General features: G+C 66.0%; 95 protein-coding genes and 6 tRNA genes. 51 read left to right on the top strand and 50 right to left on the bottom strand.

Annotated elements, in window-relative coordinates:
- Positions 1 to 394 precede the first annotated feature (394 nt).
- Complete coding sequence (locus FGL98_RS25810; protein WP_222432154.1) at positions 395 to 535, bottom strand: aquaporin; 141 nt, start codon at positions 533 to 535, stop codon at positions 395 to 397.
- Positions 532 to 714, bottom strand: a complete 183-nt coding sequence (locus tag FGL98_RS25805) for an aquaporin (protein WP_222432153.1) — start codon at positions 712 to 714, stop codon at positions 532 to 534. The genes FGL98_RS25810 and FGL98_RS25805 overlap by 4 nt, the downstream gene beginning before the upstream one ends.
- 261 nt (positions 715 to 975) lie before the next feature.
- On the opposite strand from FGL98_RS25805, the gene FGL98_RS12660 reads away from it, so the two are divergent.
- On the top strand, positions 976 to 2,124 hold the full coding sequence (locus FGL98_RS12660; RefSeq protein ID WP_146317125.1) for a CynX/NimT family MFS transporter: 1,149 nt from the start codon (positions 976 to 978) through the stop codon (positions 2,122 to 2,124).
- Between the two features lies 1 nt (position 2,125).
- Here FGL98_RS12660 and FGL98_RS12655 read toward each other — a convergent pair whose 3' ends face one another.
- Complete coding sequence (locus FGL98_RS12655) at positions 2,126 to 3,190, bottom strand: ATP-dependent DNA ligase (RefSeq protein WP_146317124.1); 1,065 nt, start codon at positions 3,188 to 3,190, stop codon at positions 2,126 to 2,128.
- A gap of 78 nt (positions 3,191 to 3,268) precedes the next feature.
- On the opposite strand from FGL98_RS12655, the gene FGL98_RS12650 reads away from it, so the two are divergent.
- The 4 genes from FGL98_RS12650 (at position 3,269) to FGL98_RS12635 (ending at position 5,771) form a co-directional block, all read left to right on the top strand.
- Positions 3,269 to 4,402, top strand: a complete 1,134-nt coding sequence (locus FGL98_RS12650) for an alpha/beta hydrolase family protein (protein WP_146317123.1) — start codon at positions 3,269 to 3,271, stop codon at positions 4,400 to 4,402.
- A gap of 30 nt (positions 4,403 to 4,432) precedes the next feature.
- Positions 4,433 to 5,014 carry a hypothetical protein gene (locus FGL98_RS12645; RefSeq protein WP_146317122.1) on the top strand — a complete coding sequence of 194 codons (582 nt, stop codon included), beginning with the start codon at positions 4,433 to 4,435 and terminating at the stop codon, positions 5,012 to 5,014.
- Between the two features lie 272 nt (positions 5,015 to 5,286).
- The gene (gene relB, locus FGL98_RS12640) at positions 5,287 to 5,508 is read left to right on the top strand and encodes a type II toxin-antitoxin system RelB family antitoxin (protein WP_246136523.1); all 222 of its coding nucleotides are present in this window, start codon (positions 5,287 to 5,289) and stop codon (positions 5,506 to 5,508) included.
- Positions 5,505 to 5,771, top strand: a complete 267-nt coding sequence (locus tag FGL98_RS12635; protein ID WP_146317120.1) for a type II toxin-antitoxin system RelE family toxin — start codon at positions 5,505 to 5,507, stop codon at positions 5,769 to 5,771. The genes relB and FGL98_RS12635 overlap by 4 nt, the downstream gene beginning before the upstream one ends.
- A gap of 147 nt (positions 5,772 to 5,918) precedes the next feature.
- Here the strand turns inward: FGL98_RS12635 and FGL98_RS12630 are convergent, their stop codons facing one another.
- From FGL98_RS12630 to glgX, 4 genes are all read right to left on the bottom strand, one after another.
- Positions 5,919 to 6,251, bottom strand: coding sequence for an acyl-CoA thioester hydrolase/BAAT C-terminal domain-containing protein (locus FGL98_RS12630; RefSeq protein ID WP_186526145.1), 333 nt, complete (start codon positions 6,249 to 6,251; stop codon positions 5,919 to 5,921).
- 60 nt (positions 6,252 to 6,311) lie between these two features.
- On the bottom strand, positions 6,312 to 6,701 hold the full coding sequence (locus tag FGL98_RS12625) for a hypothetical protein (protein ID WP_146317118.1): 390 nt from the start codon (positions 6,699 to 6,701) through the stop codon (positions 6,312 to 6,314).
- A complete protein-coding gene (locus tag FGL98_RS27120) occupies positions 6,698 to 6,898 on the bottom strand; it encodes an acyl-CoA thioesterase/BAAT N-terminal domain-containing protein (RefSeq protein WP_425460995.1) in 201 nt (66 codons plus the stop codon). The genes FGL98_RS12625 and FGL98_RS27120 overlap by 4 nt, the downstream gene beginning before the upstream one ends.
- Before the next feature lie 265 nt (positions 6,899 to 7,163).
- Positions 7,164 to 9,293 (bottom strand): glycogen debranching protein GlgX, encoded by a 2,130-nt coding sequence (glgX, locus tag FGL98_RS12615; protein WP_146317116.1) that lies wholly within the window; start codon positions 9,291 to 9,293, stop codon positions 7,164 to 7,166.
- 54 nt (positions 9,294 to 9,347) lie between these two features.
- Between glgX and FGL98_RS12610 the strand changes: the two genes are divergently transcribed.
- The 7 genes from FGL98_RS12610 (at position 9,348) to FGL98_RS26920 (ending at position 14,756) form a co-directional block, all read left to right on the top strand.
- A complete protein-coding gene (locus FGL98_RS12610; RefSeq protein ID WP_246136521.1) occupies positions 9,348 to 10,457 on the top strand; it encodes a YihY/virulence factor BrkB family protein in 1,110 nt (369 codons plus the stop codon).
- Positions 10,458 to 10,495: 38 nt separating this feature from the next.
- Positions 10,496 to 10,571, top strand: a tRNA-Gly gene (locus tag FGL98_RS12605).
- Position 10,572: 1 nt separating this feature from the next.
- Positions 10,573 to 10,646: transfer RNA gene (locus tag FGL98_RS12600), tRNA-Cys, on the top strand.
- A gap of 1 nt (position 10,647) precedes the next feature.
- Positions 10,648 to 10,722, top strand: a tRNA-Val gene (locus FGL98_RS12595).
- Between the two features lie 131 nt (positions 10,723 to 10,853).
- Positions 10,854 to 12,260, top strand: a complete 1,407-nt coding sequence (locus tag FGL98_RS12590) for a 3' terminal RNA ribose 2'-O-methyltransferase Hen1 (protein ID WP_146317115.1) — start codon at positions 10,854 to 10,856, stop codon at positions 12,258 to 12,260.
- The gene (locus FGL98_RS26925; protein ID WP_342779977.1) at positions 12,260 to 13,741 is read left to right on the top strand and encodes an AAA family ATPase; all 1,482 of its coding nucleotides are present in this window, start codon (positions 12,260 to 12,262) and stop codon (positions 13,739 to 13,741) included. Before FGL98_RS12590 ends, FGL98_RS26925 begins: the two co-directional genes overlap by 1 nt.
- Entirely contained in the window at positions 13,626 to 14,756 is a 1,131-nt protein-coding gene (locus FGL98_RS26920; RefSeq protein WP_342779976.1) for a hypothetical protein, read from the top strand. Before FGL98_RS26925 ends, FGL98_RS26920 begins: the two co-directional genes overlap by 116 nt.
- Before the next feature lie 4 nt (positions 14,757 to 14,760).
- Here FGL98_RS26920 and FGL98_RS12580 read toward each other — a convergent pair whose 3' ends face one another.
- The gene (locus FGL98_RS12580) at positions 14,761 to 16,668 is read right to left on the bottom strand and encodes a S9 family peptidase (RefSeq protein ID WP_146317114.1); all 1,908 of its coding nucleotides are present in this window, start codon (positions 16,666 to 16,668) and stop codon (positions 14,761 to 14,763) included.
- A 13-nt stretch (positions 16,669 to 16,681) separates the two neighbouring features.
- On the bottom strand, positions 16,682 to 18,055 hold the full coding sequence (locus FGL98_RS12575) for a C1 family peptidase (RefSeq protein WP_146317113.1): 1,374 nt from the start codon (positions 18,053 to 18,055) through the stop codon (positions 16,682 to 16,684).
- A gap of 249 nt (positions 18,056 to 18,304) precedes the next feature.
- Between FGL98_RS12575 and thpD the strand changes: the two genes are divergently transcribed.
- The 7 genes from thpD to FGL98_RS12540 all read left to right on the top strand — a co-directional run bounded on the left by thpD (position 18,305) and on the right by FGL98_RS12540 (position 24,785).
- Complete coding sequence (thpD, locus tag FGL98_RS12570; protein ID WP_246136520.1) at positions 18,305 to 19,195, top strand: ectoine hydroxylase; 891 nt, start codon at positions 18,305 to 18,307, stop codon at positions 19,193 to 19,195.
- Between the two features lie 47 nt (positions 19,196 to 19,242).
- On the top strand, positions 19,243 to 19,929 hold the full coding sequence (gene ectA, locus FGL98_RS12565; protein WP_246136519.1) for a diaminobutyrate acetyltransferase: 687 nt from the start codon (positions 19,243 to 19,245) through the stop codon (positions 19,927 to 19,929).
- Positions 19,930 to 19,982: 53 nt separating this feature from the next.
- Positions 19,983 to 21,290 carry a diaminobutyrate--2-oxoglutarate transaminase gene (gene ectB, locus FGL98_RS12560; protein ID WP_146317111.1) on the top strand — a complete coding sequence of 436 codons (1,308 nt, stop codon included), beginning with the start codon at positions 19,983 to 19,985 and terminating at the stop codon, positions 21,288 to 21,290.
- Positions 21,291 to 21,350: 60 nt separating this feature from the next.
- Entirely contained in the window at positions 21,351 to 21,770 is a 420-nt protein-coding gene (locus FGL98_RS12555; RefSeq protein WP_146317110.1) for an ectoine synthase, read from the top strand.
- Between the two features lie 196 nt (positions 21,771 to 21,966).
- Positions 21,967 to 22,042 (top strand) — tRNA-Gly (locus tag FGL98_RS12550).
- Between the two features lie 60 nt (positions 22,043 to 22,102).
- A tRNA-Val gene (locus FGL98_RS12545) sits at positions 22,103 to 22,174 on the top strand.
- A 163-nt stretch (positions 22,175 to 22,337) separates the two neighbouring features.
- Positions 22,338 to 24,785, top strand: coding sequence for an excinuclease ABC subunit UvrA (locus FGL98_RS12540; protein ID WP_146317138.1), 2,448 nt, complete (start codon positions 22,338 to 22,340; stop codon positions 24,783 to 24,785).
- On the opposite strand, the gene FGL98_RS12535 is transcribed toward FGL98_RS12540, so the two are convergent.
- The 6 genes from FGL98_RS12535 to FGL98_RS12510 form a co-directional block, all read right to left on the bottom strand.
- Entirely contained in the window at positions 24,729 to 25,109 is a 381-nt protein-coding gene (locus FGL98_RS12535) for a hypothetical protein (protein ID WP_146317109.1), read from the bottom strand. The genes FGL98_RS12540 and FGL98_RS12535 overlap by 57 nt on opposite strands.
- 51 nt (positions 25,110 to 25,160) lie before the next feature.
- Positions 25,161 to 25,628: a pyridoxamine 5'-phosphate oxidase family protein gene (locus tag FGL98_RS12530; RefSeq protein ID WP_146317108.1), complete on the bottom strand. Its 468-nt coding sequence runs from the start codon at positions 25,626 to 25,628 to the stop codon at positions 25,161 to 25,163.
- Positions 25,629 to 25,700: 72 nt separating this feature from the next.
- Positions 25,701 to 26,378 carry a response regulator gene (locus tag FGL98_RS12525; RefSeq protein WP_146317107.1) on the bottom strand — a complete coding sequence of 226 codons (678 nt, stop codon included), beginning with the start codon at positions 26,376 to 26,378 and terminating at the stop codon, positions 25,701 to 25,703.
- Positions 26,357 to 28,111 carry a sensor histidine kinase gene (locus tag FGL98_RS12520; protein ID WP_146317106.1) on the bottom strand — a complete coding sequence of 585 codons (1,755 nt, stop codon included), beginning with the start codon at positions 28,109 to 28,111 and terminating at the stop codon, positions 26,357 to 26,359. Before FGL98_RS12520 ends, FGL98_RS12525 begins: the two co-directional genes overlap by 22 nt.
- A 41-nt stretch (positions 28,112 to 28,152) precedes the next feature.
- A complete protein-coding gene (locus FGL98_RS12515) occupies positions 28,153 to 29,064 on the bottom strand; it encodes a nitroreductase family protein (protein ID WP_222432152.1) in 912 nt (303 codons plus the stop codon).
- A 127-nt stretch (positions 29,065 to 29,191) separates the two neighbouring features.
- On the bottom strand, positions 29,192 to 29,785 hold the full coding sequence (locus tag FGL98_RS12510) for a DoxX family membrane protein (protein WP_146317104.1): 594 nt from the start codon (positions 29,783 to 29,785) through the stop codon (positions 29,192 to 29,194).
- 439 nt (positions 29,786 to 30,224) lie between these two features.
- Between FGL98_RS12510 and FGL98_RS12505 the strand changes: the two genes are divergently transcribed.
- On the top strand, positions 30,225 to 30,479 hold the full coding sequence (locus tag FGL98_RS12505; protein WP_146317103.1) for a universal stress protein: 255 nt from the start codon (positions 30,225 to 30,227) through the stop codon (positions 30,477 to 30,479).
- Positions 30,480 to 30,493: 14 nt separating this feature from the next.
- On the opposite strand, the gene FGL98_RS12500 is transcribed toward FGL98_RS12505, so the two are convergent.
- Positions 30,494 to 30,808, bottom strand: coding sequence for a hypothetical protein (locus tag FGL98_RS12500; protein ID WP_146317102.1), 315 nt, complete (start codon positions 30,806 to 30,808; stop codon positions 30,494 to 30,496).
- A gap of 126 nt (positions 30,809 to 30,934) precedes the next feature.
- Between FGL98_RS12500 and FGL98_RS12495 the strand changes: the two genes are divergently transcribed.
- Complete coding sequence (locus FGL98_RS12495; protein WP_146317101.1) at positions 30,935 to 31,453, top strand: hemerythrin domain-containing protein; 519 nt, start codon at positions 30,935 to 30,937, stop codon at positions 31,451 to 31,453.
- Here FGL98_RS12495 and FGL98_RS12490 read toward each other — a convergent pair.
- The 4 genes from FGL98_RS12490 to acnA form a co-directional block, all read right to left on the bottom strand.
- Positions 31,440 to 32,363 (bottom strand): universal stress protein, encoded by a 924-nt coding sequence (locus FGL98_RS12490; RefSeq protein WP_146317100.1) that lies wholly within the window; start codon positions 32,361 to 32,363, stop codon positions 31,440 to 31,442. The genes FGL98_RS12495 and FGL98_RS12490 overlap by 14 nt on opposite strands.
- Positions 32,364 to 32,441: 78 nt before the next feature.
- Entirely contained in the window at positions 32,442 to 33,005 is a 564-nt protein-coding gene (locus FGL98_RS12485; protein WP_146317099.1) for a cob(I)yrinic acid a,c-diamide adenosyltransferase, read from the bottom strand.
- Positions 33,002 to 33,778 carry an FAD-binding oxidoreductase gene (locus FGL98_RS12480; RefSeq protein ID WP_146317098.1) on the bottom strand — a complete coding sequence of 259 codons (777 nt, stop codon included), beginning with the start codon at positions 33,776 to 33,778 and terminating at the stop codon, positions 33,002 to 33,004. The genes FGL98_RS12485 and FGL98_RS12480 overlap by 4 nt, the downstream gene beginning before the upstream one ends.
- Before the next feature lie 23 nt (positions 33,779 to 33,801).
- Positions 33,802 to 36,636, bottom strand: coding sequence for an aconitate hydratase (gene acnA, locus FGL98_RS12475; RefSeq protein WP_146317097.1), 2,835 nt, complete (start codon positions 36,634 to 36,636; stop codon positions 33,802 to 33,804).
- 168 nt (positions 36,637 to 36,804) lie between these two features.
- Here acnA and FGL98_RS12470 point away from each other — a divergent pair, with 168 nt between their 5' ends.
- The 5 genes from FGL98_RS12470 to FGL98_RS12450 all read left to right on the top strand — a co-directional run bounded on the left by FGL98_RS12470 (position 36,805) and on the right by FGL98_RS12450 (position 40,853).
- Complete coding sequence (locus tag FGL98_RS12470) at positions 36,805 to 37,425, top strand: thioredoxin domain-containing protein (protein ID WP_146317096.1); 621 nt, start codon at positions 36,805 to 36,807, stop codon at positions 37,423 to 37,425.
- Positions 37,426 to 37,554: 129 nt separating this feature from the next.
- Positions 37,555 to 37,914: a cupin domain-containing protein gene (locus FGL98_RS12465; RefSeq protein ID WP_146317095.1), complete on the top strand. Its 360-nt coding sequence runs from the start codon at positions 37,555 to 37,557 to the stop codon at positions 37,912 to 37,914.
- A 1-nt stretch (position 37,915) separates the two neighbouring features.
- Positions 37,916 to 38,260, top strand: coding sequence for a metal-sulfur cluster assembly factor (locus tag FGL98_RS12460; RefSeq protein ID WP_146317094.1), 345 nt, complete (start codon positions 37,916 to 37,918; stop codon positions 38,258 to 38,260).
- A complete protein-coding gene (locus FGL98_RS12455; protein ID WP_146317093.1) occupies positions 38,257 to 39,450 on the top strand; it encodes a hypothetical protein in 1,194 nt (397 codons plus the stop codon). Before FGL98_RS12460 ends, FGL98_RS12455 begins: the two co-directional genes overlap by 4 nt.
- A 146-nt stretch (positions 39,451 to 39,596) precedes the next feature.
- Complete coding sequence (locus FGL98_RS12450) at positions 39,597 to 40,853, top strand: MFS transporter (RefSeq protein WP_425460994.1); 1,257 nt, start codon at positions 39,597 to 39,599, stop codon at positions 40,851 to 40,853.
- A gap of 79 nt (positions 40,854 to 40,932) precedes the next feature.
- Here FGL98_RS12450 and FGL98_RS12445 read toward each other — a convergent pair whose 3' ends face one another.
- The 7 genes from FGL98_RS12445 to FGL98_RS12415 all read right to left on the bottom strand — a co-directional run bounded on the left by FGL98_RS12445 (position 40,933) and on the right by FGL98_RS12415 (position 50,872).
- Complete coding sequence (locus FGL98_RS12445; RefSeq protein ID WP_146317092.1) at positions 40,933 to 41,715, bottom strand: hypothetical protein; 783 nt, start codon at positions 41,713 to 41,715, stop codon at positions 40,933 to 40,935.
- Between the two features lie 159 nt (positions 41,716 to 41,874).
- Positions 41,875 to 42,981 carry a tellurite resistance/C4-dicarboxylate transporter family protein gene (locus tag FGL98_RS12440; protein WP_146317091.1) on the bottom strand — a complete coding sequence of 369 codons (1,107 nt, stop codon included), beginning with the start codon at positions 42,979 to 42,981 and terminating at the stop codon, positions 41,875 to 41,877.
- Positions 42,954 to 43,706 carry a respiratory nitrate reductase subunit gamma gene (gene narI, locus FGL98_RS12435; RefSeq protein WP_146317090.1) on the bottom strand — a complete coding sequence of 251 codons (753 nt, stop codon included), beginning with the start codon at positions 43,704 to 43,706 and terminating at the stop codon, positions 42,954 to 42,956. Before narI ends, FGL98_RS12440 begins: the two co-directional genes overlap by 28 nt.
- Complete coding sequence (narJ, locus tag FGL98_RS12430) at positions 43,703 to 44,332, bottom strand: nitrate reductase molybdenum cofactor assembly chaperone (protein WP_146317089.1); 630 nt, start codon at positions 44,330 to 44,332, stop codon at positions 43,703 to 43,705. The genes narI and narJ overlap by 4 nt, the downstream gene beginning before the upstream one ends.
- Entirely contained in the window at positions 44,329 to 45,957 is a 1,629-nt protein-coding gene (gene narH / locus FGL98_RS12425) for a nitrate reductase subunit beta (RefSeq protein ID WP_146317088.1), read from the bottom strand. The genes narJ and narH overlap by 4 nt, the downstream gene beginning before the upstream one ends.
- Positions 45,958 to 46,061: 104 nt before the next feature.
- A complete protein-coding gene (locus tag FGL98_RS12420) occupies positions 46,062 to 49,748 on the bottom strand; it encodes a nitrate reductase subunit alpha (RefSeq protein WP_222432155.1) in 3,687 nt (1,228 codons plus the stop codon).
- A gap of 191 nt (positions 49,749 to 49,939) precedes the next feature.
- The gene (locus FGL98_RS12415; protein ID WP_146317087.1) at positions 49,940 to 50,872 is read right to left on the bottom strand and encodes a LysR family transcriptional regulator; all 933 of its coding nucleotides are present in this window, start codon (positions 50,870 to 50,872) and stop codon (positions 49,940 to 49,942) included.
- A 127-nt stretch (positions 50,873 to 50,999) separates the two neighbouring features.
- Here FGL98_RS12415 and FGL98_RS12410 point away from each other — a divergent pair, with 127 nt between their 5' ends.
- The 5 genes from FGL98_RS12410 to FGL98_RS12390 all read left to right on the top strand — a co-directional run bounded on the left by FGL98_RS12410 (position 51,000) and on the right by FGL98_RS12390 (position 55,760).
- Positions 51,000 to 51,821 (top strand): HalD/BesD family halogenase, encoded by an 822-nt coding sequence (locus FGL98_RS12410; RefSeq protein ID WP_146317086.1) that lies wholly within the window; start codon positions 51,000 to 51,002, stop codon positions 51,819 to 51,821.
- A 123-nt stretch (positions 51,822 to 51,944) separates the two neighbouring features.
- On the top strand, positions 51,945 to 53,399 hold the full coding sequence (locus tag FGL98_RS12405) for an amidase (protein ID WP_222432151.1): 1,455 nt from the start codon (positions 51,945 to 51,947) through the stop codon (positions 53,397 to 53,399).
- A complete protein-coding gene (locus FGL98_RS12400; RefSeq protein WP_146317084.1) occupies positions 53,399 to 54,460 on the top strand; it encodes a chorismate-binding protein in 1,062 nt (353 codons plus the stop codon). The genes FGL98_RS12405 and FGL98_RS12400 overlap by 1 nt, the downstream gene beginning before the upstream one ends.
- 2 nt (positions 54,461 to 54,462) lie before the next feature.
- Complete coding sequence (locus FGL98_RS12395) at positions 54,463 to 55,293, top strand: aminotransferase class IV (protein WP_146317083.1); 831 nt, start codon at positions 54,463 to 54,465, stop codon at positions 55,291 to 55,293.
- A complete protein-coding gene (locus FGL98_RS12390) occupies positions 55,293 to 55,760 on the top strand; it encodes a TIGR02611 family protein (protein ID WP_146317082.1) in 468 nt (155 codons plus the stop codon). Before FGL98_RS12395 ends, FGL98_RS12390 begins: the two co-directional genes overlap by 1 nt.
- A 19-nt stretch (positions 55,761 to 55,779) precedes the next feature.
- Here the strand turns inward: FGL98_RS12390 and FGL98_RS12385 are convergent, their stop codons facing one another.
- Entirely contained in the window at positions 55,780 to 56,067 is a 288-nt protein-coding gene (locus tag FGL98_RS12385) for a protease inhibitor I42 family protein (RefSeq protein ID WP_146317081.1), read from the bottom strand.
- Positions 56,064 to 58,064, bottom strand: a complete 2,001-nt coding sequence (locus tag FGL98_RS12380) for a C1 family peptidase (RefSeq protein WP_186526143.1) — start codon at positions 58,062 to 58,064, stop codon at positions 56,064 to 56,066. The genes FGL98_RS12385 and FGL98_RS12380 overlap by 4 nt, the downstream gene beginning before the upstream one ends.
- Positions 58,065 to 58,356: 292 nt before the next feature.
- Between FGL98_RS12380 and FGL98_RS12375 the strand changes: the two genes are divergently transcribed.
- Positions 58,357 to 58,433: transfer RNA gene (locus FGL98_RS12375), tRNA-Val, on the top strand.
- Positions 58,434 to 58,976: 543 nt separating this feature from the next.
- Entirely contained in the window at positions 58,977 to 59,138 is a 162-nt protein-coding gene (locus FGL98_RS12370; RefSeq protein ID WP_146317079.1) for a DUF4236 domain-containing protein, read from the top strand.
- Here the strand turns inward: FGL98_RS12370 and FGL98_RS12365 are convergent.
- From FGL98_RS12365 to FGL98_RS12350, 5 genes are all read right to left on the bottom strand, one after another.
- Positions 59,123 to 59,365, bottom strand: coding sequence for a hypothetical protein (locus FGL98_RS12365; protein ID WP_146317078.1), 243 nt, complete (start codon positions 59,363 to 59,365; stop codon positions 59,123 to 59,125). The genes FGL98_RS12370 and FGL98_RS12365 overlap by 16 nt on opposite strands.
- Positions 59,366 to 59,376: 11 nt before the next feature.
- Positions 59,377 to 59,517, bottom strand: a complete 141-nt coding sequence (locus tag FGL98_RS25435; protein ID WP_186526142.1) for a hypothetical protein — start codon at positions 59,515 to 59,517, stop codon at positions 59,377 to 59,379.
- A 176-nt stretch (positions 59,518 to 59,693) separates the two neighbouring features.
- Entirely contained in the window at positions 59,694 to 61,088 is a 1,395-nt protein-coding gene (locus tag FGL98_RS12360; protein ID WP_146317077.1) for an amidase, read from the bottom strand.
- Positions 61,081 to 61,263, bottom strand: coding sequence for a hypothetical protein (locus FGL98_RS12355; protein WP_146317076.1), 183 nt, complete (start codon positions 61,261 to 61,263; stop codon positions 61,081 to 61,083). Before FGL98_RS12355 ends, FGL98_RS12360 begins: the two co-directional genes overlap by 8 nt.
- A 48-nt stretch (positions 61,264 to 61,311) precedes the next feature.
- Positions 61,312 to 62,763, bottom strand: a complete 1,452-nt coding sequence (locus FGL98_RS12350; protein WP_186526141.1) for an APC family permease — start codon at positions 62,761 to 62,763, stop codon at positions 61,312 to 61,314.
- Positions 62,764 to 63,170: 407 nt separating this feature from the next.
- Between FGL98_RS12350 and FGL98_RS12345 the strand changes: the two genes are divergently transcribed.
- The 4 genes from FGL98_RS12345 (at position 63,171) to FGL98_RS27115 (ending at position 67,708) form a co-directional block, all read left to right on the top strand.
- Positions 63,171 to 64,325 (top strand): DmpA family aminopeptidase, encoded by a 1,155-nt coding sequence (locus tag FGL98_RS12345; RefSeq protein ID WP_222432150.1) that lies wholly within the window; start codon positions 63,171 to 63,173, stop codon positions 64,323 to 64,325.
- A gap of 280 nt (positions 64,326 to 64,605) precedes the next feature.
- A complete protein-coding gene (locus FGL98_RS12340) occupies positions 64,606 to 66,678 on the top strand; it encodes a S53 family peptidase (protein ID WP_146317074.1) in 2,073 nt (690 codons plus the stop codon).
- A 97-nt stretch (positions 66,679 to 66,775) separates the two neighbouring features.
- Positions 66,776 to 66,907: a hypothetical protein gene (locus tag FGL98_RS26740; protein ID WP_281289176.1), complete on the top strand. Its 132-nt coding sequence runs from the start codon at positions 66,776 to 66,778 to the stop codon at positions 66,905 to 66,907.
- A gap of 90 nt (positions 66,908 to 66,997) precedes the next feature.
- On the top strand, positions 66,998 to 67,708 hold the full coding sequence (locus tag FGL98_RS27115; RefSeq protein WP_186526140.1) for a cupin domain-containing protein: 711 nt from the start codon (positions 66,998 to 67,000) through the stop codon (positions 67,706 to 67,708).
- A gap of 86 nt (positions 67,709 to 67,794) precedes the next feature.
- Here FGL98_RS27115 and FGL98_RS12330 read toward each other — a convergent pair whose 3' ends face one another.
- Positions 67,795 to 67,995 carry a hypothetical protein gene (locus FGL98_RS12330; RefSeq protein WP_146317073.1) on the bottom strand — a complete coding sequence of 67 codons (201 nt, stop codon included), beginning with the start codon at positions 67,993 to 67,995 and terminating at the stop codon, positions 67,795 to 67,797.
- Positions 67,996 to 68,399: 404 nt separating this feature from the next.
- Between FGL98_RS12330 and FGL98_RS12325 the strand changes: the two genes are divergently transcribed.
- A complete protein-coding gene (locus FGL98_RS12325) occupies positions 68,400 to 69,824 on the top strand; it encodes an amidase (protein ID WP_146317072.1) in 1,425 nt (474 codons plus the stop codon).
- Positions 69,821 to 70,606, top strand: coding sequence for a FadR/GntR family transcriptional regulator (locus tag FGL98_RS12320; protein WP_186526139.1), 786 nt, complete (start codon positions 69,821 to 69,823; stop codon positions 70,604 to 70,606). The genes FGL98_RS12325 and FGL98_RS12320 overlap by 4 nt, the downstream gene beginning before the upstream one ends.
- A gap of 103 nt (positions 70,607 to 70,709) precedes the next feature.
- Here FGL98_RS12320 and FGL98_RS12315 read toward each other — a convergent pair whose 3' ends face one another.
- The 10 genes from FGL98_RS12315 to FGL98_RS12270 all read right to left on the bottom strand — a co-directional run bounded on the left by FGL98_RS12315 (position 70,710) and on the right by FGL98_RS12270 (position 83,610).
- On the bottom strand, positions 70,710 to 71,783 hold the full coding sequence (locus FGL98_RS12315; RefSeq protein ID WP_146317071.1) for a 3-isopropylmalate dehydrogenase: 1,074 nt from the start codon (positions 71,781 to 71,783) through the stop codon (positions 70,710 to 70,712).
- A gap of 56 nt (positions 71,784 to 71,839) precedes the next feature.
- Positions 71,840 to 72,595, bottom strand: coding sequence for an SDR family NAD(P)-dependent oxidoreductase (locus FGL98_RS12310; protein ID WP_246136516.1), 756 nt, complete (start codon positions 72,593 to 72,595; stop codon positions 71,840 to 71,842).
- A gap of 56 nt (positions 72,596 to 72,651) precedes the next feature.
- Positions 72,652 to 74,094, bottom strand: a complete 1,443-nt coding sequence (locus FGL98_RS12305; RefSeq protein WP_246136515.1) for an aldehyde dehydrogenase family protein — start codon at positions 74,092 to 74,094, stop codon at positions 72,652 to 72,654.
- A gap of 123 nt (positions 74,095 to 74,217) precedes the next feature.
- Positions 74,218 to 75,042, bottom strand: a complete 825-nt coding sequence (locus FGL98_RS12300) for an ABC transporter ATP-binding protein (protein ID WP_146317070.1) — start codon at positions 75,040 to 75,042, stop codon at positions 74,218 to 74,220.
- A gap of 2 nt (positions 75,043 to 75,044) precedes the next feature.
- Entirely contained in the window at positions 75,045 to 76,019 is a 975-nt protein-coding gene (locus tag FGL98_RS12295; RefSeq protein ID WP_222432149.1) for an ABC transporter ATP-binding protein, read from the bottom strand.
- A gap of 16 nt (positions 76,020 to 76,035) precedes the next feature.
- On the bottom strand, positions 76,036 to 76,929 hold the full coding sequence (locus tag FGL98_RS12290; protein WP_146317068.1) for an ABC transporter permease: 894 nt from the start codon (positions 76,927 to 76,929) through the stop codon (positions 76,036 to 76,038).
- A complete protein-coding gene (locus FGL98_RS12285) occupies positions 76,926 to 77,870 on the bottom strand; it encodes an ABC transporter permease (protein WP_146317067.1) in 945 nt (314 codons plus the stop codon). The genes FGL98_RS12290 and FGL98_RS12285 overlap by 4 nt, the downstream gene beginning before the upstream one ends.
- Positions 77,871 to 77,880: 10 nt before the next feature.
- Complete coding sequence (locus FGL98_RS12280) at positions 77,881 to 79,317, bottom strand: ABC transporter substrate-binding protein (protein ID WP_186526137.1); 1,437 nt, start codon at positions 79,315 to 79,317, stop codon at positions 77,881 to 77,883.
- Positions 79,318 to 80,062: 745 nt separating this feature from the next.
- Positions 80,063 to 81,631 (bottom strand): pentapeptide repeat-containing protein, encoded by a 1,569-nt coding sequence (locus tag FGL98_RS12275; RefSeq protein ID WP_146317065.1) that lies wholly within the window; start codon positions 81,629 to 81,631, stop codon positions 80,063 to 80,065.
- 134 nt (positions 81,632 to 81,765) lie between these two features.
- The gene (locus tag FGL98_RS12270) at positions 81,766 to 83,610 is read right to left on the bottom strand and encodes a chloride channel protein (protein WP_222432148.1); all 1,845 of its coding nucleotides are present in this window, start codon (positions 83,608 to 83,610) and stop codon (positions 81,766 to 81,768) included.
- Between the two features lie 95 nt (positions 83,611 to 83,705).
- Between FGL98_RS12270 and FGL98_RS12265 the strand changes: the two genes are divergently transcribed.
- From FGL98_RS12265 to FGL98_RS12245, 4 genes are all read left to right on the top strand, one after another.
- Complete coding sequence (locus tag FGL98_RS12265; RefSeq protein ID WP_222432147.1) at positions 83,706 to 84,113, top strand: MarR family winged helix-turn-helix transcriptional regulator; 408 nt, start codon at positions 83,706 to 83,708, stop codon at positions 84,111 to 84,113.
- 97 nt (positions 84,114 to 84,210) lie between these two features.
- Positions 84,211 to 86,175 carry a maleylacetate reductase and hydroxyquinol 1,2-dioxygenase domain-containing protein gene (locus FGL98_RS26915; RefSeq protein ID WP_342779975.1) on the top strand — a complete coding sequence of 655 codons (1,965 nt, stop codon included), beginning with the start codon at positions 84,211 to 84,213 and terminating at the stop codon, positions 86,173 to 86,175.
- 99 nt (positions 86,176 to 86,274) lie between these two features.
- On the top strand, positions 86,275 to 87,435 hold the full coding sequence (locus FGL98_RS12250) for a DUF2235 domain-containing protein (protein WP_146317064.1): 1,161 nt from the start codon (positions 86,275 to 86,277) through the stop codon (positions 87,433 to 87,435).
- The gene (locus FGL98_RS12245) at positions 87,425 to 88,228 is read left to right on the top strand and encodes an MBL fold metallo-hydrolase (protein ID WP_186526136.1); all 804 of its coding nucleotides are present in this window, start codon (positions 87,425 to 87,427) and stop codon (positions 88,226 to 88,228) included. Before FGL98_RS12250 ends, FGL98_RS12245 begins: the two co-directional genes overlap by 11 nt.
- A gap of 24 nt (positions 88,229 to 88,252) precedes the next feature.
- On the opposite strand, the gene FGL98_RS12240 is transcribed toward FGL98_RS12245, so the two are convergent.
- The 3 genes from FGL98_RS12240 to FGL98_RS12230 are packed head-to-tail and all read right to left on the bottom strand — an operon-like array spanning position 88,253 to position 91,177.
- Entirely contained in the window at positions 88,253 to 89,527 is a 1,275-nt protein-coding gene (locus FGL98_RS12240; protein WP_146317062.1) for an ArgE/DapE family deacylase, read from the bottom strand.
- Entirely contained in the window at positions 89,520 to 90,287 is a 768-nt protein-coding gene (locus FGL98_RS12235; protein ID WP_146317061.1) for a FadR/GntR family transcriptional regulator, read from the bottom strand. The genes FGL98_RS12240 and FGL98_RS12235 overlap by 8 nt, the downstream gene beginning before the upstream one ends.
- Complete coding sequence (locus FGL98_RS12230; protein WP_146317060.1) at positions 90,284 to 91,177, bottom strand: dimethylarginine dimethylaminohydrolase family protein; 894 nt, start codon at positions 91,175 to 91,177, stop codon at positions 90,284 to 90,286. Before FGL98_RS12230 ends, FGL98_RS12235 begins: the two co-directional genes overlap by 4 nt.
- A gap of 63 nt (positions 91,178 to 91,240) precedes the next feature.
- Between FGL98_RS12230 and speB the strand changes: the two genes are divergently transcribed.
- Positions 91,241 to 92,197 (top strand): agmatinase, encoded by a 957-nt coding sequence (gene speB, locus FGL98_RS12225; RefSeq protein WP_146317059.1) that lies wholly within the window; start codon positions 91,241 to 91,243, stop codon positions 92,195 to 92,197.
- Between the two features lie 55 nt (positions 92,198 to 92,252).
- Here speB and FGL98_RS12220 read toward each other — a convergent pair whose 3' ends face one another.
- Together FGL98_RS12220 and FGL98_RS12215 are read right to left on the bottom strand one after the other, a co-directional pair.
- Complete coding sequence (locus FGL98_RS12220; protein WP_146317058.1) at positions 92,253 to 93,578, bottom strand: M20/M25/M40 family metallo-hydrolase; 1,326 nt, start codon at positions 93,576 to 93,578, stop codon at positions 92,253 to 92,255.
- An 11-nt stretch (positions 93,579 to 93,589) separates the two neighbouring features.
- Positions 93,590 to 95,347, bottom strand: a complete 1,758-nt coding sequence (locus tag FGL98_RS12215) for an ABC transporter substrate-binding protein (protein WP_146317057.1) — start codon at positions 95,345 to 95,347, stop codon at positions 93,590 to 93,592.
- Positions 95,348 to 95,607: 260 nt separating this feature from the next.
- Here FGL98_RS12215 and FGL98_RS12210 point away from each other — a divergent pair, with 260 nt between their 5' ends.
- From FGL98_RS12210 to FGL98_RS12180, 7 genes are all read left to right on the top strand, one after another.
- The gene (locus tag FGL98_RS12210; RefSeq protein WP_146317056.1) at positions 95,608 to 96,369 is read left to right on the top strand and encodes an IclR family transcriptional regulator; all 762 of its coding nucleotides are present in this window, start codon (positions 95,608 to 95,610) and stop codon (positions 96,367 to 96,369) included.
- A gap of 104 nt (positions 96,370 to 96,473) precedes the next feature.
- Positions 96,474 to 98,147: an HAL/PAL/TAL family ammonia-lyase gene (locus FGL98_RS12205; protein ID WP_146317055.1), complete on the top strand. Its 1,674-nt coding sequence runs from the start codon at positions 96,474 to 96,476 to the stop codon at positions 98,145 to 98,147.
- Positions 98,144 to 99,889 carry a urocanate hydratase gene (locus FGL98_RS12200; protein WP_246136514.1) on the top strand — a complete coding sequence of 582 codons (1,746 nt, stop codon included), beginning with the start codon at positions 98,144 to 98,146 and terminating at the stop codon, positions 99,887 to 99,889. The genes FGL98_RS12205 and FGL98_RS12200 overlap by 4 nt, the downstream gene beginning before the upstream one ends.
- Positions 99,890 to 99,893: 4 nt before the next feature.
- On the top strand, positions 99,894 to 101,132 hold the full coding sequence (gene hutI, locus FGL98_RS12195) for an imidazolonepropionase (RefSeq protein ID WP_222432146.1): 1,239 nt from the start codon (positions 99,894 to 99,896) through the stop codon (positions 101,130 to 101,132).
- Positions 101,129 to 102,466 carry a formimidoylglutamate deiminase gene (locus FGL98_RS12190; protein ID WP_146317054.1) on the top strand — a complete coding sequence of 446 codons (1,338 nt, stop codon included), beginning with the start codon at positions 101,129 to 101,131 and terminating at the stop codon, positions 102,464 to 102,466. Before hutI ends, FGL98_RS12190 begins: the two co-directional genes overlap by 4 nt.
- A 54-nt stretch (positions 102,467 to 102,520) precedes the next feature.
- Positions 102,521 to 103,876, top strand: coding sequence for a M20 family metallopeptidase (locus tag FGL98_RS12185; RefSeq protein ID WP_146317053.1), 1,356 nt, complete (start codon positions 102,521 to 102,523; stop codon positions 103,874 to 103,876).
- 119 nt (positions 103,877 to 103,995) lie between these two features.
- On the top strand, positions 103,996 to 104,280 hold a 285-nt coding region (locus FGL98_RS12180), incomplete at its 3' end, for a hypothetical protein (protein ID WP_146317052.1).

The raw sequence follows: 104,280 nt of genomic DNA, 5'->3' as shown, positions 1-104,280 counted from the left end.
TTGGAGAACCGCCCACCCGACGCGCCAGTCGGGCCACCAGCATGCGCTGGCCGACAAAACCACCCGCACACGGCCCCAACGGCACTCACAAGCAGTTACTGGCCGCCACATGAAAGAGGGAGGCTGGTGGTGCCCTGGTCTACTGCTCCGACGTAGTCGGCCATGGTGATACTTCCTCTCGGACGGTGTCGGTTTAGGAGCGCTCTACGTGCTCGGGTTGCAGGTCTCGTTCATCGTGCCGGTGCTCATTGGGATTCTCCGGTAGTCGACCGACTTCTTCACCCTCTTTGTCTGGATCCGCGACCGTTAGGAACAGGCCGATCGGCCCGTCATAGATCAGCGCGCCGATGAGGCCGCCGAGCAGTGGGGCAATGAACTTGTGCAGGATGTCCGTTTAGTCCCACCGCACGATAAGTGCAGCGAGGAACGCCCCGAGGGTCTGCGCGGCGCCGTAGGGGAACACCTTGCGCCAGGAGAAGCCGCGGAAGACTGCCAGCGCGAGGGTGACCGCGGGGTTGAGGTGCGTCCTGGTCATCCGGCCTGCGACGTAGACGCGGAGGCCCCAGCCCAGGCGATGGAGTCGTGCCCACCGAGGCTGCTCCCTCCGGCAACGACCTGCGCCACCACACCGCACCCGAAGAGGATGAGGATGAAGGTGCCCGCGAACTCTGCCGCACACTTGCCGATGAGTGTGCGCCGTTTCAGTGCTTCCATGGTGTGCCCTTCCCACTGTTGGTGACTCGTGTCATGCCCCTGGCAGGCGGTGGAGAACAACAAAGGGAACATATGGGGTGAGGGAGGCGGCCCCGTTCGATACTGTCGAACGGGGCTCCGATTACCGCCGTCTCAGGCCACCGGTGCGGCGGTGAGCTGAGGGCACCTGGCTAGGGTGGAGCGGTGCCTGAGCAGTGCGGGGTCTCGCCCTCTCGAAACAAAGTCGCCGCCGACGCGTTCGGCCCGCTTCGAGGACGCGCCATGATCGTTGCGGCGGTCTCGATCATGCTCGTCGCAGCCAATCTTCGCCCGGCCGTCGTGGCAATATCCCCGCTGCTCGGCGACATCCGCCACACGCAGCATCTCGGTGGGACCGGTGCGGGTCTGCTCACTACGCTTCCGGTGCTCTGCTTCGGCCTGATGGCCCCGGTGGCACCACGGATCGGTCGGCGACTGGGGATCGAGCGAGCCGTATTCCTGTCACTGCTGGTCCTGCTCGCCGGTGTGCTCGTGCGACTGCTGGCACCGACGATCGCACTCTTCATCGGGACCTTGTTCGTCGGTGTCGCGATCGGTGTGGTCAATGTGCTGCTGCCTGCCTTGATCAAGCGAGACTTCTCGACCCACGCCGGGGTGATGACCGGCCTCTACTCGATGACGTTGTCCTGCGGTGCGGCCGTTGCGGCCGGTCTCACGGTCCCGATCCGAGACAGCACCGGCTGGGCATGGCGGCCAACCCTTGCTGTATGGGCGCTGCTTGTCGTCGCCGCCCTCGTCCTGTGGGTGCCACAGACGCTCGGTCGGCAGCATCACGTGTCGGCCGAGCGGCCTACCTCGAGGTCGGTGGGGCGCAACCGCATCGCGTGGGCCCTCACCATCTACATGGGCATGCAGTCGCTGGTGTTCTACACGGTCATCGCCTGGCTACCGGCCTACTTCTCGTCGCGCGGTGTCTCCGACGCGGATGCGGGGTGGATGCTTGCGCTGTTCAGCATCGTCGGGACGTTGTGCTCACTGGTCATGCCGATCATTGCCACCCGGATGCGCGACCAGCGTCTGCTCGCCGTCGGCACGACCGCGGTGTGCGGAATCGGCCTGCTGGGCCTGGTGATTGCACCCGCGGCATCGATCCTGTGGGTGTGCCTGATCGGCATCGGGCCGGGAACCGGCATCGGGCTGGCCCTCCTGATGATGGTGCTGCGCGCCAGCACGACCGAGCAGACCTCGCAGCTGTCCGGAATGGCGCAGACCATCGGCTACGTCCTGGCGGCAGTGGGACCGATCCTGATCGGTGCGCTGCATGATGCGACGCACTCGTGGTCGGTCGCGCTGGTCGTGCTGGCGGTCTTCGTGATCCCGCAAGGGGTAGGTGGCCTGGTCGCCGGCGCCGACCGCCGCATCCCTGCCTGAGCTAGCCTCGGCTCAGGACCTCGCCGAGGTCGTAGGCGGGGGCCCGGTCCACCTGGTCCAGGGTGCACGATCGCGGGTCCCGGTCCGGGCGCCAGCGCAAGAACGTCACGCCGTGGCGAAAGCGGGAGCCCTCGAGCTGGTCGAATCTGACCTCGACCACCCGCTCGGGCCGCAGCCGCACGAAGGAGACGTCCTTGTTTCCGCTGAAGCGGGATCGGTCGGTCGCGCCCTTGACCGGAGCTCCCTCATCGTCGGTGACGACGAGGTCGGCCAGCTCGTCGACCAGTTCGACACGTCGCTTCGCCGTGAAGGCCACGATGCCACCGACGTTGCGCAGCTCACCGCCGTCGTCATACATGCCTAACAGCAGCGATCCGACGCCGTTGCCGCTCTTGTGGACTCGGTAGCCCAGCAGGACGGCTTCGGCGGTGCGGTGGTGCTTGATCTTGAGCATGGTGCGTTTGCCGGGCGTGTATTCCCGGCGGCAGGCCTTGGCCACGACGCCGTCCAGCCCGGCGCCCTCGAAGCGGGTGAACCAGTCCTGTGCCAGCGTCGCGTCATCGGTGACCCGGGTGAGGTGAAACGGGGCGCCTGGAGCCAGTCCGTGGAGCGCGGCGGTAAGTCGCGCTCGACGCTGCTCGAACGGCATACCGGTGAGGTCCTCGTCGTCGAGCGCCAGTGCGTCGAAGAAGATCACCTCGGCCGGTGTCTCCTGGGCGAGCTTGCGGACCCTGGAGTCGGCGGGGTGGATGCGCTGACTCAGGGACTCCCAATCGAGCCGCTGCGCGCCCGGCTCGCCGGATCGAACCACGACCTCACCGTCAAGGGCGCAGCGAGCCGGAAGGTGCTCGAGCGCAGCGGTGATGAGCTCAGGGAAGTAGCGGGTCAGTGGCTTCGCCCCCCGGGAGGCAATCTCCACCTCGTCGCCGTCGCGCAGCACGATGCACCGAAATCCGTCCCACTTCGGCTCGTAGAGATAGCCACCCTCGATGGAGGTGGGCTCGGGCACGGCGTCCATTGCCTTGGCCAGCATGGGCGTGATCGGCAGGTCCACAGGTAGGTCCATGACCCCAGTGTGCGGTATGCGGCCGCGCGCGTGCCGCACGTCGCGCTGGGTGGTGGCGCGACCTGGCACGATGAGTTCATGCGAACACGACTGTTGGGGGCTGCGGGGCTGGCGGGTGCGAGCGCCGTGGGCGGAGCGCTGGGCCTGAGTTCCTACTTCGCCCGCCGGTTCGTGACTCCGGAGCCGCCGGAGGACGACGTGGTGATCCGCGAGCTGACGGCGTCGACGATCACGCTGGACGCGGATGAGCAGACCACGGCACCGGGCCGCTACGGACTGTGGTTGAACGGGCCAACCGGACACCTGCGCTTCGCCGACGTCCTCGCTCGCACGGACACCACGGTCACGAGAGTGCTGGAGGCCGTCGACTTCGGTGAGCCGTTGCCCGGAGCGGCCCGGATGAACGGCTACTACCATGCGGGTCCGCCGGCGTCGTCACTCGGCATACCGCTGGAGGACGTGAGCCTGCCCGGTCCGCTCGGCGCCATGCCCGGCTGGCAGGTGCGTGGCCAGGACCCCGCGCGCTGGGCGGTCCTCGTGCACGGGCGAGGGGCGCTGCGTGCGGAGTGCCTGCGCGCCGTCCCGACACTGCACGACCTCGGGTTCAACGTGCTGATCCCCAGCTATCGCAATGACATCGACGCGCCGGCAAGTGATGACGGCCGCTACCACCTCGGACTCAGCGAGTGGGAGGACGTTGAGGCGGCGCTAATTCACGCGGTGGAGCTTGGGGCGCAGGAGATCGTGCTCTTCGGCTGGTCGATGGGTGGCGCTGCGGTGCTGCAGACGCTGGATCGCTCGTGGCTGTCCGAACGCGTGAGCAGGGTCGTGCTGGACGCGCCAGTGGTCGACTGGGCAGCCGTGATGGCCTTTCATGCACGAGAGAACCGGCTGCCCGCGCCGCTCGGCCGACTGGGCGGGCGGATGATGCGCGGGCCCGCGGCGGGCCGCCTCCTCGGACTGGTGCCGGGGATCGATCTGGCGCACACCAACTGGGTGGCCCGCGCGGCCGAGCTGCATACGCCGATCCTGCTGATCCACTCCACCGATGACGAGTTCGTGCCTGTGGGACGGTCGCAGGAGCTCGCCCGCGCCAGGCCCGACCTGGTGACGATGCCCGAGTGGACGACGGCACGACACTGCCGGGAATGGAACACCGAGCCCGGTCGCTGGGAAAGGATGGTGCGAGAGTTTCTGGCACCCCCTGCCTGAGGGCACACCAGGCGCGGCACGGCGGATAGTGTGGCAAGCCATGCGGACGTCGGCCCGGCGTCCGTGACGACTGAGAAGGGGACAATCGTGCAGGTCAACCCGATGTCTGCTATCCCGGCGGCGGGTCTCGCCGCTGCCACGCTGCTGCCCGGATTCACGCCCCGCCGGCGCATCCTCGGAGGCATGATCGTTGCCGGCACGTATGCCGCGCAGGCCGTGGCCGAGCCCGAAGGCTTCCAGCCGGTCACGGTCACCCCGACGACGGGCGGCAAGCTGACCAAGGAGCAGTCCCAGATGGTCAGCACTGCCGCATCGAGCGCTGTGGTCGGCCTGCTGGCGATCCCGCTCGTCGGCGTGGCACGGATCCTGCCGGTGCGCCGCGTCTTCATGGCCGCAGCCATGGCCGGTGGCTACGTCGCGCTCGACGCGAAGCTCACCGAGCTGCTGAAGCCTGCCGCGGATCGGGCCCGTGCCGCCCGTGATCAGGCCATGCAGGCACGTCGCAAGGCCGATGACGCCCACGCGGAGGCCGACCGGGCAGTTGCCAAGTCCGAGACCGCCTGGCACCAGGCGCAAGAGGCGGAGTCGCAGGCCGACGACGCTCAGCAGTAGGTCCGACCGGCCGCACCGGGGGACCCTGCGAGTGGTGCGCAGCATGATGAGTGAGCCGGGTCGACATGGGCAACTGGACGGGGCGGTACGGCATACCAACAGGAGTCGACCAGGTGGTGTGGTCCAAGCGCGGACTTCCGCGGTTCTCAGCCCTGTGCTGTGGCTCGACACCTGTTCGTGTGACGACAGGCTGCACCGGCCCGGTCCGCCGCATGCTCATGCGGAGAGGGAATCTCCTGTGCGATACTTGTATCGCACAGGAGGTGATGGTCGTGGCGATCTCGATCAGACTAGAGCCGGAGGACGAGGCACGACTCGCGGAATTGGCGCGGCGTACCGGTCGCTCGAAGACGTTCTACGTGCGTGAGGCAATCCACGAGCACCTCGACGACCTCGAAGAGCGCTACTGGGCGGACGCCGTCGTGCACGAGTGGGAAGAGTCCGGCAAGCCGAACCGTCCGGCTGGGCAGTTGTGGGATGAGCTGGGCGTTTGAGCCGTTGGCAACTGCGCACTTCACCGCAATTCGATCAGGCTGCTCGTCGGCTCGACCGAGCGGTACTGCGTCGAGTAAAGACCTACCTGGAATCAGTCTGCGAACTCGACGAGCCGCGCCAGCGAGGCAAAGGACTGACCGGGGACCTCGCTGGATACTGGCGGTATCGAGTGGGCGACTGGCGAGTGATTGTCGAGATCAATGACGAAGAACTGGTGATCATCGCCATCGGTCTCGGGCATCGTTCCGAAATCTACCGATAAGGCGGTTCGCGCTGTCGAAGTGGACTTGATGAATGGTGCCGTCGTCCCTTCCCTGCGTTTTGGGGCCGCATATTGACCTCTCGGCGCGAGTGGACGAGACCTCGATGTGACCCGGACCCGCTTCGAGTCCTCCGTGCAAATAGTCACTCAGCGCTGGGCCTGGAGGAACTTCAGCAGGGCGGCGTGTCCTTTGGCCTCGCCCTGCTTGTTGGCCTCGAGGGTCCCGCCTAGCACGGTGTAATACGCGCTGAACGGCTGATCGTATGCAGCCGCGGTGGCGCTGTAGTACGCCTCCATTCCTCCCGCGGCGTGACCTGCGTTCGGCACCGTGAGGGCGGTCACCGGGTATCGAAAGTGATGAGCGCGCAGCCGAGCCTGGATCGCTGCGGTGAAGCCGCACGAGGGCCAGATGCGATCCATCGTCCCGCAGACCAGCAGCAGTGGCCCGTGGATCTTCTCCACGGGGATGACACCATTCACCAGCTGGGGATAGTGCGCGTCGAGCAGCAGGGCTGCCTCGCTGCCCCGAGAGAACCCCCATCACCACCACGTGGTGCGGGTCGACGCCGGGCTGGGCCCGCAGGATGCGTAACGCCTTGGCGAGTACTCCAACGGGGTGTTGCGCAGCGTGCTCGGCAGCCCCGGCTCCTTGAAGTAGGCCAGTGCCATCACCGGACACCCATGACTGGCCAGATGTGCGGCTTGCGCTGTCTCGTCAGCCAGGCCGCCCTCCGCGCCACCGAACATCAACAGGGCAGGCTCGCGGGTCGTGCTGCGCGGCGGCAGGAACAGATCGGCGTACACGCCGTCCTTGGCCGGGCGCAGTGACTTCTGCGTGACACCCTTCGCCATCGGCAGCCGGCGGGCGTCTGCGGTCGCCACCGTGTGCCCATCGACGGTCGCCGCCAGGGTGACGGTGAACGGCTTCATGAAAGGAACGAGCGGAAGGCCTCCTGATCGGACCCCTTGGGCGGCTTCATGAAATCGAGGAGCCCCATCGGATTGGGCCCCGTATAGCTGCCACCGGTGGATGGCATCCCCAGGGAGACCACACCGTCCGACGGCACCCGGACCGCGGCCGAGCCCTTCCAGCGCACCCCGCCGTCATCGGTTGCACGGGACGTCACGGTGGCCCTCGACCCCGCGGGCAGCCCCGTGATCATCGTCGATACCGGCGCATCGGCCACCGCGACCGCCGGCGAAACACGCATCGTCGCATGGACAGCCGTCGACGAGCTCGAGCAACCGGCCACACCGGCCACCGCGATGGCCGCCGCCGGCGCCGCACCAACCGCTCTGGCACCCACACGCGAACGCGTCCTTCTGCCGAATGAGGCATCGGCCCCGGCTGGGTTGAGCGGCAGGAGAGACATAGCGTGACGGGGTTGGCCGCTACTCATCCTCCTCCGTCTCCGAGGGTGCGATCAGCACCACCAGCGACCGGCCGGCGACCTTGAGGTCCGCGCCCGGGGAGTAGGTCTCCGTGGGCAGCGGCTGATCCGTTGCGGTCTGCAGCGCAATCGACCAGGCTCCGCCCGTGACGACGTCCGGCACCTGGAAGTCCACCGGCCCGCTGTGGGCGTTGAACATCAGGAGCATGTGGTCGTCGGTGACCGGCATGCCTCGCTCATCCGGTGCGTGGATGGCCTGCCCATTGAGGAACACCATCAGGGAGCGCGCGTAGCCGTTGCGCCAGTCCAGCTCGTTCATCTCACCCCCAGCGGGGGAGTACCACTGGATGTCGCCCAGCTCACTCGCGCCGCCGTGGTGCGCGTCGCCGTCGAAGAACCGGCGCCGCCGAAGGTTCGGGTGGTCCCGCCGCAGCGCGATGGCCTGCTGGGCGAACTCGAGCAGGTTCTGCGAGTCATCGTCGAGGTTCCAGTCGAACCAGGAGATCTCGTTGTCCTGGCAGTAGACGTTGTTGTTGCCCTGTTGGGTGCGCCCCACCTCGTCGCCGTGCAGGAGCATCGGCACACCCTGGCTGAGCAGCAGGGTGGCGATGAAGTTGCGCTGCTGCTGCGTGCGCAACCGGCGGATCGCCGGGTCATCGGTGGGGCCCTCGACGCCGCAGTTCCACGAACGGTTGAAGCTCTCGCCGTCGTTGCCGTCCTCCCCGTTGGCGTCGTTGTGTTTCTCGTTGTAGGACACCAGGTCCCGCAGTGTGAAGCCGTCGTGTGCCGTCACGAAGTTGATGGACGCGATCGGGCGACGCCCAGAATGCTCGTAAAGGTCGCTGGAGCCGGTGAGCCGGGAGGCGAACTCGCCGAGCGTCGCGGGCTCGCCACGCCACATGTCGCGCACCGTGTCACGGTAGGCACCGTTCCACTCGGTCCACAGCGGCGGGAAGTTGCCCACCTGGTAGCCGCCGTCACCCACATCCCACGGCTCCGCGATCAGCTTCACCTGGGAGATGACCGGGTCCTGGTGGATGATGTCGAAGAAGGCCGACAGCTTGTCGACCTCGTGGAACTGGCGCGCCAGGGTAGCCGCCAGGTCGAAGCGGAACCCGTCGACGTGCATCTCCTGCACCCAGTAGCGCAGGGAGTCCATGATCAGCTGCAGGACGTGCGGACTGCGCGCCAGCAAGCTGTTGCCCGTGCCGGTCGTGTCGTAGTAGTGCTCCTTGCGCTCCTCGACCAACCGGTAGTAGGACGCGTTGTCGATGCCGCGGAACGCCAACGTGGGGCCGAGCTCGTTGCCTTCCGCGGTGTGGTTGTAGACCACGTCGAGGATGACCTCGATATCCGCCTCGTGCAGGGCCTTGACCATCGACTTGAACTCGCTGACCTGCTGGCCGTCGGTGCCCCACGCCGCGTAGGCGCCGTGCGGGGCCAGGAAGCCGATCGTGTTGTAGCCCCAGTAGTTGGCCAGTCCCTGATCGGTCAGGGAGGTGTCCTGCACGAACTGGTGAACTGGCATCAGCTCGACGGCGGTGACCCCGAGGGTGGTCAGGTGCTCGATGACGGCCGGGTGCGCCAGCGCGGCATACGTGCCGCGGATCTCCTCGGGCAGGTCCGGGTGGGTCATCGTCAGGCCCTTGACGTGCGCCTCATAGATGACGCTGTCGTGGTATTCGTGCTGCGGCGGACGGTCGTGGCCCCAGTCGAAGAAGGGGTTGACGACGACCGACAGCATGGTGTGGCCGAGGGAGTCGTCGGTATTCAGCGCGTCGTGGTCGTCGAACCGGTAGGAGAACAGTGACTCGTCACCGTCGACCTGCCCGTCGATGGCCTTGGCGTAAGGATCCAGAAGCAGCTTGGCGGGATTGCAGCGGTGCCCCTCGTCGGGTTCATGGGGACCGTCCACGCGGTATCCGTAGCGCTGCCCGGGCTGAATTCCGGGCAGATAGGCGTGCCATACGTGACCGTCGACCTCCGTCAGACCGACACGGGTCTCCTCGAGGTCGGGGCTGATGAGGCACAGCTCGACGGCTGTGGCAATCTCCGAGAAGAGCGCAAAGTTGACTCCGGAGCCGTCGTACGTGGCTCCGAGCGGGTAGGGGCGGCCAGGCCATATGTCCATGGCACGCCATTGTGGTGCACGATCTTGAGCGTTGTGACGGCTACCGTGTAGCACGTGAGCGCCGACACCCAAAAACCGCACGGTTCCGGCCCTGAGGTGAAGCAGGTGCTGAAGGCCAAGCTGTCCAAGGTGCCGGGCCTGCTCCAGTTCGTGCGGATGACCGTCGAGACGGTGCGGGTGTGTATGCAGTACCGCGTCACCGGCTTGGCGGCCGAGGCCGGGTACTTCGCCCTGCTGTCACTGCCGCCGTTGGTCTTCGGGCTGTTGGGTGGTGTCGGCTACCTCGGAGACATCCTCGGGCACAACACTGTGGCGACCGTCACCCGCGACATCGAGAATTACGCATCGGGTTTCCTCACCGAGGCCAGTCTCAACCAGGTGCTGATGCCGACGATCCGTGACGCCCTGGGCGCGGGCCGCCCCGACGTGATCTCCATCGGGTTCCTGCTGTCCCTGTGGTCGGGGTCCCGATGCCTGAACGTGCTGCTGGACACCATCTCGATCATGTATAGCCAGGGCGGCAAGCGGGGGATCGTCCGTACCCGCATTCTCAGCCTTTCCCTCTATCTGCTCTCCTTGCTCTTCGGCGCGATCGTGGTGCCGCTGACCGTCATCGGTCCAGACGTGCTGGGCGACTGGCTGCCGGCCCAGGTGCGCTTCCTGATGGTCTTCTACTGGCCATTGGTGGGCGGGCTGACGATCCTGGGGTTCGCCACGCTGTACTACATCGCCACACCCCAGCGAACCCCGTGGGTGCGAGACCTGCCCGGCGCTGCGCTCACCCTCGCCACCTGGGTCGTCACCTCGATGGCGCTGCGCTGGGCGCTGAACCGCTCGATCGTCGGCGGACTGTCGATCTATGGACCGCTCGCCGCGACGATCGTGGTGCTGATCTGGCTCTACTTCCTGTCCATCGGGGTGCTGATCGGTGCAGCGTTGAACGCGGCGACGGTGCGGCTGTGGCCGCCGCCCGAGCTGTTGCCGGTCCGCGAGCGAGCGCGGGCCCTCATCGAGGACGGAGTCTCCCGGCTCCGCGAGAGGGACGATGGGGTGGACGACACGCCCGGCGTCGAACCGGACGAGGGCGAGAATCGGCCGTTGGCGGAGGTGGACACGCCAGTCGGCAACCGCCAGAGTTTGGACTCATCCCGTGCGATCGGTTAAGGTCGCTGAGCAGCGTGCGTGGGAGACCGCGAGCGCAGGCGGACATAGCTCAGTTGGTAGAGCGCAACCTTGCCAAGGTTGAGGTCGCCGGTTCGAGCCCGGTTGTCCGCTCCATGGTGGAGTGGCCGAGAGGCGAGGCAACGGCCTGCAAAGCCGTCTACACGGGTTCAAATCCCGTCTCCACCTCCATGGGCGATTGGCGCAGCGGTAGCGCGCTTCCCTGACACGGAAGAGGTCACTGGTTCGATCCCAGTATCGCCCACCAGCTCGACAGACGGTCCTGACCCGCGCACTGTTCGCGTCCGGGCCGCCCGGGTCCGGTCGCCGGACGAAGTCCGGGTGAAGACCCGGCGGAGCCGTGTGCGCCGCAGTCGGGCGATGCGACACACTGGCGCGATGATGCTGACCATCTCGGCGAAACGGTCGACCGCGCTCGAAGCGCCGAGTGACCTCGGCTACCTGCTGCACAAGCATCCCGGCCGCGTTCAGACATTCGACGTATACGGCGGAGCGGCATCCGTCTTCTATCCGGAGGTCGACGACGACCGGTGCACTGCGGCGATGATGCTCGAGGTGGATCCGATCGCGTTGGTGCAGGGACGCTCCGGGTCACCTGACGGTTTCGCCCTGGGTCAGTACGTAAACGACCGGCCGTATGTCGCGTCGTCCCTCCTGTCGGCCGCGCTGGCCAAGGTCTTCGGGTCGGCACTCAACGGACGTTGCAAGGGTCACGAAATGCTGGTCAACGCATCGCTTGAGCTCACGATCGCCCTGCCCGTCGTTCCGGGTGATCCCGACCTGGTGCGGCGCCTGTTCACGCCCATGGGGTGGGACGTCCACGCCGAGCCGATCGCGCTGGATACGACCAGGCCGGAGTGGGGCGATGCTCCGCTCGTGTCGCTGACACTTATCGGTGCACATCGACTGGCCGACGCTCTGACTCACCTTTATGTGCTGCTGCCGGTTCTGGATGACGCGAAGCACTACTGGGTCGGTGACGACGAGGTCGACAAGCTGATGCGGGCCGGCGGGGACTGGTTGTCGACACACCCCGAGCGAGAGCTGGTCACGAGCCGATACCTCGCTCATCAACGTGGTCTGAAGGAGGCCGCGATCCAGCGTCTGATCGAGCTGGACGATCGTCCGGTCGAGGAGCCGGTGGACGAGGAGGCAGCGGTCGTGCGGCCATTGGTTCACCTGCGCCACGAGGCGGTGCTCGAGGTCGTGCGCAAGATGCGTCCGGAGTCCGTGGTCGACCTCGGATGCGGACCCGGCGCGCTCCTGGGAGAGTTGCTGGAGGTCCAGGGCCTCCACCGGGTCATCGGCACCGAGGTCTCCGATTCCGCACTGTCGAAGGCGGCCAGGCGTCTGCACGTCGACCGGATGACAGAGCGGCAGTCCGAGCGGCTGACGCTGCTGCTGTCGTCTTTGCAGTATGCGGATGATCGCCTGGTCGGGCTCGACCTGGCGATCCTCATGGAGGTCGTCGAACACATCGACCCGGACCGGCTGACCCCGGTCGTGACCAACGTGTTCGGATCGATGCAGCCTCGACACGTTGTGGTGACGACGCCGAACATCGAGTACAACGTGCGGTACCCCGCGTTGGTCGGCGGTGGTCTCCGCCACCCGGATCATCGATTCGAGTGGACTCGCGACGAGTTCGCCAACTGGACGCGGTCGGTCGGTGAGTCCTTCGGCTATGCCGTGGACCTGCGGAGTGTCGGCGCCGTCGACGGCGAGGTCGGATCGCCAACACAAATGGCGATCTTCACTCGGGCTGTCTCAGGGGAGGCGCCGTGATGAGTGAGTTGAGTGTTCCGGAGTTGTCACTGGTCGTGCTGATCGGAACCAGCGGATCCGGCAAGTCGACCTTCGCCTCCACCCACTTCCGGCCCACCGAGGTCGTGTCCAGCGACGAGTGCCGGGCCATGGTCTCGGACGATGCGAACGACCAGGCCGCGACCAAGGACGCCTTCGATCTGCTGGAGTACATCGTCGGCAAACGTCTTGACCGTGGTCGGCTGACGGTTGTGGACGCCACGAACGTGCAGGCCGCGTCTCGCCGATCGCTGATCGCGCTGGCCAAGGAGCACGATGCGCTCTCCGTGGCGATCGTGCTGGACCTGCCTACCGCACTTGCCGTCGAGCGCAACGCGTCTCGGCCGGACCGCGACTTCGGTGCACGCGTGGTCAGGCGTCAGCACGACCAGTTGCGCAGATCGTTGCGCAGCCTCAAGCGCGAGGGGTTCCGCACGATCTATGTCCTCGACTCGGTCGAAGCGGTGTCCGAGGCGTCGATCGCGCGGACTCGGTTGTTCAACGACCGCCGGGACGAGCATGGCCCGTTCGACGTGATCGGCGATATGCACGGGTGCCGAGAAGAGTTGGAGGACCTTCTCGAACACCTGGGATACACGGTCGCTCGTGATGCCGGTGGGCGGGCGATCGATGCCGTACACGTGACGGGCCGTCGAGTCGTCTTCGTCGGCGACCTGATCGACCGCGGCCCTGACTCGCCCGGTGTGCTTCGCCTGGCGATGGGCATGGTGGGCAGTGGGAACGCCCTATGTGTCTCCGGCAATCACGAGGCAAAGCTGGTGCGAGCGCTCGGCCGCAAGGACGTCAAGGAGACTCACGGGCTAAGCGAGACGCTGGATCAGTTGTCACGTGAGGGGGAGTCGTTCACCCACGAGGTGCGCGAGTTCTGCAGGGGGCTGGTCGCCCACTATGTGCTCGATGACGGCAACCTCGTGGTGGCGCATGCGGGGCTGAAGGAGCAGTACCACGGTCGGGCTTCCGGCCGGGTTCGGGCGTTTGCGCTCTACGGCGATACCAGCGGTGAGACCGACGAGTTCGGACTTCCAGTGCGCTATCCGTGGGCACAGGACTATCGCGGTGCGGCGACCGTTTTGTACGGACACACCCCGGTGCCGGATGCCGAGTGGGTCAACAACACGATGTGTCTGGACACCGGCTGCGTGTTCGGCGGCAGTCTGACCGCGTTGCGTTACCCGGAGCGTGAGGTCGTATCGGTGCCGGCTCTTCGCACGTACTACGAGCCGGTGCGGCCGCTGGCGCCGCGCGAGCGCGACCCGGAGGTCTTGGACGCGCTCCGACGTCATGGGGCACCGCATCATCGAGACCGAGTATCTGGGGCGGGTCTCGATGCGTGCGGACGACGCAGCCGGTGCGCTGGAGGTGATGAGCAGATTTGCCGTGGCACCCAAAGACCTGCTGTATCTGCCTCCGACCATGTCGCCGGTGGACAGCTCACCCCGTGACGACGTCCTCGAGCACCCGGACGAGGCCTTCGCCCACTACGCCAAACGATCCGTCGATCGGGTGATCTGCGAAGAGAAGCACATGGGGTCTCGGGCGATCGTGCGGGTGGCCGTGGATGGCACCGGCGTCATACACACGCGGACGGGGCGAGCGTTCTTCGACCGGGACCGGCAGTCAGCCGTGCTTTCTCGAACTGCCCACGCTCTCCGCAAGGCGGGAGTCTGGGAGGACCTCGGTACGACCTGGCTGCTCCTCGACACCGAGATCCTCCCGTGGACGGCGAAGGCGGAGGCCATGGTCCGCAACCAGTACGCCGAGGTGGGTGCCGCGGCCACGGCTGCGTTGCCTGCGGAGATCGACGTGCTGGAGGCGGCCGCAGCGCGAGGCGCCGACGTGGGTAACCTGCTCGATCGGACCCGCGCGCGGGCCATCCACGCCGCGCTCTTTGTCGAGGCCTACCGTCGCTATGCACAGCCGATTGACACACCGCTCGGCGTCCAGATCGCGCCCTTCCAGGTCCTCGCGAGTGATGCGACCGGCTACGAGACCCGTGACCACCGGTGGCACCTGGATATCGCCGATCGCCTGGTCGACGCAGACCCCGCACTGTTCCGACCGACCCGCCGCATCGTCGTCGACACCACAGACGAGTCGTCGCGGGCCGCAGGGGAGAAGTGGTGGGAGGATCTGACGACCGGCGGCGGTGAAGGGATGGTCGTCAAGCCATTCGACAACCTCGTTCGTGGCCCGAAGGGCCTGGTGCAGCCGGGGCTGAAGGTGCGGGGGCGAGAGTACCTCCGGATCATCTACGGCGCCGACTACACCGACCCGGCAACGCTTACTCGGCTCAAGCAGCGGAATGTCGGGCAGAAGCGGTCGATGGCATTGCGTGAGTATGCACTTGGGCTCGAGGCGATCCGCCGCGCGATCGCGGGCGAGCCTGTGTGGCGAGTGCATCAGTGCGTATTCGGCGTGCTCGCCATGGAGTCCGAACGGGTCGATCCCCGGCTGTGAAAAGTCAGGCGGGATCGAGGAGGACCTCCGCGTAGAACTGCTCCTCGGACTCCAGGGCCGCGATGATGTTCTCGGCCTTCCGGAAGCCGTGTCCCTCACCCTCGAAGAGCACCAGTCTCACCGGGATCCCCTTGGCCTTCAGCGCGTCTGCCATCGCCATCGCCTGGGACGGCGGGACCACCTTGTCCTCGGTGCCCTGCAGCAGGATCATCGGGCTGCTGAGCTGGTCGATGTGGTTGATCGGTGACCGCTGCTCATACAGCTGGGCAGCCTGCGGGTAGGGACCGACCAGGCCGTCGCCGTATCGAGACTCGAACTTGTGGGTGTCCTTGGCGAGGGTGGTCAGATCGGAGATGCCGAAGTGGCTGGCACCGGCCGCGAACACGTCGGTGAACGTCAGCGCCGCCAGCGTCGTGAACCCACCGGCTGAACCACCGCGGATGGCGAGCCGGTGCCGGTCGGCGCGACCCTGGTCGGCCATGGCGAGCGCGCCGGACGCACAGTCGTCCACATCGGTCACCCCCCAGGAGCCCTTGAGGCGCTCCCGGTAGGCACGCCCATACCCGGTGCTGCCGCCGTAGTTGACGTCCAGCACGGCGAAACCACGCGTGGTCCAGTACTGGGTGGCCGCAGTCAGCACCGGCGCCGTCCTGCTCGTCGGGCCGCCGTGGGACATCACCAGCAGCGGAGGGCGCTCACCGGCGGGTGCCGTGAACTCCGGGTTCACCGGTGGGTAGTAGAAGCCGTACACCTCCTGGCCGCTTTCGTTGTGCCACTGGACCGGCTCGGGCCGGCTGACATAGCCCGGGTCGGTCTCCTGCCGGCTCGCGCTCTGGAGCGGCTCGGCCCGGTCGGCATCGGCGCTGAGCGTGATCACCGCGGAGGGCTTGTCGGCGAAGCTCGCGACACAGACGACCCGCCGCCCGCCTACGGCCACGGACCGGTATGCCGTGGCGCCGGCATCGAGCTCGCGAACGGTCCCATGCGCGGCATCGAGAACTCCGAGATGTCCGAAACCGTCCTCCAGCCAGCTGCAGATGATGTCACCGCCTTCGGTGAACCCGAAGGTGGAGGTGCCAAGGCTCCAGCCCGGCACACCGAAATCGAGGTCTCGGGGGAGCAGGCAGGTGATCTCCCCTGACGTGAGGTCCTCGGCATACAGGTTGGCGAACCCGCTGCGGTCGGACAACCAGACGAGCCGGCCGTCCGGCGCCCAGCGAGGCTCGTCGACCGACTCGTGCGACCCGGCCGCAGCGACGCGTGTGGCGATGACATCACCCATGTCATCGAGCACGCCGATGCAGACTCGGGTGTCGTCCCACGGCATGTTGGGGTGATCCCACTGGACCCAGGTCAGTCGCCTGCCATCCGGGCTGACGCCGGGGTGGGAGACGAAGTCCGATCCCTCCACCACGACGGTGCCGCGTTGGTCCGCGGCATCCAGGGAGACGCGGACCAGCGTGTTCACCGGCTCACCGGTGCCGCCATGGTCTTCTCGCACGGCGTATACGCAGCGTCGGCCCAGATCCAGGTGAAGCCCGCCGTAGCGCATCGAGCCCGCGGCGGTGATCGCCTGCGGCGCGTCATCGGCGGCGGCCAGGCGGTAGATGCGCTGGTCCGTGAAGTTCACGAACACCACCACGCCGTCGCGGACGGCATACCCGCCGCCGCCGTATTCGTGGACCCGGGAGCGCACGTCGAACGGCGCAGGGGTCACGTCGGCCCTGCCACCACCGCGATGTCGCACGAGAACCGTCCGGCCACCCTCGCTGGGGCGGCCCTCGAGCCAGTAGACGTCATCGCCGTCCGTCGCCGGCTCCGACAGGCTCAGGCTGCTCTGCGCGAGTGCCGCCGCAGTCAGCGGCGACCGCCAGGTGCCAAAGGGTGCGGTCGTGACACCGTTCGCGCCCATCACGCGGACTGGGTCATGCGAGGGCGCCCATGGGGTCCCAGGCCGGCAGGACCGCAGGCTCCGACTCGAGCGCGGCCTGAAGCTCGGGGGTGAGCGCATCGCGGTGCACCGCGATCTCGAGGACGTACTCGCCGAACCAGCTGTCGTTCATGGTGAACAGGCCCTTGTCACCCTTCTCGTCGCCCCAGCTGTTCTCGACCCGCCACTTGCGCGGTGCGCCATCGACGACATCGACGCCCACGAAGAGCATGGCGTGGGTCATGAGACTGTCGTGCAGCAGCAGCCGGTCCGCCTTCGACATCGCCGAGTCGGTGCCGTAGACACCGTCGTAGTCGTAGAGCGCCGCATCCCAGATGCCCAGCTCACTGTTGCTCATCTTGCCGGTGTCACAGCCGAACCACACCGGCTCGCCGCCAACGATCGCGTCCATCGCAAGGCGTCGCAACTGGTCGATCTCGACATTCAGGTAGGTGACCGGGGGGCCGCCGACGACGTTGCCGAGCCTGTCCACGGTGTAGGTGCTGCCGTAGGCGCTGGTCGGGCGTGGGTCGTTCACCAGGCATACGTAGTCGGACGGGTCGACCGTCAGATAACGCTCGGCGAAGGCCTGCGGAGTCAGGTCACCGTCGCGGTGGAAGGCCTTGTCGTCGTCGGTCCACTGCCAGAAGAAGCTCTCGGGGGGTGTGCCAAGGTGCATGGTCAGCAGCCGGTGCGCGTCGGCCAGTGCACTGCGCTTCGTCTTGCGCAGGACCTCGGCGTCGCCGCCCTCGGCCACCACCGCGCGCAGGTCACGCGCCGCCTTGCGCAGCTGCCGAGCGAGCGCGTCGTTCATGGCATGGGTGTTGGACGATGCCTCCGTCTCGGGCATCACCGACTGCGGCACCAGCCCGTGCTTCAGGACGAGTGCGACGAACATGTTCCACTGACCGCCGTCCTCGGTGGGCGTGTCGAGGACGTGGGCCACGGTGCGGTCGTCGATGTCTCGGTCCGCGGTCTGGATGATGTTTTCCAGGAAGTAGTTCGCCTTCTCCAGCTTGTCCCAGTAGAGGAGGTGGTTCTGAGACAGCTCGAAGTCCTTGACCCCGAGCCGCCCGGCGACGCCGGTGCGCAACAGGTTCAGACCGGCGAAGAGCCAGCATCGGCCGCTCTTCTTCTGGTTGGTCACCTTGCGGTCGGTGACCTGGTTGGAGACGGTGTGGTCGATCGACGTCACGATGCTGCGGTCGAGCGCAACCTCGGTGATGGACTGCTTGCTCAGGGCGTTCTGCATGAGGCGGTTGTGCGGGTCCGCGGCAAACTCCTGCGAGAGGCCGGCGAACTCCGCAGCCGACAGTGCGCCATCTGGGTCTGACGGCTGCACCTTAGACGAACCTGTGGGTTCAGACATGTGTACTCCTGCGGTTGGGACGTTCCAATGCGTACTCTTTGACGCTCCCATCTTCGCACCCTCCCTGTGTGATGCGTCACTGATATTCGCACCCGCCTCTGCGGGAGCGCGTCGCTCGGGTTACGTTCGAGGTGGCCCTTTCGAGTTCGAGGGTGGCGGACTGCAGTGCAGGGTATGCCGCGAGGGAACCGACTCGCTCGGCGCAGTTGTTGCCGCCTCGGACATCGATGTCGACACGAGGAGGACTACGTGAGCGCAACTGCTACGACCGACACCTATCCGACGAGAGCCGGGCAGGCTCAGGTGATTCCGCGCGAGAACGAGGTGGTCTTCGGCGCCGCCGCCGATGGGCCTTTCGCAGCCGACGAGCTCGACTCCTTCGCGGAGAAGGGATACGCCCTGATCGACCGCCTTGTCGCAGTCGGTGAGCTGGACGGACTGCGTGCCGAGCTGAACCGCCTGTCTGACGACCCGGAGGTGCGCGCCGACGAGCGGACGGTCGTCGAAGCGAAGTCTCAGGAGGTGCGCAGCATCTTTGACGTGCACCGCACGAGCGACGTGTTCGGCAGGATCGCGCGGGACCCGCGGGTGGTGGATCGGGCCCGTCAACTGCTCGGTTCCGAGGTCTACATCCACCAGAGCCGGGTGAACTTCAAACCGGGGTTCGACGGCAAGGAGTTCTCCTGGCACTCGGACTTCGAGACCTGGCACGCCGAAGACGGGATGCCGGCGCCGCGCGCGGTGAGTATCTCGATCTCGTTGACCGACAACTATTCGTTCAACGGCCCGTTGATGATCATGCCTGGGTCACACCAGGAGTTCATCTCCTGCGTCGGGCAGACGCCGGACGACAACTACAAGAGCTCCCTGGTGATGCAGGGCGCGGGCACGCCGGACCGCGACACCCTGACCAAGTTCGCGGACCGATACGGCATCGACGTCCTCGAGGGGCAGGCGGGCGGGGCCATCATGTTCGACTCGAACTGCATGCACGCGTCCAACGGCAATGTCACGCCGTTCGCACGATCGAACATCTTCATCGTCTACAACAGCGTCGAGAACACTCCGAAGCAGCCGTATGCCGCGCCGGCGCCGCGCCCGTCGTTCCTCGGCTCCCGGGACTTCACCCCGGTGGGCTGAACCGAAGCCACGGCGAGGTGGTGTGATAAGCGTCACAGTATCTCGCTGTGGCTTGCGATTTCGAGTCAACCCTGCTGAAAAAATACATCATTGATGCAGACGGACGTCAATGTTCCGTGCTGCCAGTTGCATTCATGGTCGTTGGCATCGAATCATGGGCTTCCACAGCCAATCTGAAGTTGATTCATTCTCAGAACACGTTATGTTCTTTGGATATGAGCAGCGCCCTGCAGACGCCACTTGCCCCTTCAACCCCGCGACGCACCGTCGCGCTCCGTCAACCGACGGTAGACGACGGCGGTGAGCTGTGGCGGATGGCAACAGAGTCGCAGACCTTGGACGTGAACACCTCCTACGCCTATCTTCTGTGGTGCCGCGACTTTGGCACGACCTCGCTGATGGCCGAGATCGACGGAGAGCCGGCCGGGTTCGTCATCGGCTATGTGCGCCCCGAGAACCCCGAGACGCTGATGATCTGGCAGGTGGCCGTCGACTCCTCGCACCGTGGTCAGGGTCTGGCCCGCACCCTGCTGGATGGCTTGGTGGACCGGGTGCCCGGCGTGACCCGCATGGAGACCACGATCACCGACGACAACCGGGCCTCGATCGCCCTGTTCACCAGCTTCGCGAAGCGCCGCGATGCGTCGATTCAACGGGACGACCTCTTCGGGGACCATCACTTCCCGGACAACCACGACGCGGAGCGCCTCTACACCATCGCGCCGCTGTCCTGAGCCGCCGCGCTCCACAGACCATTCCGACGACCTGGAAGGACGACTGACGAACCATGACTGAGACGACTGACGAAGCTACCCGCGTCTTTACCGAACGCGAGTCCGATGTCCGCAGCTACTGCCGCAACTGGCCCGTGGTGTTTGACCGGGCCGATGGGATCTACCAGTACACAGAGCACGGCAAGCGCTACATCGACTTCTTCTCGGGTGCCGGCGCACTCAACTACGGCCACAACAACCCGGTCCTTAAGCGCGCGCTGCTGGAATATCTCGAGGGCGACCACGTCGTGCACTCGCTGGACACCTACACCGTGGCCAAGCGTGAGTTCCTCGAGACGTTCGAAGACGTGATCCTGAAGCCACGGAACTTGGACTACAAGGTCCAGTTCCCCGGCCCGACAGGCACCAACGCCGTCGAGACCGCCCTCAAAATCGCGCGCAACAGCACGGGACGTGAGGACATCGTGGGCTTCACGAACGCGTTCCATGGAATGACCTTGGGGTCGCTCGCGGTCACTGGCAACTCGATGAAGCGCAACGGCGCCGGCACCCCGCTCTATCACGCCACTCCGGCGCCGTATGACGACTACTTCGACGGCGAGACCGCGGACTTCATGTGGCTGGACCGGGTCTGGAGCGACAGCGGATCCGGCCTGGCCACTCCGGCTGCCGTGATTGTCGAGACGGTCCAGGGCGAGGGCGGTCTGAAGGCCGCACGTGCAGTGTGGCTGCGTGAACTGCAGGCCCTCTGTCGCCGGCACGGCGTGCTGCTGATCGTCGACGACGTGCAGGCCGGGTGTGGCCGCACCGGTACGTTCTTCTCGTTTGAGGAGGCGGGCATTGAGCCGGACATCGTGTGCCTCTCGAAGTCGATCTCCGGGTACGGGCTGCCGATGGCGCTGACGCTGATGCGTCCGGAGCTGGACCAGTGGGAGCCAGGTGAGCACAACGGGACCTTCCGTGGTCACAACCCGGCATTCGTGACGGGAACGGCCGCCCTGAGGACCTACTGGACCGATGACGCCCTCCACGACAATGTGCTGGAGCGCTCGGCACAGCTGCGTGAGGCGCTGGGCCGCATCGCGTCACTGACCGATGGGGCAACCGTGCGTGGGCGCGGGCTGCTCGCCGGGATCGCCTTCCGGGACGTCGCGGTTGCCGGCAAGATCGCTGCGGCCGCCTTTGATCGCTGCCTGCTGGTGGAGACCTCCGGCCCCGAGAGCGAGGCTCTCAAGATCATGCCGGCGCTGACCGTGACCAAGGATGAGCTGGCCGAGGGCCTGGAGGTCCTGGTCGAGGCTGCGCGCGACGTGCTGGGCAGCACCAAGGCCACCGAACGCACACCGGCACTGACGAGCTGAGCGCGGCGCTCGGCATACCCCGGTGACAGCGGGATCCATCCACGAACGTGAGGAGAATGCATGAAGGTTGTCAACCTGAACGAGCTGAACGGCACGGAGAACGACGTGGAGCACGGCACCTGGCGCAGCCGCCGGTTCGTGCTGGCGAATGACGGGGTGGGCTTCTCGTTCCACGACACCGTGCTCTATGCGGGCACCTCGACGGACATGTGGTATGCCAACCACATCGAGTGCGTCTACTGCTACGAGGGTCATGGCACGCTCGTCAGCCGCGAGACCGGCGAGGAGTGGGAGATCAAGCCCGGCATGATGTATCTGCTCAACGCCCACGACAAGCACACGGTGAAGGCGGAGACCGACGTCAAGGTGGCCTGCGTGTTCAACCCGCCGGTCACCGGACGCGAGGTGCACGACGAGCACGGCGTGTATCCGCTCCTGACCGAGGACGACGAGCCGGCCAAGGACGGCGCCACCGTGTGACCGACTGCGATGGACTTATGGCGGACCCTCGACAACACGTCGAGGGTCCGTCTGTCGTTCGGCTGCCCAGCTACCGGCCGCGCCGGTGGGTGGGGTCGCTCGGGGAGCGTCGAGCAACTCCCAACGACCCGGTTTTGTCGATGGCGTCGGGGTCGGCTAAAGTTCTCGTCGTTGCCCTGCGACCAGCGGGGCGCAGGCGGACATAGCTCAGTTGGTAGAGCGCAACCTTGCCAAGGTTGAGGTCGCCGGTTCGAGCCCGGTTGTCCGCTCCATCACGTCGGGTCACCATTGCTGCGAGATCTCGTGACGACGGTGGCCCGAAGCAATGATGAGGGCGATTGGCGCAGCGGTAGCGCGCTTCCCTGACACGGAAGAGGTCACTGGTTCGATCCCAGTATCGCCCACTCAAGGCACGGCGTTTGGCCTCTCGACCTCGGCGTCACGAGGAGTCCAACCCCGCTTCGACAGACGCACCGCACGGGGGCGAGGCCGCCCGGCCAGGTAAGTGGCGCGGCCGATGAGACCGCCCGTAGGCTGCCTGCTGTGCAGTCCGAGCCCGAACAATCCATGGTCCGCGTCCGCGGCGCCCACGTGCACAACCTGCGTGGGGTGGACGTCGACGTCCCCAGGGACGCGCTGGTCACGTTCACCGGTGTCTCCGGCTCGGGCAAGTCCTCACTCGCGTTCGGCACGATGTATGCCGAGGCGCAGCGACGCTACTTCGAATCGGTGGCGCCGTATGCACGACGGCTGATCAACCAGGTCCAGGCGCCACGCGTGGACTCGGTGACCGGCCTGCCGCCTGCTGTGGCACTCCAGCAGCAACGCGGCGCGCCGACCTCTCGGTCGAGTGTCGGCACGATCAGCACCCTGTCGAATCTTCTGCGCATGCTGCTGTCTCGGGCCGGCACCTATCCACCCGAGCTCGGCAGGCTGGACTCGGACGCCTTCTCACCGAATACGGTGGCCGGCGCCTGCCCAGAGTGTCATGGGCTCGGCCACATTCATCGACCGACCGAGGACACTCTGGTGCCCGACCCGTCCGTCTCGATCAGGGACAAGGCGATTGCGTCCTGGCCGGGCGCGTGGCTGGGCAAGAATCTGCGAGACATCCTCGACACGCTCGGCTATGACATCGACCGGCCGTGGCGCGAACTGCCCCAGGTCGACCGCGACTGGATCCTGTTCACCGACGAGGAACCGGTTGTGACGGTGCACCCCGTGCGCGAGGCCGGCCGCATCCAGCGTCCCTACCGGGGCACCTACATGAGTGCTCGACGACACGTGATGCGCACCCTGTCCGACTCCAAGAGCGCATCTGCACGCAAACGTGCGCTCCGGTTCGTCGAGACCGTGGACTGCCCGGTGTGCAAAGGACGCCGGCTGCGGCCGGAGTCGCTCAGCGTCACCTTCGCCGGGCGGCCCATCGACGCGCTGACAAACCTGCCGGGCGCCGAGTTGCGCGCGATCCTGGCTCCGATCGCGCAGTCGGCGGACGAGACGGTGCAGAGCGCGTTGTCCCGAGAGATCTGCACCCGGTTGGATGTGCTGCTCGAGCTCGGGCTGGGCTACCTCAGCTTGGACCGGGCCACGCCGACGCTCTCGTCGGGGGAGATGCAGCGGCTTCGCCTGGCAACCACGCTGCAGTCCGGTCTGTTCGGCGTCGTCTACGTGCTCGACGAGCCGTCGGCGGGCCTGCATCCAGCCGACGCAGAACCGTTGATGCGCGTGCTGGCTCGCATCATCGACGGGGGCAACTCGCTCTTCGTGGTCGAGCACGACATGGACGTGGTGCGGCAGGCCGACTGGGTCGTCGACGTCGGTCCGTCAGCGGGCGAGCAGGGTGGACTGATCTTGTATTCCGGGCCGGTGGCCGGTCTGCAAGGCATCAAGCGCTCCGTCACTCGCCGCTATCTCTTCGACGACTCCGACGCGGTCCAGCGTGCTGCTTCCGGACGGCGTCAACCCCGAGGATGGCTGCGCCTTGCCGGTGTCACCCGGCACAACCTCCGGGGCATCGACGTGGAGATCCCGCTGGGCGTGATGACCGCTGTCACCGGCGTCTCCGGCTCGGGCAAGTCCACGCTGGTGACCCAGGTGCTGAGCGAGATCGTCCGCGACCACCTTGGCAGCGAGCCGGTAGCCGGGCCGGATGATGACCCCTCCGAGCGGGACTCGGCTACCGATCGGCTCCGGGTCGACAGAGTCGAGGGGCTGGACCTGATCACCCGCCTTGTGCAAGTGGACCAGAAGCCCATTGGCCGCACGCCGAGGTCGAACCTGGCGACCTACACGGGCCTCTTCGACGGCGTGCGCAAGGTCTTTGCGCAGACGGACGGAGCCAAGGCCCTCGGGTATGGCGTCGGACGGTTCTCGTTCAACGTCACCGAGGGCCGCTGCGAGACCTGTCAGGGGGAGGGCTTCGTGGCGGTCGAGCTGCTGTTCCTCCCGGGCACGTACTCGCCGTGCCCGACCTGCCACGGGGCACGCTACAACGACGAGACGCTGCAGATCACCTGGGAGGGCCGCACGATCGCCGGGGTGCTGGACCTCAGCGTCGACGCCGCGGCCGACCTGTTCGGCGACGTGCCGGCCGTCGCCCGCAGCCTGCAGACCCTCCAGCAGGTGGGCCTGGGCTACCTGCGTCTCGGGCAACCCGCGACCGAGCTGTCCGGAGGTGAGGCCCAGCGGATCAAGCTGGCCACCGAGCTGCAGCGGGCGCAACGAGGGCATACGCTCTACCTGCTCGACGAACCGACGACCGGCTTGCATCCTGCAGATGTTGACGTCCTGATGCGCCAGTTGCACGGGCTGGTCGATGCCGGTTCGACGGTTGTCCTGGTCGAGCACGATATGGACGTGGTGGCCGGAGCGGACTGGGTCATCGACCTCGGCCCCGGAGCCGGTGATGAGGGCGGCCACGTGGTGGCAGCCGGTCGGCCCGCGGACGTAGCACGGTCAGAAAGCAGCCGTACTGCTGAATACCTCACCGCACGAATCAATTCCGATCAATAGACGCAGAATCTCCTCGACCACGTGACGCAGCTGGAGGTGCGGGCAGATTGCCGGCTCGGCTCGTTCGAGCCGCGCGGTGAGCGTGGACAGCCGTTCATAGTTCGCCTGAGCCGTTGCGACCCACTCTGAGCCAACCTCTCCATGGATGGAGAACGTCTCCTCACGGAGCCGTGGCAGCACGATGGTGCGCAAGTACCTGACGAGAGTGTTCAGCTCTGCGCTCGGCCAGGTGCGGACCGCCACCAGGGCCAGGACCGATGCCGCGCGATCTCGAACCCCGGTCAGGAGGTTCCCGTCGTAGCTGACCAGGCGTTCGTTGGGCATGAGGGAACCTGGGCTGGTGCGAAACTGGGTGGTCATGTCGAGCGCCCCGATCTATTCGCTGGGTGCGTGTGGGCTGCCGGTCACGGGGGTGCGCCAGGTGGCGCTGTCGGCCACATGGAAGCGGCGACCAGTGATCTCGCGGGCGAGGATCCGGATAAAGCGGTCCTTCGGGCCGGGATGCCATGGCAGCAATGGCAGCTCGGTCGTGTCGATCAGGTCGTCCGGCCGGACGATGTGTTTCCCGCTGCCCTTGATGACCACACTCCACGCCTCGCTTGTCTCGGGGTCGTAGCCGTCTGCCTCGAGGGCAAGATCGCCGCCCGCAACGGCGGCACTGAACTTGGTGCCTTCAGCGGTGCGGAAGACAATCGTGGTGTGGTCGACGACGTAGTTGATGGGCAGGATCTCCGGCTGTCCCTTCACGCAGACGGCCAGTCGGCCGACTGCGGCCGAGCGCAGGTGGGCCCAGCAGGCGCTATCGGTGAGAGTGGACACGGCCGGAGGCGAATATGTACTCATACGACAATCGTGCTCTCAGCGATGGCCGGACGGTAGGGTCTTTAGTCCGTGCCCACGGAACGTGGTCGGAGCTCACCTCGGGCGAAGGTTCGCACCATAGACGGCGGCCTGGGTGCGCCGTTCCATCCCCAGCTTGGCCAACAGCCCGGAGACGTAGTTTTTGACGGTCTTCTCCGCCAGGAAGAGCTGTTCACCGATCTGCCGGTTCGTCAGCCCATCGGCGATAAGTGCCAGCACCTCGCGCTCACGCGCGGTCAGTGAGGCCAGCCGCTTGTCCTGCGGTGCACCATCGCGCAGGCGCGCAAGCAGCCGTTCGGTGACATTCGGATCCAGCAAGGACTTGCCGTCGGCGACCTGACGAATTGCATCAATCAGGGAGGAGCCACGAACTTCCTTGAGCACGTAGCCGGCGGCCCCGGCCATGACGGCGGCAAACAAGGCGTCATTGTCGTCATACGAGGTCAGGATCAGGCAGCGAACCTGCGGCATCGACGACCGGATGTCTCGGCAGACGTCAATGCCGCTACCGTCCGGCAGCCGGACGTCCAGTACAGCGACATCGGGCTTGGCGGCCGGGATACGGTGCATGGCCTCCGCCGCCGTTCCGGCCTCGCCGACCACGCTGATACCTTCCGTGGAGTTGATCAGGTCCGCGATGCCACGGCGCACGATCTCGTGGTCATCGAGCAGGAACACGCGCACCGGAGTCGCAATGTCTTCCTGCGTGGTCAGCTCAGGGGAATGGTCCATGTCAGCCTGGTTCCTTTTCCGGTAGATGTGTGGCATGCGGGAGCACCCGGCTCGACCAGAAGCGTGCCGCCGTGCTTCTCGGCCCGTTGCCGCAGGTTGGCCAGGCCGCTACGCCGGTGTCCGCTGTCGAGACCGACCCCGTCATCGGTGACCTCGAGAGTGATCGACGTGGTGTCGGCCGACAGCCGCACAGAAGCCCTAGACGCCTGGGCGTGCCGAGCAATGTTGGTGAGAGCCTCGCGGGTCACTGCCTCCAGGTCATCGATGAATGACTCAGGGATGACCGAGTCGAGCGGGCCCTGAAAGTCCAGACTCGGCTCGAACGGCAGCAATGATGACAGGTCAGACGCGATCCGCAGGATCCGGCTTCGAACCGTGCCAGTCTCGGGCCCGACCTGCCCGCGCAGCGCAAATATCGTGGTGCGGATCTGACCAATCGTCTCGTCGATGCCGGCAACGGCTCGTTCCAGGCGATCACGGCGATCATCGGGGACAAGGTTTGCGGCGACACTTTGCACGTTCAGCCCAGCCGCGAACAGCCGCTGGATCACATGGTCGTGCAGGTCTCGGGCGATGCGATCGCGATCGTCCAAGAGCAGGAGACGTTGTTGATCTGCGCGGGCGTCGGCAAGCTCCAGGGCAACAGCAGCGTGGCCCGCGAAGGTGGTGGCCATCTCCAGGTCGGCCTCCTCGAACTGGAGCCGACCGTGAAGTCGACCGATCACCAGGGCCCCTCGCATCCGGTGGGTCCCTACCAGGGGTAGCACCATGACTGGGCCCACCGGAAGCACCGTGGACAGATGAGTGCGGAAGGTGGTGCTGCGGGTGTCATCCGCCACGAGCACCGGTCGCCCGGTCGCGAATGCCTGGCTGGCATAGGTGTGCTCGATCGGATATGTGTACCCGCTCAACCCATCGGCGTGTTGTCCGGTGGCCACCTCGACCATCAGGCGCTCACCGTCCGCAGTCGGTAGGACCACGGTGACCAGGTCCGCGTCGGCCACCTGACGGGCCTGGCGCGCGATCAGGCTCAGGGGGTCCTCACCCTCCGCGGAAAGGAGCTGGCGAGTGATCAACGTGGACGCTTGCAGCCAGTTCTGCCGCTGCTTGCCCTGCGAGAACAGGCGAGCATTCTCGATGGCGACACCGGCCGTCACGGCGAGGGCGGTCACCAGTTCTTCGTCCTCGGCGGTGAACTCGCCACTCGCTGCCTCAGCAAGGTAAAGGTTGCCAAATACCTCCTGACGCACGCGGATCGGCACGCCCAGAAAGCTGTCCATCGGAGGGTGCCCGGGAGGGAAGCTGACCGAGCGGGGATCTTGCGCGAGATGACGCAGGCGGATCGGGCGTGGGTCATCGATTAGTGCACCGACCAGACCCTTTCCGGATGGCAGGGCTCCGATCCGTTCGACGGTCTCCTCATCCATGCCGACATGGATGAACTGAGACAGACCGCCACCCGCATCCAAGACGCCGAGCGCACCATACTGGGCCTTCACCAGTTGGCAAGCGGCCTCCACGATGTGTCGGAGCACGACCGGCAGATCAAGGTCGCCGATGACCAGGGTGTTCGCGGCCAACAGCCCACGCAAGCGCCCTTGCGCCGCGAGAACCTCGTTGGCGTGGCCGAGGAGCTGACGCAACAACTGATCGAGCTCGAGCCTTGGCCCATCGGGAAAGCTGAGCTCTTCGGGAATGAGCGCCTCACCGGCGCCGAACTCGTCTGGAGACATCGCTACCACGATACGGGCTCATTCGTCAGCCGGCACCGTCCTCACCCAACCTGAGTCAACATGTCGACCAGGCGGCGCCGACGCAACTGCGGTGCCGAGACGGCAGACCCGACGAGCAACAGCGCGTTCGGGTAGGCTCGCGGACCGAGCTCCGCGCATAGCAGCGCGTTGGTCTGCGGCAGCTCGATCACCTGTGCAAGCGGACTGGCTGCATAGCCGGCACGGGCGATCTCCAAGAGGATGCGTTGCAGGCTCTCGCCCGCCCGTAGCCAGGACGTTGGATCGTCCTGAGCTGTGCTCAGCAGCAGGAGGCACTCTGCGCTGGTGCGCTCATCCGAGTCTGCGGCCGGCGGCGCGCCGCCGGCTTGTGGCAGCTCCTCGCTCATCCATGTCTGCGGTCCGGTGCCATAGATTCGCTCGGTGCGCCGGCTCCGGTCAGCAGGCAGGGGGAGCCGGGCGATGGCCAGGCGTGTCTCCAGGTGCGCGATCGTTGTCAACTGTGCACCTTCGTGGCTCGCGGCATCGACGAGCACGCTCACCAGCTGCGGCGGAACCGCCTCCCCGCGCCAGGCCGGTCGGATGGTCCGACCAGCCTCGACCACCGCATCCAGCGCGGCCAGCTCGGTGTCAGGACCAGCCCCGCTGACGACGCTGATGACGGCGGCAAGAGTCGAGCCACTGCCCATCGGGAACCGGCGGACCTTGGCCCGAAGGCCGCAAGCTGCCATCGCCGCCCGCGCACTGAACAGCGCACACCCGCAGCTGAGTGCGACCTGGTGACCACGCGGATCCAACACGCGCAACTGCCTACTGGGGTCAATGTGAATCTCCAGGGCGTCACCGCTGACGACGAAGCGCCACGGCTGACTGTTGTGTATCGACGGTGCCAGGGTCGCTCGCACGGCCGCGCGACGCACCGCCGTTATCACCTGTGGATGAATCACCGTGGTCACTTGGCTCACCTGCACTGCCTGTCGTTGTCGCACCAGTACACACAATCTCTCGCACGCCCTCGCCTACGAGTAGCGAAATGAGGTCCCGCACCGGATCTCGTGGTCGAGTCCGTGCGGGACCCCGGAATCAGCGGGTCCAGCCGTGCCGGCCGACGAAGGGCAGCTCGGCCCAGCGGCGACCCAGCGACCAGGTGTGGGCACTTGAGCTGCATGCCAACACCGCCAGGACCGCTGCATAGATGAAGTGGTAGTCGGTCACCGGGTTGGTCGATCCAGTGAGGGCTCCGCCACTGGTGTGCCGAGCGAGCGGAAGCTCGGCCAGCCACATCATCGCGAGGACCAGGATGCCGACCACGGCCGCCGGACGAATGGCCACGCCGAGGATGAGCGCGACGCCGACGCCGAGCATGGCCATCATGAAGAGGCCATCGACCCACCAGGCTCCAGCCATCGAGTGAAATGCCGACTGGAACGGCCCGACGTCCACGGACTTCAGGAACCCGAGTGTGGGTGAGCCTCCATGGATCCACGCACCGGCCGATGGTGTCGAGTAGCCGAGGCCGAAGGTCTTGTCCAGGAAGGCCCACAGGAATACAAACCCCGTCGAGATTCGAAGGACAGCAACGGCTTTATGCGTAACCGTGGTCGACACCACGGGATCGGGAACTCTGCTCCGCACTGGCGAATCGGAGGTGGGACGGATGTGGGACCGGATGGTCATGATGTGCTCCTTGACTCGGTGAACTGGTACCTCCAGACTCGACCCGCGCACCCGTGCTCGCTACGGCACAAGGTCCCAAGCCCGCGGGACCAAAGGACTGCCGGCCCACTCGCTGAAAGATGGATCAGCAATCGGGACCTTGGTTCCGCACCTGGGTGAACTTTCGCCTCTGGCACTGTCCTGCCTTCGATGCGAGGGTAGATGTGAGAGCCCCGCACCAGCCGGTGACGGCGCACATCACGAAGAGGAGAACACCGCCATGAGCACCGAGAGATCTGGATGAAGGTTGATCGTGGTGGGAGCGGACGGCTCACGCGCTAACGAGGGCGCGTTAAGCTTGGGCAGTTGCTGAAGCAGCGGGTGTGAACACCGACCTCCTGCTCGTCTGCGCACTGGAGACCAACGCATCGATCATTCGGATCCCCGATGTGCTGGGTCGATGCGAAGTGCCGCCCGAGCCTCACTCTCGCAGGGCGAGCAGAGCGTGGCCACGGCTCAGCCAGGGTTGGCGATCCGCACCCAGATTGTGGTGGGCCGGGCACAACCCGAGCTGGTGAGCCATGCGGGCGATGCAGAGCTCATCGTCGTCGGGCGACGGGGGCACGGCCGGTTCGCCAGTCTGCTCGGTTCAACCTCGCCAGCCACTGCCGGGCATGCCGACGGCCCCGTGGTTGCTCTTCCGACGCCGCGCTGAGGCGCCCTGGGATGTCATTCGCGCCAGGGCCAAAGGCCGTTGGCGTGCATGCAACCTTCCGCTGCACCGAGGACGGTGGCGCCACGGTCCCCGAGTGTGTCGAGAATCCACGAGCGCCACTCCTGTGCACTCACTCCTTCGGACCAGGCGCCAAACGCAAGTCTCGCCAGTGCGGTGATGTGCCCCGCACAACTTGCTCGGTCCAAACCCTCCACGTCATAGCGCGGATCGTTCACTAGGCCGCGGTGGGCCTGGAGCAGCTCGGCCTCGACGTCGAGAAGCGCTCTGATCGTCTCGTCGTCGGTAACCACAATTTCGAGGATACCCATGTCCTACTCGTTTGCCCGGGAAATTGCTCGGCAAACCGCGCCGCCGTGGCCAATATCACCGCAGCGGAGCAGTATCCGATGCCCTCGAGGGGCTAGAATCGAAAGCCCGGGACGAAGGGATCATTCATGAACTCTGACGCCGATGCTGAGCCGCCGGATCCCATGGCCGTGCGGGCCGTGGCCTTGCAAAAGGTTCTGGAACAAGACTTTCCAGCCATTGAACGAGGTATCAACGACTTCCTCGCTCTGCGCGGGGGGATGGTCGCCGCCACCGCGGCCGTCCGCGGGGCGATTGAGGCGTTGCGGCGGCACATCTACGTGGAGCACGAGTTCGTCCTACCGCCCCTGCAACGAGCGGGGAAGAACGGTCCGGTCGTTGCCATGTCGTCCGACCACCTAGAACTGTGGCGCACGATGGACGAGATGGAGCAGTCGCTGGCCGACGGCAGCTCTCCGAAGACTCAGCAGCAGACCTGTCAGATCCTGCGCGCCGAACTCGATCAGCACATGTCGCGCGAGGATCCGATCGTGTTCAGGCACGTGGCGGAGGTTTTGACGGCGCAAGATGAGGACGACCTCCGCGACGGGATCGAGAATGCCGTTCTGCCACCGGGATGGGTGTGCTCGGATGTCAGGACCGAGTAACCGTCCGTGGTCCAGCAGGGGCTCCCGTCGCCGCAGACCTTCGGACCTGCGCCGGTCGTTCGCGGATCACGGCAACGGGGCACTGCGCGCGGCGCATCACCTCCTGGCTCACCAGCCCGAGGAGTCCCTCGTTCGCTTCCTGCCGACTGTGGGTGCCGACAACGACCAGTGACGCTCCATTGCTGTGCCGGACCAGCGCCTGCACGGCATCGCAACGGAGGATCCGTTGGTTCACTTGGACGTCGGGGTACGTGTCAGTCGGCGCCGACAGGGCCCGTGACACCATCGAATGTCTCCGCTCGTTCTCCTCTGGCTGTCCTACTCCCCACATCGCGTGTCCGTAGAGTCGGGCACCCGCATCAAGATCCCAGGCATGCACTGCAATGAGAGGTACGCCGCGCTGAGACGCCTGACGGAACGCGTATTCGACGGCGGCATCGTTGTGCCTGGCACCGTCCAGACCAACCACCACGGGGCCACCTTGCGCGGACGCTGTTGTCTCGCGTACCACCACAACGGGGCACTGGGCCTGCGCGCTGACCTCGATGGAGACCGAGCCGAGCACCGCGCCCTGGGTGCCGCGAGAGCCGAGGACGATCAGCTCGGCAATCTTGGAGGCTTCGAGGAGGTCGGCAACCGGCATCGTCACGTTCTGTGCCCAGCTGACGGCCACGCCGGGCGCCGTCTCGATGACCTGCTGAACTGCTGTCGCGAGATGGTGATGGAGTGGCACCTGGTGATCGCCGTAGCCACTTCGTGGCCAGGACGACCTGCTCGCGGTATACGCCAGGTGCAGTGGCAGGCGCAGCCGCTGAGCTTCCGCGATGGCCCAGTCCAACGCGGTCCTGCTGCCGGCCGTACCGTCGACGCCGACGACGATGGCCCCATCGAGCGCCCGGGTGATGGTCATGGTGTCTCCTTGATCGGGGCAAGGCTGCCTACTTCAAGGCTGGCTGCCGGCCCCGATTTCGGCCAGGGCCGAAGGTCCTTAGTGGCTGAGTGACTCCTCCTGGTCGCCGGCGGCGTGCCGGGCCAGGACATAGAGCAGGTCGGAGACTCTGTTGAGGTAGGTCAGCGCGTGGGCGCTGCTCGATTGTGTTGTGTCCGGACCCGTTTGGTAGCCGACCAGGGCTCGTTCGGCGCGTCGCGCGATCGTGCGGGAGACGTCGAGGGCAGCAGAGGTGGGGTTCGCGCCGGGGACCACGAATGCTGGTCGCAGGGGCCGCTGGGCGATCAGCTCGTCGATGAGACGCTCGATACGCGCGGTCATCGCAGCGGTCACGAGCGAGACATCGGGCACGAGCCGGTCCCTGGTGTGTGGGTTGGCGGCCAGGTCGGCGGCGACGACGAACAGGTCTCGCTGGACGTCGAGGATCTGCCCGGACAGCGTGTCGTCGGTGGTGCTTGCACGAGCCATCCCGAGCACGGCAACCGTCTCGTCCAGGTCACCGAGGATGCTGATCAGCGGATCAGCCTTGGAGACTCGGCCGCCGAAGAGGCGCCCGGTGCTGCCGTCGTCGCCGAGCTTCGTGTAGATCCGTGGTTCATTCATCGCGGGGAGGCTTTCCGCAGCTGGGGTGACGGAGGCTGCTCGGTCCAAGGTTGCGGCTCGGTGAAGAACTCTTCGGTGTGCACCATGGCGGCGTCGGCGCCAAGGGCCCGGGCGGCTGTGGCGCAGCCGCTGACGAATCCTGGTGGGCCGGAGGCGAATACCTCCCACCCGGTGAGGTCGCCGAGCGTGCCGGGCAGAAGGTCGGGGATCCGTGGCCGGTCGACGGCATGCGGCTCGCGGGTCAGGGTCACGAGGTATCGGAAGCCGCTGCGCGTGTTAGCCCAGTCCTGGAAACGCGACCGGTCGATCACGTCGGCAGCCCTTCGTGCGGAGAAGAACAAGGTGACTGGTCGTGATGGCCGACCGCCGAGCAACCCCTCGGCAAGCGCGCGCGCCGGGGCCAGCCCGGAACCCGCGGCGAGTAGCAGGACCGGGCCCTGCTCGGCGGGGTCGGGAGTGAAGGTTCCGTACGGACCGGAAAGCGTGACCAGGCCACCGGGCGTGAGCTGGTGGTGGACCCAGGTGCTGGTCGGGCCATCGGGGACATGAGTGACCAGAAGGCTGACGACACCATCGGCGCGGGGCGCGTTCGCCATCGAGTAGGACCGTTGGGGCACCTGGTAGTCACGGTCGTTCAACAGGGCGTACTGCCCGGGCCGATACGGCATGACGGCTGCATCCGGCGTCAGGTGTAACTCCTGAATGACGGGGGTGACCCGTCGGCTGCTGACTACCCGGTAGGGGTAGTCGTCCCAGAGGGCCGGTGCAGACATTGAGGTCGCTGCCCCTTGTCTGGTCAGCCCTGCTCAGCGGAGGGTTTCGCGCCCAGCAGCTGCCGCAGGACGTACTGCAGGATCCCGCCGTGCCGGTAGTAGTCTGCTTCGCCGGGAGTGTCGATGCGTAGGTCGGCGTCGAACTCGATCTCACCCGCGCTGACATGCAGGGTGCGGGGAATCTCGGTTTCCTGTCCTGAGCCTGCCGAAGGGTTGAGCGCGGTGACGCCGGTGATCTCGAACGTCTCCTCGCCGGTCAGACCGAGCGACTCGGCAGTTGCGCCATGGGTGTACTGCAGCGGCAGCACACCCATCCCGATCAGGTTGGAGCGGTGGATCCGTTCATAGGACTCGGCGATAACCGCGCGCACGCCGAGCAGCACGGTGCCCTTGGCGGCCCAGTCCCGTGAGGAGCCGGAGCCGTACTCCTTGCCGGCGAGGATGACCAGCGGTATGCCGGCCGAGGCGTAGCTGACGGAGGCGTCGTAGATGGTCGTGACGGGGGAGCCGGCTGCCGTGAAGTCTCGGGTCCAGCCACCTTCAGTGCCTGGTGCCAGCTGGTTGCGCAGCCGAATGTTGGCGAACGTGCCGCGGATCATCACCTCGTGATTGCCACGTCGTGACCCATAGGAGTTGAACGACCTGCGTTCGATGCCATGCTCGGTCAGGTATCGCCCCGCAGGTGAATCGGCCTTGATCGCACCCGCGGGGGAGATGTGGTCGGTGGTGACCGAGTCGCCGAGCTTGGCCAGGACGCGGGCACCGGTGATGTCTGCGACCGGCTCCGGCTGGGCCCCCATACCCTCGAAGTACGGCGGGTTGCGCACATAGGTGGAGTCCGGGTCCCACTGGAACGTCTCGCTGTCAGGCACCGACAGGTTGCGCCAGCGCTCGTCGCCGGTGAAGACGTCGGCGTAGCCCTTGCTGAACATGTCGGCCTGCAGACATTCGCCCACGACCTTGTCGATCTCTGCCTCTGTTGGCCAGACGTCCCGGAGATAGACCGGGTTGCCGTCGCTGCCGATGCCGAGCGGGTCGTGCACCAGGTCGGCGTGCAGCGTGCCGACCAGCGCGTACGCCACGACGAGCGGGGGCGAGGCCAGGAAGTTCATCCGGCACTCCGGGTGGATGCGCCCTTCGAAGTTGCGGTTACCCGACAGCACCGAGCAGACCGTCAAGTCCGACGCGATGACCGCCTCACTGACCTCGGGAATCAGCGGGCCGGAGTTGCCGATACACGTGGTGCAGCCGTACCCGACCAGGTTGAATCCGAGCTCGTCCAGATAGGGGGTCAAGCCGGAGCGGTCGTAGTAGTCGCTGACCACTCGCGAGCCCGGCGCCAGCGACGTCTTGACCCACGGCTTGCTGGACAGGCCACGTTCGACGGCCTTCTTGGCCAGCAGTGCCGCGCCAATCATCACCGACGGGTTCGAGGTGTTCGTGCAGGAGGTGATGGCGGCGATGACCACGTCACCGTTGTCGATCGACACCGGCACGTCGTTCAGCAGCAGCTCGGTGGGATCGCTGGGCCAGTCATGATCCGCCCCACAGCCGCAGGGCTCGGCCGGCCGGTCCCCGACCCGGTCATGGTCGATGGCCACCGGGTCACTAGCCGGAAAAGACTCTCCCGACGCCTCGTCCAGACCGACGTCGACGGCCTCCGCGTAGGACTGGCCCGACAACAGTGCCGCGACAGCGTGCGGGGCAATGCGCACCGGGATCCGGTCCTGAGGGCGTTTCGGGCCGGCGATCGAGGGCTCGACGCTGCCCAGGTCCAGCTCGATGGTCTGGGAGTAGCTCGGCTCATGGTTCGGGTCGTGCCACATGCCCTGCTCTTTGGCATACGCCTCGACCAGCCGGATCTGGTGCTCGGGTCGGCCGGTGAGCCGCAGGTAGTCCAGGGTGACCTGGTCGATCGGAAAGATCGCACAGGTGGCGCCGTACTCCGGGGTCATGTTGCCGATGGTGGCGCGGTTGGCCAGCGGCACGCTCGCCACACCGGGCCCGTAGAACTCGACGAACTTGCCCACGACGCCGGTCTGCCGGAGCAGCTCCGCGACGGTGAGCACCAGGTCGGTGGCGGTGGTGCCGGGCGGCAGCTCGCCGCTCAGCTTGAGTCCGAGGACCTGCGGGATCAGCATGCTCATCGGCTGGCCGAGCACCGCGGCCTCGGCCTCGATGCCGCCGACGCCCCAACCCAGGACGCCCAGCCCATTGACCATGGGGGTGTGCGAGTCGGTGCCGACCAGGGTGTCCGGGTAAGCCATCGGGCCTTCCGGCCCGTCGCGGGTGAACACCACACGGGACAGGTACTCCAGGTTGACCTGGTGGCAGATGCCCGTGTCCGGTGGCACCACACTGAAGTCGGCGAAGGCCTGCTGGGCCCAGCGAAGCAGCTGGTAACGCTCGGCGTTGCGCTCGAACTCCAGCTGCGCGTTGATGCGGAAAGCGTCCGTGCGGGCGAAGACGTCGGCGATCACCGAGTGGTCGATGACCAGCTCGGTCGGACAGAGCGGGTTGATCCGCGCGGCGTCACCACCGAGTCCGATGATCGCGTCCCGCATGGCGACCAGGTCGACCACACACGGCACCCCGGTGAAGTCCTGCATGAGCACTCGAGCCGGGGTGAAGGCGATCTCTCCACCGCGCTGGTCCTCGGGCTTCCAGCGGGCGAGTGCCTCGACCTGCGAGGCGGTGACCAGGCGACCGTCCTCGTTGCGCAGCAGGTTCTCCAGCAGAACCTTGAGGCTGTACGGCAGTCGGTCGACACCATCGAGGCGGTCCAGCCGGTGGATCGTGAAGGACGTGTCATCGACGGTCAGCCGATCGCGGGTGCCGAAGCTGTCTGAGGTGGTCATCAGTCACACTCCCAAGGAGGACTCTAGCCGTTTACACAATGTAGTCGTAAATTCTCTATATGGATACAAAACGGTCGTCCCGACCGGGTGTGTCATCTCGGGCCGCCGGACTCCGGTGGTCCTTGTGAGTGTGCCCACGTCCGCCCTGATTGTCTATGGCGACTTTGGGTGCTGCGTTGCTACCTGGCCAGCCAGCGCGTCGATGCGTTGGGGCGCAGGGGGTTTGAGCTGAAGTGGCAATCCGGCGAGACCCTTCCCAAGCGGGCACCCGCGATCGTGCCGAAGACCGGGGCGGCCGTCTCGGCGTATGCCGAGGCGTGTGGCGCGCACGTGGCCGACCAGATCCGGCGGATGCTGTTCACGGCGTACTGGCGGCACGGCGCCAATATCGGCGATCCGGAGGTGCTGCGCACGCTGCTCGCCGCGACCTTCATGAAGGGAGACTCCCACAGCGACCCGATCTGGGAGTTCGGTTATGCCGTCGCCATGACCCGGGAGCCGATCACCGCTGCGGCCTGGCGTCTGATCCGGGATTGGCGCAGCGGCTGGCTGGAGCTGGCCACGAATGCGCTGCCGGTGGTGATGTGTGGTTCGAGGGTCGAAAGCGGTGCGGCCGCTTTGGGGTGGCTCGACGAGCTGCTGTGCCAGGAGTCGCCAGTGGAAGTCGGCGTGGGCGGGGCGCCTGCGGCGGCAGGAGTCTGGGCGCCACCGACGACGGTGATTCCCCCGCCGGCCTGGACCAGCCAGATCGGCGACCCGTGGGGCCGCGCCCAGCGCATGCGGCAGTGATGGCAGGAGCGGCGCCCCGAGGCGGCTTTTCACCCAGTGGTGGCGCCGCAGAAGAGAGGGGCGTACTGTTCGCTTAAATCATTTACACTATTAGCATCGTATTTAATAACTGACTGACGGGAGCCGGCGATGGCGCTGGAAGATGTGCAGGCGCAGGCCTCGAACGCTGAGCAGGTGCACTGGCCGGACTGGCGCGCAGTCGTGCGCCCCAGCAGCACCGGACCTCAGGTCACGCTGCTGCACCAGTCGGAGACCCTCAAGGTGGTCCTGGTCGGTCTCGCCTCGGGCCAGGCCCTGCCGCCACACGCAGGTGCGGGCGCGTCCTTTCACATCCTCGATGGCGAAGGGGAAGTGCTGGTGGGCGACACCCTGGTGCCGGTCGCGGCCGGGTCGACCGTGGTAGTGGCCGACGGGCTCCAGCGGTCGGTGCGGGCCACGACCTCGTTGTCCTTCCTCGGCAACCTCGGCGACCCCGCCTCGGAGGAGTGAGATGAGCGAGCCCTCGAACGCTGGCACCACCGCGCCCGTGACCGATGAGCTGGGCGGGCCGGCGCTGGACCTGCTGCATGAGGTGATTGATCCCGAGGTCGGAGTCAACATCGTGGATCTCGGACTCGTCTTCCGGGTGCAGGTCCTGGACGGCGTTGCGCACGTCCGGATGACGCTGACCACTCCAGGCTGCCCCCTGGGGGACTACATCGATGACGAGATTCGGCGCACCCTCACCTCGCTGCCGAACATCGAGGACACCTACATGGATCTTGTGTGGGAGCCTCGCTGGTCACCCGAATTGATGACCTGGGAAGGCAAACGACAGCTCGGGTGGGTGCAATGAGTCGAACGGTCGATACCCCACCGTCCATCGGCCTCACCGCACCACGGCGGCGCCGTGCCCGATGGGTGCCGCCGATGATGGCGGCGGCCGTCATTCTGCTGCTCGGTGGGCTCTGGGAGGGCTTGGTCTACCTGGGGTTCAACCTTCCCGCCGGCCAGGCGGAGCTGCATCAGGGCCATGGGCCGCTGATGGTGCTGGGATTCCTGGGCACTCTCATCAGCCTTGAGCGGGCCGTGGCGCTGGGCCACGCGTGGGCCTACGTCGCACCGGCAGCCTCCGCGGTCGGGGGGCTCGCGGTGGTCGTGGACGCGCCCAGCGATCTAGGCCCAAGCCTGGTGCTGCTCGGCGGTGTCGCCCTGGTGGCGATCTTCGTTGCGGTGCATCGGATTCAGGCGTCGCTGCACAACGTGGTGCTTGCGAGCGGCGCCATCTGCTGGGTGGTGGCGGCCACCCTCTGGCTGGTCGGCTGGGACATTCCTCGGTTCATTCCGTGGCTCGCCGGCTTCCTTGTGCTGACCATCACCGGTGAGCGTCTGGAACTGTCCCGGCTGACCGGCGCAACCAGGTTGAGCCGTGTCCTGTTCGGCGCGGCCGCCGGGGTCTTCGCGATCGGACTGATCGTCTCGCTGTTCGCCGGCACGGACGGCGTGCGTATCGCCGGGGTGGGGCTGTGCGGTCTGGCCCTCTGGCTGGGCCGGTATGACATCGCGCGCCGCACGGTGCGAGCCAAGGGGGTGACCCGCTACATGGCGGTCGCCCTGCTGACCGGGTACGTGTGGATGGCGGTCGGCGGCGTGCTCTGGGTGGTCATCGGCTCGATGCACTTCACCGACCTCGGCACTGCCGCGCACGGGTCGGCGTATGACGCCATGCTGCACGCGATCTTCCTCGGATTCGTGATCTCGATGATCTTTGCGCACGCGCCGGTCATCGTGCCCGCTGTGCTTGGTAAGCCGCTGCCCTACAGCCGGGTGCTCTACGTTCCACTGGCGCTGCTGCACCTCAGTCTGTTGCTGCGACTGGTGGGCGGGGATGCCTTCGGCAACCTGGTGAGCTGGCAGTGGGGCGGGGTGCTGAACGAGACCGCGTTGCTGCTGTTCGTGGGCGTGGCAGCGACCGCCGTCATCCGGGCGTCGCGCCACCGTGGCGCCGCGCGACCGCCGTTGCCGAATCGGTCGACAACGCAGTAGCCGGTCGACCATGACCTCGATCTCGACAATCCCTACACCGAGGCACCGTCCTCATCGACATCCGTCTGGGCTCGATTACAGGTAGGGTGGGTCGAGCACGCACGCGGCGCATTGCTGGTGGTACCGAGTGTGACGGAGGGACGCGAATGGTGAGCGCGCAGATACCAATCCGGCGAAAGCGCGGCCCTGGTTTCATGCTGGCCCTCGCCACCGTGGGGTTCGCCCTCAACTTCTGGGCTTGGGCACTGCTCAGCCCGCTGGGGCCGCTGTTTCGCCAGACGGGATCGCTCGGGAGTCTGAGTGAGTCCGATGTTGCACTGCTGGTCGCGGTGCCGGTGGTGGTCGGCTCCGTCGGCCGGATCGGGGTTGGAGCCCTGACCGACCGTTATGGCGGGCGGGTGATGTTTCCGCTCATCTCAGCCGTCACGATCGTGCCGATCCTGTTCCTCAGTTTTGTCGCCCTGAGCTCCTATGTGCTCATTCTTGTCGGCGGGTTCGTGCTCGGCATCGCCGGCACGTCGTTCGCCGTCGGGGTGCCCTTCGTCAACGCCTGGTTCCCACCCGAGCAACGCGGCTTTGCCGTCGGACTGTTTGGCGCCGGAATGGGCGGCACCGCGATCAGTGCGCTCACGACGGTGCAGCTGTACACCAATCTCGGTCACCACGCACCGTTCCTGATCACCGCTGCACTGCTTGCGGTGTATGCAGTGGTCGCCTGGTTCATGCTGCGCGACGCGCCCGGCCGGGTGGTCCCCACGACGAGTTTCACGACTCGACTGGCTGCCAACCTGCGCCTGCCGATCACCTGGCAGGCCAGCGTTCTCTACGGTGCCTCGTTCGGAGGGTATGTCGCGTTCTCGGTATATCTACCGGCCTACCTCAAGACCGCCCATCATCTCGCGGCAGCCGACGCGGCCAATCGAATGGCCGGGTTCGTCGTGGTTGCCGTGGTGCTACGCCCCGTCGGTGGCTGGCTCTCGGACCGGATCGGCGCCGTCCGAGTACTCGCGTCGAGCTTCGCCGTGGTCGTCGTGTGCGCTGCGGTCGTCTCGCCTGCGCCGCCACTGCATGTGATCGGCACCTTCGCATTCCTCGCGATGGCTGCCGCGTTGGGCGCCGGCAGCGGCGCGACGTTCGCACTGGTTGCGCAGGTCACCGATCCTGCCCGCGTGGGTGGTGTCACTGGTATCGTCGGCGCGGCCGGCGGCCTGGCGGGTTTCGTACCACCGCTGGTGATGGGCTATATCTATGGCCGTACCGACTCCTACGCGATCGGACTATGGCTGTTGTCGGCTACGGCCGCCCTTACGTTGGTGCTGACGCTCACCGTCGTGCGTCGCAGCGCCGCGGCTGCCCAGGAGACAGCCGCCGGCCGCAGCGTCGAGGCCACCAGCGAGACATGAGGCGAATCCGGGACATTCAGGGCGGACCAACGGGGCATCACCTCGACGAGGAATGCCCGACCGATCGCAGGCGGGGGCGTCAGCTTTGCCGCTGGGTGAGCGTCTCGTCCACCTGTCTCAGCTGCCAGGCTCGCTGCCACGGGTCGCCGATCTGCGTGGTCCAGGTGGCCGGCGGGATCGCGGTCGTAGGTGGCCTCCAGGAACGGACGGGTGCGCGGGCGGGAGCAGGTTCCTGGTCGAGCACGTCATCAAGCCAGGCCAGGCCCGCGTCGCCGACTTCCACTCGTTGCCCGTCGGACACCACCGGCAGGTCACCGGCGCCCAGGTCGAGCCACTGGCGGCGCCAGTCACGTACCCGACGCCAGGCCGCGCCGGTGATGGGCGAACGAGTCATGGCCACGGCATAACCGAACTCCCTGATCGGGGCGCTGGTGGCATCTCCTTTCAAGAACTCGGCAGCCAGCAGAGTCCGTAACACCTCCGGGTCGCCGATGTTGGTGCCGTGCAGCCAGTACGCCGTGAACAACGACCCTCGAATCTCGTCTGCTACGTGGGCGCCGCACGCCTCGGCGTAGGCAGACACCGCAGCCTGACTCTTCGGTGCGAAGCCTGGGATGCGTTCGGGCAGCACCTCACCCCCGCGTAACCGTGGTCGAAGTACGGCCAGGACCTGGTCCAGGTCTGCTCGTGTGGCCGCGTCGTGCTGGCGTCCGGCAACCGCCAGGTGAGGGTTCTGCTCGACGGCACGCCAACTGATGAGGGCGCCTCGATGGACCAGTGCATCCGCCTTCTGACTCGCGAGATAGCACCTTGCGCAGGCGAAGTCACCATAGATCAGTACGTCGGAGTGACCAGTACTCATGAGATTACTTCCTTCTGGCTCACCGGCCTCCGGCATGACGGTCCTCTTCGTCATCGCCTCGGTGTGGGCTCCCGACTTCCAGAGTGCCGCCACAGCGTCCCGGCTGATAGAGCCGAAGGTCCCGAGTCTGCCGGTGGGGCTACCGAAGGTGGGAACGTCTCACTTTTGGGGTCCGCTCGTCCCTGGTCGGCGTAGTACCAGGTGGGTTGTCAGGTGCCGAATCATGGCGACGAAGACGGCCGCCCATGCGATGAGAGAGATCCAGGACATCACGTCTCCGATCACTCGGACGATGGGTAGCCGGTCGGCGTGGCCGAGGTAGTAGGACGCCACTGCATACATGCCGAGCGGAAAGATGATGCTCCACAACGTGGCCTCGTAGACCAGTGGGATCCGGTGGGTGATGTGTCGCCACCACGCGGCAGCGCACAGCACCGGCACCAACCAGGTGCCGAATGCCCAGAACATCACGGACGAGCCCGCGATCAGACCGCGAGTAGCCGCGACCATTGGTGCGTCGGCCATTTGCACGATGCGTGCACCGGCAAGGACCGTGATGGCGGTGGCGCCCATGGCGACCCAGTAGACCGGCGTGAAGTCTTCCGCTCTCAGCGGATAAAGCAGTAGTCTCGCAATAACGAGCACGCCGACGCCGGCGTAGAGAAATGCGCCGACGGCCCAGGAGAAGACGGCGATCAGAGCGAGTTCGTGCCGACCGGAGTCGAACGTGGGTTCAAGAGTTGCCGTAAGCACGGCCACCGACTGGCTGGCCACCACCCAGATGAACCAGGATCCGTTGGCGCCGGTCAGCGCCGGCCGGATGGACGGATTGAGGACGGCCGTCCACGGCACGATGTAGCCCAGCACGAACCAGCTCACCAAGCCGAGCACGAGCAGGATCATCGCCACGACACGGTAACCCTCGAGCTCACTGCGGGTCCCGAGGACCTCGGTGGCAGCGACGAAGGTGAAGAAGCCAAAGGCTCTTCGGGGATCCGTGAAGTCAGCGCGCAACTGCTGCCAGTAGTGAGCGGCTCGCCAGCAGTGCAGCACCACGAGGACGATCCAGCTGGCAGCCGCCACAGCGAACATCGGGATGGAGATCGCGGGAACGTGGTTGTTACGCATGGCCACCGAGATGATCCCGGTGCCCATGACGAGCGCGAAGTATCCGGGGTTGAGTGTCGAGACGGCGTCCCGGACCGAGCCCGCCGGCGTCCCGCGTGGTTCGACCACGATCAGTAGGGCGAGCCGATCTTGCGCCATTTGCGGCCGCCGGTGCCGGGTTCGGACGGTGCGGTCGCGGTGCGGCTTCGATAGACCACGTAGGGGCGCCACAGGTACCACAGCGGATAGCTCCACGCGTGGACCAGACGGCTGAACGGCCAGAAGCCCCAGATGACCCAGGCGGCCGTGGCGTGGATCTGGTAGATCAGCGGTGCGGTCGCCATGGCCTGGACATTGGGCTGTCCGACGAAGAGGCCACGGAACCAGAGCGCGACGGTTGTGCGGTAGTCGTAACCGTGGCCGAACAGGTTGACGCCGATGGTCGGAGCGATGCCGGTCAGCACGACGATGAGTAGTAGGAGCAGCACGACCTTGTCGACCTGGTCGGTCGTTGCGCGCACCCGTGGGACCAACAACCGACGGCCGGCCAGCACGACGATCCCCCCGATCACCAGCACCGCGGCGACGGTGCCCGCTGCCGCGGAGAACCAGCGGTAGACGTTCTCGGGTATGCCGAGCCACCGGGTGAAGGACTCGGGGATCAGGACGCCGATCACGTGTCCGCCGATCGCCGCGAAAGTGCCGTAGTGGAAGAGGGGGGCACCCCACTTGAGCAGCTTGCGTTCCTGCAGCTGGGTCGACCTGCTGGTCCAGCCGAACTGGTCGTAGCGCCAACGCCAGATGTGGCCGACGATGAAGATCGCTATTGCGAGATAGGGCAGGGCCACCCACCACATGATCTCGCCGACACTCGATCCGCTCATCGCCTGCCTCCCTGCATGTACTCCGGTGGGGCGAAGGGCTCGAGCCCGACGTCTTCCTTGGGTGGGCCGTCTCGCCAGGCCTTCGTCACCTGGGCGACCTCCCGCCGTCCGAGACCCGGCAGCTGCACGGCGACTGCCTCGATCACCGCGGCATACGGCGACTCCCGCTGGTCCAGGGCTCGACGCAGCAGCTCAAGATCACCCCGATGGCGGGTGAGCAGCTCCTGCCCGCTCGGCTCCATGGACGCGAAGTCGAGCACCAACGGAAGATAGTCGGGTAGCTCCTCGCTGGAGGGAACGAAACCCGCCGCCCGATAGGCGGTCTTGAACGCGAGCATCGCCATGCCGCGGTTTCGGGTGTCGCCGTATCGGAAGTAGGTCAGATAGAGGGCGCAGCGCCTTCGCAGGTCGAACGTCTGCACGTAGTGGTCGGCCACCTGGTCGGACGAGGTGGAGCGCAACCAGGCGAGGAACTGGGCGAATGCGGCGGCGCTGTGCTTCGGGGTGGCCGCGGCCGCCTCGTCAAGGACGTCCAGGCCGGCGAAGAGGGACGCCGTCGGATACTGCAGCAGGACCGAGGCGAGCTTGTCGGTGCGAGCGGTGCCGGCTGAGACGGTGCGTTTCATGGCCGCTGGCCCCCGTCGGGGAACAGGTTCGGGGTGGATCCTTCACCATTCCAGCCGAACAGGTTGAATCGCTGCCGGCCGCCGTCGTCCCGGAACTGATGACTGCCGCCGGGTGCGCTGCCGGGGTGGAAGGACTCGACGTCCGGGCCCGTCCCGCCCATGCCCGGGCCGCCCTCGGTGTCGAGGCTGCAGAACAGCTGCTCGTGCTGCGCGGCGAGGGCGCCGGCATCCTCCACGTGCGCCATCGGGACGACGTAGCGGTCCTCGTATTTCGCGATCGCGAGGAGGCGGTAGAGGTCGTCGAGGTCATCGAGCGAGGCGCCGACGGTCTCGGGCAGATTGTCCTTGGGTTCCAGGCCGAGCTGGGTCGCGCGTTGGATGGATCGGACCACGGCCAGCTTGCGGAGCACCGTGCGCACCGTGTCGACCTTGCCCGCCGTGAACAGGTTTGCCAGGTACTCCAACGGGATTCGCAGATCATCAATCGTGTGGAAGACCGTGTCGGGGTCGACGTCGTCGTATCCTGCCGCCTGGACCACGTCCGAGACCGGTGACAGCGGCGGGATGTACCAGACCATGGGCAGCGTGCGGTACTCCGGGTGCAGCGGGAGGGCGACCTTGTGCCGGACCGCGAGCTCATAGACGGGGGATCGGCGGGCGGCGTCCATCCAGTCCGTCGGTATGCCGTCCCGCTCGGCCGCCGCCTGCACCTCTGGGTCGAACGGGTCGAGGAAGACCGACAGCTGTGCCTCGTAGAGATCCTTCTCGTCCTCCGTCGAGGCGGCCTCCAGGACCTTGTCGGCGTCGTAGAGCACCAGGCCGAGATAGCGGAGGCGACCGACGCAGGTCTCCGAGCAGATGGTGGGCTGCCCGGCCTCGATCCGTGGGAAGCAGAACGTGCACTTCTCCGCCTTGCCGGTGCGGTGGTTGAAGTAGACCTTCTTGTAGGGGCAGCCGGACACGCAGAATCGCCAGCCGCGACAGCGGTCCTGGTCGACCAGGACGATGCCGTCCTCCTCGCGCTTGTACATCGCCCCGGAGGGGCACGACGACACGCAGGACGGGTTGAGGCAGTGCTCGCAGATGCGTGGCAGGTAGAACATGAACACCTGCTCGAAGTCGAGCTTGACCTTGTCCTGCATACCGCGGAAGTTGGGGTCCTCCATCGCCCGCTCCGGGGCACCGGCGAGGTCGTCCTCCCAGTTGCCGCCCCACTGCATGTTCATGCCCTTGCCGGTCAGTGCCGACAGGGAGTGCGCGGAGGGGTTGGGCGATCCGAGGGGAGCGTCGATGAGCTTCTGGTAGTTGTAGGTCCACGGGTCGCCGTAGTCGTCGATCGACGGAAGATCCGGGTTGTAGAAGATTGACAGCAGCTTCTTGAGCCGGCCACCGGCCTTCAGCTGCAGGCGACCCTTGCCGTCGAGGGTCCAGCCGCCGTGCCACTGCTCCTGGTCCTCATACCGCTTGGGGTAGCCGATGCCGGGTTTGGTCTCGACGTTGTTGAAGTAGACGTATTCGGTGCCGGGCCGGTTGGTCCACACCTGTTTGCAGGTGACGGTGCACGTGTGGCAGCCGATGCACTTGTCGAGGTTCATTACCATCGACATCTGAGCCATCACCCGCATTAGTCGGCCCTCCGACCGTAAGCAGTTCCAACAAAGTGGTTCAGAATGACTCGGGGGCCCCGCGAAGTACTGAGCGAGGTACGAGCGAAGACGTCGTGGGGCATTTAGAATTCGACCTCCTGGGAGCGGCGGCGGATGACCGTGATCTCGTCGCGCTGGTTGCCGGTGGGTCCGTAGTAGTTGAAACCCGCCGACAGCTGGGCGTATCCGCCGATGAGATGGGTAGGTTTGATGACCAGTCTGGTCAGGGAGTTGTCCCCGCCGCCGTGCCAGCCGGAGATCTCGGACTTCGGCACCATCAGATGTCGGTCCTTCGCGTGATACATGAAGACGGTCCCCTTCGGCATCCGGTGGGTCACCACGGCTCGGCAGGCCACGACACCATTGCGGTTGAACGCCTCGATCCAGTCGTTGTCGTGCACGCCGATCTTCTCGGCATCGTCCGGGCTCATCCAGATGACCGGTCCGCCGCGGAACAGTCGCAGCATGTGCAGGTTGTCCTGATACTCGCTGTGGATGGACCACTTGGAGTGCGGAGTCAGATAGCGCACGGTGACCTCGGGCCGGCCGTCCTCACGCAGCCCCTGCTCGCCGAAGTGCCGCACGTAGTCCAGTGGTGGCCGGTAGGTCGGCAGCGACTCGCCGTACTCCTGAATCCAGTCGTGGTCGAGGAAGAAGTGCATGCGACCGGTGAGAGTGTGCCAGGGCTTCTTGCGCTCGACGTTGACGACGAAGGGGGAGTAACGCCGCCCGCCCGTCTCGCTGCCGGACCACTCGGGTGAGGTGATGACTGCGCGCGGCTGGACCTGCGTGTCGGCGAAGCTGATTCGCTCGTCGGCGCGATCCTCGGCGAGGTCGGACAGCTTCTGCCCGGTCTGCACCTCCTGGGCCTTCCAGGCCTGCACCGCGACCTGGCCGTTCGTCGTGCCGGACAGCGCGAGGATCGCCTCGGCCAGGTGTATGTCCCGCACGAGCTTCGGTCGGCCGTCCGCGACTCCGCCGCGCACCGTGCCGTTCACTCGCTTCAGCAGGTTGACCGCCTCGACCGGCTTCCAGATGATCCCCTTCTGCGGCGTGCCAAGGGTCTCCACCAAAGGTCCGAGGGCCGCCATTTTGGCGGCGACCTGCGAGTAGTCGCGCTCGACGGTGACGAACTTCGGCATGGTGACGCCGGGCACCGGATCGCACTCTCCGGCAGCCCAGTCCAGTGCGAGCCCGCCGGGCTGCGCCATCTCGTCGGGGCTGTCGTGCAGCAGCGGCATGGGTATGACGTCCGTGCGGGTGCCCAGGTGATCGGCCGCCAGTCGGGAGAACGCCTCGCCGATGGATCTGAATGCCTCGAAGTCGGTGCGGGTCTCCCACGGCGGAGCGATCGCCGGGTTGAAGGAGTGCACGAACGGATGCATGTCGGTGGTGGAGATGTCGTGCTTCTCATACCACGTGGCGGCCGGCAGGACGATGTCGGAATAGCTGCACGTGCTCGTCATCCGGAAGTCGATCGTGGTGACCAGGTCGATCTTGGCGCGCGGCGCCTCGTCGCGCCAACGCACCTCCTGCGGCCGCATGTGTGGCGGGGACTCCTGCGCACGCACCGCATCGTCCACCCCCAGGAGATGTCGCATGAAGTACTCCATGCCCTTACCGGAGGATCCAAGCAGGTTGGCGCGCCAGACGGTCATCACGCGAGGGAAGTTCTCCGGCGCGTCGGGGTCCTCACCGGCGAAGTGCAGGCGCTCCGCCTTCAGCTCGTCGACGATGTGGTCGCCGACGGGCCGCCCCGCGGCAGCCGCCTCGTCGGCCAGATCGAGCGGGTTGCGGTCGAACGTCGGGAAGGACGGCGTCCAACCCATCCGGCTGGCCTTCGCGATGCAGTCCGCGAAGCTGTGCCTCTTGAAGGTGCCGTTGCCCAGCGGGCTGGCCAGCTCGCCCGCGTCGAACCGCTCGTAGCGCCACTGGTCGGAGTGCAGGTAGAAGAAGGAGGTGCCGGTCATGTGTCTGGTCGGGCGCTGCCAGTCGAACCCGAAGGCGACCTGCTGGAACCCGGTCAGCGGCCGGACCTTCTCCTGGCCCACATAATGCGCCCATCCGCCGCCGTTGACCCCCTGGCAGCCGCAGAGCATCGTCAGGGTGAAGAAGGTGCGGTAGATCTGGTCGGAGTGGAACCAGTGGTTGGTGCCGCCGCCCATCGCGATCATCGAACGGCCCTTGGACAGCTCTGCATTGCGGGCGAACTCGCGGGCGACACGTGCGGCGGTCTTCGCCGGGACGGAGGTGATCGCCTCCTGCCACGCAGGCGTGTAGGCCGAGGGGTCGTCGTAGCCGGTCGGCCAGGTGCCGGGAAGGCCGTCGCGGCTCACGGCATACTGCGCCATGAGCAGGTCGAAGACGGTGGTCACCAGCCGGTCGCCGACCCGCACGGCGGGAACCCCGCGCCGGACGATGTCACCGCCCTCGGTGGCGCCGACATCGAAGCGTGCCAGGTCAACCGGCACGGCATCGGTGTGGCGGCCCAGCAGGGTGAGCAGCGGGTCGATGTCCTCCAGGTCGAGGTTCCACTTGCCGCGCCCGGCCTCGCCGAAGTGGTAGCCGAGTGAGCCGTTGGGCACCCGCAGCTCGCCGGACGCCGCGTCCATGAGAACGGTCTTGTGCTGTGCGTGCTCGCTGGTGTCTCCAAGGTCGGCCGCAGTCACGAACCGGTCCGGGACGTAGGCGTCGTCGCGTTCGCGGAGGCTGACCAGGAAGGGTAGATCGGTGTAGGACTTCACGTAGTCGGTGAAGTAGGGCACCTGCCGGTCCCGGAAGAACTCGGTCAGAATCACGTGACCCATTGCCATGCCGAGCGCCCCGTCGGTGCCGGGCGCGGCGGGCAGCCAGTCGTCCGCGAACTTGGTGTGGTCCGAGTAGTCGGGGCTGACCACCACGACCTTCTGCCCCTTGTAGCGGGCCTCGGTCATGAAGTGCGCGTCGGGGGTGCGGGTGATGGGCAGATTGGTGCCCCAGAGGATGAGGTAGGCGGCGTTCCACCAGTCGCCGGACTCGGGGACGTCGGTCTGGTCGCCGAAGACCTGGGGCGAGGCGATCGGCAGGTCGGCATACCAGTCGTAGAACGACAGGATGGTGCCGCCGATCATCGACAGGAAACGGGTGCCCGCCGAGTAGGACACCTGCGACATGGCCGGGATGGGGGAGAAGCCTACGACCCGGTCCGGCCCGTAGTGCTTGATCGTGTGCACGTGCGCGGCGGCGATCAGCTCGGTGACCTCTGCCCAGGTGGATCGGACCAGCCCACCCTTGCCCCGGGCGTCCTTGTATCGCGCGACCTTCTGCGGGTCGGCCATGATCTGCGCCCAGGCCTCCACGGGATCCTTGGCACTGTCTCGGGCGATGCGCCACATCTCGAGCAGAGGTGCCCGCACGTAGGGGTAGCGAACGCGTGATGGGGAGTAGGTGTACCAGGAGAAGGAGGCGCCCCGGGGGCAGCCGCGGGGTTCGTATTCGGGGCTGTCCGGCCCGACGGACGGGTAGTCGGTCTGCTGGGTCTCCCAGGTGATGATCCCGTCCTTCACGTAGACCTTCCAGGAGCACGACCCGGTGCAGTTGACGCCGTGTGTCGAGCGGACCTCCTTGTCGTGCCGCCACCGGTCGTGGTAGAACTCCTCGGCCTGCCGCCCGCCCTTCTTGTGCACCTCGCGGTAGTCGGCGCTCGGTGTGCCCGGCACAAAGAACTGAGCCTTGCGCAGGAGCTGCTCGACCGGCTCGCCCATCGGCAGCAGCGGTGCCAGCGGATCCATGTCAGGTGCCCGATGGGCGCGTGGCCGTTCTTCGCTCGATCTGACCGCATCGGGTTCCTGCGTCATCCCTGCGCCTCCATCGGCCGCTACACGCCACTGTGTGCTCGATAGGTAGACGGTAGCCCTTGGAGTGGCCGAATTGTGCTAGAACCGTTGATCTTCCGCGATACTTCAGGAACCACGCAGGTGGGTCACTGCACGGGCGCAGCGCCTTGCACGGCATACGCCACCTGCTGCGCGACCCGGATGAATGACTCTGCAGCGGGCAGGTGGTAGCGGTCGCGGTGCCACGCGATGCCCACGATGCGTGGTGGGATGCCGTCGATGAGCACGGTCCGGACGTCGTCGCGTGCCGGATCGACCGACAGCCACGACACCACTGCGGTGCCGACGCCCTCGGCAACAAGTCCAATGATCGTCCCGTTGTCGTTGGAACGGAAGAGGATCTGAGCTGCGAGTGCTGGGCGACCGAGACGATGCTCAATCGCGTGAACGTCTCGCATCCGGCCATAGGTCACCAGCGGTATACCCTCGAGCGCGGACGTGGGCACGGCGCGACCGTCGGCGCCGAGGGGGCTCTCCCGTGGGACCACTGCGACGTAGGGATCTTCGAGCAGCTCGCGATGCGCGAATGGCCCGGGCATCATGGGCAGTGCGACGAAGGTGAGATCGAGCTCGCCGTGCTCGACCATGGCGAGCAGCTCGGCGTCGTCCTCATGCTCGTGCAGCTCGACCTCGACCTGAGGCCAGGTGGCGACGAACTCGCGCAGGATGCGTGGCAGGAGGCGGGCTCCCACGCTTTGATAGCAGCCCACCCGAAGGGTTCCGGCAGTGCCACTGGCGAGCGCACGCAGGTCGGCGCGGGCGCTCGCCAGCCGGGCCACGACGGCATCCGCATGTCTGACGAGCACCTGACCGGCGGCCGTCAACGCGATGGCACGCGGACCGCCACGGCGTTCGACCAGCCGCTGCCCGAGATGGCGTTCGAGCCGGGCAATCTGCTGGCTGACGGCCGACTGGGTATAGCCCAGCTGCTCGGCGGCACGGGAGAAGGACCCGGTCTGGGCAATCGCGGAGAGCGCGACCAGGTGGCGCAGCTCGATGGAGTCGTACGGGTTGGCCATACCTGATCATTACGTTTCCTTATGAGCATAATCAAGAGACTGACTGGCCCTAATTCTTCCGCCGGGCGAGGATGAATCACACACAGGCACTCTCCGGGGTGCACGTTCAGCGGCGAGGAGCCCGACGATGTCCCAGACCACCATGAGTGCACCGACATATGCCGACGTCGTCGACCTCGACCGTTACCCGATCCATGACCTCGCGAGCGAGCGTGGGCGGCGGCTCGTCCAGGAGTGCCAGGCCGAGCTGGCCGAGACCGGAGTCTGCAACCTGGAGGGCTTCATCACGCGGGATGCCGTTGCGCGGATGGTGCGGGTCGCCGGCGAGCTTGCCGACAAGGCGTGGAGCTCGGACCGGACGCACACCATCTACTTCGAGCCCGCCGACGAGACCGTGCCGACCAGCCACCCGCGCGCCCACCAGGTGCGGTCGGCCAAGCACGGCATCGCCTACGACCACATCCCCGGCGACGCCCCCCTGCGCCGTCTCTACGAGTCCGATGACCTGACGGCGTTCATCGCCACAGTGTTGGAGAAGCCGGTGCTCTACCGCAGCGCGGACCCGCTGGACGCGCTGCAGATCACGACCTTCAAGCCCGGTGACGAGCTCGGCTGGCACTTCGACCGCAGCGAGTTCTCGATGACGGTGATGTATCAGCCCGCTGACGAGGGCGGCGAGTTCCTCTACGCGCCGGGACTGCGGTCGCAGGAGCAGGAGCACTACGACGAGGTCGAGCAGGTGCTGCGGGGCGACACGAGCCGTCTCCGTGTGCTGCCAGCAGCTCCCGGCACGCTGGCGTTCTTCCGGGGCGAGCACGCACTGCACACGGTGACGCCCGTCAAGGGTGAGACGCCGCGGATCAACTCGGTGCTCACCTACGGCGAGCGGCCGGACATGCGCCTGAACGACCTCACGTCCGAGCTCTTCTACGGCCGCACCTCCAGCTGACCCTCGGACCGTCGCGCTCGCGGGGCCGCTCGTCCTGCCCGGTCAGGGGCGGGCAGGACGGTTGCGTTCGCGGTGGCGGCCACCCCCGCGCCGACAGCCGCTTGAGGTGGGATGATCGCCGGTGTGACGACCTCACCGCAGTCCTTGGGAGCACCTGCCGGCGGCGACGCACTGGTGCAGTGCACCGCCTCCGAGCTGTCGGCAATGATTGCGCGCCGGCAGGTGTCGTGCGTGGAGGTGATGGAGGCCCACCTCGACCAGATCGACCGGCACAACCCGACCTTGAACGCGATCATCGGCCTACGGGATCGCGGCGAGGTGCTGGCCGAGGCTCGCCAGTGCGACGCCGAGTTCGCCGCGGGGCACAGTCGCGGGTGGATGCACGGGCTGCCGCATGCGATCAAGGACCTTGCCGCAGCCAGGGGCCTTCCGCACACCTGCGGTTCGCCGATCTACGCCGACCGAGTCGCCGACACCGACGACCTGGTGGTGCGCCGGATCCGCGAGGCCGGCGCGATCATCATCGGCAAGACGAACACCCCCGAGTTCGGCCTGGGTTCGCAGACCTACAACCCGGTCTGGGGCGCGACAGCCACACCGTATGACGTGTCCCGCACTGCGGGCGGCAGCAGTGGTGGCGGCGCGGCGGCAGTCGCGGCGAGGATGCTGCCGGTGGCCGACGGGTCGGACCACATGGGCTCGCTGCGGAATCCGCCTGCTTTCACCAACACCATCGGTTTCCGCCCGTCCTGGGGGAGGATCCCCGAGCCCGGGTTCATCGCCTACGGCGGTGTCAGTGGTGCGATGGGCCGCACCGTGACGGACGTGGCGCGTCTGTTGTCGACGATGGCCGGGCCGGACCGGGCGTCCGCGCTGGGCATCGACGACGACCCGAAGGGCCTGTCGCAAGACCTGGACCGGGACATCAGCGGGACCACCGTTGCCTGGGTTGGCGACTGGGACGGCTATCTGGCGACCGAGCCGGGCATCCTGTCGCTGTGCGAGGACGCGTTGGGCACGCTGCGGGGCCTTGGCTGCCGGGTCGACGCAGTGCTTCCGCGGTTCGACCCCGCGCGGATCTGGGACCTCTACCTGACCTGGCGATCCTGGGGCAACCTGTGGCTGGCCGATCTCTACGACGACCCGGACGTGCGTGCCCTGATGAAACCGGAACTGGTGTGGGAGCTCGAGCGTGGCCTGCGGTTGTCCGCGCGCGACATCACCCGTGCGGCGCAGGAGCGCGCCGAATGGTACGCCGTTGCCGCCGACCTCTTCAGCACGTATGACGTGGTGATTGCGCCGAGCGCTCAGGTGTTTCCGTTCGACAAGACGGTGCACTGGCCGACGGCCATCGACGGCCGACCGATGGACACCTACCACCGGTGGATGGAGACGGTGGCGCCGTGGACGATGACCGGCCACCCCGTCGCAGCAATGCCGGCCGGGTTCAACGCAGCCGGTCTGCCAACCGGGATCCAGATCATCGGTGGGCGGCATGCGGACCATGCTGTCCTGCAGATCGCGTACGCCTACGAGCAGGCCACCCAGTGGGTCCGCCGCCGCCCGCCTCTGGGGTGATGACGGTCTCCCTCGCTCGCGGCACCGCAAGCTTTCGCGGGCTGCGCGCGGACGGTGTCGCCGAGATCCGCCACGACCTGCAGAGTCTCGACGAACCGGGCGTATGGGTGGTCGTGCTGACCTTCGAGGGGCACCTGACCGCAGTCCGGATGGCAGAGATCGAGCGCAGCCTGCACGTCGACGACGTGCCGTCCGCTCCGGTCACAACCCCGCCGGACGCCGACCTGACACGGTGGCGCACCTCGCTGGGGCGCACAGAATACCGCGACGGGGTGGAGCAGATCCGCGCGCTGATCCGGCGCGGTGAGGTTTATCAGGTCAATCTCTGCCGGGTGATGGAGCGCGAGATCGCGGAGGGCGCGAACCTGGACCGACTGGCCCTGACTCTGGCAGAACACAATCCGGCGAGGTATGCCGCGCGGATCGACATCCCGGAGGCCGGCCTGGACGTGGTGTGCGCCTCGCCCGAGCTCTATCTTGCGCGGGGCGGCGATCGACTGACCTCGAGCCCGATCAAGGGCACGGCGCCGGCCGGTGGGCGGATGCTGCCCAAGGACCACACCGAGAACGTCATGATCACCGATCTGGTCCGTAACGACCTGTCGTCGGTCAGCGTGCCGGGGACTGTCGCCGTCGACGGATTGTGCGTGCCGGAGGCCTATCCGGGATCCACCCACCTGGTGTCGACCGTCTCGTCTCGGCTGCGTCCCGGGGCGCGGTGGAGCGAGATTCTTGCCGCCGCATTTCCGCCTGGGTCCGTGTCCGGCGCGCCGAAGTCGTCGGCGCTGAAGGCCATTCGTCGACTCGAACCGGTGCCGCGTGGGCCCTACTGCGGTGCGATCGGGTACGTCGACAACGAGACACGCACGGCTCGCCTGGCGGTCGGCATACGGACGTTCTGGGCGGCGCGGGACGATGGAGACAGGCGGGTGCTGCGGTTCGGCACCGGTGCTGGCATTACGTGGGGTTCGGACCCCGAGGGGGAGTGGTGCGAGACTGTGCTGAAGGCGCGCCGCCTGGTCGCGCTGGCGGAGCTAGCCATCGGTGGGCAGGAGAAGTGAGCATGGACATTCGGGTGTGGGTCGACGGCGAGCGGGTCGACGGCAAGCCGAGCATCAGCGCGCTCGACCACGGGGTGACCGTGGGCGACGGTGTCTTCGAGACCTGCAAGGTGGAGGACACCAAGGTCTTTGCGCTGGAGCGGCACCACGCCCGGCTCGACCGGTCGTTGAAGGGGCTCGGCCTGCCCGCAGCCGACCGGTCGGTGCTTGCGGACGGGATCGCGGCTGTGCTGTCGGAGCCACTGGAGTTCGGCCGGCTGCGCTACAGCGTGACCGGGGGAGCGGGGCCGCTCGGCTCCGACCGACTGGACGTGCCGCTGACCTACATCGTCACGGCCGGCCCGCAGGCCCGCCCGGCGGGCAGCACCAAGATCGCGGTCGTGCCGTGGACCCGCAACGAGCGCAGCGCGGTCGTCGGGCTCAAGACCACGTCGTATGCGGAGAACGTCGTCGCCCTCGCAGCCGCCAAGGCCAAGGGTGCGTCCGAGGCGATCCTCGCCAACACCCGCGGTGAGCTGTGCGAGGGCACCGGAAGCAACATCTTCGTGGTCGTCGACGGCGAGATCCTGACACCGCCGGTCGAGTCGGGGCTGCTCCCGGGGATCACCCGCGGCGTCGTGCTCGAGGCGTGCGCGCAGGCGGGCATTCCGATCCGTGAGGTGACGCTGCCGCTGGACGTGCTGAACACTGCCGAAGAGGTCTTCATCACCTCCTCGACGCGGGATGTCCAGGCGGTGCACGCTGTCGGGGACCACGAGGTGGCCGCGCCCGGTCCGGTGACTGCAGCCGCCGCGAAGGCGTTTGCGAGGACCGCGGCCTCGTTGGATATGTAATGTCGGGCAATCGCTCGCCTCAGCAGACCGTGCGGCCGGCCGATCCCACCGCGGAGGGGGACGCGCCGGCCGAGCGATTCGCGTGGCGTCGACGAATCCGCGCAAATCCGCTGGTCAACACGGCATACCGCTGTGGCATTGCCGTTGTCGGTGCCGCGATTGTTGTCGGCGGGATCATCCTGCTGCCGCTGCCCGGCCCGGGGTGGGTGATCATCTTTGCCGGCATCGGCGTCTGGGCCACGGAGTTCGCCTGGGCGAAGCGGCTGCTGCGGTTCGCCCAGCAGAAGGTGGCCGCGTGGGGGCGGTGGATGCAGCGGCAGCCGTGGTGGATGCAGGGCCTGGTGACCCTCGGCATCGTGGTGCTGGTGCTGCTGGTCTTTTGGGGGCTGTTTGCGATCGGCGGTGTGCCGTCGTTCTTCCCGGGCTGGGCAACCGACCTGCTGGGCCACATGCCCGGGCTGGGGTGACTGAGTTCCGTGCCGTAGTTCAGACCACGTGGATCTCGAAGGTGAGTCTGTCGCGAGCCTCTGACCCCCACGGTCGACGCAACTCGGCTACGACGTTGTGGGTGCCTGACACCATGGGTTGAAGGACGAAGCGACGGACACCGGACGCGCCGGCCGGCGCGTGCTCGGACTGGTGGTGCTCGCTGGAGACGATGCGGATCGCCTCCGGCACCTGCGGGATGGACCACAGGTAGCCCGTGCCGCCGGCCTCGGCCAGGTCGGGGAGCGCGAACGACTCCCCGACCCGGACCTCAATCAGCGCGCTCATGCAAGCGCCGGCGCGATCAGGGTGTTGCCGATGTTCGACCAGGTCAGTGCACCTGTCGCGCCGAACTCGCCGAGCCACCAGTTCGCGTCGCCGGGGTAGAAGAACATGACATCCTTTCGGCCGTTTCCGGTGAAGTCTCCCACCCAGAAGGGGCGGCCGTCGGCGACCTGCCCGAACCCGTTGGTGTTGCCGGCCAGGCTCCAGGTCAAGGTGCCGGTGGTGCTGAACTGGCCGAGCCACCAGTTGTGGTCACCTGGGTAGTAGAACAGGATGTCCTGGTGCTTGTCGCCGGTGAAGTCACCGGTCCAGAACGGGCGGCCGTCGGCGACCTGCCCGAACCCGTTGGTGTTGCCGGCCAGGCTCCAGGTCAGCGTGCCGGTGGTGCTGAACTGGCCGAGCCACCAGTTGTGGTCACCTGGGTAGTAGAACAGGATGTCCAGGTGCTTGTCGCCGGTGAAGTCACCGGTCCAGAACGGGCGGCCGTCGGCGACCTGCCCGAACCCGTTGGTGTTGCCGGCCAGGCTCCAGGTCAAGGTGCCGGTGGTGCTGAACTGGCCGAGCCACCAGTTGCCGTCGGCAGGGGTGTAGAAGGTGATCTCGGTGTTTCCGCTGCCGGTGAAGTCACCGGTCCAGAACGGGCGGCCGTCGGCGACCTGCCCGAAGTTGTTCGCCCCCGCCCCGTGGCCGAGCGTGTTGCCGGCGAGGCTCCAACTGAGCTGGCCGCCGATATTCCTCCCGAGCCACCAGTTGCCGTCAGAAGGCGTGTAGAAGGTGAGCTCGGTGTTTCCGCTGCCGGTGAAGTCGCCGGTCCAGAACGGGCGACCATCGCCCACCTGGCCGAAGTTGCTGGTGCTGCCTGAAGGGGATGTGCTCAGGTGGTGGTCCGCGTCAATGAGGCTCCACTCCTTCTCCGCCGGCAGATAGCGCAGGATCTTGTCATGCCCGCTTCCGTCGAACGTGCCGATGAAGTCATGTGGTGTGTAATCCGGCCCGAGCTGGGTGCCGCCCACGCCGTAGAACGGACTCGAACCAATACCGAGGATCGAGCCAGTGTCATCGATCCCACACTGGCCGTATGCGATCCGGAAGAATCCGGACTCACCCCAACCGGTGCCCCAGGAGTTCTTGCAGATCCAGCAGCTCTGCGTGTCGTCATACCCGATGATCTGGATGCAGTGGCTGCCCACCCTTTCTCCGACCAAGTGCCGATAGACCCCGCCACCGTAGGTGCCGAAGTCCTCGTATACGTCGAAGCAGCCAACCATTGGCCCGACATGTGCGAGATAGTTCTTGCGGTCATCGACGGACGTGCACGAGTCGTCGCTGGTGGGCCGCACGAGCATGCCGCCGCGGGCCGGAAGAGCCCGATATGCCGTGTCGACGTCGACGTAAGGGAACTCGTGCTCTAGTGGTTCGCCCGCCGACTTCACGTGGCTGATCGCACCCACGGGATTCCACCCGACGGCGCATTTGCATCCGGACCCATAGAAGAGATCCGCCTCAGACAGGTCGACCGTCAGCCCGTGCTCGATTCGCACGCGGGACTCGACGAGCGCGGTGACTGCGAACGCTACGCATGATCCGCAGCCGCCCTGATCCTTCACTGGCGTGATCACGCTGCGTCCCTGTTGGGTGCGCCAGTCGACGATGCCCGGTCGAGAGGGCGCGGGCGTGGGCAGCGGCGGGGGTGTGGGTGTGGGCGGGTGAGGGGGGATCGGCCGAGGTGGAAGAGAAATCGGCCGCGGAGGTAGAGCGACGGGGCCCCGGCCACGCAGCTGCGTTGCATACGCGCCGCCGTCGGTCAGTGCGGCGTATCGGTGGTTCACCTCGGCAACATCCAGCGGCTGCCGTGGTTCGCGAGGCGCCGGCGTTGCCGCTGCTACGTTGCCGCAGCGCAGACGCAGCGCGGCCGCCGTGAGGTGGTTCGACGAGCTTTCGGACGGATGCCAGGTGGTCTCTGCCGCCCGCACGGCCCGGACAATGTCGGCGTGTTTCATCATGGTCTCCCCCTTGTGGATGACGCGGCGCGTGTGAACGGACTGTCCGCTGTCGCCACGTGATAGTCGGTATGAACCCGGTCGTACCCCGCTGATACGACAAACTGCAGTTGTTGCGGGCAACTTCACAACAGGAATCAGATGTCTCGACTCCCTCCCTGGCGTCCTTCAGCGGCAACCTGACCTGGCTGCATCGTGGCCGCCGACAGAGTCGCGGCCGACCCGATTAGCGGTCGCCCGGTCCGGCAGGATAAGGTTTCGCCCGCGGCACCACGCAGCGCGCGGTGCTCCTGGACGTATAGCTCAGTTGGTTAGAGCGTTCGCTTCACACGCGAGAGGTCAGGGGTTCGAGTCCCTTTACGTCCACCACTTGATAAGCCTCTGATTACCAGCGGAAACGTTAGGCAGAGGCCTTTTCGTTAGGGCTCGTGCGCCGCCGAGGCACCACAAGGGGCCAGTCGTGAGCCCCCACCACACCAGACACCACCGCAGCCGGCCGCAGACTCGGCATGATGCGCGAGACGGTCGGACACACCCGCCCTCAGTTCCCCGAGCTCGGCCCAGTGTCCACGCTCGGGAGGATCGACCGCGGTGAGCGAGCGCTCTACCGGGGCAGTCCACCGAGGCCGCGCGGGTCATCGTGGAGTGTTCGACACCGGCCGGGACTTGGCATAAGCAGCGACCTGAGCGGCTGTGAGCGGGAACTCGTCTGCTCCGCACTCGCAACCGAGCTGGATCGCCTCGAGACGGTCCTCATCGGTTGCCGTGACGGTCGGGCCGACACCATCCACGAGGCCGGGAACAACCTGGCGGGTGCCCTGGGCGAACGGCGCCTGGGCCCGATGCCCGCCGATGTCCTCGAGCGGGTAATAGCCACCGTCCGCACCGCTGCTGGGCGCGTAGGATCGCGATATGGGGATCCAGATACGGCGACGCAAGCCGATCACACCGAACTCGTGGCTCAACGTCAGCAAGTCCGGCGTCAGCGCGTCCAAGCGTCACGGCAGGGTGACCGTCAACTCGCGCGGGAAGATCTTCGTCCGGCTCGGCAAGGGCATCTACTGGCGACGCTGACGACCGCAAGGGATCGACCCGCACCGCGAGTTGCTGCGGGTCGATCCCATGCACGAGGTCGGGTTCGTGAGGACGTCCTCGTCGGGCTCGAGGTCGTAGTCGTCGGAGACTTCGCCGGTCTCAGTGTTGACCGTGGGGTGTAGATGTCCAGTGCTGGACACCTCGGCATCGGCTGCAGCCTGAGACGTGCGCACGCCGACGACGCGGGCAATGGCCCGTGTGGACATGCCCGCCTCGGTCATTGCGTGATGTCGGGGCCCTCCTGGTGGGGCAGCGCTGCCCACAGCTCGGCGGCGGACTGGACGATCTCGGGCCAGGTCCGCAGCGTCGTAGGGGCAGTGTCGAGCGGGGTCAGGCGTGCCAGGTAGTCAGCGTCCAACGGTAGTTCGCCGACGCTGTGACCGGACGCGGAAACGGCAGCTCGACCACGGGTCGTGCCCCTGCGGCGCTGCTCTCAACCGAGGCCGCACCATTATAGGAACGGAGGAGAGCCGGAGTTGCTTCGCAACGGACAGCCCATAGACGAACCCGGGCGGAGTAGTAGCGCCGTGGCCCTCAGTATTTGAGGTCCAGTTGGGCAGACTCCAGAGCGAGCGCCACATTCAGCACCGTTTGTTCGGCGAGCGGTGCTCCGATGATCTGCACCCCGGTGGGCATGCCGTGCGCCATGCCGCATGGAATCGAGAGAGACGGAAGGCCGATGAGGTTCGCGGGTCCGACGAGTCTCATCGCGCTTTCGATGACATCGACGTCCTTGCCGCCCACCCGGGTTCGTTCCTGTCCGATGTCCGGGGTGAGGATCGGGACGGTGGGGGTGAGCAAAACGTCAATACCCCGGAACATGTCCTGGAAGTCGGCCCGGATCGTTTCTCGAAGCTGCTGGGCGGTCAAGTAGTCGACCGCTGAGGGCAATGCGCCGCATTCGAGCAGGAATCGGACTTCTGGGCCGTAGTCCTCAGGGCGTTGGCGAAGGCTGTCTTGATGCACGGTGGTGGTTTCAGAGGTGTCGATGATGGTCAGGGCGTACACCGCGTCCCGCAGGCTGGGTATCCGCACATCTTTGATCGTGGCGCCGTTGTCCTGCAGCCAATGAAGGGCATCCTGGGTGCGCTCGGCGATGCTCTCGTCGACGTCGGAGAAGAAGAAGTCTCGCTCGACTCCGATGACGGTCCCGGACAGATCCTCGGTCAGGTGGCGATGCGTGCACGTGGGCGCATGTCTCAGCGATGACCGGTCCTTCGGGTCCCATCCGCTGATCGCGTCCAGAAGGATGGCCGTGTCCTCCACGGATTCGGTCAGCAGACCCACGTGATCAAGGGTCCATGCCTCGGGGAAGCAGCCGTAACGACTGACCAGCCCGTAGGTGGGTTTCAGGCCTACGACGCCGCACATCGCCGCCGGTATCCGGATCGATCCGGACGTGTCGGAGCCGAGGGCGCCGGCCACCATGCCGGTGGACACCGCAACGGCCGAGCCACCACTGGATCCGCCGGGTATTTTCTCGGGGTTCCACGGGTTCTTGCACGTGCCGTAGTACGGGTTGTCGGTAGTCAGCCCGAGCGCGTACTCGTGCAGGTTCGTCTTGCCCACGATGATCGCTCCGGATGCTTCCAGTCGCTCCACGCAGGTCGCGGTGTACTGCGGAACGAAGTCGCCGTGGATGCGTGAGCCCATTGTGGTTCTCAGCCCCTGCATGTACAGGTTGTCCTTGACCGCCAATGGAACTCCGTCGAGCAGGCCCTTCGCTCGACCCCCAGCGATCCGTGCGTCCGCCTGCTGCGCCGCTTGTAGGGCGCGGTCCTCGTACACGGAGATGAACGCGTTGAGCGACGGGTTTCGTTCGTGCACCAGGTCCAGGGACCTGCCGACCAGTTCCGTCGAGGAGACACTGCCATTCCGGAGCGCGGTAGCCAGATCCATGATCTTCCCGGGCCGGCGCACGTCAGGCATGCTCAGGACTCCACGGCGTGTACGAAATGGCGGGGTCGGCGGCTCCGAGACTGCTGGTATCGACCGCTTCCCGCAGGGCGCTAACCATTGACCAGTAGGCCATCAGCTGAGAGCGTTCGTCCTCGCTGATCTGCTGGTATCCGGCCGCTTTCAGGTAGTCGTCGATCTCAGGCATTCGTGGTCACCTTCCATCCATCCCGGGTTCCGGGACCGCTCGCCTGGGTCACCGGGGTGTCTCTCCCAGCTGTTCCGCGTCGGCCATCAAGGTCATCGTGTTCAGCCCCTTCCGTCGAAGGTAGGTGAGGCTGTAGATCAGGCCGAGGGCGAACAGGCAGCCGACAATGATCAGGTCCGTGTAGGTCTGTTTGGAGATGGCCAGCAGGGAACCGACTCCGGCAATGATCGGGGGTAGGGGCCACAGGATCATCGCGAAGGGTCGCACACCGTCGGGGGAGCTGATGCGCTGCCAGATGGCCGCCACCGCTATGAATACGTAGTTCGCGATCGTGAACACCGCCACGAACGTTGCCGTGGCGACGATCGACAAGGATAGGCAGAGGATGATCGCAATGACTCCGATGATCAGCGTGGTCACCCAGGGTGCGTGAGTGCGCGCCCAGGTGCGGCTCAACGGCTTGCCGATCAGGTCCGGCCAGACCTTGTCCCGAGCACTCGCCCAGAAGATCCGAGCGAACTGCAGCGTGATCGCCAGGCAGGCGTTGAACAGCGCGATGATGGCGCCGACGACCACGATCGTTCCCACCGTGTCGCCCCACCGGGCCTTGACCACATACGTCAGCGGAGTCGAGCTGGTCAGGAACTTGCTGAGCGAGGGCGTCCCGAAGGCGGCCCCGAGGAATGCAGCGAGCTCCAGGACACCGCCCACGATGCACATGTACAGGACTGACTTTCCGACCCTCCTTGCCGGCCCGGTGGTCTCCTCCGCGAACGCAATACCGGCGTCGTAGCCATTCACCGACTGCAGCGCCACGGAGACCGCGCCGACGATCACCCCCAGACCCAGCGAGGTCAGCTTCCCATTCACCATCCCGTCGGCGTGTGTGTACACGGAGATGGGCTGGGTCAAATTCGTGAATCCCGCCACCGCGATGATCACGATGATGATCACCTCGATGGCCAGGAAGATTCCGGTCATCAGGGCATTGGACTGAATGTTCATCAACGCAAGCACCGTCACGATGGCCATGCCGATGGCCGAGTAGACACCGATGCTCAACGCCGTGCTCAGCGACTGCGCGTACGTTCCGATGCCCAACGCGATGGTGGCCGGAAGGAACACCCCCTCGACGATGTATGCGACCAGGGTGACGAACGCGGCATGCTGCCCCAGGACCTTCCCGATGATCGAGTAGATGCCTCCCGATACCGGGTAGATCGAGCCCAGCTCTGCCATGCAAAGGGCCACCATGACGGCGATGATCACGCCCGCGAGGTAGGCGATGACCGAGCCGGTGCCGGCTAGGGCTATCACCGCGATGCCGATCGCCAGGAGCGATCCCATCGGGGTGATGTCGGACAGGGTCAGGGACATGTTGCCCCACAGGTTGAGGCGACGGTCGAAGTGCGACTCGTAGCCCAGCTGCTCAAGGCGCTCTTCCCCGGTGACGTCCTTGTCGACATGTTCGGAGAAGAAGATCTGTCTCATCGTGCTCATGCCTGGCCCCATCCGATCTGTTCCACCCACGCGTAGGTGGTGATCCCATCGCCTCGTCAAAACGGGTGCGGTGCCGCGCGGCGGCGAGGGCTTGGATCAGGCCCAGTTAGCTTGCTGCACAGGGCAATGGTATCGGCGCTGACAGGCTCGGTCCTCGTTTCCGACGCATGAGATTTCGACCCGCCACTCCACCAGGTCTGTCGGTGTCCACGTACGGCGCACGGCCCATCAGCACCGCTGGCGAGGGGAGCATCGCCTTCGGTCCGCGCAGAACTCCCGCTGGGTGTGGGTGCCGAAGCTGGATATGGCAGATCATCACGCACGATGGACGTAGTCTGGGCTGCCCATCGGACTGTTCGCCAGGGATGGGTATACCGACTGACCTTCTGGTTCCGGAGGTGCCAAAGATGACCAGGGCTGATCACGATCCACTGATGGTGACCCCGGCGGGTAAGCCGCGGGCCAGGTCCCTCATGTCCTTCGCCGGTCGGCCCGGGAAATGGAATGCCGTCACTGATGTCCCCGGCGTGGAGGTCGGCTACCAGACACTGGTCACGGGCGACGCGGTGCGTACCGGGGTGACCGCGATCCACCCTCGTGGGCGCGACGGCGCGAGCGACCCGGTCGCCGCCGGATTCCACTCCCAGAACGGAAACGGCGAAATGACCGGCGTGTCGTGGATCCGCGAATCCGGCACGTTCAGCGGACCGATCGCCATCACCAACACCCACGCGGTTGGGGTAGCGCATGCCGGCATCATCGCCTGGACCGTCCGGCACCACCCGCGGATGGCGAACGCGTGGCTGCTACCAGTGGCCGGGGAGACCTGGGACGGTTACCTCAACGACATCAACGGGCACCACGTCACAGAGGACATCGTCGTTGCCGCGTTGGAGGCCGCCACCCCCGGCCCGATCGAGGAAGGTTCGGTCGGCGGCGGCACCGGGATGAACTGCTACTCGTTCAAGGGTGGCTCGGGCACCGCCTCGAGGGTCGTTGACTACGGAGGCACGCAGTACACCGTCGGTGCCTTCTTACAAGCCAACTTCGGGGACCGGCACGAACTGAGCCTCGACGGGGTGCACCTGGGCGAACTGCTCGCCGATGACAACCCGATGGGGTCCTGGTCACCGGCGCCCGCAGGATCGGGTTCGTGCATCGCCGTGGTGGTCACCGACGCACCACTGCTCCCGCTGCAGTGTGCAGCGCTCGCGCGACGGGTAACACTCGGCCTGGCGCGCACGGGTACTGCGGGGTCGCACTTCTCCGGCGATCTCTTCCTCGCCTGCTCGGTGGCCAACCGGGGCGCAATCTCGCCCGGGCTCGACACCTTCAACGGCGCTTCGCCGGGCCGCTACGACCAGCTCCGGTTCATCCCATGGGGGCAGCTCGACCCGTTCTACGAGGCGGTCGTGCAAGCGAGCGAAGAAGCGGTCATCAATGCACTGGTCGCCAACGAGGAGATGATCGGACGAGACGCGCACCGCAGTCCCGCGCTCCCACGCGACAAGGTCGCCCGGATCCTGTCCGCACACCACGTGCCTGGTGGCTCGGTGTCCTGATCGGCAGGAGCGCGCCACATTGTGCACCCCGAGGTCGGCGCCGACCTTGCCGAGCAACCTGGCCGACACCGGCTCGGGCCAGGTGCATCGAAAGAACGACCGAAGCTCTTGACACCGTATTGCGACCCGCGGACACTTGCGCTGGGGCGCCACTACGTGCGCCTCCACTCCGCGGCTCCCCGAACCGAAATCGTCGGGCAGCCAACACCGCGCCGGCCCCACCGGGCGATCCGGCGAGTCTTTGACGCCCGCCCGGCACGTCCAAGTCAAGGAGGTCGGCATGGGCTTACTGCTTCGTGCCACTCGGGTCGGTGCAGTCGCGGTTTGCGGGCTGGCAATGGCAACATCGACCGGTGCGTTCGGCTCGTCGGAAGCCGCGGCCGCGGTCGCGGCTCCGTCCAAAGGATCGCCGCTTACCGCGATTCCCGGCAGCCTGCCGGTAACAACGGACACGAACACCGGGATTCACACCAGCTCGCGAATGTCGGTCGAGATCGCCCTCGCGCCCAATCACGCGGCTGAGATGAAGGCCCAGCTCGCGGCCGTCTACAACACCCGCAGCGGCCAGTATCAGCGCTGGCTCAGCAAGGGTGAGTTCACCGCGCGCTACGCACCGAGCAAGGCCAGGGAGGAGGCCGTCGCGGCGTACCTTCGCACCAGCGGCCTGACCGTGGTCAAGTCCAGCTCGCCGTTCCTGGTCCGCGCGACCGGGTCGAGCCGGCAGGTGTCCGCGGCGTTCCACACCACCCTGAGCAACTACGTGGACAAGCACTCGGTCCACTACTTCTCGAACTCCACCTCGGTGAAGATGCCGAGCACCCTAGCGGGCAGCGTGCTCGGGGTCATCGGACTGTCAAACACCGTGCGCGAACAGTCACAGCTCATGCGGGCCAAGACCGGCAAGGCTGCCAAGAGCGGCGAGGCGCCCAACTCGACGGCGCCACGCTCGAAGGTCAGCTGCGAGACGGGTTACCCGACGGCGACGACGCTGTTCAACAACGTGAACAACGGGGTCGGCTTCCCCTTCGGATACGGCGGCGGACCCGGCTGCAGCGGGTTGACACCCTCGCAGACGAACTCGATCTACGGAGCACCGCACGATGGTTCCCGAGCCAAGGGCGCCGGGGTCACGATGGCCGTCTTCGAGCTCTCCGCCTACCAGTCCTCCGACATCAACACGTGGGTTAAGAAGTTCTACGGAGCGAAGAAGGTCGCACCACTGGTCAACCGCACTGTCGACGGCGGTCCACTGAACCCGAGCTGCCCCGTTGGCGACACCTGTCCGCCGAAGTACAACGGCTACTCCGGCGACATCGAGGTTGACGCGGACATCGAGATGCAGCTCGCGGTCGCCCCCGACGCGAAGCGGCTCATGGTCTACAACGCTCCCAACGACTACACCGGTCAGACCGAGCTCGACGAATACGGACAGATCGCGGCAGACGACCGCGCCGCCGCGATCAGCTCGAGCTGGGCCGTGTGCGAAAACGATGCAGGGTCAGCGGTCGTCCAGGCCGAGAACACGATCTTCGAGCAGATGGCCCTACAGGGCCAGAGCATGTTCGGGGCCGAGGGCGACACCGGTGCCTTCTCGTGCATCCGCTCGGACGGCACGACCATCCCCAATGTGCTCGACCCACCGTCGCAACCATGGGTCACCAGCGTCGGCGGCACCTCCCTGGAGAGCGACAACCCCGGGACCAAGGCCAGGCCGTCCTACCCGAACGGGGTGGAGACGGTCTGGAACGTCGACAACCTGTGCAACACCAGCGCCAGCGAGGGCGGGCGGACCGGGTACTTCTGGTGCGGTGAGGAGGGCGCCGGTGGCGGCGGGTCCAGTCAGTTCTGGGGACGACCGTTCTACCAGCACGCTCCCGGCGTGAACAACCCCGGAACGACCTACGGCAACGGGACCACCCAGTGCTCGCTCGCATCCGCCGGCACGCCGTGCCGGGAGGATCCCGACATCTCCGCCAACGCCGACGAGTACACGCCCTACTCTGAGTACTGCACCGGCAACGCCGGCACGCCATACAGCGTCTGCGGAACCTTCAGCAGCAACCAACCGGTTCCGGGGTGGTTCGGCATCGGCGGAACCAGCCTGTCGTCGCCTCTGTGGTCGGCCATCGCCGCCGACAGAGATAGCTACCAGGGACACCGCACCGGGAACATCAACCCACTGCTGTACCTGGTCGACAACATCAATCCCAGCCGGTACTTCCACGACATCACGGGCGTCCGACAGTCCACCGACAACAACGGGTTGTTCCCGACCACCCGCGGATACGACATGGCGACCGGCATCGGGACACCGAAGATGACCCCGCTCATCACGGACGGTCGCTGGCGCTGACCGCAGACGCTCAGCCCGAAAGGACACCGCCCCTTCGGCTCACCCGGGTCGAGGGGGAGGGGTCCAACTGCTCAACCACGTCCATGACGAGTGCTAGATGATGACGCTGGTCAATCACTACGCCGCGATCCCACTCGATGGGATGCGTGCCGGAGGGATGCTCGCCGCCGAGGTTCCGGTTCCCATCGACGCCCCGGTCTCCGAGCGGATGCTCGGCCGACAGCCATGAGATCTGCCGCGGTCGTGCGAGGGTCTGGCGCCGAGGCTCTGTCTTCGCACAGCTACACCATGTGGCTCGTGTTGGACTCCTCGGACACCGGTGGGTCCGTCAGCATCCATCGAGTCCTCCTTCGCGAGGGAGCCGAGGGCGCCGCACTGGCACCTCACGACGACCGAGCTCGTCTACGTCCTGTCCGGCGCGGTCGACCTGCTGGCAGGAGACGAGGTGCTGCACGCGATAGAGGGCGACCCTGTCGTGGTGCCTCCGGGTGTTGACCATGCGTTCGGTGCTACCCCGGGCGCAGACGCCGAACTGCTGGTCGTCATCACGCCAGGCATCGAGCGCTTCAACTTCTTCCGCGCGGTCCACGAGGTGCTCACCGGAGAGGCGGACCAGTCGATGCTTGCCGGGTCCGACGAGGGGTACGACAATCACGCGGCGAGCGCACTCGCCACCGAGAGGTGGCGGGTAAGTCGACCCAGCAAGCCCTATTCGACACGAGGAGAACCCGTTCTGGACGGCTCTCCGGCAGGGCGGCCCGGATCTGTTTCTCGTCCACGATGTCGATGGTGGGCATTGGCTCTGCGGCCTGCGCGGTATGCGGTGCGGTCGCAGGTTGCGATTCTGCGTCGGACTGCCTTGGTGCTCGGGCCTGTTCGCTGGGCAGCTTCAGGATGCCGTACGTTGACATCGCTGCGGTGGGGCGCGATCCGAGGCCGAGCGGGTGGGTGTGAGCTGTTCGACGTGGACGTAGTTCCCCGCTGCCGGCAGCGTAGGGGAGTCTCTGGTGAAAACTCGGCCGTGAGTTGAGTGCGGACGATCTCGGGTATCGGGGCTCGCCCGGCTGAGATGAACGCCCAGTTCGCAGTCGTTTACGACACCCGCAGCAGCGAGCACTAGCGGTGCTCACCAAGAGCAGCACGTCCTTGAGCGCAAGAGCCCGTCGGGTCAACGGCTGGCCGAGCCGGTTTCGTCACCGTCGAGTTGGTGATGGGCCAGACCCGCGCGACGGACTTGTCGGTGCAACGCTCGCTGAAGAGGTGCTGGTGGAAGTGGGGTGCCTTGAAGTCTTCCCCGTCCATGCAGATGTCATTCATGGTCTGGTGCGCCTTGCGAGGGCGTCGACGACCGATGCCCGATAGAAGGTGACCCGTTGCCGACCACCCGTCGCAGGACGACAGCTCGTGGAGGAACCAGCCCGCCCTGGGGTCGAAACCAACCCCGAACCGTGGGTTCTCCCACTCCACGACCTTGCCACGAACGCTCAGCGCCGGACTCTCCGGCTGAGCGATAGCGATCGGGCGAAGTGACGCGCGAGCCGGGCCAGTCGTCGCCGGGTCGTCAAAGTTGTCTTTTCGGACTTCAGCTCGACTGGTCCTACCAGTAACCTGGACTGCGCAGTAGTTGATAGTCTGTGTTCGGTAGGGCTTGGCCCAAGCGGCATGACATGAGGCTGGCTGGACGTCTACAAGGACCAGGAAGGTTGGCGTAACGAGCGGACATGAACACTGATGTGGTGCTGGCTGCGATGTCGGCGGTCGAGATGAGGGAAGGTTTCGCTGACGGTTCGCTGTCTCCTGTCGAGGTGCATGACGCTGTCCAGGTGATCATCGAGGCTCGTGAGCCGGTCTTGAACGCGTTCTGGAGGCGAGATGCGGAAAGTTCTCGGACCCAGGCAAAGGCGAGTGAGAAACGCTGGACACAGGGTGAGCCTCTCGGGCCTATTGACGGTGTCCCGGTCACGCTCAAGGAGAACATCGCGCGTGCCGGGGTCCCGATGCCGTCGGGCACGGCCGGGGTCATACCAACGGTTCCAGAACGCGACTCTCCGATCACCGAGCGGGTTGTCCAATCCGGGGGAGTGGTCCTCGGGTCCACGGTGATGCCGGACTGGGGCATGCTGTCCTCGGGTGTATCCAGTCTCCACGGCATTACCCGTAGCCCGTGGGATCCATCGCTGACTACCGGCGGTTCAAGTGCGGGCGCGGGCGCCGCTGCTGCCGCCGGATATGGTCCGCTGCACGTCGGCACCGACATAGGCGGCTCGATCCGGTTGCCCGGGACGTGGCTTGGCCTGACCACACTCAAGCCAAGCCTGGGCCGGGTGCCGCTGGACTCCCCGTATCCTGGGCGGTCTGCTGGCCCTCTGTGCCGATCAGCCGACGACGTTGCCCTGCTGATGTCGATCATCGCCGGTTTCGACCCGCGCGACTGGACCGCACTGCCACCGGCCGACATTGCCTGGAATGATCTAAGGTTCGATCCACGTGGACTAAAGGTCGGACTGCAGGTGGACGCCGGATGCGGCCTGCCAGTCGACGACGAGGTCCGCGCGACGGTCGAGCATGCGGCGACCGTGTTCCGCGACGCGGGAGCCATGGTCGACCCGCTTGAGCCATTCATCTCCCCGACGATGCTGGACGAGCTCGACACGTTCTGGCGAGTGCGTTCCTGGCACGACTACCACCGGCTGAGTTCGGAACAGAAGCTGAAGGTCCTGCCGTTCATCGTGCAATGGGTTCATGGCGGCGCAGATGTTCCTGGCGCGCGGGTGCTCGAGTGCTACCAGACCATCATGACCATGCAGCACGCCACGGTCGCCGCCACTGAGCGATTCGACCTTGTCCTTTCGCCGGTGGCGCCAATGATGGCCTTCGCCGCGGAGTGGCCAATGCCGTTCGGCACTGCGGATCTGGGGATGGCACACATCGGCTTCACGGCGCCATACAACATGTCCGGGCAACCCGCAGCGTCGGTGAACGCCGGCTTCAGCCAGGACGGTCGCGCCATCGGCGTGCAGATCTCCGGGCGCCGGTTCGACGATCTCGGGGTCGTGCGGGCGGCTCGGTGGTTCGAGCACCACAGGCCCGAGGCTGCGAGGCCGAACTGGCCAATCCACAGCAGCGAGCAGGAGACGAACCGATGACCGACCGTGTGGAGTTCCAGCCCGTAAAGCCGGTGCGTCTCTACCAGCGGATCGTTGAGCAGGTTGAAGGAGCCATCGCTCGAGGCGAGCTGAACCCTGGCGAGCGTCTGCCCAGCGAGCGTGAGTTGGTGGCACAGTTCGGGGCGAGCCGGTCCACGGTGCGGGAGGCGTTGCGCGTGCTGGAGAGCACCGGGGTTGTGCGATCGCGACCTGGGGATCCGAATGGGCCCGAAGTGCTGCCGTTTTCGACGTCCACTCTTGCAAAGCAGCTCACCCGGTTGACGCAGGCACAAGAGGTGAGCCTGGCGGACTTGATCTCCTTTCGCATGGTGCTGGACAGCTCGGCGAACATGCTTGCTGCACGCCTACGCACAGACGATGAGCTTGCGGTCATGGAGTCGACGATCGCGAGAATGCGAGCGGCCATTGATGCGGGGTATGACGACTTCAGCGCGGCCGACGTTGCCTTCCACGATGCCGTCGCCCAGGCCAGCGGGAACATGTTGCTGCAGGTTTGCAACCACGTCGTGCGTGGCGCGGTCCTGTCGTTGATCTCCGACAAGATTGCTCACGCACGCAACAGCGCAGCCTTGATGAGCCAGTCGATGCGGCATCACGAAGAGGTTCTTGCTCTGATCCGGGATCGTGACAGTCAAGGTGCCGGACAAATATCACGACGCAATCTGTTCGACTACTACGCCAGTTATGTGCCAAAGGCAGAACGCGAGCCCTTGCGCGCACTTCTTCTCGAACCCGAAACTCCCAGTGGGGAGGTGCGATAGTCGCCCGATCTCAAGGGGCGGTCTACCGCAGAGTCGCCATCGGCCTGGAGAAGGTCTTCGGCACCGGCCCCTTCCTAGGAAAAGTGGCGTAGTGACCGCCCCCTCATACGCTGAGGAGCTCAACGACTCGTGTGCCGAACTCGACCGTGGTGAAAGCGGTTTGCCGATTGGTGAGTTCCAGCAGCGCAGCCTCGACCGCTCTTGAGGTGTGCGCGGCCGCCCGTCCGTGTCCGAGTTCGTCGAGCAGCATCGCCATCGACAAGATTGCGCCCGCGGGGTTGGCTATTCCTTGTCCCGCGATGTCGGGCGCGGACCCGTGAATGGGTTCGAAAAGGCTCGGCGCCGTGTTGTCGAGGTTCAAGTTTGCGCTGGGTGCGGTTCCCAGCCCGCCCTGGATCGCCGCGCCCAGGTCGGAGAGGATGTCCCCGAACAAGTTGTCGGTGACGATGACGTCGAAGTCTCGCGGTCTGTTGACCAGATGAAGGCACATGGCATCGGCGTGCTGGTACTCGGTCGTCACTTCTGGGTAGCCCGCCGCGACGGCGTTGAAAGTGTCGAGCCACAAGCGGCCCGCATCGATGAGAATATTCGTCTTGTGGCACAGCGTCAGCTGCTTCCGGCGGCGCTGCGCAAGGCCGAACGCGTATTCGACGCAGGCCCTGGTGCCCGCGCTGGTGGTGACGGAGGTGTGCACCGCGACGGCGTGAGAGGTGCCCTCGGCGGTGGTCGAGGATCCACCGGTGTAGAGACCCTCGGTGTTTTCTCTGACGATAACGAAATCGCAGTCTTCCGGGGTCAGCCCGACGATCGGGCTGATTGCCCCGGGCAGAAGTCGAATCGGGCGAACATTGACGGATTGCCTGAACCGTTGTCGGAGCTTGACGATGACGCCTCGCTCAAGCAGACCTGGGGTCACCCGCGGATCTCCGAGGGCGCCGAGCAGAATAGCTGTGGTCGAATCGAGCTGTGCAAGCATACTTTCGGGGAGCAGCTCTCCGGTGCTCAGATAGTGATTGGCGCCGAGGGGAACCTCGAGCACGTCCAGATTGAGCTCGAACCGCTCGCCGAGGGCATCAAGGACCTTCAACGCCTCTGCAATGACTTCCGGTCCGATCCCGTCGCCAGGGATGACGGCAACCGTCTTCGACACGATGTCAATCTCCTGCCTGTCACTCATGGATCTTCTATGGCTGCCGAACCCGAATAGAACATGCTGTGGTGTGACTTGCTCGGTCAGGCTGGCGGCGTGTAGCGACCATCTTGGGCAGTCCAGCCTCCATCGACGGTCAGAATGGAGCCAGTAACGAAGCTGCTTGCATCGCTGGCCAGGTAGACAACGGCACCGGCGAGTTCGGAGGGGCGGGCCCATCGACCCAGGGCGGACTTTTCGGAGTAGGCACGGTTCCACTCGGCGTTGGCGCGCAGCTGTTCGGTAAGTCTCGTTTCGACCACGCCGGGGCGTATCGCGTTGGCGCGAACATTCTGTGGACCGAGCTCGGAGGCAAGCGTGCGGATCAGCATCTCCAGCCCGGCCTTCGACGCGGCGTAGGCCCCCTGACCTGGCTCGACGGTCGTTGCACGGATCGACGAGAAGGCAACGATACTGCCGGCCCCCTGCTTCGCCATGAGCATCGCGGTGCCGCGCAAGACCCGGAACGCGGACACGAGGTTGAGTTCGATGACTCTTCGGAACTCCTCTTCCGTAAAGTCGGACAACCGCTTCCTGACGTTCATGGCCGGGGTGTAGACGAGCACGTCGATGCGACCGGCGGCGTCTAAGTAGTGGTCGACGGCGGCGGCGTCAAGGACGTCGACCGATGCAGTCGCACAGCGCCCGCCGAGCTCTTCGGCGAGAGTATCCAGTCCTTGCTTGTCCCAGTCGACCGCGACGACTGAGCCGCCGCATTCGACGAGCGCGTGCGTGCAGGCGCGCCCGATGCCGCCGGCGGCGCCGAAGATGGAGATCGACTTTCCCGTCAGGTCGAACATGCCCCGGTAGTCGATCTCAGATGATCCGGCGGTGGGTGGGGAAGTGGGAGGGTTGCTCATAGGTTGATCACCGCCATCTTGGTCACTGTCAGTTCTTCGATGGCGTAGCGCGGGCCCTCCCGGCCGATTCCAGAGTCTTTGACCCCGCCGTATGGCATTGCGTCGGATCGGAATCCTGGCACCTGGTTGACCACGACCCCGCCCACCTTCAGGTTCTGGAAGGCCAAGAAGGCGGTTCGTAGAGAGGATGTCCAGACGCTGGCGTGCAGCCCGTATCGCGAGTCGTTGGCGAGCTTCCAGGCGCTGTCGAGATCGTCCACCTTCCGCATCGCAACGACAGGCCCGAACACTTCTTCCCGCCAAATGAGGTCCTGGAGTGGCGGGTGTTCAAGGACGGTTGGAACCAGCCGGTCGGAAGCGCCGCCGGTGACGACGGCCGCGCCGTCGTTGATGGCTTCTGCCACCCATTCTTGGACTCGGCGGGTGGCGGTGTCGTCGATCAGCGTGCTGACCTGTGTGGCAGGCTCGCGAGGATCACCGACGACGACCTTTTCAGCGCGCTCTTGTACGAGGTTCACCATCTCGTCGTAGACGGGGGCTTCGACAATGACGCGCTGGACCGAGATACAGGCTTGGCCAGACGCGTAGTATCCGCCCGAAACGATCGCGTCGGCGGCTGCGGAAAGGTCCGCGTCGGAAGCGACGATCAGCGCCGTGTTGCTCCCCAGCTCAAGGAGGACCTTGCGCGGTGCTGCGGCGCGGGCGATGGCGTGCCCGACTGCCGCTGACCCCGTGAAGGACACGGCACCGACTCGGGAATCTGTGGTGAGGACCTCGCCGACGTCGGCGCCCCCGGTGACGAGCTGGCACAACGCCGGGGTTACACCTAAGTCATCCGCTACCCGGCGCACCAGGTCGACGAGCCACAAGGTCGCCAGGGGAGCCTGTGGCGCAGGTTTGCAGATGACAGGACAGCCTGCAGCGATAGCCGGGGCAATCTTGTGCATAGCGAGCAGGAACGGGTAGTTGAAACCGGCGATACCCACGACGACGCCGATAGGGAACCGTGAGTAGAACCCGAAAAGTCCATCGCCCGAGGGCAGAAGGTCAAGCGGAACGGTCTCCCCATGTATGCGTAGCGCTTCTTGCGCTGACAGCAGGCAGGTGAGCAAAGCCCGCTGCACCTCCGTGTGACAGTCTCGCCGTGGCTTCCCGGTCTCGAGGATGAGTAGTTCCTCCAGCGCGTCGCTGTGCTCCTGCACCATGCGGTGGACAGAAGTGAGCAGGTCATGGCGTACGCGCGATGGGATGGCGGCGACTTCGTCGGTGACTGCGACAGCGGAATCCAGCGCACTGCGCGCGAGGTCAGCGTCACCGATGGGCGCCTGCCCGACGAGTGACCCGTCATAGGGGAAGAGAACGTCCTCGTAGCCGGCGGGTTCGGCCCAGCCGGCCCCAATCGGGAGCTTGTTTGGAATGGTGAGATCCTTCGGAATCACGGTGGTTACCAACCTTGCTAGTCATCGAAGAAGAAGTTTCATCTGCGTGTTGACCCGAGAAGGAGGTCAATGGCCGCATGGCCCACCGGCCTGTCGTTGTCGTGAGGCATCCCTGCACATCCTTTAGTGCACTATCCGGCCGGTCGACGCTGATGGTTTCGGTTTCGGACGGATTCGGGGTGCGGCTGCCAGCAGCTCACGGGTGTAGGGGTGCTGTGGGTGTTCGTAGATGTCGCGGGCTAGCCCGGACTCGACCACTTCTCCCTGACGCATGACAATGATCCGGTTGCAGAGGTGCCGGACCACCGCCATGTCGTGGGAGATGAACAACAGCGTCAGGTTGAAATCGCGCACCAGACCTGTCAGCAAATTGAGGATCTGGGCGCGGACCGATACGTCCAAGGCGCTCACCGGCTCGTCGGCCATGAGAGTCTCCGGATGAGTGCCCAGAGCGCGGGCGATGGCGATGCGCTGCCGCTGCCCTCCCGAGAACTGGTGGGGGTAGCGCCGGGCGGCTGATGTTGGAAGCCCAACGGACTCCAGCAGCTCGGCTACCTGGGAATGCTCGTCGGTCACGAGTTTCAGGGACCGTAGTGGTTCGGCGATCAGGTCATGCACACGCATGCGAGGGTCGAGTGACGACATGGGGTCCTGGAATACCATCTGCACGTGCTGCCGGAAGTCACGCAGGTTGCGTTCCTTCAAGCCGCTGATGACCTGGTCTCGGTAGAGAACCTCGCCGCCTGATGGTGCGTCGAGTGCGAGCAGGATTCGGGCCAGAGTCGACTTCCCCGACCCTGATTCACCGACGATGCCAAGCGTGTCACCCTCATAGATGGACAGGTTGACATCACGCAAGGCGATCGTCTCGCCGCCGCTGCGGCTCTGGTACCGCTTGTGGAGGTTACGTGCCTCCAGGATCGGAGTCGGTGGGGACGCGTTGGTCATGATCAGGCCCCTACACGGCTGGCGGGGTCGCCAGCGTTCTCGGGAACTGGGTGCCAGCAGGCGACGACCTGGTCGCCGAGCGGCTCTAGAGGTGGCATGACAGCGCACTTTTCGTCGGCTCTGGGGCAGCGGTCGCGGAACGGGCATCCGGTGGGGAATTGTCCCGTCGCCGGGACGCTGCCTTCGATCATCGGCAGGGCGCCGGCAGGCGCCTTACTGTCTACAGTGACGGCGTTCGAGGTGGCCACGAGCGCGCTGGTGTACGGGTGGCGTGGATGGTCGAGTAGGGATTTGGTGCTGCCGGACTCAACGATGTGGCCGCCGTACATGGTTAAGATACGGTCGGACATTTCGCTGACCACCGCGAGGTCGTGCGTGATAAGCAGCAGCGCAGAGTTCTGCTCGGCGACCAGTTTCCGCATCAACTCCAGCATGCGGGACTGCACCGTCACGTCCAGAGCGGTGGTCGGTTCATCGGCGAGGATGACCGACGGCTCGCACGCGGTCGCCATCGCCAGCATGATGCGCTGGCGCTGCCCGCCCGACAACTGGTGTGGGTAGTGCCGCTCGTAGTGCACCGGGTCAGGAATGTCCACCCGTTCCATCAGCCCCCGCGCCTGCTCCCGGGCCGCCCGCTTGCCAAGGTTGCGGTGAACCCGGAGCACCTCGCCGATCTGCCTGCCGACTCGCATGGTCGGGTTCAACGCGGTCATCGGCTCCTGGAAGACCATCGAAAGCCCGTTGCCGCGAAGCTGGCAGCGGCGTTTCTCCGTGGTGCTCATCAGGTCCTGCCCCTCAAACAACACCTGCCCCTGCGCGGTGAGGCCTTTGCCGAGCAGACCCATGACCGCCAGAGCCGTCAGTGACTTGCCTGAGCCCGACTCACCGATCAGGCCGACACGTTCGCCTGCGCTCAGATCGAAGGAGACACCATGGACAAGGGGCAGGTCGCCCGCTCGAACGGATAGATCACGCACGGAAAGGACTGGCATGTCAGCGCTTCCGCCTCGGGTCGAAGACATCACCGAGGCCGTCGCCAAGAAGATTGGATCCAAGGACGGTCAGGAAGATGGCCACTCCAGGCCATACCGAGAGCATGACGTCCTTGTTGAGGTAGTTCTGGCTGTCCTGAAGCATGTTGCCCCACGATGCTGTCGGCGGATTCGTCCCGAGGCCAAGGTAATCCAGTGCGGCCTCGGCAAGAATCGCCAGGGAAAACAGCAGTGTCATCTGGATGATGATGGTTGCGCTGATGTTCGGCAGTACGTGCCTGCGCATGATCGCCAGCGGCCTGCGACCGTAGGATCGCGCGGCGAGGATGTACTCCGAGCTGAGGACGAGGAGTGCGTTGCTTCGGGTGACCCGGATGAACACCGGTGTGTAGGCGATGCCGATCGCGATCATGGCTGTGGTCGTCGATGCCCCTATCGCCGCCGACAGTGTGATTGCGGCGAGCAGGGCCGGGAATGCGTAGATCAGGTCCGCCAGACGCAGTACAGCCTCGCCGGGGGCGCCACCGCGCCACGCTGCGTAGAGTCCGGCAGGAATGCCGATGAGGGCGGCGATGAAAACCGCAAGGGCGCCTGCGTACACCGTGATCTGTGCACTGCTCATCACGCGGCTGAGGACGTCGCGCCCGTACTGGTCGGTCCCCAGAAGGTGGCTGCTGCTCATGCCGCTGAGGTTGTGCGCCGGGTCGACGGCCAGCGGTGGGTACGGTGTCCAGACCAGTGAGATCAGCGCGGTCACGAACACCAGAAGGACGAGGATCAGACCGATCAATGCACTGGGGCTTGCCGCCCAACGACGCCGCAGCGACTGATCATCGGCACGGCCGAGGGAGACGCCTTCGGGTTCAAGAGTCAGGGCCACTGCACCTTCGCTCATACGCGTGACATCACTCTCGGGTCAAGGACACGGTAAGACAGGTCGACCAACATGTTGATGATCAGCACGGCTGCAGCCACGATCATTACGATGTCGCGGACCATCAGCAGGTCGCGATTGGCCACCGACTGGAGAAGCAGCTGGCCCAGTCCCGGCAGCGTGAAGACGTTCTCCACGACGATTGCGCCGATGATCAGGCCGGTCAGCTCAAGACCGACCACCGTGACGATCGGAATCAGCGCATTGCGCAGACCGTGGCGTCGCAGGGCTTGCCCGGGAGTCAGGCCTTTCGCCCGCGCCGTTCGAAGGTAGTCCGACTGGAGAACTTCCGAGATCGAGGCGCGAACATATCGGCTGATGATCGCGCCTTCGACGAGACCAAGTGTTACTGCCGGAAGAATGAGAGATTCGATGGCTTGGCCGGGATTCGACCAGCCTGGAAACCCACTGGCGGGCAGCAGATGAAGCTTGACCGGGAAGATGATGATCAACAGGATGCCGCCGACGAAGGTAGGGATCGCGATGCCTACTTGGCTTGCCGCGCCGACCAGAGCGCCGCTGCGTTGGCCGCTGCGCAGCGCACCGATGATGCCCGCGGGGAACGCAATCGCCAGGCCGATCAACATCCCGAACAGCACCAACGGTCCCGTGACCCGCAGCGCTTGTGTGATCTGTTCGCCGATCTGCTGCTGGGAGATGTACGAGGTGCCCAGATTCCCCGTGACAAGTTGCTGTAGCCAGTTGCCGTACTGCTGCCACAACGGTTTGTCCAGGCCCAACTGCTGGTTCAATGCCCTGACAGAATCGGGCGTTGCCTGTGTACCAAGGATGACCTGTGCTGTTGAGCCCGGTAAGACCGCCAGGATCGCAAAGACGATCAAGGTGGATGCAAACAGGGAAGCGATGACGATCGCCAGTCGCCGCGCGGTAAAGCGAATCATGGCGCTGCCGCTACTTTGCGTAGCCCTGCGCCGCGAGGTTGGCGGGGAGTTGCCCACCCAAGGAGACGTGCGAGAGGTCGAACGACTCGGTGATACCGCTTCCGGGTAGGCCGACGACGTTCTTGTTTGCGACGGTGATCTGGTCTGGATTGTAGAGCCAGTCGTTAACGGCATCGGAGGTGATTGTCGTCAGGATCTTCTGATAGCCGGCGAGTTCCGCTGAGCTGGAGGTCTCGGAGTTGGCTTTGGCGAGCATGCTGTTCACCTGCGAAGTCTTGGCGTACTTCCAATAGTAGGTCGGGTTGGTGTAGTTCGCGAGATCTCGAGCCTCGACGTGGTTGATGATGGTCAGGTCATAGTTGGTGTTGGTGAAGACCTGACTGAGCCACAGTGGCCACTGGACGTTCTTGATTGTCGCGTTGATGCCTACGGCCTTGAGCTCCGCGACAAGCAGCGGTCCTGCGGTCGTCGCGTATCCGTAGGGAGGCAGAGTCAAGGTCACGGAGAAGCCGTTGGGGTAACCTGCCTGCGCGAGCAGTTGCTTTGCCTTGCCCGGGTTGTAGGGGTAGGTGTTGGCGTAACTCGTGCTGTACCAGGGATCCGGTGGGACCGTGTCCGTGCCGATCACGGTCCCGTAGCCCGCGCCCACAGTTTCGAGAATGGCTCGCCTGTTCGTCGCGTAGATGATGGCCTGCCGCACCTTGACCTTCGCCAGGGGTCCTCGCGTGTTGTTGATACTCATCTGAATCTTGCCGTTGGTGGGGCCGGAGATGATTTTATACGCCGGGTTTCCCTTGAACTGGGAGGCTTCGCTCGGGTTTCCGGCGGCAAGGTTGTCGATGGCTTGGACCTGCCCGCTCTTCAGCGCACTACCGGCGGCGTTGGTGTTGGAGAAGTACCGGAACACGACTGTCGCGACCCCCGGTTTCCCGTCCCAATAGCTGTTGTTGCGATGAAGCGTCACGCTGTAGTTCGCCACGAACGCACCAAACTCATACGGGCCGGTCCCATTGGGCTTTTTTGCTATCTGGCCTACTGTCTTCGGATCGAGGATGACGCCGTTGCTGTACGCGGCCATGTCGTACAGGAACTGATTGTTCGACTCGGACAAAGTCACGGTCACTTGGTTCCCGCTCGCACGGACGCCGGTGATGTCAGAGAATAGATCCTTGTACGGATAGTTCGACTTCGGAGCGATGACGCGCTTCAGGCTGAACACGACGTCCTGCGGTGTCATCGGGTCCCCGTTCGCGAATTTCACTCCCTTCCGCACGTCAAAGGTATAGGTCTTGCCATCCTTCGAGACGCTGTACTTGCTGGCGAGTACCGGAACGACATCACCCTTGGGGTCAAGCTGGACGAGATGCTGATAAACGTTGTAATCAAAGACTTCGTCGATCGCCGCCGCCGGGTTTGATGTCAGGTCCAACGTCGGCGGGGCAACCAAGGATGCCACCTGGAATGTTCCGTTCGAACTGGTCGCGCCTGACGCGGAGCTGCCACCTCTTGTCGTAGATCCTCCAGAGGAACACCCGGTGATCACCATTGCAGCACCCACACCAACGATTGCCAATGACATAGTCCGGCGACGCACCATCGCGAGATCCTTCCGCGTTCTTCGGTAGATGCCAGGAGGAAAGCGCCGCATACAAGCACCCGCACCCAGCAGCCGACTGATTATCTAGCAAGCGTCCTACGTCAGGCGGTCTACTGTCAAGCACCAGATTACTGGTTGGACCAGTGGCCTTCATGCCCACCTGACCTAGTCAGGACTCAGAAGCTCGATGGTCCGCGACGACCGGGTCGCTGCCAACATCGTCTGGACCTTCGTAGGCAAGCTGCGGTCGGTAGCTCCCGGTGGGAACCCTCAGCCAGGGGACCAGAGCGGCGGCGTACCCGAGTGCCACGGTCAGGGGCTACCGGCTGCTGAGGTTCCTCCTGATCAGCACAGCTCCAGCGTGCTGCCCGATCTGGCCTCCTTCGTTACCGATGAGGTGCCGCCCGCGGCAGTCCTGCACAGATCGGGTGCCGTGGTCGTTAGCTCCGCATTCCCGTCGTTGCTCTTGGGGCACGTGTTGGAGGGTTTGCGCGTTCTGTGGTGCAAACAAACGGGTGGCTCGCGGCTTGGTGCCCATCATGGTGATGTGGCCGAGCCCGGGTGCTCGGCGCGCGGCGTGCGTTCCTATAACCGTTCAGAGTCGATTCAGGGTGCTGGGGTCAGCCATTCGGGACTGGTCCGGGCTGGGGTCCGATCGGAGTGGGATGTCGAGGTTGCCGACCGAGGCGACGGGGAGCAGCAGCCCGCGCGGCGCGGGCTGGGGGAGTTGCGGTGGCCGGACCCAGGTGTGGGGGAATCGAAGATCAACGGTCCCTCCGGTGAATATCGTGTGCTTGAGTGTGATTCGACCGTCGGTGAGGTCCGTGCCGTAGAAGCGGATCGTCGAACCGAGCGCGAGGGTCGCACCGTGGAAAGCAATCCGAGTCCCGGTGAGCCTGGCCTGGTTGAAGGAGATGATGCCGTCGGCGGCGAGGCGGATGCCGTGGAAGGATATGGTCCCGCCGATGAGGTTGGCGCGGCCGAAGGAGACCCGGCTACCGGTGAAGCCGGCATTGCGGAACGACAGCAGACCATCGGACAGACTCGCCTGATCGAAGGAGACCTGGCCGCCGGCGAAGGTGGCCTGGTCGAAGGAGACCAGTCCGTCGGTGACTTGCGCGTGATGGAAGGAGACCTGGCCGCCGGCGAAGGTGGCCTGGTCGAAGGAGACCAGCGCGCCACCGAACTGCGCCTGCTGGAACGAGACCCGGCCGCCGGCGAAGGTGGCCTGGTCGAAGGAGACCTGCCCGCCGGTGAACCTGCTGCGGCGAAAGGACGCGGATGCGTCGACGAACCTGGCGTGATCGAAGAAGACTCTGGCGCCGGCGAGCTTTGCCTGATCGAAGGAGACCGGTCCGTCAGCGAACGTCGCGTTGTTGAAGTAGACCTGCCCGCCGGTGAACCTGGCCTGTCGGAAGGAGACCAGCCCGCCGGTGAACGTCGCGCCGCGGAAGGAGACCATGCCGCCGCCGAACTCGGCGGCGCGGAAACTGCCACCGTCGAATACCGCGCCCGTGAAGTCGAAGTCGTAGCCGGCCCAGCTGACCGCGGCATGCCGCAGCAGATGACCTCTGATGACGGAGATGATGGCGAGTCTGACATCGCGTTCCTGAAGTTGCTCGGGGTCGGACCGCTCGTTGGCCGCGGGGCTCCTCTCGGCACTCGATGCAGCACCTGCTGCCAACTGGTCGGCATGAGCCGGCCGGTAGGGTTCCCGAAGGTAGGCGCACAACGCGTCGATGCACTGTTGCCGTTTGAAGTCATTGTTGGTCTGGTCCGCCAGGGTCGCCATGGCTTGCACGCCGGCGATACGGACCGCCGCGGGCGTGCCCTCGAGCTGGGCGGTGGCCGCCGCGGACTGCGCGGTGAACCGAGAGGTCTCGATCGCCCGCCAGTGGTGGTAGGCCAGGGCCGCGGCCACCAGGCCACCCATTCCGACGGCAATGGGCAGGTTGATCTTCACCAGGTCCAGAGGTGCGGTATGAGCGCGGTAGCTGAAGGCGCCGCGCGCCGTGAGCAGGTCACTGATCCCGATCCATGCGCCGCCCACAGTGGCGAGCCCGAGGGCTACACCGGTGACGGCGAGGCCGCACAGCAGCCACACCCGCTCCAACCGCGGCCACTCGGAAACTCTGGCGTCAAGTCCTGGCGAGCTAAAAGGCATTAGATCACGCTTCTCGTGCTTAGTTATTCGTTCAATTATGTTGATGTCAAGTATCTTTATATCAATATAGTTAACGTTCAACGTTACGGATTCATTCCACTGGAGCCTTCCTCGGTCTTCGCCGTTACCCGCTGCTAGCGGCGTTCGTGGCGGTTGGTCCAGCCCGGTCGTGCGACGCGTAGGTGCAGCATTCGCTCGGACTCACTTGCCTCACGCACATCGCGCACCCGTCCCTCGAGCAGCATTGTCAGTGACACGAGCCCGACCAGTCGAGTGGGGTCGTGCCGGTCCACCACGGGCATCTTGTCGATCTCGTTCGCTGCCATGGCGTTTGCTGTCTCCCGCAGTGTCTGGTCGGCGTGTGTGACGATCGGGGCGGTAAGGCACAGCTCCTTGACGGCCCTGGTGCTGCGGTGTTCGTGCACCGCGGTCTCGAGTTGTGTGCGGGTGACCACTCCCACGAGCGTGTCTACACCCTGCACGACGGGGTAGAGCATCTGGCGCCGCGTCTCCACCTTGTCCGGGTCGGTCCCGGAGATCTCCGCCAGCGCGTCCTCGGCGCTGAGATCGCCTTCATAGCTCAGAATATCGCGCGACATGACCTCGCCGACGAAGTAGATCTCCAACGGGTCCACGTCGTACTCGCGGGTCAGGTGATATCCGCGGCGGGCTATCTTCTCGGTGAGCACGGAGCGTTTCAGCAGCAGCGCTGAGATGGCGAACGCGGTTGATGCCCCGATGATCATCGGCAGGATCGCATCGAACCGGCCGGTCAGCTCAAGCGCAAAGATCACGCCGGTGAACGGTGATCGCATGACCCCACCGAGGACAGCGGCCAGCGCGACGAGTGCCCAGAATCCCGTCCCCACCTGCGGGAAGATCTGCGCCTCCAGAACACCGAGGGCGCCGCCGATCATGAACATCGGCGCGAGGATGCCGCCCGAGGTGCCAGATCCCAGCGACAGCGACCAGATCAGCGTCTTGACGATCAGGATGCCGATCGCGAGGTTGATCGTGATGCTCCCGTCGAGCTCCTCACCGATGATGTTGTAGCCCACGCCCAGCGCCTGCGGGACGATCAGACCACCGATGCCGATGACGATCCCGCCGATGGCAGGCCACCACATCCAGTGCACCGGCAGCCTGCGGAACCCGTCCTCCGCGGCATACACCAGAATGGTCGCGACAATCGCGAGGAGCCCGGCGACAATCCCGGTGACAACGCACAGGAGCTCGGCCAGGGGTGTGAGGTGCAGCGTGCCGTGCACAGGGAACAGGACTCCGGAGCCGAGCAGTGGGTGGCGAACCACCGTCGCGACGCACACCGCCGCTGCCACCGGCACGTAGCTGCGCGGTCGCCACTCGAAGAGCAGCAACTCGACGGCAAGCATGACGGCAGCGAACGGCGTGTTGAACGTTGCGGCCATACCGGCTGCCGAACCGGCCACGAGAAGCGTCTTGCGCTCGTCGGCGGTCAGCCGCAGCAGCTGCGCGAAGAGGGAGCCGATCGCACCACCGGTCATGATGATCGGTCCCTCGGCACCGAACGGGCCACCCGTGCCGATCGCGATCGCCGACGAGATCGGCTTGAGCACCGCGACTCGCGGCTCGATCTTGCTGCCGCCCAGCAGGATTGCCTCGATCGCCTCGGGCATCCCGTGGCCGCGGATCTTCTCGGACCCGTAACGTGCCATGTATCCGATCACCAGGCCGCCGATGATCGGCGCCAGCAGGATGATGTACCAGTGGTCGTGGCCACCTCCGGGCGCCACGAGCTTGGTGTCGACGCGCTGGTAGAAGATCACGTTGGTGATCAGCCCGATCAGGCGCAGGAGCGCCCAGGCGACCACCGCGCTCATGGCCCCGACGGGGAGCGCCAGCGCGGTGATGATCACCAATCGTGGTGATGTCCTGAAGTCGCCGAGGTGGTGGACATCGCGGGGGACGTCGTTCGGCGCGATGGGCTGGGTCGTGCTCAACGGGTCACTCGCAGTCCCTCTCGTCCTATATCGTGACACGATTATATCGCTATACGAGATATTATGAGGTCAGTCAGCACAGAAGGGCCTCATCCGTGACCTCGCGCCCGCATCTCACCGACGCCGACTATGCACGCCTGCTCCGGCTGCGCACGCAGCTGCGAAAGTTCGAGCACTGGAGCGCACAACAGGCCGCGGCGATGGATCTGACCGCCAGCCAACACCAGCTCCTGCTAGCCATCCGCGGCCACGGCGGCTCGAAGGGCCCGACGATCGGTGAGGTGGCCGCTGACCTGCTGGTGGCGCACAACACCGCAGTCGGGCTGGTCGACCGCACCCAAGAGCTTGGGTTGATCGACCGCGAACGCGACCCCAGTGACCACCGGGTCGTGCGACTGGCGCTGAGTGCTGTTGGTCGCGAGAAGCTGAACGCACTGTCCGCTGAACACGTCGAGGAACTGGCACGTCTCGCCGCCGTGGTGGACAAACTGGTCCGGAATTAACGACGTCGGCACGGACCTTGCCGCTCTAGGCTTGGACGTGTGGTCCGACGGGTCTGGCGGTGAGAAGCACTTGCCGGTCAGGCCGAGAGAAGGCGTGATGAGCATCGACTTTACGCATGTCAGTTTTGGCCAGCGAGTCGTCTTTCGCACCGGGGGAGCCGCGTACGCAGTCGGCCAGGAGGTTGAACGCACGGGCGCAACACGGGTGCTCGCCATCTCCGGCACGTCAGCGCGTACGTCGGCCGAGGAGGTTCTGGCCGAGGTGCCGGTGGCGGCCTGGTTCGACGATGTGGTCCAGCATGTGCCGGTCGAGGTCGCCGAGCGGGCGAGGGAGGTGGCGCGCAGGTGCGCCGCTGATCTGATCGTCAGTGTCGGTGGCGGCTCGACGACCGGGCTGGCGAAGGCGGTCGCCCTGACCACCGGGCTGCCAATCGTCGCAGTGCCCACCACGTATGCGGGCTCCGAAGCAACCAACGTGTGGGGGATGACCGAGGGCCGCACGAAGCGCACTGGAACGGATGGCTCGGTGCTACCGGCGACCGTCGTGTATGACGCAGCACTGACCACATCGTTGCCCACACAGCTGTCGATCTCGTCTGGGCTGAATGCACTGGCGCACTGCGTCGACTCGCTCTGGGCACCCCGGACCGACCCGATCAATCAGGCCCTGGCGCTCGAGGGAGCACGCGCCCTCGCGGACGCGCTGCCCCGGATCGCCGCCGACGGTCACGACCTGACTGGGCGAGAGGGCGCCCTGTACGGGTGCTACCTGGCCGCTGCGGCATTCGCCTCGGCGGGTTCAGGGCTGCACCACAAGATCTGCCACGTGCTCGGCGGGACGTTCAACCTTCCGCATGCAGAGACTCACGCCATTGTGCTGCCCTACGTCCTGGCATTCAACGCACCGGCCGTGCCTGAGCTCACCGGAAGGCTGGCAACGGCGCTCGGAGGCCCCGGGTCCGCCGTGCAGGCCCTCGAGACTTTGCGAACGTCGATCGGCCCGCCGCGCAGACTCGCCGATGTAGGTCTCACCGAGGCGGACATTCCCGAGGCCGCTGCCCGTTCGCTCGCCGCAGCGCCGGACGACAATCCGGTACGCGTGACCAAGGAGGGGCTGACGGACCTGCTGACCCGGGCTCTGCGTGGCGAGAGCCCACAGGGCGGCATACGACCGCACATCGTCTCTCTCGACCAGGCCTCCCGTGAGGAGGCGATCGTCCAGGAGGCCGTCAACAGCTTCGACCGCACGCCGTCACCACGCCTCAGGACGCTGATGCAGGCGCTTGTGCGGCACTCACACGCGTATCTTCGCGAGGTGCGGCTGACTCAGACGGAGTGGGACGCGGCCATCCGGTTCATGACCGACGCCGGTCACCTCACTGACGACCGTCGCCAGGAGTTCATCCTTCTCTCCGACGTGCTCGGGCTCTCGATGCAGACCATCGCCGTTGGCAACGAGGCGTATGCGGACGCCACCGAGGCGTCCGTGTTCGGACCGTTCTTCGTCGATGACGCGCCGCAGATCGAGCAGGGCGGAGACATTGCCGGCGGCGCATCGGGTATGCCCTGCTGGGTGGAGGGCTCGGTGCGAGGCACGGACGGCAACCCGATCCGCGGCGCCCGCATCGAGGTGTGGCAGGCGGACGATCAGGGTCTCTACGATGTGCAACACGATGATGGTCGCATCTACGGCCGGGCCCATCTCTTCAGCGATGACCACGGCGGGTTCCGGTTCTGGGCGCTGCAGCCCACGCCGTACCCCATCCCGCACGACGGTCCGGTGGGAGCGATGCTCGAGTCAGCCGGCCGTTCGCCCTACCGGGCCGCGCACCTGCACTTCATGGTGTCCGCGCCCGGCTACCGGACCCTTGTGACGCACATCTTCGTCGAGGGTGACCCGCAGCTGGAGATCGGTGACTCGGTATTCGGGGTGAAAGAGTCATTGATCAAGCGATTCGAGCGTCAGCCGGTGGGCAGTGCAACACCGGACGGCCGAACCTTGGATGGACGGGAGTGGTCGCGCACCACGTTCGACATCGTCCTTGCCCCAGGAGACGTGTAGGCACGGTCCTTCTTGCCGGGTATCTGGCGTTCCTCGCCGTTCCCGGCCGGAACGTGCGACGATTGTTGTCTGCCTGTCGGTGCTACCGGTGGAGGGGTCATGCCGAAGCGACTCGTTGTGTGCTGCGACGGCACGTGGAACACACCCGATCAGACCAGCCAAGGGCAGTCGAGCCCCACGAACGTAACGAAGGTCGCGCTGTCGGTGGCCGCCAGCGCGGCCGACGGCACCGTGCAGCGCCTGTACTACCACCCGGGTGTTGGGGTAAACCGGCGGACTCGGCTGCGGGGCGGGGTGTTCGGTGTGGGGTTGTCCGCCAACATCATCGACGCCTATCGGTTCCTCGTCCACGAGTACGAGCCGGGTGACGAACTGTTCTTCTTCGGCTTCAGCCGTGGCGCGTTCACCGCGCGCAGTCTGGTCGGGCTCGTGCGCAACAGCGGCATCCTGCGCGTCAAGAACGCCGGTCGGGTCGACGAGGCGTATACGTTGTATCGGGACCGCCGCGCGCATCCGCGTGGCGTCGCGGCAACGCTGTTCCGCCGCTCCTACGCTCATGAGCCCCGGATCCGGTTCGTCGGGGTGTGGGACACCGTCGGCGCGCTGGGTATTCCCGACACCGGTCTGGGTCTGCCCCGACTGGTCAACCGCCGCTGGCAGTTCCACGACACCACGCTGACCAGCCAGGTCGATGCCGCCTTCCAGGCTCTTGCCATCGATGAGACGCGTCGCCCATTCGAGCCCACGCTGTGGCAGACGCCACCGCATCCGGCCGATCAGGTTCTGGAGCAGGTGTGGTTCAGTGGCGTCCACTGCGACGTCGGTGGCGGCTACTCCGACACGTCCCAGTCCGACATCGCGCTGGCATGGCTAGCCGGCAAGGCCGCCGGGTGCGGTCTCGCATTCACCGCGGACGTTTTTACCGCGAGCGAACCCGGCCGGGCACGTCCTGACGAGAGTGCGTTCGCGATGTGTCCCGACCCGGTCGGTGCGATCCATCAGTCCCGCACCCGCTGGTATCGGCTCGTCCGGCCGTACCGACGTCCGATCGGCCAGGCCGACACCGATCACGAAGCGGTGGCGTCCACTGCGATAGCGCGCCGAGACGGCGACGCCGTCTATCGGCCGGTCAACCTGCACGCCTACCTCGACGGTCCGCGACCCAGGATCGCTGAGGTGCGGACCGGCGGCGGCGATGCTCACCGACCGGACCGGAGGCCACGCAGCGCAGCCAGAAGGCAGCCAAGCGATGACGGCTGAGCGGGAGGGTCATGCCGACGGCCTCCCGGTGGCCGAGCAGTGGTACGACTCCCGCGTAGTCGGCGAAGGTCTCACCGTGATCTGGGAGCCACACGTCCTCCCGCTCCTCCGAGCGAACATCTGGCATCTGCACACCCCCGGCTTCAACTTGGTCATCGACTCCGGGCTCGGTGTCGCATCGCTGCGGGGCTGTTTGCCTCACCTGTTCGAGGGCGACTGCGCGGTGGTCGTGACCCATGCTCATCTGGACCACATGGGCTCGGCTCACGAGTTCGAGCAGTGCTGGGCACACTCGGCCGAACCACTCGGCGCGCCACACCTCGGGGCCCTGCGCCGAGGTCCGTTGAGCGAGGCGCTCGGCTTGGAGCTCGACGGCTCGCCGGACGAGCTGCTGATCGACGCACGACCCCACGCCGAATACGACCCGAGCGCGTACAAGCTATCGCCGGCACGAGTGACCAGACAGCTGCACGACGGAGATCTGATCGAACTGCCGGGCCGCACGCTGACCGTGCTTCATCTACCCGGTCACACGGCCGGCAGCATCGCCCTGTATGAGCAGGAGGCGCGTTCGCTGTTCTCCGGCGATGTCGTCTACGACCTCGAACCTGGCGAGCAGCTGCTCGATGAGATGCACGGTTCGGAAGTGGACTCCTACATCGCATCAATGCAGCGGCTGGCCACGCTCCCTGTCGACATGGTCTACCCCGGCCATGGCCATAGCTTCGACGGCACGCGGTTGCGGGAACTCGCACGCGACTACGTCACCTCACGCACCGGCGGGAAGATCTAGTTACTGCTCTGATCACGGCGGCCCTCATCGGGTGCCCAGAGCGCGAAGGACTGTGAGCGTCAGGGTCCGGGCGACCTCGACGACATCCTTGAGCGCGACCTGTTCCCGCGGGCTGTGCGCGGTCCGCACATCTCCCGGTCCGTAGTGCAGAGTCGGCACGCCGGCCGCAGCGTAGATCCGCAGATCGCTGCCGTACGGCGCGCCTCGCTCCCTCATCGGCGACCTGCCGACGAGCTCATGGTGGCAGCCCCGGACCAGATCGCGCAGCGGGTGGTCAGCCTGGAGGCGGCCGCTGGCGAACTGACCACCGGACCAGCTGACGGTCGCGGGATGGTCCCGCAGCCATGGGTCCTGCTGGCATGCTTCGGCAACGCACCGCTCGAACTGGTCGCGGGCGGTTGCCAGGTCCTCGTCGAGTGCCACCCCCAGTCGACCCTCGGCGACAAGCAGATCTGGCACGCTGCTGGCCCAGTCGCCTGCTCGAATCATGCCCACCGATAGGCAGTAGGCCGTGGGGTACTCCGCCATCAACGGGTCGACCTGAGCGTTTCGCCGGCGCTCCAGATCCGTCAGCGCACGGTGGATGGGCAGGTAGGCATCCACGGCGCTGGTGCCGGCATAGCGCGTGCTGCCGTGCGTCGCGCTTCCCGGCACGCGGATCGAGAACGTCAGTGCTCCGGCGTTGGCAGTGGTCAGAGTGCCGCTGGTCGGCTCCGTGATGATGCACGCATCGGCGAGGTGGCCACGACGCATCGTGCCGAATGCCCCGAGTCCGCCGTCTTCCTCGCTGACTACGCAGTGCATCGACAGGCGGCCGCCCAGACGGATCCCGCTGGCCCGGATGGCCGACATCGCAGCGAGATTGGCGACCAGGCCTGCTTTCATGTCGCACGTACCGCGTCCGTAGACAATGGCGGCCGCGTCAACCCGAGGCTCGAACGGTCCGGTGACCCACTGGCTCAGGTCCCCGGGCGGCACGACGTCCACGTGTCCCTGCAGGATCAGGCTTGGTCCGTCCGCCGCCCCCGGCAGGTCGGCCACCAGGCCCCAGGCCTCGTCACGCGCGGCCTCTGTGCCGGGGAAGTCGGGGTCGAGGGCGAGCTTGTCGAGGTCCATGCTCCACAGGTCGACGTCGAGCCCGAGCCGCTGGAGGCGGGCTGCCAGCAGGTGTTGCAGGTCCGACTCGGCACCGGACCCGGTGATGCTGGGGATCGCCAACAGCTCCAGCAACAGCCGGCCGATCGCGGCCTCGTCGATGCAGGCCAGCGCGGCGGCTTCGGCGCCGGACAGGTCAGTCATGGCTGTGTTTTCGGCCCTCGACCGGACCTCCCACGGCCTCCTCCAGGACCTGGGCGAACTGTCGCCGTGCATGACGCAGGTGGGTGGACATGGCCGCTTCGGCGTCCGCGGGCCTGCGCTCACTGATCGCCTGCGCGATCGGTAGGTGCTCGCGCCCGAAGCCTTCGAACTGCTCTAGGTCGTCGCCGTCGGTGCGCGCACCGAACGACATCCACAAGGTGTTGAGCTCGCGGAACATCCCCTGGCGGGCTTGGCCGATCGTCTGCTCCAGCAACTCGAAGCGCGCCATGCGCGCGATGAGCAGATGGAATCCGGAATCGATCTGGTGATATGCAGCCAGGTCTCGCGGTTGTTCGGCGACCAGTTTCATCAGCGTCGTCCGCTCCGCTGCGGAAGCTCGACCGGCGGCCCAGCGAGCTGCCAGGGGCTCCAGCGCCAGCCGAAAGCTGTAGCAATCCTCGATCGACTGCCGCCATGACGTCGCGATCCCGTGGCGCCGCAGCGCACTCTCGGGTGACAGCTTCACGAAGCTGCCGCCATTGCGACCTCGCTCCGTCCAGATCAGTCCCTCATCGGCCAGGGTCCGCACGGCCTTGCGCACCGTGTTGCGGCTGACGCCCAGGCCCAGAGCCAGCTCCCGCTCCGTCGGAAGCCGTCCGCCCGACGGCAGTCCGCCCAGCATGATCCGTTTGCGCAGCGCTTCGGCGAGCAGGTCGTGGGTGGCCTGAACCTCCAGGTTGAGGTCGATGGCCTCGCTCACGAGGCTCTCCACAGCGGCTGGGTCAAGCAGGTAGGTCCGCCGTCTCCCTTGACGCTCAACTCCGACCCCGCGAACTCGTGCACCTCGCAGCCCCGCGCTCGAAGTGCCGAGACGACCTGTGGATTCCCCTCTGCGATCACCAGTACTCGGGGCCGGACGGCCAGAATGTTGGCGCCCTGAGTGGCGAACTCGGCGGCACTGACCCTGACCCGCTCGTAGCCGCGAGAGTCGAGGAACTGCAACAGGCGCACCGGTGCCAGGGGCTCATACACAGCGGCGAGATCATCGGCCACGGGAGAGACGACCGACATCAGGTGAAGCACCGCGTCCGGGCCCTCGAAGTGGGGCAGGTCGAAGGCGACAACCTCCACGTCGTGCGACTCGAGAAGCCGCCGGACTCGTTCGACCCCAGCCGCGTTCGTGCGATAACCGTGCCCCATGGCCAGGGTGTGGTCGTCGAACCAGACCTTGTCCCCACCATCGGCGAACTCGCCACCGGTGAGGGACCCCAGGATCGGGACCCCCAGTCGATCGAGATCATGGGCGACCTGCTCCGGTTCGGGCCCGCGAACCGGCTTGTGCATCTGCAGCAGGATCGCACCGAAGGGCGTCATGATGACCGGGTCGTGCGTGTAGACGGCGTCGACCAGATTCGGCTCGGCCGCACAGACCTCGACCTGGCAGCCCAGATCCCTTAGCAGCTGGACGAACTGGGCATGTTCCGCCAACAACCGCGCCGGATCCGGCTTACGCCACTGGGCACCTTCGAAGTCGCCCTGCACCGTTGGGGTACGGACTAGAACACGCCGCAGACTCGTGACGCAGGACCCGACGCCCCACTCGTGTCCCCGTGCCGCTATTCCGGACAAATGGGTCTGTAACGGGTCCATATGGCGACAGTAGGCGTGAGCGCACTGACCTGTCAACGCCGTCCGAGGAGGCACAATGACGTCATGCCAGACAACCAGTTCATCGGTCAACGAGATGACCCGTCGATGCCGCGTTACGCCGGCCTTGCGACGTTCGCCCTGCTGCCACGCATTGAGGATGTCGAGCACGCAGACATCGCCGTGCTTGGCATCCCGTTCGACGCGGGCACCAGCTTCCGGCCGGGAGCGCGATTCGGGCCGAGCCACATTCGGGAGAACTCCCGACAGCTGCATCCCTATCACCAAGTTCATGAGGTGTACCCGTTCGCTGCTGTGCAGGTCGCGGACGCGGGGGACGTCGGGGTAGGGCCCTACGACATCGGCCAAGCGGTCGCGACCGTCGAGGCACACGCACACACCCTCGTCGAGTCGGGGACCCGAATCGTGGCACTCGGCGGCGACCACACGATTGCCCTGCCGTTGTTGAGAGCGGCCTCTCGGGCGCACGGACCATTGGCGGTGCTGCACTTCGACGCGCACCTGGACACCTGGGACACCCTCTATGGTGCGTCGGTCTGGCACGGTTCACCCTTCCGCAGAGCATCCGAGGAGGGCTTGATGGAGCTTGAGCACTGCCAGCACGTGGGAATACGGGGTGGCATCTACCACGAGAGCGAGCTGGGAGACGATCACGACCTGGGCTTCGAGCTGATCCACAGCGATGACTACCAGCGCCGGTCGGTGGACGACATCACCGCACAGATCCGGCGCCGTCTTGGCGACTGCCCGGTCTACGTGTCCGTCGACATCGATGTGTTGGACCCGGCATTCGCTCCAGCCACCGGGACACCGGAGGTCGCCGGACTCAGCACCCGGGAGCTCTTCACCACGTTGCGCGGCCTACGCGGCCTGCACATCGTGGGTGCCGACGTTGTCGAGGTCGCGCCCGCCTACGACAGTGCCGCCGTCACCGGACTCGCCGCGGCACATGCGGCCTGGGAGCTGATCACGCTGATGGGGCTGCCCAACCAGGTTGGCTGAGAACAGCATGCGAGGCGCTTGGTAGGGGCGTCAGTGCAGAGCGCGAATCCCTGCGTCAGTAGCTGTCGAGGAATCGGTCCAGCACTCGCGAGGCGAAGCGCAGGCTCTGGGAAGGGATCCTTTCATCGACTCCGTGGAAGAGCGCCCAGAAGTCGAGGTCCGGGGGGAGCAGCACCGGGCTGAACCCGAAGCACTCGATCCCGAGCCGTTCCAGGTGAGTGGCGTCCGTGCCTCCCGAGGTCATGAAGGGGGCTACGAGTGCAGTCGGGTCCTCGGCTTGCAGAGCCGTCGATGCTGCGGACCACACGCCGTTTTCGGCGTTCCGGCGGCCGGGCGTCAGGCCAAGCGTCCGGGCGAGCACCTCGACCTCGACCTGATCGCCAAGTGCGGCATGCAGTTCCGCCTCGAACTCCTCCCACCGACCTGGCAGGTATCGGCAGTCCAGCTCTGCGGTGGCGACGGAAGGCACCACGTTGCTCTGGTATCCGGCTGACGTGCGCGTCGGGTGTGCCGTGTGCTGGAGTCCCGACCGGATCTGGGTCGCGTCGAACCCCAGCAGCGGCAGCGCTTCCTCGGGTCGTTCCGGGTCGAAGGAGAGACCATGCACGTCGCAGGCCACTCGCAGCAGCGATTCCACTCCTTCAGTCAGGTGCACCGGGAACCGGTCACTGGTCAGGCGTCCTATCGCCTCGGCCAGAACCCTGATCGGATTCTGGTCGTTGATCCGTGAGGCGTGACCAGGTGCGCCATGGGCGGTGACCTGGATCGCGGCCCAGCCCTTTTCCGCGTTGTGCACCGGGTAGATTCGCTGCTCCGGGCTGGTCCACAAGCTCCAGCCGCCTCCCTCTCCGATCGCGGTGCGGCAGCCCTCGAACAGGTCCGGACGCTCCCGGACCAGCCATTCGGCGCCCAGAACTCCGGCGTTCTCCTCGTCCGCAAGGAAGGCGAGGACCAGGGGCCGACGGGGCAGGCGACCGGTGGACACTCGATGCTTAAGAACGGTGAGGACACTGGCGGCCATGTTCTTCATATCGACCGCGCCACGGCCCCAGACGAAGTCATCGGTCACTTCACCCGACAACGGGTGAACACTCCACTCGGATGCATCTGCCGGGACCACATCCAGATGCATATGAATCAGTAGTGGGTCCAGCTCTGGGTTAGCACCGGCAACGCGCGCCACCAGACTCGACCGCCGGGGCGCGGACTCAACGAGCTCCGACTCGATGCCGAGCCCGTCGAGCAACGTGGCGACGTATTCAGCGCCGGCTCGTTCGTCGGAGCTCCCGAGCTGTCCGTCCAGGCGAATCAGGTCCGAACACAGTGCGACCGCATCCTCAGACCAATACTCCGGGGCCGACGCGGTCGCGCGTAGACTCATTGATTTCTCCTTCACTGCTTGACGCCGATGCCGGCCAGGTCGGGGTACATGAACGTCGCTGGGGATGCGACTGGCCCCGTGACGTTCGACCCGCTGATCCGGTAGAACTTCTGGATCGCCAGCGGGATGTAGGCGACGTCGCGCCCCAGAACGGTTTCCGCCTTCTGGTAGATCGGAATCTGCTTCTGGAGGCTCGTCACGGCTGCGGCCTGATCGAACAGCGCGTTGACCTGCTTACTCTGATAGGAGCCGTTGTCCGCACCGGTGGTGGTCGGGGTCAGGTTCTGGCGGGAGTCGAAGAGCGGCGGTAGCTCAGTGGACATTGACGGCCAGGCGGGTGCCCAGTCTGACCAGGCGACGTCCCAGGTGCCGTGGGGCTGGGCGATCGCGGTCCAGTAGGTGGAGGTCAGCCCGTCCAGTGTGACCTTGAAACCGGCCTGGTCCCAGGCGGCCGCGATCGCGCCGAACTGCTTGTCCGAGGTCGGCCCGTTGGTGCGGTAGGTCAGCGTGATGGGATAGGGCAGGGTCACTCCCGCCTGCTGCAGCAGTTTCTTGGCGGCGGCCGGGTCGCCGCCGGCAGGAATGGTGGAGAATGCAGAATTCTTCCGGTAGCCGGGAACGTTCGGGTTGACGATGGAGTACGCCGGGTCATACATCTTGCTGCCCCCGCCGGCCTGGATGTACGACGTCTTGTCCAGTGCCATCGCCAGTGCCTGGCGAACCTTGGGGTTCTTCAGCCTCAGCATGTTCGGGATCAGATATTCCACGAAGGGTGCCTGCACGTTGACCGCCCGTTGCGCGGCTGAACCGGTGATCTGCGAGAACGTCGCTGGTGGAATGTTATTGGTGGTGACCACGTCCTGGGAGGTGCCCGAGTCCGCGATCAGCTGCTGCGCGCCGAGCTCGGGCGTCACGCCCTCCTGAAAGACGATCTTGTTCGGAAGCGCCTTGCGAACCGGGTCGGACTTGGCGCTCCACTGCGGGTTGCGCACGAAGCTCCCACCCTGTCCCTGCTGCCAGGCGCCCTGCAGCTTGTAGGGCCCATCGGAGAAGACCTGGTAGTTGGACTTTGCGCCGTGGTCCTGGGACTGCTTGTACGGGTCCCCGGCGCCCATCGCGGCCAGGTAAAGAGGGAAGTCCGGCCAGGACTTGTTGAAGTGATAGGTGATCGTCTTGCCGACGCAGGTGACTGCTTTGTCGAAGGACGACTGCCCGTCTTTCTTGTACGGGCCGTCGTAGATCGGCAGCCCCTTCCGCGGCCCCGACGTGATCTCCGGGATGTTCAGATAGGACAACATGTAGGTCGGGCCGCCGGTGATCACGTCGGTGGCAAACACCCGCGCCGTGCCGTACTTGACGTCGGCGCAGGTCACCGGCGACCCGTCCTGCCACTTCACACCGGCCCGGAGGGTGAACGACCACGCCTTCGCGCCGTCCGTCGAGGTTCCCGTGGTCGTCGCGAGGTCGGGCACCGGCGTGGATGCGCTCTTGGTACCCGTACTCGTCGGGAAGGCCACCAGGCCGCGGGAGAAGAGTGCGTGCTCCATCGCGATGCCCTCGGCGGTGTAGTCGCGCTGCGGATCAAGTGTTTCACGGGGTGTGTTGGTCTGGTATTGCAAAGTCCCTCCGGCGCTGACATTGGTCGCGCCATGCGCGCCCCTGCCTGAGGCCGGCCCAGATCCGTTGCTCCCACCTCCGCTGCAGGCTGCCAGGGAGGTCGAGGCGACCGCGACGGTCGCGATCAGGGTCAGCATGCGGGTGTGCGACATTCGTCTTCTCCAAGCGATGAGTCCAGGAACGGGTAGGTGGCATCGTGATGCTGACAGCAGCAAAAGGGCGCCGGATTCGAGTCGCTGCGCTGGTGTGGCGCTCTACTCGTCGAACCTCCAACTCGAGATGCTTCACTGTGACAGCACCGTGCGCGTCCCACCATTGCTGATTCTCACACATTGAGAATCGGCGTTGATGAGTGGCGATACTGGCTCGTATAGTAAGCGGAGTTGAATACGCGTGATCAAGAGCGGGGGAGATGGTCCGGTTGGATCAGGGCGGCTCGTTCCAGCGGGGGCTGAGTGTCCTCGTTGCGGTGGCAGAAGCGGGCGAGGCTCGCGCCGAGGAGATTGTCCGGGACACCGAGCTTCCTCTGTCGACGGTCTATCGCTACCTGCGCACACTACGCACGATGGAGTTCGTCGAGGAGCGCGACGGATCGTACGTCCCGGGCTGGCGCCTGCTCGAGCTGTCCGGTCAGCAGCTGACTCGGACACGCCTGGTCGAGCTTGGGCATTCGTTTCTGCGTGAGCTGAGTGAGTCCACTGGCGAAACGGCGGTTCTCACGGTCCGGGTCGGCACGCAAGCCATGTGCCTGCGCCAGGTGGAGTCACGTCATCCGATTCGGATGGCGTTCAAGATCGGTCAGCTTCTTCCCCTCTACGCGGGTGCGGGGCAAAGGATGCTGCTCGCGCACGCACCAGAGACCGTCGTCGAGCGAATCCTCGATCACCCGCTGCGGCACTTCACCACGGCAACCATGGACCGGGAACATATCCTCCATGATCTTCAGCAGATTCGTCGCAGCGGATTCCTTGTTTCGCACGGAGAGCTCTCAGAGGGTGCCGTTGCAGTTGCCGCCCCCGTCTTCGCCGACGGTGAAATTGCCTGCTCGATCACGGTGGCCGGGCCGAAGGATCGCTGCTCACGCAGCTGGGTGAAGCACGCCCGAGGGACGTTGCTGATGTCCTGTCAGCAGCTCGCCGAAGTTTTCGAGCAGCACCCGAGTGGTCAGTCATGACCCAGTAGTTCTTACCCACTGAGAATCACGTATTGGCATCCTCTGGAACATGGACGACAGTCTTCCCATGCCGTCTCGCACCCGCGCCCTATTAGGAGGAACAGATGGCTAGCCACATTGTTGTCGGGGCCCGCGATCTCACGTTGGACGACCTCGTAGCCGTCGCTCGCCATGGTGCCCGCGTTGACCTCGACCCGGGTGTCGAGGCCCGGATGGGCCCCTCTTTGCGGTGGGTCGAGGACGCGGTAGCCGGTGGCGGCGGGGCTGGGATGTCTGATCCGATCTACAGCATCAACACCGGCTTCGGTTCACTTGCTGGGAAAGCGATCTTCGCTCGACCGGAGCAGGCAAGCGAGCTTTCCCGTCGCCTGATCATCTCCAACACGTCGGGGGTGGGGCGTCTTCTGGAGGAAGACGTCGTCCGGGCGGCGATGCTGATCCGAATCTCCAGCCTCACCCGCGGCTTCTCCGGTGTGCGGCCCGTTGTCGTGCGGCGGCTTGCGGACATGCTGAACGCCGGGGTCCTGCCGGCCGTGCCAGAGTTCGGCAGCCTGGGCGCGAGTGGCGACCTCATCCCGTTGGCCCACCTGGCGATCGTGCTGTCCCGCTCGGGGGAGGGCGAGGACCACGAGGAGGACAGCGGCCAGGCTCTGGTGAACGGCGAGACTGTCTCCGGCCTGCAGGCGATGGACCATGCGGGCCTCGAACGGATCGTGCTGGGGCCCAAGGAGGGCCTCGGCCTCATCAACGGCACGTCGTTCTCCACCGCGATGGCTGCCCTGTCGATCTACGACGCCGACATCCTGGTGCGCACTGCTGAGGTGGCCGCGGCCATGTCGATCGAGGCGCTCACTGGCTTCGCGGATGCATTCCTGCCGCAGATCCACGACGCTCGCGGCCACGCCGGCCAGATCGCCACCGCCACTCACATCCGCGAACTGCTGTCTGGCAGCGAGTTCATCGACGGTAGTGAGACTGCTGACCCGGACCGCCAGCCCCCGCAGGACGCCTACTCACTTCGATGTGTCCCACAGGTCCTTGGGCCGGTGCGTGACACGCTGTCCTTCGTGCGTGGCATCGTGGAGCGCGAGCTCAGCGCCGCGACGGACAACCCGCTCATCTTCACCGAGCTTCCGGACTCACGTCAGCTCAAGGCGGTCTCCGGCGGCAACTTTCACGGCGAGTACCTGGCCTTCGCATCCGACTTCACTTCCATCGCGGTCTCCGAGATCGGCAACATCGCCGAGCGTCGGGTCTTCCGGCTCAACGACAGCACCTTGAATCGGGGTCTGCCGGAGATGCTTGTCGACAGCGCCGATGCCGGAATGGACTGCGGCTACATGCTTCCGCAGTACCTCGCGGCCGCCTTGGTGTCCGACTGCAAGACGCTGGCCCACCCCGACAGTGTCGACTCGATCCCCACCTCCTCCAACCAGGAGGATCACGTCTCGATGGCCAACAACGCCGGACGGCACGCTCGGCAGGTCGTGGCAAACATCCAACATGTTGTCGGTATCGAGCTCGTGATGGCGGCGCAGGCCCTCGAGCTGCGGCTTGCCGTAACGGGAAGGGACCGGAGCGCCCTCGCCTCGGCGACCCGAGCAGCGCTCGACCTCGTGCGCTCGACTCCGACGAGTGATGGGCGGGGCATTCCGTTCCTGACCCGCGACGTCGTGATGTATCCGCGAATCCGCGCGGCCGCGGAGCTGGTCGCCTCCGGCATCGTCCTCGACACAGTCAAGCCTTACACGAACCAGCAGAGAGCAGCCCAACCATGACCACCAACGCACCCGGGCGCACGACGGAGCACATGGCCGTCAGCGAGGCCACCTTCCGGGCCAAGCCCGTCGTCCACAACATCACCGCTCAGCGTGGCGACACGCTGCGCTGCAAGGGCTGGAAGCAGGAGACGATCCTGCGGATGCTCGAAAACAACCTGGAGGTTGCCGAGCATCCCGATGAACTGGTTGTCTACGGCGGGATCGGCAAGGCGGCGCGAAACTGGGAGTCCTACCACGCCATTGTCGAGTCGCTGAAGAACCTGAAGGACGACGAGACTCTCGTCGTCCAGTCAGGTATGCCGGTTGCAGTCTTCCAGACGCACGAGCTGGCCCCCCGCGTTGTCATGGCGACGACCAACTTCGTGCGGCCGTCCTGGGAGCGGTTCTACGACCTGCAGGACAAGAACCTGACGATTTTTGCTCAGTACACTGCTGCCCCCTGGGAGTACATCGGCACCCAGGGCGTTATCCAGGGCACGTTCGAGACGTTGCGATCGGTCGCCAGCGTGCACCTTGACGGCAGCTGGGTCGGCAAGATCCTCGTCTGCGCGGGCATGGGAGGCATGGGCGGCAACCAGCCTCGGGCCATGACGATGCTCGGTGGCGTCGCGATCTGTGCTGACGTCGATGAGCAGGTCATCAACCATCGCATCCAGGCGGGGTACTGCGACATCCTTGCGGACTCCATCCCGCACGCCATCGAGCTGGCCCAGCAAGCCGCCGCCGAGAAGCGTCCGTTGGGGATCGCCGTCGTCGCCAATGCCACCGAGCTGTTCGAGCACTGCCTCGAGCACGACTTCCGCCCCGACGTGGTCACCGAGATGACTCCTGCACACGACCCCGTCGCATACATTCCGATCGGTTACTCGGTTGAGCAGGCGGCCGAGTCTCGCAAACAGGACCGGGATGGCTTTTTCCAGGCGAGCCGTCAGGCGATGGTGCGTCAGCTCAACGCAATGAACGCCTTCTACGACAAGGGCGTTCCCACCTTCGAGTACGGAAACCAGATCCGGCGAGAAGCCGAGCTGGGCGGTCATCCAGACGCCTATAGGATTCCCGGCTTCGTCTCCGCCTACCTCCGCCCGCTCTTCCTCGAGGGCCGTGGCCCGTTCCGGTGGACGTGCGTGTCCGGTGACCCCGCGGACCTGGCCCGTATCGATGACCTGTGTCTAGAGATGTTCGCCGACGATGAGCTCGTCACGCGGTGGATCAACCTGGCTCGCAAGCACGTCCCGATCGAAGCGCTGCCGGCACGTGTCTGCTACCTCGGCTTCGGTCAACGCAAGAAGTTCGGCCTCGCGGTCAACGAGCTGATCAAGAAGGGCGAGGTGGCAGGCCCGGTCGCGTTCTCGCGCGACAACCTCGACTCCGGGTCCATCATCAACCCGACCTTCGAGTCCGAGAACATGCCCGACGGGTCCGACGTCATCTCCGACTGGCCCTACCTCAACGGCCTGCTGAACGCATCGTCGATGTGCGATCTGATCGCCATCCAGGCGAACTACGCCATGGGCGACTCGGTGCACACCGGTGTGACGATGATCGCCGACGGCACCGACATCGCCGCGTTCCGGCTGAAGGCCGCGCTGACGGTCGACAGCGGGATCGGCGTCGTGCGTCACGGGCAGGCGGGGTACGACAGGGCCCGCGAAGTCGTCAACACGGTCGGCGTCCAGGAAGGGTTGTCGGTGCCACTGTGGTGGACTCGCCAGGCGACTTTCGGCCCCGACGACGAGTGATCTCATGACTGCATCGAGCCGGGACCTGCGCCGCGTCGACCTGCTCGTCACCGGCGCCGCCGAGATACTGACCTGTGCGAGTGGTGCGCGCGATCTGATTGGCAGCACCATCGGCGGAGTAGCAGTTGACCACGGCTTCATCGTCGCGGTCGGGGACGTCAGCGGATACACCGCGGAGCATGTCGTGGATGCGGGGGCCGGCGTGGTCATGCCGGGTTTTGTCGACGCTCACACACACGTGGTATTCGGGGGCAGCCGGGCGCAGGAGTATGTCGCTCGCTGCGCCGGCCTGGAGCCACCGCCGGGAGCGCCGGTAGGCATTGCCGGAACGATGACCAGCACCCGTGGCGTCAGTCAGAGCGCGCTGGAAAGGCAGGCCGCGCAGCGCCTGGTCGAGATGCTCGCCCACGGTACAACGACCGTGGAGAGCAAGAGCGGCTACGGGCTCGACGACTTGGTCGAGCGTTCGATCCTGGACACCAACCGGGCTCTGCCGCAACGTGTTCCGGTGGATATCGTGAGCACCTACCTTGGAGCTCACGCGTGTCCCCCAGACACAGACCAGGGCGAATACGTCGACCTTGTCGTCGACATGTGCGCGCGCGTCGGTGCCAAGGGGCTGGCGCAGTTCTGTGATGTCTACTGCGACGACGGTTACTTCGATCTCGTCCAGACCGAACGGATCTTGCACGCCGGGTTGGACGCCGGCCTGGCGCCCAAGATCCACCTTGACGCGTACAGCCACACAGGGGCAGCCGCGCTGGCTGCCGAAGTCGGCGCCACGAGCGTCGATCATCTCAACTTCACTACCAATGCCGAGCTCACGCGTCTCGCAGCTTCAGGCATCACCGGTGTCTACCTTCCCTGTCTTGAATATGCTGTGAACCACCCGAACCCGCTCGATCCGCGGCGGGTGCTCGACGCCGGAATGAACCTCGCCCTGGCCACGGACATCTGCCCGGGCTGCTGGTCCACAAGCATGCAGCTCGCAATCCAGATGGCCTGCCGCAGCGGTGGGCTCAGCATCTCCCAAGCTCTCCGAGCGGCGACCATCGGCTCCGCGGCAGCGGTCGGCCGGGCCGACCGCGTCGGGTCGATCGAGGTCGGCAAGCAGGCCGACCTGATCGTGCTCGACATACCCTCGCATGAGGACATGGCGTACCGGCTCGGCCGTAACAGTGTCACCACCGTGATTCGACGTGGCAAGCTCGTCCGCAGCGCCGACCCAACGGAGGACCGATGACCACGTTCCACTGCGAGCAGGCCTGGCTTGGTGGGGACACCGCAGCCAAGGGCGTGCTCATCGAAACCAGTGACGGTGTCATCAAAGCCGTTGCCGCCGGGGTGCCCGCCTTGGACGGCTCCGTCATCCTGCGCGGTCTGACCCTCCCAGGTCTGGCGAATACACACTCCCACGTATTCCACCGAGCCATCCGGGGGCACAGCCAAAGCGGTGTCGCAGACTTCTGGCGGTGGCGTGACCTGATGTACTCCGTCGCTGCTCGACTGACGCCTGAGCTGATGTATGACCTCGCCCGCGCAACGTACGCCGAGATGGCGCTGTCCGGGATAACCAGCGTGGGAGAGTTCCACTATGTTCACCACCAGGCTGGGGGTGCCTCGTACGCGGATCCCAACGAGATGGGCCGCGCGGTGATCCGGGCCGCCAACGACGCCGGCATCCGGATCACCCTGATCGATACGTGCTACCTGCAGGCGGATGTCCGTGGCGGACCGCTCACCGGTGTGCAGCAGCGCTTCGGTGACGGATCATGGCAGGCCTGGGCAACTCGGGTCGATGAGCTCGGCAACGGGCCAAAGGCTCGCACCGGTGCCGCGATCCACTCGGTGCGCGCAGTGCCCCGATCGGCCATGGGACCGGTCGCACGAACTGCCCGGGAACGGGGCTGGCCACTCCACCTCCACTTGTCCGAGCAGCCGGCCGAGAACGAAGCCGCCTTGGACGCATACGGCCTCACCCCGGCCGCTGTCCTCGCCGCCGAGGGAGTGCTCGCACCCAACACGACGGCGGTCCACGCCACGCACCTGACCGAGGACGACATCGACTTGCTCGGCGACAGCGGGACCTTCATCAGCATGTGCTGCAGCACGGAGCACGACCTCGCCGACGGCATCGGACCCGCCGTCCAGCTCCGCTTGGCCGGATCGCCCCTCTGCGTGGGCAGTGATGCACACATGAGAATCGATCTGTGGGAGGAAGGCCGAGCGATCGAGCTCGATCAGCGGCTGGTTTCCGGCAGACGTGGGCATCTGTCCGCCCGGCAGCTCGCGCGTGCGCTCACCACCGACGGTGCAACCGCGATCGGTTGGCCGGAAGCCGGCACGCTCGCCCCCGGTTCCCTGGCTGACTTTGTGACGGTGCGTTTGGACTCGCCGCGCACGGCGGGGGCTCGAAGCGGTGATGCCCTCGCCCATGTGCTGTTTGCCGCGAGCGGGGCGGACGTCACTGAGGTCTATGTTGCCGGCGAGGCCGTCGTCCGCGATGGGCGTCACCTGTCCGTTGACGTCGGACGGGAGCTCGAGACTGCCGTTGCCGCAGCGCTCACTGGTCCTTGATCAGACCCGGCAAAAGCCACCGTCAGACCCTGACCGAGCAATGAGGAGCACCAGATGACACAGCGATCCGCACGGAACGACAACTTGCCGACGGCAGCGGCGGCAGACCCCACTCTGGTGGATGCATTGAAGGCTCGTGTCCGGCGCCAGGTCGAGGCCAACAGCGCGCGGTGCATCGCCTTCAGCCATCGGCTGCACGCGACTCCGGAGCTGGCGTACGAGGAGTTCATGGCGTCGACCTGGCTGGCGGAGGAGCTGACCAAGGTTCCGACGGCCAGGGTGGAGCACGGGGTCGGTGAGCTGCCGACGGCGGTGCGTGCCCAGGTCGGCACCGGCGAGCTGGTGGTGACCATCTGTGCCGAGTACGACGCGCTTCCGGAGGTCGGGCACGCGTGTGGGCACAATGTGATCGCCAGTAGCGCCCTGGGGGCGTTCATCGGCCTGGCTGAGGTGGTCGACGAGTTGGGAATCACGCTGCGGCTCCTGGGCACTCCCGCGGAGGAGAGTGGCGGCGGCAAGATCGACCTGCTGCGTCAGGGTGCCTTCGACGGGACGCATGCCGCGATGATGGTCCACCCGGGCGACATCAGCCAGGCCACGATGACTCCGCTGGCTTGCACCGACTACCAGATCGAGTACACCGGCGTCAGCGCGCACGCATCCGCGTCCCCGTGGGCCGGTGTCAACGCTCAGGACGCCATGGTCGTCGCGATGACAGCCATCGGGCTGGCCCGCCAGCAGTTGGAGCCGCTCCAACAGATCCATGGCGCCCTGCATTCCGCCGGTGGAGCGCCGAACGTCATCACCGAGTCCGCGACGGGGGTGTGGGTGATCCGAGCGGAGTCGTTCTCCTCCCTCAACCGGGTCAGCGAGATTCTTCGCAGGTGCTTCGCTGCCGGCGCTCTCGCCACCGGCGCAACCCTGAAAATGACCCGGCTCTCACGGCCGTACGGGAGGATGAAGAACGATGCAGCCATCGCCGCGCTATTCGCCCAGAACGCAGTTGGCCTGGGCCGGGCCATGGACAGCGGACCGGTGAAAGAGGGCGGTTCCACCGACATGGCCAACGTGTCGCAGTACTTCCCAGCGATTCACCCGATGCTCTGCCTGGGGGACGGATCCGCCACCCCGCACACCGCCGAGTTCGCCGAACTCGCCGGTGGTGAGACCGGAGATGCGACCCTGATTGACGCCGCCATGGCAATGGCCTTCACCACGGTGGACCTGGCCAGTGACCCTCAGCAGCGCGAACGGCTGCTCCGGGTGCCGGCGCCAGACACTTCCGGGGCCGGCGCTGAACTCGACGACAAGGGCGTGTTACGAAAGTCGTTTGAGCGAGTGGTCGATGATGCTCCCGCGGACGGTGGCGGCGTATCGGACGGCGAGCTTGTCGTCTCATCGGAAATCTGATCCGCACGCGCCACGCATCGCACGCTCTCAATGTCAGCGCCGCACCTTTAGGAGACCCGGCCGGCACGTCCGTTGTTGTGGTCGGGGTGGTTGTCAGTGGACATCAGTACGATAAGGGTATGAAGGAAGCAGCGGGCGACCCGGTCACCGAGAGTCAGACGGCTCCCGAGTGGCTGGCTGCTGCGACCGCGCTGCTAGGCCGGGATTCGAGAACCGGGCTGGTGGATACCGACCGGCTCCTGGAGGTCATGAGCTGGTTGGGGCAGTCGGTGTTCTCGCATGCGAAGACCGACCGGTCCCACCACGACAAGGCCGGGCTGCTCGACCAGATCCAGGCAGCGCAGGCGCTGATCAACACGGCCAGCGCGATCCAGCACGTGCGGGTGGCGCAGTACGCGGCGACC

The sequence above is a fragment of the Leekyejoonella antrihumi genome, assembly GCF_007845645.1.
GTDB classification, from domain to species: Bacteria; Actinomycetota; Actinomycetes; order Actinomycetales; family Dermatophilaceae; genus Leekyejoonella; species Leekyejoonella antrihumi.
The sequence above is the reverse complement of the archived record's forward strand: the minus strand, read 5'-3'. Positions and strand labels throughout refer to the sequence as shown.

Excerpts from the sequence above, each read along its gene's own strand:
- FGL98_RS25810 (WP_222432154.1), bottom strand. The coding sequence starts at position 535 with ATGACCAGGACGCACCTCAACCCCGCGGTCACCCTCGCGCTGGCAGTC.
- FGL98_RS25805 (WP_222432153.1), bottom strand. The coding sequence starts at position 714 with ATGGAAGCACTGAAACGGCGCACACTCATCGGCAAGTGTGCGGCAGAG.
- FGL98_RS12660 (WP_146317125.1), top strand. The coding sequence starts at position 976 with ATGATCGTTGCGGCGGTCTCGATCATGCTCGTCGCAGCCAATCTTCGC.
- FGL98_RS12655 (WP_146317124.1), bottom strand. The coding sequence starts at position 3,190 with ATGGACCTACCTGTGGACCTGCCGATCACGCCCATGCTGGCCAAGGCA.
- FGL98_RS12650 (WP_146317123.1), top strand. The coding sequence starts at position 3,269 with ATGCGAACACGACTGTTGGGGGCTGCGGGGCTGGCGGGTGCGAGCGCC.
- FGL98_RS12625 (WP_146317118.1), bottom strand. The coding sequence starts at position 6,701 with ATGAAGCCGTTCACCGTCACCCTGGCGGCGACCGTCGATGGGCACACG.
- glgX (WP_146317116.1), bottom strand. The coding sequence starts at position 9,293 with ATGGACATATGGCCTGGCCGCCCCTACCCGCTCGGAGCCACGTACGAC.
- FGL98_RS12590 (WP_146317115.1), top strand. The coding sequence starts at position 10,854 with ATGATGCTGACCATCTCGGCGAAACGGTCGACCGCGCTCGAAGCGCCG.
- FGL98_RS26925 (WP_342779977.1), top strand. The coding sequence starts at position 12,260 with ATGAGTGAGTTGAGTGTTCCGGAGTTGTCACTGGTCGTGCTGATCGGA.
- FGL98_RS26920 (WP_342779976.1), top strand. The coding sequence starts at position 13,626 with ATGCGTGCGGACGACGCAGCCGGTGCGCTGGAGGTGATGAGCAGATTT.
- FGL98_RS12580 (WP_146317114.1), bottom strand. The coding sequence starts at position 16,668 with ATGGGCGCGAACGGTGTCACGACCGCACCCTTTGGCACCTGGCGGTCG.
- FGL98_RS12575 (WP_146317113.1), bottom strand. The coding sequence starts at position 18,055 with ATGTCTGAACCCACAGGTTCGTCTAAGGTGCAGCCGTCAGACCCAGAT.
- ectB (WP_146317111.1), top strand. The coding sequence starts at position 19,983 with ATGACTGAGACGACTGACGAAGCTACCCGCGTCTTTACCGAACGCGAG.
- FGL98_RS12555 (WP_146317110.1), top strand. The coding sequence starts at position 21,351 with ATGAAGGTTGTCAACCTGAACGAGCTGAACGGCACGGAGAACGACGTG.
- FGL98_RS12540 (WP_146317138.1), top strand. The coding sequence starts at position 22,338 with ATGGTCCGCGTCCGCGGCGCCCACGTGCACAACCTGCGTGGGGTGGAC.
- FGL98_RS12535 (WP_146317109.1), bottom strand. The coding sequence starts at position 25,109 with ATGCCCAACGAACGCCTGGTCAGCTACGACGGGAACCTCCTGACCGGG.
- FGL98_RS12530 (WP_146317108.1), bottom strand. The coding sequence starts at position 25,628 with ATGAGTACATATTCGCCTCCGGCCGTGTCCACTCTCACCGATAGCGCC.
- FGL98_RS12525 (WP_146317107.1), bottom strand. The coding sequence starts at position 26,378 with ATGGACCATTCCCCTGAGCTGACCACGCAGGAAGACATTGCGACTCCG.
- FGL98_RS12520 (WP_146317106.1), bottom strand. The coding sequence starts at position 28,111 with ATGTCTCCAGACGAGTTCGGCGCCGGTGAGGCGCTCATTCCCGAAGAG.
- FGL98_RS12510 (WP_146317104.1), bottom strand. The coding sequence starts at position 29,785 with ATGACCATCCGGTCCCACATCCGTCCCACCTCCGATTCGCCAGTGCGG.
- FGL98_RS12505 (WP_146317103.1), top strand. The coding sequence starts at position 30,225 with ATGCGAAGTGCCGCCCGAGCCTCACTCTCGCAGGGCGAGCAGAGCGTG.
- FGL98_RS12500 (WP_146317102.1), bottom strand. The coding sequence starts at position 30,808 with ATGGGTATCCTCGAAATTGTGGTTACCGACGACGAGACGATCAGAGCG.
- FGL98_RS12495 (WP_146317101.1), top strand. The coding sequence starts at position 30,935 with ATGAACTCTGACGCCGATGCTGAGCCGCCGGATCCCATGGCCGTGCGG.
- FGL98_RS12490 (WP_146317100.1), bottom strand. The coding sequence starts at position 32,363 with ATGACCATCACCCGGGCGCTCGATGGGGCCATCGTCGTCGGCGTCGAC.
- FGL98_RS12485 (WP_146317099.1), bottom strand. The coding sequence starts at position 33,005 with ATGAATGAACCACGGATCTACACGAAGCTCGGCGACGACGGCAGCACC.
- FGL98_RS12480 (WP_146317098.1), bottom strand. The coding sequence starts at position 33,778 with ATGTCTGCACCGGCCCTCTGGGACGACTACCCCTACCGGGTAGTCAGC.
- acnA (WP_146317097.1), bottom strand. The coding sequence starts at position 36,636 with ATGACCACCTCAGACAGCTTCGGCACCCGCGATCGGCTGACCGTCGAT.
- FGL98_RS12465 (WP_146317095.1), top strand. The coding sequence starts at position 37,555 with ATGGCGCTGGAAGATGTGCAGGCGCAGGCCTCGAACGCTGAGCAGGTG.
- FGL98_RS12460 (WP_146317094.1), top strand. The coding sequence starts at position 37,916 with ATGAGCGAGCCCTCGAACGCTGGCACCACCGCGCCCGTGACCGATGAG.
- FGL98_RS12455 (WP_146317093.1), top strand. The coding sequence starts at position 38,257 with ATGAGTCGAACGGTCGATACCCCACCGTCCATCGGCCTCACCGCACCA.
- FGL98_RS12450 (WP_425460994.1), top strand. The coding sequence starts at position 39,597 with ATGGTGAGCGCGCAGATACCAATCCGGCGAAAGCGCGGCCCTGGTTTC.
- FGL98_RS12445 (WP_146317092.1), bottom strand. The coding sequence starts at position 41,715 with ATGAGTACTGGTCACTCCGACGTACTGATCTATGGTGACTTCGCCTGC.
- FGL98_RS12440 (WP_146317091.1), bottom strand. The coding sequence starts at position 42,981 with ATGGCGCAAGATCGGCTCGCCCTACTGATCGTGGTCGAACCACGCGGG.
- narI (WP_146317090.1), bottom strand. The coding sequence starts at position 43,706 with ATGAGCGGATCGAGTGTCGGCGAGATCATGTGGTGGGTGGCCCTGCCC.
- narJ (WP_146317089.1), bottom strand. The coding sequence starts at position 44,332 with ATGAAACGCACCGTCTCAGCCGGCACCGCTCGCACCGACAAGCTCGCC.
- narH (WP_146317088.1), bottom strand. The coding sequence starts at position 45,957 with ATGCGGGTGATGGCTCAGATGTCGATGGTAATGAACCTCGACAAGTGC.
- FGL98_RS12420 (WP_222432155.1), bottom strand. The coding sequence starts at position 49,748 with ATGGATCCGCTGGCACCGCTGCTGCCGATGGGCGAGCCGGTCGAGCAG.
- FGL98_RS12415 (WP_146317087.1), bottom strand. The coding sequence starts at position 50,872 with ATGGCCAACCCGTACGACTCCATCGAGCTGCGCCACCTGGTCGCGCTC.
- FGL98_RS12410 (WP_146317086.1), top strand. The coding sequence starts at position 51,000 with ATGTCCCAGACCACCATGAGTGCACCGACATATGCCGACGTCGTCGAC.
- FGL98_RS12400 (WP_146317084.1), top strand. The coding sequence starts at position 53,399 with ATGACGGTCTCCCTCGCTCGCGGCACCGCAAGCTTTCGCGGGCTGCGC.
- FGL98_RS12395 (WP_146317083.1), top strand. The coding sequence starts at position 54,463 with ATGGACATTCGGGTGTGGGTCGACGGCGAGCGGGTCGACGGCAAGCCG.
- FGL98_RS12390 (WP_146317082.1), top strand. The coding sequence starts at position 55,293 with ATGTCGGGCAATCGCTCGCCTCAGCAGACCGTGCGGCCGGCCGATCCC.
- FGL98_RS12385 (WP_146317081.1), bottom strand. The coding sequence starts at position 56,067 with ATGAGCGCGCTGATTGAGGTCCGGGTCGGGGAGTCGTTCGCGCTCCCC.
- FGL98_RS12380 (WP_186526143.1), bottom strand. The coding sequence starts at position 58,064 with ATGAAACACGCCGACATTGTCCGGGCCGTGCGGGCGGCAGAGACCACC.
- FGL98_RS12370 (WP_146317079.1), top strand. The coding sequence starts at position 58,977 with ATGGGGATCCAGATACGGCGACGCAAGCCGATCACACCGAACTCGTGG.
- FGL98_RS12365 (WP_146317078.1), bottom strand. The coding sequence starts at position 59,365 with ATGTCCACACGGGCCATTGCCCGCGTCGTCGGCGTGCGCACGTCTCAG.
- FGL98_RS12360 (WP_146317077.1), bottom strand. The coding sequence starts at position 61,088 with ATGCCTGACGTGCGCCGGCCCGGGAAGATCATGGATCTGGCTACCGCG.
- FGL98_RS12355 (WP_146317076.1), bottom strand. The coding sequence starts at position 61,263 with ATGCCTGAGATCGACGACTACCTGAAAGCGGCCGGATACCAGCAGATC.
- FGL98_RS12350 (WP_186526141.1), bottom strand. The coding sequence starts at position 62,763 with ATGAGCACGATGAGACAGATCTTCTTCTCCGAACATGTCGACAAGGAC.
- FGL98_RS12345 (WP_222432150.1), top strand. The coding sequence starts at position 63,171 with ATGACCAGGGCTGATCACGATCCACTGATGGTGACCCCGGCGGGTAAG.
- FGL98_RS12340 (WP_146317074.1), top strand. The coding sequence starts at position 64,606 with ATGGGCTTACTGCTTCGTGCCACTCGGGTCGGTGCAGTCGCGGTTTGC.
- FGL98_RS26740 (WP_281289176.1), top strand. The coding sequence starts at position 66,776 with ATGATGACGCTGGTCAATCACTACGCCGCGATCCCACTCGATGGGATG.
- FGL98_RS12330 (WP_146317073.1), bottom strand. The coding sequence starts at position 67,995 with ATGAATGACATCTGCATGGACGGGGAAGACTTCAAGGCACCCCACTTC.
- FGL98_RS12325 (WP_146317072.1), top strand. The coding sequence starts at position 68,400 with ATGAACACTGATGTGGTGCTGGCTGCGATGTCGGCGGTCGAGATGAGG.
- FGL98_RS12320 (WP_186526139.1), top strand. The coding sequence starts at position 69,821 with ATGACCGACCGTGTGGAGTTCCAGCCCGTAAAGCCGGTGCGTCTCTAC.
- FGL98_RS12315 (WP_146317071.1), bottom strand. The coding sequence starts at position 71,783 with ATGAGTGACAGGCAGGAGATTGACATCGTGTCGAAGACGGTTGCCGTC.
- FGL98_RS12310 (WP_246136516.1), bottom strand. The coding sequence starts at position 72,595 with ATGTTCGACCTGACGGGAAAGTCGATCTCCATCTTCGGCGCCGCCGGC.
- FGL98_RS12300 (WP_146317070.1), bottom strand. The coding sequence starts at position 75,042 with ATGACCAACGCGTCCCCACCGACTCCGATCCTGGAGGCACGTAACCTC.
- FGL98_RS12290 (WP_146317068.1), bottom strand. The coding sequence starts at position 76,929 with ATGAGCGAAGGTGCAGTGGCCCTGACTCTTGAACCCGAAGGCGTCTCC.
- FGL98_RS12285 (WP_146317067.1), bottom strand. The coding sequence starts at position 77,870 with ATGATTCGCTTTACCGCGCGGCGACTGGCGATCGTCATCGCTTCCCTG.
- FGL98_RS12275 (WP_146317065.1), bottom strand. The coding sequence starts at position 81,631 with ATGCCTTTTAGCTCGCCAGGACTTGACGCCAGAGTTTCCGAGTGGCCG.
- FGL98_RS26915 (WP_342779975.1), top strand. The coding sequence starts at position 84,211 with ATGAGCATCGACTTTACGCATGTCAGTTTTGGCCAGCGAGTCGTCTTT.
- FGL98_RS12250 (WP_146317064.1), top strand. The coding sequence starts at position 86,275 with ATGCCGAAGCGACTCGTTGTGTGCTGCGACGGCACGTGGAACACACCC.
- FGL98_RS12245 (WP_186526136.1), top strand. The coding sequence starts at position 87,425 with ATGACGGCTGAGCGGGAGGGTCATGCCGACGGCCTCCCGGTGGCCGAG.
- FGL98_RS12240 (WP_146317062.1), bottom strand. The coding sequence starts at position 89,527 with ATGACTGACCTGTCCGGCGCCGAAGCCGCCGCGCTGGCCTGCATCGAC.
- FGL98_RS12230 (WP_146317060.1), bottom strand. The coding sequence starts at position 91,177 with ATGGACCCGTTACAGACCCATTTGTCCGGAATAGCGGCACGGGGACAC.
- speB (WP_146317059.1), top strand. The coding sequence starts at position 91,241 with ATGCCAGACAACCAGTTCATCGGTCAACGAGATGACCCGTCGATGCCG.
- FGL98_RS12220 (WP_146317058.1), bottom strand. The coding sequence starts at position 93,578 with ATGAGTCTACGCGCGACCGCGTCGGCCCCGGAGTATTGGTCTGAGGAT.
- FGL98_RS12215 (WP_146317057.1), bottom strand. The coding sequence starts at position 95,347 with ATGTCGCACACCCGCATGCTGACCCTGATCGCGACCGTCGCGGTCGCC.
- FGL98_RS12210 (WP_146317056.1), top strand. The coding sequence starts at position 95,608 with ATGGTCCGGTTGGATCAGGGCGGCTCGTTCCAGCGGGGGCTGAGTGTC.
- FGL98_RS12205 (WP_146317055.1), top strand. The coding sequence starts at position 96,474 with ATGGCTAGCCACATTGTTGTCGGGGCCCGCGATCTCACGTTGGACGAC.
- FGL98_RS12200 (WP_246136514.1), top strand. The coding sequence starts at position 98,144 with ATGACCACCAACGCACCCGGGCGCACGACGGAGCACATGGCCGTCAGC.
- hutI (WP_222432146.1), top strand. The coding sequence starts at position 99,894 with ATGACTGCATCGAGCCGGGACCTGCGCCGCGTCGACCTGCTCGTCACC.
- FGL98_RS12190 (WP_146317054.1), top strand. The coding sequence starts at position 101,129 with ATGACCACGTTCCACTGCGAGCAGGCCTGGCTTGGTGGGGACACCGCA.
- FGL98_RS12185 (WP_146317053.1), top strand. The coding sequence starts at position 102,521 with ATGACACAGCGATCCGCACGGAACGACAACTTGCCGACGGCAGCGGCG.